This is a genomic window from Acidovorax sp. LjRoot66, from assembly GCF_964253305.1.
Taxonomy (GTDB): domain Bacteria; phylum Pseudomonadota; class Gammaproteobacteria; order Burkholderiales; family Burkholderiaceae_C; genus Acidovorax.
This window is the reverse complement of the sequence record NZ_CAXUQU020000001.1, coordinates 3,110,699-3,218,088: the sequence shown is the minus strand read 5'-3', so window position 1 is coordinate 3,218,088 and position 107,390 is coordinate 3,110,699. Positions and strand designations below refer to the sequence as shown.

Annotated in this window: 117 protein-coding genes and 2 pseudogenes (2 of these 119 running past the window's edge); 61 read left to right on the top strand and 58 right to left on the bottom strand. The window is 64.8% G+C overall.

The annotated features are described in order from the left end of the window. A protein-coding gene (locus ACSQ3Y_RS15185) for a saccharopine dehydrogenase C-terminal domain-containing protein (protein ID WP_436180122.1) crosses the window boundary here: on the bottom strand, positions 1–211 show its beginning. 884 nt of this gene lie to the left of the window's left edge; only the first 211 of its 1,095 coding nucleotides appear in the window; it begins with the start codon at positions 209–211; the stop codon falls past the left edge of the window. Between the two features lie 169 nt (positions 212–380). Between ACSQ3Y_RS15185 and ACSQ3Y_RS15180 the strand changes: the two genes are divergently transcribed. Both ACSQ3Y_RS15180 and ACSQ3Y_RS15175 read left to right on the top strand, forming a co-directional pair. Then, entirely contained in the window at positions 381–848 is a 468-nt protein-coding gene (locus tag ACSQ3Y_RS15180; RefSeq protein WP_436177899.1) for an Lrp/AsnC family transcriptional regulator, read from the top strand. 119 nt (positions 849–967) lie between these two features. Continuing rightward, on the top strand, positions 968–1,306 hold the full coding sequence (locus tag ACSQ3Y_RS15175) for a hypothetical protein (RefSeq protein ID WP_436177898.1): 339 nt from the start codon (positions 968–970) through the stop codon (positions 1,304–1,306). A gap of 376 nt (positions 1,307–1,682) precedes the next feature. Here ACSQ3Y_RS15175 and ACSQ3Y_RS15170 read toward each other — a convergent pair whose 3' ends face one another. After that, positions 1,683–2,483, bottom strand: a complete 801-nt coding sequence (locus ACSQ3Y_RS15170; protein ID WP_436177897.1) for a helix-turn-helix domain-containing protein — start codon at positions 2,481–2,483, stop codon at positions 1,683–1,685. A 74-nt stretch (positions 2,484–2,557) separates the two neighbouring features. On the opposite strand from ACSQ3Y_RS15170, the gene ACSQ3Y_RS15165 reads away from it, so the two are divergent. From ACSQ3Y_RS15165 to ACSQ3Y_RS15130, 8 genes are all read left to right on the top strand, one after another. After that, positions 2,558–3,025: a DUF3703 domain-containing protein gene (locus ACSQ3Y_RS15165; protein ID WP_436177896.1), complete on the top strand. Its 468-nt coding sequence runs from the start codon at positions 2,558–2,560 to the stop codon at positions 3,023–3,025. Positions 3,026–3,072: 47 nt separating this feature from the next. Then, complete coding sequence (locus ACSQ3Y_RS15160; protein ID WP_436177895.1) at positions 3,073–3,861, top strand: DUF1266 domain-containing protein; 789 nt, start codon at positions 3,073–3,075, stop codon at positions 3,859–3,861. 57 nt (positions 3,862–3,918) lie between these two features. After that, positions 3,919–4,719 carry a formylglycine-generating enzyme family protein gene (locus ACSQ3Y_RS15155; protein WP_436177894.1) on the top strand — a complete coding sequence of 267 codons (801 nt, stop codon included), beginning with the start codon at positions 3,919–3,921 and terminating at the stop codon, positions 4,717–4,719. Between the two features lie 189 nt (positions 4,720–4,908). Further along, positions 4,909–5,643, top strand: coding sequence for a formylglycine-generating enzyme family protein (locus ACSQ3Y_RS15150; protein ID WP_436177893.1), 735 nt, complete (start codon positions 4,909–4,911; stop codon positions 5,641–5,643). 301 nt (positions 5,644–5,944) lie between these two features. Then, positions 5,945–6,553: a hypothetical protein gene (locus tag ACSQ3Y_RS15145; protein ID WP_436177892.1), complete on the top strand. Its 609-nt coding sequence runs from the start codon at positions 5,945–5,947 to the stop codon at positions 6,551–6,553. 48 nt (positions 6,554–6,601) lie between these two features. Next, positions 6,602–7,942 carry a hypothetical protein gene (locus tag ACSQ3Y_RS15140; protein ID WP_436177891.1) on the top strand — a complete coding sequence of 447 codons (1,341 nt, stop codon included), beginning with the start codon at positions 6,602–6,604 and terminating at the stop codon, positions 7,940–7,942. A gap of 601 nt (positions 7,943–8,543) precedes the next feature. Continuing rightward, positions 8,544–9,152 (top strand): hypothetical protein, encoded by a 609-nt coding sequence (locus tag ACSQ3Y_RS15135; RefSeq protein ID WP_436177890.1) that lies wholly within the window; start codon positions 8,544–8,546, stop codon positions 9,150–9,152. Next, positions 9,118–9,708, top strand: a complete 591-nt coding sequence (locus ACSQ3Y_RS15130; protein WP_436177889.1) for a hypothetical protein — start codon at positions 9,118–9,120, stop codon at positions 9,706–9,708. The genes ACSQ3Y_RS15135 and ACSQ3Y_RS15130 overlap by 35 nt, the downstream gene beginning before the upstream one ends. A gap of 92 nt (positions 9,709–9,800) precedes the next feature. Here the strand turns inward: ACSQ3Y_RS15130 and ACSQ3Y_RS15125 are convergent, their stop codons facing one another. From ACSQ3Y_RS15125 to ACSQ3Y_RS15110, 4 genes are all read right to left on the bottom strand, one after another. Beyond that, a complete protein-coding gene (locus tag ACSQ3Y_RS15125; RefSeq protein WP_436177888.1) occupies positions 9,801–10,667 on the bottom strand; it encodes an MBL fold metallo-hydrolase in 867 nt (288 codons plus the stop codon). 76 nt (positions 10,668–10,743) lie between these two features. Then, positions 10,744–11,388 carry an intradiol ring-cleavage dioxygenase gene (locus tag ACSQ3Y_RS15120; protein ID WP_436177887.1) on the bottom strand — a complete coding sequence of 215 codons (645 nt, stop codon included), beginning with the start codon at positions 11,386–11,388 and terminating at the stop codon, positions 10,744–10,746. Next, positions 11,385–12,404 carry a zinc-binding alcohol dehydrogenase family protein gene (locus tag ACSQ3Y_RS15115; RefSeq protein ID WP_436177886.1) on the bottom strand — a complete coding sequence of 340 codons (1,020 nt, stop codon included), beginning with the start codon at positions 12,402–12,404 and terminating at the stop codon, positions 11,385–11,387. The genes ACSQ3Y_RS15120 and ACSQ3Y_RS15115 overlap by 4 nt, the downstream gene beginning before the upstream one ends. Positions 12,405–12,567: 163 nt before the next feature. Continuing rightward, on the bottom strand, positions 12,568–13,632 hold the full coding sequence (locus ACSQ3Y_RS15110; RefSeq protein ID WP_436177885.1) for an MBL fold metallo-hydrolase: 1,065 nt from the start codon (positions 13,630–13,632) through the stop codon (positions 12,568–12,570). 112 nt (positions 13,633–13,744) lie between these two features. Between ACSQ3Y_RS15110 and ACSQ3Y_RS15105 the strand changes: the two genes are divergently transcribed. Continuing rightward, complete coding sequence (locus ACSQ3Y_RS15105) at positions 13,745–14,656, top strand: LysR family transcriptional regulator (protein WP_436177884.1); 912 nt, start codon at positions 13,745–13,747, stop codon at positions 14,654–14,656. Between the two features lie 107 nt (positions 14,657–14,763). On the opposite strand, the gene ACSQ3Y_RS15100 is transcribed toward ACSQ3Y_RS15105, so the two are convergent. From ACSQ3Y_RS15100 to ACSQ3Y_RS15085, 4 genes are read right to left on the bottom strand one after another with little or no spacing between them, the layout of a single operon-like run. Next, positions 14,764–15,354 carry a ferric reductase-like transmembrane domain-containing protein gene (locus ACSQ3Y_RS15100; protein ID WP_436177883.1) on the bottom strand — a complete coding sequence of 197 codons (591 nt, stop codon included), beginning with the start codon at positions 15,352–15,354 and terminating at the stop codon, positions 14,764–14,766. 19 nt (positions 15,355–15,373) lie between these two features. Continuing rightward, complete coding sequence (locus ACSQ3Y_RS15095; protein ID WP_436177882.1) at positions 15,374–15,862, bottom strand: Twin-arginine translocation pathway signal; 489 nt, start codon at positions 15,860–15,862, stop codon at positions 15,374–15,376. Between the two features lie 41 nt (positions 15,863–15,903). Next, the gene (locus tag ACSQ3Y_RS15090; RefSeq protein ID WP_436177881.1) at positions 15,904–16,638 is read right to left on the bottom strand and encodes an SDR family oxidoreductase; all 735 of its coding nucleotides are present in this window, start codon (positions 16,636–16,638) and stop codon (positions 15,904–15,906) included. A 43-nt stretch (positions 16,639–16,681) separates the two neighbouring features. Beyond that, entirely contained in the window at positions 16,682–17,305 is a 624-nt protein-coding gene (locus ACSQ3Y_RS15085) for a hypothetical protein (protein WP_436177880.1), read from the bottom strand. Between the two features lie 112 nt (positions 17,306–17,417). Between ACSQ3Y_RS15085 and ACSQ3Y_RS15080 the strand changes: the two genes are divergently transcribed. Next, entirely contained in the window at positions 17,418–18,326 is a 909-nt protein-coding gene (locus ACSQ3Y_RS15080) for a LysR family transcriptional regulator (RefSeq protein WP_436177879.1), read from the top strand. Between the two features lie 29 nt (positions 18,327–18,355). On the opposite strand, the gene ACSQ3Y_RS15075 is transcribed toward ACSQ3Y_RS15080, so the two are convergent. Next, positions 18,356–18,997, bottom strand: a complete 642-nt coding sequence (locus ACSQ3Y_RS15075) for an FMN-dependent NADH-azoreductase (protein ID WP_436177878.1) — start codon at positions 18,995–18,997, stop codon at positions 18,356–18,358. Between the two features lie 167 nt (positions 18,998–19,164). On the opposite strand from ACSQ3Y_RS15075, the gene ACSQ3Y_RS15070 reads away from it, so the two are divergent. Next, positions 19,165–20,061 (top strand): LysR family transcriptional regulator, encoded by an 897-nt coding sequence (locus ACSQ3Y_RS15070; protein ID WP_436177877.1) that lies wholly within the window; start codon positions 19,165–19,167, stop codon positions 20,059–20,061. 107 nt (positions 20,062–20,168) lie between these two features. Here the strand turns inward: ACSQ3Y_RS15070 and ACSQ3Y_RS15065 are convergent, their stop codons facing one another. Further along, complete coding sequence (locus ACSQ3Y_RS15065; RefSeq protein WP_428001328.1) at positions 20,169–21,065, bottom strand: LysR family transcriptional regulator; 897 nt, start codon at positions 21,063–21,065, stop codon at positions 20,169–20,171. A gap of 91 nt (positions 21,066–21,156) precedes the next feature. On the opposite strand from ACSQ3Y_RS15065, the gene ACSQ3Y_RS15060 reads away from it, so the two are divergent. From ACSQ3Y_RS15060 to ACSQ3Y_RS15050, 3 genes are all read left to right on the top strand, one after another. Beyond that, positions 21,157–22,284 (top strand): NADH:flavin oxidoreductase/NADH oxidase, encoded by a 1,128-nt coding sequence (locus ACSQ3Y_RS15060; protein ID WP_436177876.1) that lies wholly within the window; start codon positions 21,157–21,159, stop codon positions 22,282–22,284. Positions 22,285–22,439: 155 nt separating this feature from the next. Beyond that, positions 22,440–23,423: an aldo/keto reductase gene (locus tag ACSQ3Y_RS15055; RefSeq protein ID WP_428003861.1), complete on the top strand. Its 984-nt coding sequence runs from the start codon at positions 22,440–22,442 to the stop codon at positions 23,421–23,423. After that, the gene (locus ACSQ3Y_RS15050) at positions 23,416–24,285 is read left to right on the top strand and encodes an SDR family oxidoreductase (RefSeq protein WP_436177875.1); all 870 of its coding nucleotides are present in this window, start codon (positions 23,416–23,418) and stop codon (positions 24,283–24,285) included. The genes ACSQ3Y_RS15055 and ACSQ3Y_RS15050 overlap by 8 nt, the downstream gene beginning before the upstream one ends. Before the next feature lie 327 nt (positions 24,286–24,612). Here the strand turns inward: ACSQ3Y_RS15050 and ACSQ3Y_RS15045 are convergent, their stop codons facing one another. Continuing rightward, on the bottom strand, positions 24,613–24,801 hold the full coding sequence (locus ACSQ3Y_RS15045; RefSeq protein WP_436177874.1) for a hypothetical protein: 189 nt from the start codon (positions 24,799–24,801) through the stop codon (positions 24,613–24,615). A 107-nt stretch (positions 24,802–24,908) separates the two neighbouring features. On the opposite strand from ACSQ3Y_RS15045, the gene ACSQ3Y_RS15040 reads away from it, so the two are divergent. Then, positions 24,909–25,697 carry a class I SAM-dependent methyltransferase gene (locus tag ACSQ3Y_RS15040; protein ID WP_436177873.1) on the top strand — a complete coding sequence of 263 codons (789 nt, stop codon included), beginning with the start codon at positions 24,909–24,911 and terminating at the stop codon, positions 25,695–25,697. A gap of 471 nt (positions 25,698–26,168) precedes the next feature. Continuing rightward, positions 26,169–27,593, top strand: coding sequence for an RCC1 domain-containing protein (locus ACSQ3Y_RS15035; protein ID WP_436177872.1), 1,425 nt, complete (start codon positions 26,169–26,171; stop codon positions 27,591–27,593). 110 nt (positions 27,594–27,703) lie between these two features. On the opposite strand, the gene ACSQ3Y_RS15030 is transcribed toward ACSQ3Y_RS15035, so the two are convergent. From ACSQ3Y_RS15030 to ACSQ3Y_RS15020, 3 genes are all read right to left on the bottom strand, one after another. Further along, on the bottom strand, positions 27,704–27,895 hold the full coding sequence (locus ACSQ3Y_RS15030; protein ID WP_436177871.1) for a hypothetical protein: 192 nt from the start codon (positions 27,893–27,895) through the stop codon (positions 27,704–27,706). 135 nt (positions 27,896–28,030) lie between these two features. Further along, positions 28,031–28,651 carry a hypothetical protein gene (locus ACSQ3Y_RS15025; protein ID WP_436177870.1) on the bottom strand — a complete coding sequence of 207 codons (621 nt, stop codon included), beginning with the start codon at positions 28,649–28,651 and terminating at the stop codon, positions 28,031–28,033. Positions 28,652–28,687: 36 nt separating this feature from the next. Then, a complete protein-coding gene (locus ACSQ3Y_RS15020) occupies positions 28,688–29,116 on the bottom strand; it encodes a DUF1810 domain-containing protein (RefSeq protein ID WP_436177869.1) in 429 nt (142 codons plus the stop codon). Positions 29,117–29,269: 153 nt separating this feature from the next. On the opposite strand from ACSQ3Y_RS15020, the gene ACSQ3Y_RS15015 reads away from it, so the two are divergent. From ACSQ3Y_RS15015 to ACSQ3Y_RS15005, 3 genes are all read left to right on the top strand, one after another. Next, a complete protein-coding gene (locus tag ACSQ3Y_RS15015) occupies positions 29,270–29,407 on the top strand; it encodes a hypothetical protein (RefSeq protein WP_428001335.1) in 138 nt (45 codons plus the stop codon). 278 nt (positions 29,408–29,685) lie between these two features. Continuing rightward, positions 29,686–30,531 (top strand): hypothetical protein, encoded by an 846-nt coding sequence (locus ACSQ3Y_RS15010; RefSeq protein WP_436177868.1) that lies wholly within the window; start codon positions 29,686–29,688, stop codon positions 30,529–30,531. Positions 30,532–30,556: 25 nt separating this feature from the next. Continuing rightward, complete coding sequence (locus ACSQ3Y_RS15005; protein ID WP_436177867.1) at positions 30,557–30,829, top strand: DUF3253 domain-containing protein; 273 nt, start codon at positions 30,557–30,559, stop codon at positions 30,827–30,829. Positions 30,830–30,863: 34 nt separating this feature from the next. Here ACSQ3Y_RS15005 and ACSQ3Y_RS15000 read toward each other — a convergent pair whose 3' ends face one another. Beyond that, on the bottom strand, positions 30,864–31,124 hold the full coding sequence (locus tag ACSQ3Y_RS15000) for a hypothetical protein (protein WP_057269322.1): 261 nt from the start codon (positions 31,122–31,124) through the stop codon (positions 30,864–30,866). Between the two features lie 425 nt (positions 31,125–31,549). Between ACSQ3Y_RS15000 and ACSQ3Y_RS14995 the strand changes: the two are divergent. The 11 genes and pseudogenes from ACSQ3Y_RS14995 to ACSQ3Y_RS14945 form a co-directional block, all read left to right on the top strand. Then, positions 31,550–31,720, top strand: a pseudogene (locus ACSQ3Y_RS14995) (IS30 family transposase); the annotation flags it as partial. 11 nt (positions 31,721–31,731) lie between these two features. Further along, the gene (locus ACSQ3Y_RS14990; RefSeq protein WP_436177866.1) at positions 31,732–33,780 is read left to right on the top strand and encodes a type IV pili methyl-accepting chemotaxis transducer N-terminal domain-containing protein; all 2,049 of its coding nucleotides are present in this window, start codon (positions 31,732–31,734) and stop codon (positions 33,778–33,780) included. Continuing rightward, positions 33,777–34,469 carry a response regulator gene (locus ACSQ3Y_RS14985; RefSeq protein ID WP_305746708.1) on the top strand — a complete coding sequence of 231 codons (693 nt, stop codon included), beginning with the start codon at positions 33,777–33,779 and terminating at the stop codon, positions 34,467–34,469. The genes ACSQ3Y_RS14990 and ACSQ3Y_RS14985 overlap by 4 nt, the downstream gene beginning before the upstream one ends. A 239-nt stretch (positions 34,470–34,708) precedes the next feature. After that, a pseudogene (locus ACSQ3Y_RS14980) lies at positions 34,709–37,654 on the top strand (nitrate/nitrite transporter). 44 nt (positions 37,655–37,698) lie between these two features. Then, the gene (locus tag ACSQ3Y_RS14975) at positions 37,699–41,517 is read left to right on the top strand and encodes a nitrate reductase subunit alpha (RefSeq protein WP_436177865.1); all 3,819 of its coding nucleotides are present in this window, start codon (positions 37,699–37,701) and stop codon (positions 41,515–41,517) included. Between the two features lie 76 nt (positions 41,518–41,593). Then, on the top strand, positions 41,594–43,126 hold the full coding sequence (gene narH / locus ACSQ3Y_RS14970; RefSeq protein WP_057202789.1) for a nitrate reductase subunit beta: 1,533 nt from the start codon (positions 41,594–41,596) through the stop codon (positions 43,124–43,126). A gap of 1 nt (position 43,127) precedes the next feature. Continuing rightward, entirely contained in the window at positions 43,128–43,841 is a 714-nt protein-coding gene (gene narJ, locus ACSQ3Y_RS14965) for a nitrate reductase molybdenum cofactor assembly chaperone (RefSeq protein WP_436177864.1), read from the top strand. Continuing rightward, the gene (narI, locus tag ACSQ3Y_RS14960) at positions 43,838–44,569 is read left to right on the top strand and encodes a respiratory nitrate reductase subunit gamma (protein WP_057202788.1); all 732 of its coding nucleotides are present in this window, start codon (positions 43,838–43,840) and stop codon (positions 44,567–44,569) included. Before narJ ends, narI begins: the two co-directional genes overlap by 4 nt. A gap of 24 nt (positions 44,570–44,593) precedes the next feature. After that, a complete protein-coding gene (locus ACSQ3Y_RS14955; protein WP_057202787.1) occupies positions 44,594–45,445 on the top strand; it encodes a peptidylprolyl isomerase in 852 nt (283 codons plus the stop codon). Continuing rightward, positions 45,442–46,140: a carbonic anhydrase gene (locus ACSQ3Y_RS14950; RefSeq protein WP_057202786.1), complete on the top strand. Its 699-nt coding sequence runs from the start codon at positions 45,442–45,444 to the stop codon at positions 46,138–46,140. Before ACSQ3Y_RS14955 ends, ACSQ3Y_RS14950 begins: the two co-directional genes overlap by 4 nt. Positions 46,141–46,309: 169 nt before the next feature. Continuing rightward, a complete protein-coding gene (locus ACSQ3Y_RS14945) occupies positions 46,310–46,714 on the top strand; it encodes a hypothetical protein (RefSeq protein ID WP_057202785.1) in 405 nt (134 codons plus the stop codon). A gap of 300 nt (positions 46,715–47,014) precedes the next feature. Here ACSQ3Y_RS14945 and ACSQ3Y_RS14940 read toward each other — a convergent pair whose 3' ends face one another. The 3 genes from ACSQ3Y_RS14940 to ACSQ3Y_RS14930 form a co-directional block, all read right to left on the bottom strand. Further along, positions 47,015–49,003, bottom strand: coding sequence for a hypothetical protein (locus ACSQ3Y_RS14940; RefSeq protein WP_436177863.1), 1,989 nt, complete (start codon positions 49,001–49,003; stop codon positions 47,015–47,017). Positions 49,004–49,145: 142 nt separating this feature from the next. Next, on the bottom strand, positions 49,146–49,829 hold the full coding sequence (locus ACSQ3Y_RS14935) for a hypothetical protein (RefSeq protein ID WP_436177862.1): 684 nt from the start codon (positions 49,827–49,829) through the stop codon (positions 49,146–49,148). Between the two features lie 209 nt (positions 49,830–50,038). Further along, on the bottom strand, positions 50,039–51,169 hold the full coding sequence (locus ACSQ3Y_RS14930) for an alpha/beta fold hydrolase (protein WP_436180121.1): 1,131 nt from the start codon (positions 51,167–51,169) through the stop codon (positions 50,039–50,041). 303 nt (positions 51,170–51,472) lie between these two features. On the opposite strand from ACSQ3Y_RS14930, the gene ACSQ3Y_RS14925 reads away from it, so the two are divergent. Together ACSQ3Y_RS14925 and ACSQ3Y_RS14920 are read left to right on the top strand one after the other, a co-directional pair. Continuing rightward, positions 51,473–52,054, top strand: a complete 582-nt coding sequence (locus tag ACSQ3Y_RS14925) for a TetR/AcrR family transcriptional regulator (protein WP_436177861.1) — start codon at positions 51,473–51,475, stop codon at positions 52,052–52,054. 91 nt (positions 52,055–52,145) lie between these two features. Beyond that, positions 52,146–53,162: an N-acetyltransferase family protein gene (locus tag ACSQ3Y_RS14920; RefSeq protein ID WP_436177860.1), complete on the top strand. Its 1,017-nt coding sequence runs from the start codon at positions 52,146–52,148 to the stop codon at positions 53,160–53,162. A gap of 380 nt (positions 53,163–53,542) precedes the next feature. Here the strand turns inward: ACSQ3Y_RS14920 and ACSQ3Y_RS14915 are convergent, their stop codons facing one another. Then, entirely contained in the window at positions 53,543–54,568 is a 1,026-nt protein-coding gene (locus ACSQ3Y_RS14915; protein ID WP_436177859.1) for a hypothetical protein, read from the bottom strand. 148 nt (positions 54,569–54,716) lie between these two features. Continuing rightward, positions 54,717–56,852, bottom strand: coding sequence for an ATP-binding protein (locus ACSQ3Y_RS14910; protein ID WP_436177858.1), 2,136 nt, complete (start codon positions 56,850–56,852; stop codon positions 54,717–54,719). 33 nt (positions 56,853–56,885) lie between these two features. Here ACSQ3Y_RS14910 and ACSQ3Y_RS14905 point away from each other — a divergent pair, with 33 nt between their 5' ends. After that, positions 56,886–57,020 carry a hypothetical protein gene (locus ACSQ3Y_RS14905; protein WP_255361103.1) on the top strand — a complete coding sequence of 45 codons (135 nt, stop codon included), beginning with the start codon at positions 56,886–56,888 and terminating at the stop codon, positions 57,018–57,020. A gap of 45 nt (positions 57,021–57,065) precedes the next feature. Here the strand turns inward: ACSQ3Y_RS14905 and ACSQ3Y_RS14900 are convergent, their stop codons facing one another. The 5 genes from ACSQ3Y_RS14900 to ACSQ3Y_RS14880 form a co-directional block, all read right to left on the bottom strand. Then, entirely contained in the window at positions 57,066–59,705 is a 2,640-nt protein-coding gene (locus ACSQ3Y_RS14900; RefSeq protein WP_436177857.1) for a putative bifunctional diguanylate cyclase/phosphodiesterase, read from the bottom strand. Continuing rightward, positions 59,706–60,176 (bottom strand): hypothetical protein, encoded by a 471-nt coding sequence (locus ACSQ3Y_RS14895; RefSeq protein ID WP_057269310.1) that lies wholly within the window; start codon positions 60,174–60,176, stop codon positions 59,706–59,708. It lies immediately after the preceding gene. Between the two features lie 172 nt (positions 60,177–60,348). Beyond that, positions 60,349–60,738 (bottom strand): hypothetical protein, encoded by a 390-nt coding sequence (locus ACSQ3Y_RS14890; RefSeq protein WP_057202774.1) that lies wholly within the window; start codon positions 60,736–60,738, stop codon positions 60,349–60,351. Positions 60,739–60,786: 48 nt separating this feature from the next. Further along, positions 60,787–61,215, bottom strand: a complete 429-nt coding sequence (locus tag ACSQ3Y_RS14885) for a hypothetical protein (RefSeq protein WP_436177856.1) — start codon at positions 61,213–61,215, stop codon at positions 60,787–60,789. A 653-nt stretch (positions 61,216–61,868) separates the two neighbouring features. Beyond that, the gene (locus tag ACSQ3Y_RS14880) at positions 61,869–62,717 is read right to left on the bottom strand and encodes a cupin domain-containing protein (protein WP_436177855.1); all 849 of its coding nucleotides are present in this window, start codon (positions 62,715–62,717) and stop codon (positions 61,869–61,871) included. A gap of 102 nt (positions 62,718–62,819) precedes the next feature. Here ACSQ3Y_RS14880 and ACSQ3Y_RS14875 point away from each other — a divergent pair, with 102 nt between their 5' ends. The 4 genes from ACSQ3Y_RS14875 to ACSQ3Y_RS14860 are packed head-to-tail and all read left to right on the top strand — an operon-like array spanning position 62,820 to position 65,503. After that, on the top strand, positions 62,820–63,350 hold the full coding sequence (locus ACSQ3Y_RS14875) for a peroxiredoxin-like family protein (RefSeq protein ID WP_436177854.1): 531 nt from the start codon (positions 62,820–62,822) through the stop codon (positions 63,348–63,350). 38 nt (positions 63,351–63,388) lie between these two features. Continuing rightward, positions 63,389–64,090, top strand: coding sequence for an HAD-IA family hydrolase (locus ACSQ3Y_RS14870; RefSeq protein WP_436177853.1), 702 nt, complete (start codon positions 63,389–63,391; stop codon positions 64,088–64,090). Between the two features lie 11 nt (positions 64,091–64,101). After that, positions 64,102–64,800, top strand: coding sequence for a glutathione S-transferase family protein (locus ACSQ3Y_RS14865; protein WP_428001352.1), 699 nt, complete (start codon positions 64,102–64,104; stop codon positions 64,798–64,800). Between the two features lies 1 nt (position 64,801). Beyond that, positions 64,802–65,503: a glutathione binding-like protein gene (locus ACSQ3Y_RS14860; protein WP_057202769.1), complete on the top strand. Its 702-nt coding sequence runs from the start codon at positions 64,802–64,804 to the stop codon at positions 65,501–65,503. A gap of 209 nt (positions 65,504–65,712) precedes the next feature. Here ACSQ3Y_RS14860 and yjjJ read toward each other — a convergent pair whose 3' ends face one another. Beyond that, on the bottom strand, positions 65,713–67,122 hold the full coding sequence (yjjJ, locus tag ACSQ3Y_RS14855; protein ID WP_436177852.1) for a type II toxin-antitoxin system HipA family toxin YjjJ: 1,410 nt from the start codon (positions 67,120–67,122) through the stop codon (positions 65,713–65,715). Between the two features lie 285 nt (positions 67,123–67,407). On the opposite strand from yjjJ, the gene ACSQ3Y_RS14850 reads away from it, so the two are divergent. After that, on the top strand, positions 67,408–69,051 hold the full coding sequence (locus tag ACSQ3Y_RS14850; RefSeq protein ID WP_436177851.1) for a methyl-accepting chemotaxis protein: 1,644 nt from the start codon (positions 67,408–67,410) through the stop codon (positions 69,049–69,051). Between the two features lie 1,013 nt (positions 69,052–70,064). On the opposite strand, the gene ACSQ3Y_RS14845 is transcribed toward ACSQ3Y_RS14850, so the two are convergent. Then, positions 70,065–70,814, bottom strand: coding sequence for a terminase (locus ACSQ3Y_RS14845; protein WP_436177850.1), 750 nt, complete (start codon positions 70,812–70,814; stop codon positions 70,065–70,067). A gap of 134 nt (positions 70,815–70,948) precedes the next feature. Between ACSQ3Y_RS14845 and ACSQ3Y_RS14840 the strand changes: the two genes are divergently transcribed. After that, entirely contained in the window at positions 70,949–71,560 is a 612-nt protein-coding gene (locus tag ACSQ3Y_RS14840) for a helix-turn-helix transcriptional regulator (protein ID WP_436177849.1), read from the top strand. A 9-nt stretch (positions 71,561–71,569) separates the two neighbouring features. On the opposite strand, the gene ACSQ3Y_RS14835 is transcribed toward ACSQ3Y_RS14840, so the two are convergent. From ACSQ3Y_RS14835 to ACSQ3Y_RS14810, 6 genes are all read right to left on the bottom strand, one after another. Continuing rightward, complete coding sequence (locus ACSQ3Y_RS14835; protein ID WP_436177848.1) at positions 71,570–72,139, bottom strand: DUF1643 domain-containing protein; 570 nt, start codon at positions 72,137–72,139, stop codon at positions 71,570–71,572. 26 nt (positions 72,140–72,165) lie between these two features. Next, the gene (locus ACSQ3Y_RS14830) at positions 72,166–72,804 is read right to left on the bottom strand and encodes a hypothetical protein (RefSeq protein WP_436177847.1); all 639 of its coding nucleotides are present in this window, start codon (positions 72,802–72,804) and stop codon (positions 72,166–72,168) included. Positions 72,805–72,844: 40 nt separating this feature from the next. After that, positions 72,845–73,585, bottom strand: coding sequence for a terminase large subunit domain-containing protein (locus tag ACSQ3Y_RS14825; protein WP_436177846.1), 741 nt, complete (start codon positions 73,583–73,585; stop codon positions 72,845–72,847). A gap of 170 nt (positions 73,586–73,755) precedes the next feature. After that, positions 73,756–74,307, bottom strand: coding sequence for a terminase small subunit (locus ACSQ3Y_RS14820; protein WP_436177845.1), 552 nt, complete (start codon positions 74,305–74,307; stop codon positions 73,756–73,758). After that, positions 74,304–74,606: a hypothetical protein gene (locus ACSQ3Y_RS14815; RefSeq protein WP_436177844.1), complete on the bottom strand. Its 303-nt coding sequence runs from the start codon at positions 74,604–74,606 to the stop codon at positions 74,304–74,306. The genes ACSQ3Y_RS14820 and ACSQ3Y_RS14815 overlap by 4 nt, the downstream gene beginning before the upstream one ends. A gap of 16 nt (positions 74,607–74,622) precedes the next feature. Beyond that, on the bottom strand, positions 74,623–75,018 hold the full coding sequence (locus ACSQ3Y_RS14810) for a hypothetical protein (RefSeq protein WP_436177843.1): 396 nt from the start codon (positions 75,016–75,018) through the stop codon (positions 74,623–74,625). Positions 75,019–75,274: 256 nt separating this feature from the next. On the opposite strand from ACSQ3Y_RS14810, the gene ACSQ3Y_RS14805 reads away from it, so the two are divergent. Then, complete coding sequence (locus ACSQ3Y_RS14805; protein ID WP_436177842.1) at positions 75,275–76,156, top strand: hypothetical protein; 882 nt, start codon at positions 75,275–75,277, stop codon at positions 76,154–76,156. Positions 76,157–76,290: 134 nt separating this feature from the next. Here ACSQ3Y_RS14805 and ACSQ3Y_RS14800 read toward each other — a convergent pair whose 3' ends face one another. From ACSQ3Y_RS14800 to ACSQ3Y_RS14745, 12 genes are all read right to left on the bottom strand, one after another. Then, the gene (locus ACSQ3Y_RS14800) at positions 76,291–76,548 is read right to left on the bottom strand and encodes a hypothetical protein (RefSeq protein WP_436177841.1); all 258 of its coding nucleotides are present in this window, start codon (positions 76,546–76,548) and stop codon (positions 76,291–76,293) included. A 204-nt stretch (positions 76,549–76,752) separates the two neighbouring features. Beyond that, positions 76,753–77,070 carry a hypothetical protein gene (locus tag ACSQ3Y_RS14795; RefSeq protein ID WP_436177840.1) on the bottom strand — a complete coding sequence of 106 codons (318 nt, stop codon included), beginning with the start codon at positions 77,068–77,070 and terminating at the stop codon, positions 76,753–76,755. Continuing rightward, the gene (locus tag ACSQ3Y_RS14790) at positions 77,067–77,666 is read right to left on the bottom strand and encodes a lysozyme (RefSeq protein ID WP_436177839.1); all 600 of its coding nucleotides are present in this window, start codon (positions 77,664–77,666) and stop codon (positions 77,067–77,069) included. The genes ACSQ3Y_RS14795 and ACSQ3Y_RS14790 overlap by 4 nt, the downstream gene beginning before the upstream one ends. Continuing rightward, a complete protein-coding gene (locus tag ACSQ3Y_RS14785) occupies positions 77,663–77,941 on the bottom strand; it encodes a holin (protein WP_179679662.1) in 279 nt (92 codons plus the stop codon). Before ACSQ3Y_RS14785 ends, ACSQ3Y_RS14790 begins: the two co-directional genes overlap by 4 nt. 326 nt (positions 77,942–78,267) lie before the next feature. Further along, positions 78,268–78,861 carry a hypothetical protein gene (locus tag ACSQ3Y_RS14780; protein ID WP_436177838.1) on the bottom strand — a complete coding sequence of 198 codons (594 nt, stop codon included), beginning with the start codon at positions 78,859–78,861 and terminating at the stop codon, positions 78,268–78,270. After that, complete coding sequence (locus ACSQ3Y_RS14775; protein ID WP_436177837.1) at positions 78,861–79,289, bottom strand: hypothetical protein; 429 nt, start codon at positions 79,287–79,289, stop codon at positions 78,861–78,863. Before ACSQ3Y_RS14775 ends, ACSQ3Y_RS14780 begins: the two co-directional genes overlap by 1 nt. After that, positions 79,286–79,729 (bottom strand): hypothetical protein, encoded by a 444-nt coding sequence (locus ACSQ3Y_RS14770; protein WP_436177836.1) that lies wholly within the window; start codon positions 79,727–79,729, stop codon positions 79,286–79,288. Before ACSQ3Y_RS14770 ends, ACSQ3Y_RS14775 begins: the two co-directional genes overlap by 4 nt. A gap of 5 nt (positions 79,730–79,734) precedes the next feature. Next, positions 79,735–80,586 carry a DUF6475 domain-containing protein gene (locus ACSQ3Y_RS14765; RefSeq protein ID WP_436177835.1) on the bottom strand — a complete coding sequence of 284 codons (852 nt, stop codon included), beginning with the start codon at positions 80,584–80,586 and terminating at the stop codon, positions 79,735–79,737. Next, positions 80,573–81,811, bottom strand: a complete 1,239-nt coding sequence (locus ACSQ3Y_RS14760) for a DUF1376 domain-containing protein (RefSeq protein ID WP_436177834.1) — start codon at positions 81,809–81,811, stop codon at positions 80,573–80,575. The genes ACSQ3Y_RS14765 and ACSQ3Y_RS14760 overlap by 14 nt, the downstream gene beginning before the upstream one ends. Then, positions 81,808–82,254 carry a hypothetical protein gene (locus ACSQ3Y_RS14755; protein ID WP_436177833.1) on the bottom strand — a complete coding sequence of 149 codons (447 nt, stop codon included), beginning with the start codon at positions 82,252–82,254 and terminating at the stop codon, positions 81,808–81,810. The genes ACSQ3Y_RS14760 and ACSQ3Y_RS14755 overlap by 4 nt, the downstream gene beginning before the upstream one ends. Continuing rightward, on the bottom strand, positions 82,254–82,514 hold the full coding sequence (locus ACSQ3Y_RS14750) for a hypothetical protein (protein WP_436177832.1): 261 nt from the start codon (positions 82,512–82,514) through the stop codon (positions 82,254–82,256). The genes ACSQ3Y_RS14755 and ACSQ3Y_RS14750 overlap by 1 nt, the downstream gene beginning before the upstream one ends. A gap of 195 nt (positions 82,515–82,709) precedes the next feature. Further along, complete coding sequence (locus tag ACSQ3Y_RS14745) at positions 82,710–82,934, bottom strand: hypothetical protein (protein WP_057202743.1); 225 nt, start codon at positions 82,932–82,934, stop codon at positions 82,710–82,712. 89 nt (positions 82,935–83,023) lie between these two features. Between ACSQ3Y_RS14745 and ACSQ3Y_RS14740 the strand changes: the two genes are divergently transcribed. The 5 genes from ACSQ3Y_RS14740 to ACSQ3Y_RS14720 all read left to right on the top strand — a co-directional run bounded on the left by ACSQ3Y_RS14740 (position 83,024) and on the right by ACSQ3Y_RS14720 (position 87,717). Continuing rightward, positions 83,024–83,674: a S24 family peptidase gene (locus tag ACSQ3Y_RS14740; RefSeq protein ID WP_057202742.1), complete on the top strand. Its 651-nt coding sequence runs from the start codon at positions 83,024–83,026 to the stop codon at positions 83,672–83,674. A gap of 10 nt (positions 83,675–83,684) precedes the next feature. After that, a complete protein-coding gene (locus ACSQ3Y_RS14735; RefSeq protein WP_436177831.1) occupies positions 83,685–84,206 on the top strand; it encodes a hypothetical protein in 522 nt (173 codons plus the stop codon). Between the two features lie 882 nt (positions 84,207–85,088). Further along, entirely contained in the window at positions 85,089–86,174 is a 1,086-nt protein-coding gene (gene selD / locus ACSQ3Y_RS14730) for a selenide, water dikinase SelD (protein ID WP_436177830.1), read from the top strand. After that, entirely contained in the window at positions 86,171–87,250 is a 1,080-nt protein-coding gene (gene mnmH, locus ACSQ3Y_RS14725; protein WP_436177829.1) for a tRNA 2-selenouridine(34) synthase MnmH, read from the top strand. Before selD ends, mnmH begins: the two co-directional genes overlap by 4 nt. A gap of 131 nt (positions 87,251–87,381) precedes the next feature. Next, positions 87,382–87,717, top strand: a complete 336-nt coding sequence (locus ACSQ3Y_RS14720) for a helix-turn-helix domain-containing protein (protein ID WP_436177828.1) — start codon at positions 87,382–87,384, stop codon at positions 87,715–87,717. A 1,276-nt stretch (positions 87,718–88,993) separates the two neighbouring features. Here ACSQ3Y_RS14720 and ACSQ3Y_RS14715 read toward each other — a convergent pair. The 3 genes from ACSQ3Y_RS14715 to ACSQ3Y_RS14705 all read right to left on the bottom strand — a co-directional run bounded on the left by ACSQ3Y_RS14715 (position 88,994) and on the right by ACSQ3Y_RS14705 (position 91,053). Beyond that, on the bottom strand, positions 88,994–89,284 hold the full coding sequence (locus ACSQ3Y_RS14715) for a helix-turn-helix domain-containing protein (protein WP_057269274.1): 291 nt from the start codon (positions 89,282–89,284) through the stop codon (positions 88,994–88,996). Then, positions 89,277–90,617, bottom strand: coding sequence for a type II toxin-antitoxin system HipA family toxin (locus ACSQ3Y_RS14710; RefSeq protein ID WP_436177827.1), 1,341 nt, complete (start codon positions 90,615–90,617; stop codon positions 89,277–89,279). The genes ACSQ3Y_RS14715 and ACSQ3Y_RS14710 overlap by 8 nt, the downstream gene beginning before the upstream one ends. 100 nt (positions 90,618–90,717) lie before the next feature. After that, positions 90,718–91,053, bottom strand: a complete 336-nt coding sequence (locus tag ACSQ3Y_RS14705; RefSeq protein WP_436177826.1) for a DUF1330 domain-containing protein — start codon at positions 91,051–91,053, stop codon at positions 90,718–90,720. Between the two features lie 235 nt (positions 91,054–91,288). On the opposite strand from ACSQ3Y_RS14705, the gene ACSQ3Y_RS14700 reads away from it, so the two are divergent. The 7 genes from ACSQ3Y_RS14700 to ACSQ3Y_RS14670 all read left to right on the top strand — a co-directional run bounded on the left by ACSQ3Y_RS14700 (position 91,289) and on the right by ACSQ3Y_RS14670 (position 94,982). After that, on the top strand, positions 91,289–91,570 hold the full coding sequence (locus ACSQ3Y_RS14700) for a hypothetical protein (RefSeq protein WP_436177825.1): 282 nt from the start codon (positions 91,289–91,291) through the stop codon (positions 91,568–91,570). A 25-nt stretch (positions 91,571–91,595) separates the two neighbouring features. Beyond that, entirely contained in the window at positions 91,596–91,964 is a 369-nt protein-coding gene (locus ACSQ3Y_RS14695) for a hypothetical protein (protein WP_057200856.1), read from the top strand. 54 nt (positions 91,965–92,018) lie between these two features. Further along, positions 92,019–92,831, top strand: a complete 813-nt coding sequence (locus tag ACSQ3Y_RS14690; protein ID WP_436177824.1) for a helix-turn-helix domain-containing protein — start codon at positions 92,019–92,021, stop codon at positions 92,829–92,831. 119 nt (positions 92,832–92,950) lie between these two features. Beyond that, positions 92,951–93,397: a hypothetical protein gene (locus ACSQ3Y_RS14685; protein ID WP_157422148.1), complete on the top strand. Its 447-nt coding sequence runs from the start codon at positions 92,951–92,953 to the stop codon at positions 93,395–93,397. A gap of 28 nt (positions 93,398–93,425) precedes the next feature. Further along, positions 93,426–93,785: an SMI1/KNR4 family protein gene (locus tag ACSQ3Y_RS14680; protein WP_436177823.1), complete on the top strand. Its 360-nt coding sequence runs from the start codon at positions 93,426–93,428 to the stop codon at positions 93,783–93,785. Positions 93,786–93,900: 115 nt separating this feature from the next. Next, the gene (locus ACSQ3Y_RS14675) at positions 93,901–94,311 is read left to right on the top strand and encodes a hypothetical protein (RefSeq protein ID WP_436177822.1); all 411 of its coding nucleotides are present in this window, start codon (positions 93,901–93,903) and stop codon (positions 94,309–94,311) included. A 224-nt stretch (positions 94,312–94,535) separates the two neighbouring features. Then, positions 94,536–94,982, top strand: a complete 447-nt coding sequence (locus ACSQ3Y_RS14670; RefSeq protein ID WP_436177821.1) for a GNAT family N-acetyltransferase — start codon at positions 94,536–94,538, stop codon at positions 94,980–94,982. Positions 94,983–95,067: 85 nt separating this feature from the next. Here the strand turns inward: ACSQ3Y_RS14670 and ACSQ3Y_RS14665 are convergent, their stop codons facing one another. Both ACSQ3Y_RS14665 and ACSQ3Y_RS14660 read right to left on the bottom strand, forming a co-directional pair. Continuing rightward, a complete protein-coding gene (locus ACSQ3Y_RS14665; protein WP_436177820.1) occupies positions 95,068–95,274 on the bottom strand; it encodes a DUF1010 domain-containing protein in 207 nt (68 codons plus the stop codon). A 529-nt stretch (positions 95,275–95,803) separates the two neighbouring features. Further along, the gene (locus ACSQ3Y_RS14660) at positions 95,804–96,232 is read right to left on the bottom strand and encodes a hypothetical protein (RefSeq protein WP_436177819.1); all 429 of its coding nucleotides are present in this window, start codon (positions 96,230–96,232) and stop codon (positions 95,804–95,806) included. Positions 96,233–96,762: 530 nt separating this feature from the next. Here ACSQ3Y_RS14660 and ACSQ3Y_RS14655 point away from each other — a divergent pair. Beyond that, positions 96,763–97,206: a VOC family protein gene (locus tag ACSQ3Y_RS14655; RefSeq protein ID WP_436177818.1), complete on the top strand. Its 444-nt coding sequence runs from the start codon at positions 96,763–96,765 to the stop codon at positions 97,204–97,206. A 146-nt stretch (positions 97,207–97,352) separates the two neighbouring features. On the opposite strand, the gene ACSQ3Y_RS14650 is transcribed toward ACSQ3Y_RS14655, so the two are convergent. Continuing rightward, positions 97,353–97,724, bottom strand: a complete 372-nt coding sequence (locus ACSQ3Y_RS14650) for a hypothetical protein (RefSeq protein WP_436177817.1) — start codon at positions 97,722–97,724, stop codon at positions 97,353–97,355. Positions 97,725–97,895: 171 nt separating this feature from the next. Next, positions 97,896–98,234, bottom strand: a complete 339-nt coding sequence (locus tag ACSQ3Y_RS14645; RefSeq protein ID WP_436177816.1) for a hypothetical protein — start codon at positions 98,232–98,234, stop codon at positions 97,896–97,898. Positions 98,235–98,373: 139 nt separating this feature from the next. Here ACSQ3Y_RS14645 and ACSQ3Y_RS14640 point away from each other — a divergent pair, with 139 nt between their 5' ends. After that, positions 98,374–99,333: a Ku protein gene (locus ACSQ3Y_RS14640; RefSeq protein WP_436177815.1), complete on the top strand. Its 960-nt coding sequence runs from the start codon at positions 98,374–98,376 to the stop codon at positions 99,331–99,333. 54 nt (positions 99,334–99,387) lie between these two features. Beyond that, positions 99,388–100,197: an exodeoxyribonuclease III gene (locus ACSQ3Y_RS14635; RefSeq protein ID WP_436177814.1), complete on the top strand. Its 810-nt coding sequence runs from the start codon at positions 99,388–99,390 to the stop codon at positions 100,195–100,197. 9 nt (positions 100,198–100,206) lie between these two features. On the opposite strand, the gene ACSQ3Y_RS14630 is transcribed toward ACSQ3Y_RS14635, so the two are convergent. Next, positions 100,207–100,695: a tetratricopeptide repeat protein gene (locus ACSQ3Y_RS14630; RefSeq protein ID WP_436177813.1), complete on the bottom strand. Its 489-nt coding sequence runs from the start codon at positions 100,693–100,695 to the stop codon at positions 100,207–100,209. A gap of 230 nt (positions 100,696–100,925) precedes the next feature. Further along, positions 100,926–101,627, bottom strand: coding sequence for a DUF6796 family protein (locus ACSQ3Y_RS14625; protein WP_436177812.1), 702 nt, complete (start codon positions 101,625–101,627; stop codon positions 100,926–100,928). A gap of 316 nt (positions 101,628–101,943) precedes the next feature. Between ACSQ3Y_RS14625 and ACSQ3Y_RS14620 the strand changes: the two genes are divergently transcribed. Both ACSQ3Y_RS14620 and ACSQ3Y_RS14615 read left to right on the top strand, forming a co-directional pair. Continuing rightward, positions 101,944–102,393 carry a thermonuclease family protein gene (locus tag ACSQ3Y_RS14620; protein ID WP_057200933.1) on the top strand — a complete coding sequence of 150 codons (450 nt, stop codon included), beginning with the start codon at positions 101,944–101,946 and terminating at the stop codon, positions 102,391–102,393. A gap of 119 nt (positions 102,394–102,512) precedes the next feature. Then, complete coding sequence (locus ACSQ3Y_RS14615) at positions 102,513–103,688, top strand: mechanosensitive ion channel family protein (RefSeq protein ID WP_436177811.1); 1,176 nt, start codon at positions 102,513–102,515, stop codon at positions 103,686–103,688. Between the two features lie 300 nt (positions 103,689–103,988). On the opposite strand, the gene ACSQ3Y_RS14610 is transcribed toward ACSQ3Y_RS14615, so the two are convergent. After that, positions 103,989–104,618 carry a TetR/AcrR family transcriptional regulator gene (locus tag ACSQ3Y_RS14610; RefSeq protein ID WP_436177810.1) on the bottom strand — a complete coding sequence of 210 codons (630 nt, stop codon included), beginning with the start codon at positions 104,616–104,618 and terminating at the stop codon, positions 103,989–103,991. Positions 104,619–104,704: 86 nt separating this feature from the next. Between ACSQ3Y_RS14610 and ACSQ3Y_RS14605 the strand changes: the two genes are divergently transcribed. Beyond that, positions 104,705–105,922 carry an MFS transporter gene (locus tag ACSQ3Y_RS14605; protein ID WP_436177809.1) on the top strand — a complete coding sequence of 406 codons (1,218 nt, stop codon included), beginning with the start codon at positions 104,705–104,707 and terminating at the stop codon, positions 105,920–105,922. Between the two features lie 557 nt (positions 105,923–106,479). Further along, positions 106,480–106,626, top strand: a complete 147-nt coding sequence (locus ACSQ3Y_RS14600) for a hypothetical protein (RefSeq protein ID WP_200961086.1) — start codon at positions 106,480–106,482, stop codon at positions 106,624–106,626. Positions 106,627–106,830: 204 nt separating this feature from the next. Here the strand turns inward: ACSQ3Y_RS14600 and ACSQ3Y_RS14595 are convergent, their stop codons facing one another. Continuing rightward, positions 106,831–107,390: the 3' portion of an acyl-CoA dehydrogenase family protein gene (locus ACSQ3Y_RS14595; protein WP_057200868.1), read on the bottom strand. Its footprint extends 598 nt past the window's final position; only the last 560 of its 1,158 coding nucleotides appear in the window; the start codon falls outside the window, past its right edge; it ends in the stop codon at positions 106,831–106,833.

The following is a 107,390-nucleotide window of genomic DNA, read 5'->3' as shown; positions in this document are numbered from 1 at the left end:
CATTGACCACTGCGGCGTGTCCGTCCAGGGCATTCGTGAGTTCTTCGGCACTTGATGTATCGATGCACGTTGTCCGGATGCCCTTTTGGGCCAACCGATCCAGTGCTGCCTGGTCGCGGTCGAAGACCGTCAACGCAAAGTCGCCACTGGCGTGCAGCAGTTGGGCAATGGTCTGGCCGATGTGGCCTGCGCCGAGAAGAGCTACTTTCATGCGAATTTCCTTCAGAACGGGACTGGGGTATGGAGACCCACCCAGTGTTCCGAAACCCGATGACGAAAAAAAGCATGAGTTCGACGAAATGGCAAAGATTTTCGCCGCAATGGCAGACAATGCTGCCGAATCGTCACCTTGTCATTCTTATCTAGCTTCGTCCTTCACCATGAACGCGCCGACCAACCTTCCCGAAACACTGCTTCGCGACAAGTTCGATCGGGAGCTGATTGCGCTGCTGCAGGCCAACGCGCGCGAGAGCACTGCCAACCTGGCCCGCAGGCTCGGCGTGGCCAGAACAACGGTTGTGGCACGCCTTGCAAAACTCGAGGCCAACGGCCTCATCGGCGGCTACTCCGTGCGCCTTGGCGGCGAAGCCGTCGCACGGGGCGTGCAGGCATTTGTAGGGATCGTGGTGCAGCCCAAGGCCGGCAGGGAAGTCATCCGGGAGCTGACGAGGTTTCCCGAGTTGCTGCAGCTCGCGTCGGTCAGCGGCGAGTTTGACTATATGGCCACCCTTCGGGCAGACAACACGGCGCGGCTTGACGTGTTGCTGGATCAGATTGGGGAGATCGAGGGAGTCACCAGGACCAACACCTCGGTCATTCTCGCCCTTCGCATCGACAGAGGGGGCTAGGGCCATGCCTGGAGCGAGGCTCGCCGGTGGTGGAGATTGGCACGGGGCCAGCGCCCGTCGGCAGGGGAATTGAACGCGCATGCGCATGGCCCAAGCCGGGTGGCGCAGACAATCACGGCATGTCCCCTCACTTCAAAATTCTCTACCTGTTCGTCTCCCCCCACGGCTGGCTGACCGAGGTCAAACGGCTGCACCTGGCCGCCGATGCGCCGAAGGATCAGGTTTACCAGTGGGCGTGGATCAGCACGGCCCAAGTAATACCGCTGCGCTTTGTCAGCATGGCCGCTACCCAGCCCCGACAGCAGCGCGAGTTTGAAGAAGCCAGCCTGTGGTTCGACACCAGGCGGGGCGCGCTGGCCTGGCATGGCGGCGCTACGGTGGCGCTGGAAGTTCAGGCCGACAATGCATTGCCGTCGCCGCAAGAGCAGCAGCTGCAAGCGCATTTCAGCATGGCTTGACTGCCCGCGCTGGCGCTTGATACGGATTTGCATGCAATCGGATAACTAGGCGGGGGGCCGCAGACAGTGCTTCAGCACGGCAAGGCGACTCAACGACGTTATACGGTTGAAGGCAAATTCGTATGATGCGATTCGGTGATCTGGGTGCCGTTGCACGGACTCGTCATGCCCAAGGGCGACGGGCTGATCGAGAGCGCCTTGGGCAGGTTCGTGAAGATGTCGCCGCTGTTGGCGCCCCGGGCAGATGGAGCGAGGCGCCGCGCAAGGGCTGATTGCACAACACCGCTTCGCCGCCTGCGTATTCCAGGCCATCTGAACAGCAAGACCAGCGGTGATGCCCAAATGCAGCCCGCGTCGTTGGCCTGTGTGGGCCCGCCTAAGGCGTCAGGACCCCCGCCACATCGGGCCCAGCCGACCTGGACAACCGAATCCTCACACGCTGAAGGCCTCGTGGCGCGATGCCGAAGCTCGCCGCAAAGCTGCGACTCAGATGAGCGCTGTCAGAAAAACCCGACGCATATGCAGCCTCGGTCAGAGTGGCTCCCTCGGCGAGACACCGAAGGGCTTTTTGAAGCCTGAGCCATCGTACATAGGGTCGAAAAGGCAAACCATGCACCTGCGTGAACCAGTGCAGAAAGCGCCCCTCCGACAATCCAAGTACCTGCGCAGCATCGCACGCGCGCAGTGGTTGGTCCAGCTTTGCGCTGAGCCATTCGGCCAGTGCTTGTTCGCGAGTTCCTGCCAAAGGTGGATCGTTGGAATCGTCTGCTTTTGCGTGAATCCATTGCTGCAGGCAAGTTTCCAGTTGCTGCACCTGACCTAGAGCTAACTCGCAAACGTTTCCGCCTGAAATCGCACGCCAGCCACGCGCAATCGGCATCGCTGGATCGAGGAACAACAGCCGAACCGGTTCGGCGGATTGCATGCAGTGAGACGCACCGGCGTCCACCACATGGCCCATGCCTCGTACTTTGTACTCTCCAGCACTCAACTCAAAAGCAGTGGACGGTGACCAGGCGATCTGAATCAGATGATGGCTGTGCGGCCTGTTTTGCTGAACAGGCCCCAAGTAGGTACCCCACCCACGGCCGAGGCACAGCAAGGGCACGCCGGCCTGCTCTGGGACCTTGGCGTTGTCGCCAGCATCAGCGAATTCCTCTTGGGGGTGAACGGACATGCCCTGGGGATCGTGGGCGGCGGTAGCCGGTTTGTTCAAGACTTGGGCGGGTTGCACTGATCCAATCCTTCCTCATGACTGACATTCATCATGCCCCAGCAGTGCCCAGGTTCAGGTCAGCACGGCTGGCCTATCGGCATGAAATCGCGATGATGAAATCCGCATTGCTGGCCTGCGATGAAAAGGCTGCTTTGCGGCACGCGGTGCGTGCCCACATCCTGGGCCAACGTTACCTCATCCCCCATTTGACCAGCCATGCCTGGATGATGCGCATGGCATGGAAGCGGGGTGACAAGTTCGAATTATTGGGCCAACTGCGTCGGCTTCTGTTTGCCCTCCCGGCATGGCTCGTGGGCTGGGTTCCTGTCGGCAATCCTGGGCTGGCCAGCGTGAGCCCGCTTCGTCCCGTCCCCATGTCGCAAGACCTGGCGGTTTACTTTGTGAACGACAGCATCTGGCGACATGTTCTTCTAAGGCTTGGGCTGCTGGCCCTCGCCGCGCTGATGGCGTTCGCATCCACGCTTTTAAGCATCAATGCTTGAAGAAATACAGATTGATAGCTGAGGTAACCATGGATCGCAGAACCCTTATGACTACGCTGATCGCCGCAGGCGCGGCTTCTGCCGCCCCCTGGGCAAGCGCTCAGCCCAAGGACAAAGAAAATCGCCCTCGCCTGCAGCGTTTGCTGCCAGGAGCCAAGCAACGGCTGATCCGCGAAAAAGATGATCCGCCATTGCTTTGGGCTTGGAGCATGAACGCCGTGCTGAACGAAAGAAATGGCGTTAGCAACGATATTTATGCAGGCCGAGAAAAATCACCTCGACTCTATGAGGAATCTAGGGACGTGCTGCGGGAATGGTGGGGTGTCCATAACCGCGAAGACGCCCTGAAAGCCATTGATAACCTGAACAACATGAGGATGGGGCAGGCCAATTTTGAGAAAAACTGGGTTCCGCTGCTTGATAAATCCGAGGCCGAAGTGCGCAGCTTGCTGGACGATGAACTCTGGGTGTGCGGCCGCATGGTGCTGGATAACCGTGAGTTCTTGCGAGTGCATGGTGTCAAAGGCTGGGATTTGACCCGTGCCCAAGGCGTAATCTCCTTTGCCTGGTTGGCAGACTGGATCACGTTACCGGAGGCCCGCGAGCTGGCTCTCACTGCTGCCCAGCGTGCGCAGCAAGAATTCAATGGCTGGAGCAGCCTGGGCTTGAGCTACCTGCTGGGATTTGCCGCATGGAAACCAGAGGTGCAAGCCATCCGGGAACGGCAGAGCAGCGTGCAAAACCTTGTCCACAGTCCCGACAGCGTTTGGTCGCGCCGCCCATGGCGAACACCCCTGGCCGGCCTTGCCGGTCGAGCGGATTTTGAGGTTGCATGAACCGATCATTCGGCTCTGTCATCCGGACGTGGAATTTCTTGAGTTAAAGGATAACGCATGTTGCGTGTATTGGCTGGTGGGCTATTTTTGTTAATCTTGACAGTCGCTGCTGTCAAGTATTCTGATGGGGAAAAGAAGTTATTTGAACCGGCTGCAGGAACGATTTGGACAGAAGCGACGACCGGGATGCAATTTGTGTGGGTGCCAAGCGGGTGCTTCAACATGGGATCTGACAAGAGCAGGGATGATCAAAAGCCAGTTCATGAAGTTTGCTTGAAAGGCTTCTATCTCGGTAAATATGAAGTTACGCAAGCTGAGTATGAAAAGATAGTTGGCAAGAATCCATGCGCTGTGAAGTGCAATACTTATTTGGGGCCTGATCGAGCGGTAGTCAACCTTTATCGCGAAGATGCCGAACTTTTGGCTGAAAAATTTGAAGTACTCACTGCGAATCGATTCAGGCTACCGAGTGAATCTGAGTGGGAGTATGCCTGTTTGGCAGGTGGCAGGCACAAGGAGTATTGCGGCGATGGCGATTTCATGGAGTTGGCATGGATGGGGGGTTACACCTACGGTCCACAGCCTGTTGGCCGCAAAAAACCCAACGCCTGGGGACTGTTCGACATGATGGGCAATGCCAATGAGTACGTTCAGGATTGCTGGCATGGGAACTACGTCGGCGCACCCAACGATGGAAGTGCCTGGATTGACGGCGGCTACTGCCATGCCCGGATGTTCAGGGGGGGCGCAACTCGGTCGCACGATAGTACCAAGGCCACCTTTCGCATGTCCATCGAGAAGGACATGGACGCTCCCAATTTCATGGACAAAGGTGTTCGACTGGTCAAGATACCTTGAGCCAATGTCCACGCTAGTCAATTATCCATTTGCTTTTTTATGACGAACCATGCGCTCCACACGCGATCAATCCATCGGTTTTATTTGCGAGCATCGCTCATAATCCTTGTGATTGGTCTCGCAGCCTGCAAGCCAGCCAGACCAAAACAGCCGAAGCTGCCGGAAGTGACAAATAATATTGGAATTACTATGATCTCTTTGCCCAGTGGCACGTTCATGATGGGTGATAATGCGGAGTCGGCCAAGAAAACAGGACGGCCTGCAATACCGGCACATGCAGTTGATGTGCCCGCCTTTCAGATGGGAAAGACGGAAGTCACTGTCTTTCAATACAAGAAATTTCTTTCATCAATTGGACGGGAAGGCGAAAAGAAGCTAAATGACACTGGTTTTCTAAAACATAACAGTGTTAGTGATGATGCTCCGGTACGGTATATTGATGGCCAGGAGATAGACGATTTTATCGAATGGCTAAATCGTGTTGATGGGCCGGGGTATCGCTTGTCTACAGAGTCCGAGTGGGAATACGCCTGCCGAGCGGGCAATAGCACGGATATGTATTGCGGTGGAAATGATATTGATCCGATAGGCTGGCACAGGGAGAACAGCGGACAGAAGATCCACCCCGTTGCGAAGAAAAGGCCCAACGCTTTCGGGCTCTACGACATGTCAGGCAATGCAGAAGAATGGACGGCGGACTGCTGGCACCAAACGTATGAGGGTGCGCCAACTGATGGCAGCGCACGGGAGAAGGGTCCAAACGATCGAGCACAGGGGAGAGGGCTCAACAGGTGCAAATTCATCGTTGTACGCGGTGGTTCGGTCGAGCAGTGGCGTAACCGCGCAACAGCAACATACCGCGACTCAAGATTCCCTAGGGCTTGGCATCCTGAAACAGGATTTCGCCTCGCGCGAACGAACTGATCGGTTGAGCATTGGGGGCATGTACAGGGGGCGCCTGGGATCAAGACTGGCCCTTTGCGCGCCCTGGGCGAGCAAGACCCTGCCGGAAGGTGATGGCGAGGCTCTCACGTGGTCCTAGATCACTTGGCCGCGTATCACCACAGGCTACTCCAGGTACCCGTCCGCGACGCGCAGGCTGAAAAATCAGCCCATGCAAGGGAAGATCAAGGATGCTGGAGGTCGTCGCCTCGGATGGCTTGCAGTCTCCATGTCATTGTGTCAATGTCAGGGTTCGAGCGGCCATTGGAATTCTTGAAAATTTATGACTGATCCCAAAAAAATAGCCAGCCTGGAAAAAATCTATCAAGCAATGGATTCCGCTGAAATTGAACATCGGCTGGCACATGGTGAGCTGAGTCCAATAGCCCGCGAAGTTGCAAAATCGGAGTTGGAACGAAGGAGTGCTGCTTATGCCAGCGGTGTTGATTCCGAGGCGGCTAAGATTCCGAATACTTCAGACTCAGGTGTATTATTCCAACTTTCGCTTGCTGCTTTGATTATTTTTCTTGGCTATGCATTCCTGCGGATTGTAATGGGGTGGTCAAACGGCGTTTTCGTTGCTATCTTCGTTGTATTTGTTTTACCCTGTATCGCTGCAATGTTTGGAAAGTCCTTTCCGAGATTTGGTGGTTTAATCGGTGCAGCCATTATTGTTTATGGAGCATACTTCTATTTTTCCACCGAAATTAAAGGAGATCACCTAGAACGCGGGCTGACTCATGTTTTTTTGGCGGTGTACACCATGGGATACGTCATACTAGGTTCTTTTTTCTTGATGGGCGCATTTTTCAAAGGTACTGATGATGAGCTTGACGATAAATTGAATGAATACGTTGACGATATGACTGAAGCTGTTCGCAGATTGCATTAGAATTATGCAGCCCAAGAGAGTGATTTTATCAGACTAAATATTTAGCATATGGCTAGCATTAAACGATTTTTCTTTGTCGCATTCCTGATAATTGGTTTTATTGCGTTCATGCTAGCCAATTTTATTTTCATTGCCACGCCTGGAAACTTAAACGAACTCAAAGTTGTTACTGGACGTATTAAGCACGCATATTACCACCCGGGCAACCCTAGCACTGGCAATCCACTTCGTGGTGCGTACAGATCGGGCAGCCCGCCGCAAATATCTTTGACGGTTTTTGGTTCTGACATTACCTTCAAATTAGTCTATGAGCAGGACCGACTTGATAAAATAAATAACGCACCCAAGGATTCAATTGTCAAAGTGACCTATCAAGGTGCCGGCTTGCAAGGCAGTGTCTGGGGGTTAGAACTCAACGGAGTTGTAATTGAAAAACCAGAAGATCACTTGAAGCAAGACAGAAACCTTTATAAAGGACTGTATTACGTAGCAGGGTTATTTATTGCCATAGCAATCTTGCTATCAAAACTTACAAAATCACAACCACAAAATAGATCCGAGCACAATCATTCTATATCAGCTGGTGTCCACAAGAAATTGATGGTTGAAAATAATCCGCAACCGTTTAAGGGTGTATTGCACATCATAGGGCTTGTTGCTGGCGGATTGTGGGGAGCCATGTTCGTGCGCTGGTATTACCTCTATGTCGTACCAAAGACAGATTTGGGGGCTGGTGGTACGCTGTTTATGCTGATCACAATATTTCCTCTCATATTGGGTATTACGCTGGGCTACTTTTTCGTGATGGTTGGAGCCCGTCCAATTCCTTCTGTCGCACGGGTTCTGGCTGTCTTTACGCCGTTCTTAATTGCATTTTTTGGCTTTGTGCTGCCCATGCAAATCAGCTCTGCAAAATCTAAACAGTATGAAAAAAACGCCTTGGCCATCCGTTCGTCTGCTGAAAATCAGAATGCAGTTGCTGGAGGCGCACAACAATTCACGCCTAAGGAACTGGGGGAAATTTTTGCTTTGAAGATGCAAACTCCTCACGCCGCACCAGGTGTCATCCCGTCCATGCTCAGCGTGAGTCCAAGTGGTTCGGGTTTTCTCATTGGAAACCGATCAAATAAACCGATTAAGGTCCAAATCTCCCGTGTGCTGCCTGTAGCCGGTACCTGGGAGCATTGCGACATTGGATTTGAGGACACACCGGCACCCGCAATCTCATGGAGATATAGGGGAGAGATTCTACCCGGACATGGAAAAATTTATAACTTCGAGACTTGCGCAGAACGGTTTAAAAATGCAAGCATCGAATACGTTGTATTTGATAGCACGGATCAGGTTATTTTTAGATCTGAATCATCCTTTTACCGCCGATATCCATAGTTGCAAATTAAGGCTTGGCCTGACGCGCGAACCCAGTCTCAGAATCGTGCCAAGGGCAATAAAGGCTTGCTAGGCTTGATTGAAAAATACGATTGAGTTTGAGGCGGCTGCGTCAGTTGCTCCATCCGATCAAGCGCTTCGGATCACCGAAAAAGGGGGATCTATGCGGATACTTTGTTGCGGGCGTGCATGAATTCGGGGAGAGGTCTCAAACGATGCGAATTCCTCGCCGTGCGTGGTGGTCGGGTGGACTGGAGAGCGGGCTCTGCCAGCGTCCAAAGTCGCGACTTCAAAGCAGCGCAAATCAGACATGCCGAAACAGGATTTCGCCTCGCGAAGACGAACTGATTGGCCAGGCACCGGGTGCTTGGGGCAAGGGCACCCAGGTGGATCCCTGGCCTGCTCCCGGATGGTCTGCACCACCGGGCTGCGTATCGCCACAAGGTACTTCGGGTACCTGCCCTCGACGCGCAAGGAGAAAAATCACGCAGTGCAAGGGGCGATCGAGGATGCTTGGGTTCGTCGCACCAGAAGCGTTCATGATCCCTGTCGTTGTGTCCCTGTCGGGGCTTGAGCGGCCATTGAAATTCTTAAAATAATCATGACTGACCCCAAAAAAATAGCCAGCCTGCAGAAACTGTACAAGGCAATGGATTCCGCAGAGATTGAATACCGACTGGCGCATGGCGAGCTCAGCTCGATAGCCCGCGAAGTCGCAAAATCCGAATTGCTGCAGAGAAGTTCTTCAGACGCCAGAATGGTTGATGGCGACTCGGGTGAAAGTGAACGAATTCCTCTTTCGAGGGCTATTTTTCAAATGACGCTGGCCGCCATTATTCTCCTGATGATTTTTGCATTTCTTCATTATGTACTGGGTTTCTCGAAAGCATTTTTCGCCTTTATGGCAATTGTCGTTGTGATACCCTGCTGTGGAGCCATGTTTGGAAAGGCATTTCCGGTGCCCGGTGTCGTGATTGGTTCAGCCATTCTGTGTTATGCGGCATATTTCTATTTCTCCGCTCCCGACCTGAAAGGAACAAGTTTGGAGCGCGGGCTTAATCATACATTTCTAATCGCCTACACCATTGGTTTCATCATGGCAGGTTGTTCTTTTATCATGGGCGCCTTCTACAAAGGGACTGATGAAGAACTGCAGGAAAATTTGAATAAATATATTGAAGGCATTGGAAAAGCCGGAACAAAATTATGAAAATACATTTGAGCTGAAGATCGTGAAATTCGTGCAATTTAATATAATCTCAATCCTTGGCGGATTTTTCGTGGCTTTGGCCGCTTCGGCAAACACGCCTCTTCGCCTTACAGACGCAGATGTGCAGGCATGGGAGGCGAGAAAGGATGTCGCTGAATCGATTCAGTGCAACAGCCTCTTGGGGGACGCGATTTCGCTTGAACGCCGCTTTGAAGCGATGGGCATGATCAAGGTGCAGGACGGTCTATTTCTGCCAGTGGGCAACAAATACAGGCCCACTTTGTTTGGAGACTATCTGGTGGCAGCGCAAGTCGGCCGCTCAGCTGGACATCGGAATGCCACGGTGGCTACCGTCTACCTGCAGAACCAGACCGGCAAGCTTTTCGCCGAAATGCTGGAGATGTCCAAGATTGACGAGGGGGCGAAGACCAAGGAGCCCTCCTATATCAAAAGGACTGGCTTGAAAACCACCTTGCGCGTTGGCTCGCCCTCCGAGCTTTCGGTGGGGAATGCCACGCTCAAGTACCAGTCGTCCATATCATGCCAAGTGCAATAAGGGCGTGCTTGGCCGGGATTGAAAAAGACGAATGAGTTTGAGGTGGCCACGTCAGTTGCTCCATCCCATCAAGCGCTTCCGAGCCGCCCGTGCTACCAGGCCATCTCTCCCTTGGCCACCTTGGCGCCAATGTCCAGCGCGATCGGCAGGCCGGCGTCCGGGTACTGCTTCTTGAGTACCGCCGACAGTGCCTGCGAATCCTTGGCCTCAGGGATGGCCGCGATGAAGTCCTTGAGGTACCGGCGGGTGAAGTCGATGGAGCGGCCGTCCAGCGCGTCGCCCACCTTCATGTGGCCCGGCACCACCAGTGCGGGCTTGAGCGCCTGCATCTCGTCCAGCTGCGCCAGCCATGCCAGGCGCTGGGCCGGTGTCTGCGTGTTGGCGGTCCACACATGCAGGTTGGACCACAGCGCCACATTGCCGGTGATGGCCCGGGCCGAAGGAATCCAGACATAGGGGCGGTTGGCAAGCTCGCCCGTGGTGCCCCGGATTTCCACGCTGTGCCCGTCCACGCTCAGCACCGTGGTGGGCAGCACCTGCGGCACCACTGGCCGCTTGGGTGCGTTGGCGCCGAGCCGGGGGCCCCAGACTTTCATCCTCTCCTGCAGGTGCTCCCTGATTTCCTGCGCCACCGGCTGGGTGGCCACGACCTGCGCATCAGGGAAAAGCGCCTGGAGTGCTTCTGCGCCAAAGTAGTAGTCGGGGTCGGCGTCGCTGATGAGGATGGTCTTGAGCGCTTTGCCGCTGTCGAGCACGGCGGCGGCAATGCGCAGGGCATCGGCCCGCGTGAAGCCCGTGCCGATCACCATGGCCTCCGTGTCGCCGGTGACCACCGTGGCGTTGACCCCGAAGCTGGTCTCCGGCGCGGTGACCACGTTGATTTTGAGCGGCTCGGCCGCCTGCGCGAAGAAGCTGATGCTGGCCAGGGCAATGGCGCTGATGGTATTGACGTATTTCATGCAAGGTTCTCGTTCGGGGGATGGGTTGGTGGACAACCGGGGATTGGTACTGCGGCAGAAAGGTTGCTGCACCGATTCAGACTGCGACCACGATGGGAAACCGCGCCTGCAGCCCATCGGCACCGGGCGCAAACGGCACGGTGACGGCGCTGCGTTCGGCCTCTGACAGGCCGCGCCACACCGGGTCGCGCGCGTTGCCTGCGTCGCCGGCCACATACAGCTGCGTGGTCAACAGCTCGCGCTGGCCCAGCCGCACCTTGAAGTGCACGTGCGAGGTGCGACCCGCATAGGGCACGGGGCGGATGGTGCGAAAGCGGTAGCTGCCGTCCTGCGCCACGGCCACGCGGCCAAAGCCCTGGAAGGCGGCGTCCGCCCTGCCCCAGTCGCCCGGGTGGTGGTAGTGGCCATCGGCATCGCTCTGCCAGATCTCGACCTGCGCGCCGCGCACGGGCCTGCCTGCCATGTCGGTCACCGTACCGTCCAGCCAGGCCGGCTGGCCGCCGCCGTAGCTGAGCCGGCCATTGCGCAGCAGGTCGTGGTCGGCGTCGGCAGGCAGGCGCAGGGGGTAGAAGGGCCCTTCGGTTTGCGATGGCGTGGCGATGCGCGCGGCAGCGGGTTGCGCGCGGGCGCCCAGCCAGAGCGCCGGGGCGGCCACCAGGGCGGCCGTGAACGCGCGCCGATGCAGTGCGCTGGCGTTCACCTTCACGCCCCCGGCCATCATGCCCACCCCTGCAGTACCACCTTGCCGCGCGCCGTGCCCGATTCGATCAGCGCATGCGCCTTCTTCAGGTTCTCGGCGTTGATGGTGCCAAAGCGCTCGGCCAGTGTGGTGCGCACCAGGCCGGCATCGACCAGCGCGGCCACCTCGTTGAGCAGGTGGTGCTGGTGGACCATGTCGGCCGTCTGGAACATCGAACGCGTGGCCATCATCTCCCAGTGGATGGAGACGGACTTGCGCTTGAAGGGCATCACGTCGAGCGCCCTGGGGTCGTCGATCAGGCCGAACTTTCCCTGGGGCGCAATGGCTTCGACGATCTGCGGCAGGTGCGTTTCGGTCTGGTTCAGGCTGACGATGGTGTCCACCGTCGGGAAGCCGATGGCCTTGAGTTCCTGCGCCAGCGGCTGGCTGTGGTCGATGACGTGGTGGGCGCCCAGCTCCTTCACCCAGGCCTGGGTCTCGGGGCGCGATGCGGTGCCGATCACCGTGAGGCTGGTGAGCCGCACGGCCAGCTGCGCCATGATGGACCCTACCCCGCCCGATGCGCCGATGATCAAGAGCGTCTTGCCCTCGGGCTTCTTGCCCGGCACCAGTCCCAAGCGGTCAAACAGCATCTCCCACGCGGTGATGGCCGTGAGCGGCAATGCAGCGGCCTGGGCAAAGTCCAGCGTCTTGGGCGCATGGCCTACGATGCGCTCGTCCACCAGGTGCAGCTCGGCATTGGTGCCGTGCCGGGCGAAGGAGCCGGCGTACCACACGCGGTCGCCGACCTTGAACAGCGTGACCTCGGGGCCCACGGCCTTCACGATGCCGCTGGCGTCCCAGCCCAGCACCTTCCAGCGCTGGCCTTCGGCGGGGGCCGTGCTCTTGCGGATCTTGGTGTCCACAGGGTTCACGGAGATGGCTTGCACCTCCACCAGCAGGTCACGGCCAGTGGCCACAGGGTCGGGCAAGGTGATGTCGACCAGCGCATCGGCATGGGTGATGGGCTGGGGTGTCTGGTATCCGACGGCTTTCATGGGAGGGAATCTTTCAACAGGGGCTCAATGATTGAAGTGGCGCTGTCCTATGGAGCGGCTGACAAAGCTCAGCGAAGCGGTTCTGGCTAGGCGCTGAACCGCAGGCGGTACGCCAGTACGACAAGGTGCAGCAACGACGCCAGAAGAGTTTTGTCGGCCGCTCCTACTTGCGGCACAGGCGCTCGTAGTACACCTGCACCTCCATGGCAATCCAGTCCTTCAGGTCCCAGTCCGGGTGCTGCGCCACCAGGATCGGTGTGAGTTCCTTTTGAATGGTCGCCAGGTCATTGCCTGCGGCGCAGCGCCGGGCCACTTCCTCGCGGGCCACGTCCAGGTGCTGCGCTGCTTCGTTCAGGTCGGCTACCGTGCCGATGCGGCCATGCCCGGGGATCACGACCTTGGGGTTGGTGGCGGCCACCTTGCGAAAGATTTCGCGCCAGTTGAGCGGGTCGACGTCGGTGTCCGCCAGGTCCGGGAACCACGGCATGATGGGGAACGACTTGGTCTCCAGCAGGTCCCCCATGATCACCACGCCCTGCGCGGGCACCGAGATCACCTGGTCGCCCAGCGTGTGTGCCGCCTGGTAGTAGTTGAGCTTGACCACGCGCCCGCCCAGGTCGATCTCGGCCTCGGTGTCGTACACCACGTCGGGCATGGTCAGGCGCACGTCCTTCATGGCCTCGGCCACGTTGAGCTTGTCGGCAAACAGCTCCCGGAAGGCGGGCCCCTTCTTGATCAGCTCCTCACGCTGCGCGCGGTTGTAGATGATGGTGGCCTGGCCCTTGAAGGCCTGGGCGCCAAAGCCGTGTTCGGGGTGAAAATGCGTGAGCGTGAGGTACAGCTTCTTGTTGCCTGCCAGCTTGCGGGCGGTCTGCAGCACGAGCTGCGCGCTCTTGACGCTCAGGCCCGTGTCCACCACCAGCGCCGCGTCCTTGCCGACGATGATGGTCACGTTGGGCACCAGAAATATCTGCTGCCGGTCCTCGATCACATGCACCCCGGGGCTCACCTCGGTGAGGTAGGCGGGATTGATGACCTTCTCCCGTGACACATCCTTGCCCGCTGCCAATGCGGGTGCACAGCCCAGCGCCGAGGCGAGCACAAGGGCCACGCCGATGGCGACGGATCTGCGCAGGCCGGCTGGGCGCACAGCGGACACGGGGGTGGGTGCAGGGTCCGCAAAGGCAGCGTGCGGCTGGCGGGACTGGGGGATTTGCAGGGCATTCATGGTGGTTTTCGGTTCAGGGAGTGAAGGGGTGTGTCGAGAAGCGGTAGGTGAATTCTCAAGACCCGGTCACAATCTGTCCAACAGATAACCGATATAAATGATTATTTGATTTATGGATTTTCATGGCATCGACCTGAACCTGCTGGCCGCTTTCGACGCGCTGGCGAGCGAGCGCAACGTGACCCGCGCCGCCGTGCGCGTGGGGGTGAGCCAACCCGCGATGAGCGCCGCCCTGTCGCGCCTGCGCACGCTGTTCAACGACCCCCTTTTTCTGCGCAGCGCGCAGGGCCTGGTGCCCACGCCCAAGGCGCGCGAACTGGCAGGGCCGGTATCGCAGGCGCTGCAGCAGATCAAGGCCGCACTGCTGCCCAAGGAGCAGTTCGAGCCCGCCACCAGCGCCATGACCTTCACGCTGGGCCTGTCGGAATACCCGGCCTTCGTGCTGCTGCCATTGCTCTCGCGGGCGCTGGAGCAACTGGGCCCCGGGCTGTCGCTGTCGGTGCACGCCATCGGCAGCCGCGACAGCGCGGTGGACCTGCTCGATGCCGGCACCATCGACGCGGCCATCGGCGTGCCGCCCACCCAGGCCGAGAACCGCATCCTCACCCGCTCCGTCATGCGCGACGAGTTCATCACCATCGTGCGCCGCGGCCACCCGGCGGTGAAGGATGGGATGAGCATGCAGGTCTTTCTGGCGCTGCGCCATGTGCTGGTGTCGCCCGAGGGCGACCGCCACGGCCTGGTCGACCAGGCACTGGCCTACCTGGGCCAGCGCCGCACCCTGGGCCTGGCGCTGCCGCAGATGTTTGCCGCCCCCAGCATGGTGGCGCAGACCGACATGGTGGCCACGGTGATGGGCCGCGTGGCGCGCCATTCGCCGCACTGGCGCAAGCTGGCGTCGTTCACGCCACCCGTCACGCTGCCGGTGATTGGCTACGACCTCATGTGGCACCGGCGCAATGACGCGCACCCGGCGCAGCAGTGGCTCAGGGACCAGGTGGCGGCGCTGGCAGCGGGGCTGTAGCCGGGCGGTCATTGCACGGTGCCAGAGGGCGCGAGCAGCCGATTTCTAGCGGGCCAAGGGTGTTCATCACGCCTTGGTGCAGCCGGCCCCCTTCGCGCCAGCGCTCGCTATCGCCACACACGCAAGTGAAGCATCGCCTTGATGGCCGCCGCGAGCACCAGCGCACAGAGAACCGCCTTCGACGCTGACTCCATGACCCCCTCGACCAGCATGCCGTGGACCACACTGCCAGTGACGATCACCACTGCAAGGGCCACGTGGGCGATGCGCCAGGTTCGAGGTGCAAACCCCAATCGCCTGCGGAGTGTGGCCATCAGCGCGGCCGCGAAAATTGCCCACATGGCGATCACGCCCCAAAGGGAGAACGGCGTCGGCGATGCGAAAACCAGGGCGTCGATCGTGTCCGGTGGACTTGTCACCCACAGGCCCGCGACATGAACCACCAGCGAGACGAGCAAGGCGACTCCGGTCCAGAAATGCGCGCGGCGCCCGAGATAGCCCTTGAGCCCCGGCAAGAATCCGCCAACCAGCAGCGGCAGAACGAGCACGAGGCTCAGTGAAGCAATCCCGGCGAAGCAAGCCAGGATGTAGATGGGGCCACGCCATTCGAGCAGCGGGCTGGCCGCAGCAGTTGCCAAGGGCACGCAAACGGCAGCCACGAGGCCGGCCCAGATCAGGATCCCCTTTGTGAGTTTCATTTTCTTGCTATCAATCCAGTCAGGCCGGCTCAAGAACGAAATGCGCCTCCAGCGTCTTGTCCTTTGCGCTGCGCATCACCGGCCGAAGAAAGACCGTCTTGAACTCACCGCTGTCATAGGCCAGGTGCCCGTGCGCCTGGCCAAAGAGAGGAATGATTTGCGGCATCTCAAGACGGAACTTTCCGTCCTTGTCGGTGAGCGTTGCGCCATGGCTCTGCGGCTCGTGCTCCTGCCCTTCGGTCGTGTGCGCCCATATCTGAATGCGTTGCCCGGCAAGCGGCGCCCCATCGCCCGCGCGACGCACGGTGCCGCTCATCCAGAAGCCTCCCTTTCCAATCCTCTCCACAATCGGCGCACCCTTGCGGTAGTTGTTGGAGCCGCCCGACATCGAACGGGTGGGCGCGAGGCCCTGCGCGCTGACGGGCAACAGCAATGCAGAAACGCCGGTTGCCAGGACGGCCCCGCCAACGGCGATGAGTGTGCGGCGGCTGAGTGCGATGGTGCTCATAGAAACTCTTGAAGTGAATTGACGTGCCATCCAGATGCACATCACCAAGGCAGCGCCTTGCCCAGGTGCGTGAAACTTCCCGAAGGGCCAGAGTCGTCGAGCAAGGCCATTGCCACGCTGGTCTTTGCGCCGGCTTCGGCATCGATTTCACCGTTGCCACCGTTCATGTCGGTCATCACATAGCCCGGGTGCACGGCGTTCACCTTGAGCGGGGTTCCCCTCAGTTCGTGAGCCAGATGCACGGTCCATGCGTTGACAACGCTCTTGGAGGCGTTGTAGGCCGGCAGTTTGAAATCGTAGATGGGCGAAGCAGGGTCTGTGTGCAGGCCGAACGAAGCGAGCTGGCTGGAGAGATTGACGATCCGACCTGCGGCTGCGGCCTTGAGCAGCGGCAAGAAGGCCTGGGTCACCTCCACCAGGGCGAACACATTGGTGTCGAAGGTCTCGCGCCACACCTGCAGCGACTGCTCGGAAGGCTTGCGGTCCATTGCGTCGAGCAGCACGCCCGCGTTGTTCACCAGGATGTCGAGGCGGCCGTAGGTGCTTTGCACATGAGCGGCGGCAGCCGCGATGCTGGCTGGGACGGTGACATCCAGCGCCAGGGGCTCAACGCTCAGGCCTTCGGACTGAAGGGCCTGCGCAGCCTGGGCCGCAGTGGCAATGCTGCGGCCGGCAAGCAGCACATGCACACCGGCCTGGGCGAGCTGGCGGGTGGTGGCAAGTCCTATGCCGCGGGTGGCGCCCGTGACAAGGGCAATTTTGGGCTGGTTGGTCATGGTGGTTTCCGGTCAAGGTGGGAGAACAAATCGAGAGCCCGGCTCATTTGCGGCGTGTGTAGCTGTAGCTGATGCCCCGCCACTTCACCGGCGCAGATCCAGCAAGCGTGAAGTACTGGTCCTTCACTTCGTGGTCCGCATCCTGGCGTGTGATCACCTGCTCCATGCGCCAAAATTGGCCGATGGCGATGTCCCCAATGATGTTGGGCGAGGCAAAGGGCAGAAAGCTCATGAAAATGCGCTGTTCAGGATCGGGGTCGATGCTGTAGGCCACCATCATTCCGTCCGGCACGCGGCCGTCCATGGACATGTATTGCCAGCGTCCTTCCTGCTTGTTGAAGGTCAGGAAGTCGGCGCGGGTAAAGGCTGCACCGGGTGCGCCGGGCACCGTGCGCAACACCTCTTCCAGCATCGGCCCGATCATGCGGCGCTCGGCCACCAGGCCCGTCTGCACAGTGGGCGTGGCGCCCGGTTTTTCCCAATTGGTGATGGTCACGTCCCAGATTCCGGCGCGCTGCACGAGGGCCTTGGCTTCGGGGCCGAATTCGTTGAGCTTGTCCATCACGGACTGTGCATCGGCGGCGTTGGCCGGCACTGCGAAAAGGGTGGACGACAGCGCCAGCACGGCGGCGATGGCGGGGAGTACGCGGTGGGGTTTCGATGGCATCTTTGTTCCTTGGGTCGGCGTCGACGTCGACACCGATGGCACAAAGTGTATTGACCGATGGATGAATGATAATCACCAGATAGAGCATCGATCTCACAACCAGGAGTGGTGAATGGACCGCCTTGCCAGCATGGCTACCTTTGTCAAGGTCGTCGACCTGGGCTCCTTCGCAGCAGCGGCGATGGCGCTGAAAATGTCGCCGCAGATGGTCGCCAAACACGTCGCCTACCTCGAAGCGCGCCTGGCCACGCGCCTGCTCAACCGCACCACCCGGCGCCAGAGCCTGACCGAGATCGGCAAGACCTACTACGAGCGCTGCAAGGTGGTGCTGGCAGAGGTGGACTGGGCGGACGCCGCAGGCGACAACGCGACCGGCACGCCGCGCGGGCGCCTGCGTGTCAACGCCCCGCTTTCGTTCGGTACCCACACCCTGGTGCCGCTGGTCGCCCGCTACCTGCGCCAGCATCCGGAGGTCGAGATCGAATTGGTGCTCAGCGACCGCTATGTCGACCTGATCGAGGAAGGCTTCGAGGCTGTCTTTCGCATCGGCCGGCTGGCCGATTCGTCGCTGACTGCGCGTGCGCTGCGCCCCTTTCGCTCGCTGGCATGTGCATCGCCTGCGTACCTGCAACAACACGGTACCCCGCGCGACCCGGCAGACCTGCTTGCGCACGTATGCCTGGGCTATGTCGGCACGCGGCCCGGGTCGACCGACTGGCGGTTCATGCGCGACGGTCGCACCATCGACGTGCCGGTGCGCGGCCCCCTGCAGGTGAACAACGCCGCCGCCTTGCTCTCAGGTGCGCTGGAGGGTTTTGGCATCGCATTCATCGCCGAAGATCTGGCGCGGGCCTCCATTGCCACGGGCGCGCTCGTGCGCGTCTTGCCCGACTTCGAGACCCCATCGCGCCCGATGCACCTGCTGTTCCATGCCGACAGGCGGCTGACCAGCAAACTTCGCAGCTTCGTGGATGCGGTCACGCGGGAAATCGGACTCGACGATCCCCCGAATTCAAAGTGAGCGCGGTGCGGTGACCCGTCCCCGCAGCCTCATGCCCGGTGCGCGATGCCAGCGCCCGCAGCGCGCTCGATCTGCGCTTGCAGCGGGGCCAGGAAGCCATCCATGGTCTGGGCCTGCAGATCGACGGCCTTGGCACCGCCGCCGGCCACCACGGTCACGTCTTCGATGCCGATGACGCCGAGGATGAGCCGCAGATACTGCGTGGCGATGTCGCGATCGCGAATGGGCGATCCCTCGGTGTAGACGCCGCCCGAGGCCATCAGCAGGGTTGCCTTCTTGCCTTTGACCAGGCCCTGGCCGTCAAGGCCGAGCGTCGCGCCCTTGCGCACGATATGGTCCACCCAGGCCTTGAGCGACGCGGGGACGTTGTAGTTGTAGACCGGGGTCGAAATGGCGATGTGCCCGGCCGCGAGCACCTCGGCGACCATCTCGTCCGACAGCCGCAGTTCGTCCCGCATCGCCTGCGTTTGGTTCGCGGGCGGCGTGAAGTAGGCATGCAGCCAGGGCGCCGTGACGAACGGGGGCGCGCCATCGGCATCGGCCAGGTCGCGGTGCACGACATGGCCACCCGGATGGGCGGTGCGCCAGGCCGCAAGAAAGCGCTGGGTCATCTGGCGCGAGACGGATTGGGCGCCGCGCGGGCTGGTCTCTACTACGAGGAGTTGGGTCATGGAGGTTTCTTTCCTTCTTTCGGGGTGGCTGGTGGGGCCGGTGGGTGCGCCGGGCGAGGCCGCCAGTGGCGTCGTGAAGAGACTTTAGGCGCCACGTTGCTTCTGCGGAAGCGATGAAAATGTGATACTTTTCATCTGCTTTAGAGATGGATATGGGAGACAGACGGATGATTGGAAGCCTCACCCTCGACCAACTGCGCGTGCTGGTGGCCATTGCCGACACGGGCAGTTTTTCGGCCGCCGGGCGCAGGCTCAGGCGTGTGCAGTCGGCGGTGAGCCAGGCTGTGGCCAACCTCGAAGCCATGCAGGGCATCGCACTGTTCGACCGCCAGGGCCACCGGCCGCAATTGACCGAGGTGGGCCGTGTGCTGGTGGACCAGGCGCGGCTCGTGCTGGCCAGTGCCTCTCGCTTCGAGGCGGTGGCGGCCAGCACGCGGGCGGGGGTGGAGCCGCAATTGGCCATCGCCATCGACCCGCTGGTGCCCACCGCCCCGCTGATCGACAGCCTGCGTGCGCTGAGCCAGGCCTTTCCCGATCTGCCGGTGCACTTTTCGACCGAAGGGCTGGGCGGGTCGCTGCGGCGGCTGCGCAGCGACTCGGCGGCCATGGCGCTGTGCCTGCTGCTGCCGGGCGTGCCCGAGGACATTGCCGCCTACCCGTTGCTGCGCACCCCCCTGCGCGCGGTGGCCGCGCCGGGCCATCCGCTGGCCGCGATGGGCCGCCCGGCCACGCAGGGCGACCTGGCGCCGCACGTCCAATTGGTGCTGTCGGACCCGGCCGATCCGGACGGCCCCAACTACGGCGTGGCGGGCACCCGGCTGTGGCGTTTTGCCGATCTGGGCCGCCGCATGGACTTCTTGCTGGCGGGATTCGGCTGGTGCCGCATGCCCGAGCACCTGGTGGCAACGGCCATCGCGTCAGGGGCACTCATCGCCATCGAGATCCACGACGACCCCACTCCACCCGAAGGGCTGACCATCTACGCGGCCCACCGGCGTGACCGCGCGCTCGGCGTGGCAGGGCGATGGCTGCTCGACGACCTGCGTCGCAGACTGGTCCACTGAAACCAACGCCACCACCACCGCCGGCGCGCCTGGCACCGCGCAGCCTGGTTACCGGTGGACGTTGATCCCGTCTTGGCCACAAACCGGTCGTTCGCACGACAAAGCGGTCACTTCGCAGATCGCCCCACAAACTCGATCAGCGCCTTCAGCTTCGTCGGCTGGTCGTGCCGGCTTGGGTAGTACAGGTAGAAGCCGGGGAATGTCGGCGAAAACTTGGTCAGAACGCGCGTCAGGCGTTTGGCTTTGACCAGGGGTGCCGCCAACGCCTCAAAGGTGTAGACCAGACCCAAGCCTTCCATCGCGGCGTCCAGGCCAAACAGCGAGTCCGAAATGGTCAAGCTGCCTTGCACTTCGTACTCGACCGGACGGCCATCGATTTCAAACTCCCATTTGTAGATCGCTCCCGAGCCGGGGCCCCGAAAGCGCACGCAGTTGTGGCGCACCAGTTCGTTCGGATGTCGCGGGGCCGGCATGCGCTTGAAGTAATCGGGTGAACCGACCACGGCCATCGTCACCGGCCCGCCAAGAGGGACAGCCACCATGTCCTGCTGAACGCTTTCACCCAGGCGGATTCCGGCATCAAACCCGCGCTCCACGATGTCGACGAAGCCCTCGTCGTTCGTCAGTTCGATGTGCACCTGCGGATTCTCCTGAAAGAAGCCAGCCAGCCGATGCTGCAGGACCATGGCAATCGACACCCGGGCCGCGTTGAGCCGCAGCGTGCCGGCCGGCCGGCCCTGCATCACGTTCAGCTCTTCCCCCGCTTCGACGACCTGTCCCAGCGCCGGCCCCACCCGTGCGAGGTAAGCCTCGCCCGCTTCGGTGAGGCTCACGCTGCGGGTGGATCTGTTCAACAAGCGAACGCCAAGCCGCGTCTCCAGGTTCCGGATCGCCTGGCTCAACGCAGAAGGCGAAACCTCCAGCTCGGCGGCCGCCGAGCTGAAGCCCTTGTGCTCGGCCACCTTCCAGAACGCGATCAATCCATCGAGCTGTTTGAGTTTCATCTTGAAGATTATCTTAAAGCGGCATGCGGCATTAGGGTATTTTTCTTTCGGATGATGGCTTCTACAGTCGGCGCCATCACAAGGATTTCAGATGCCCGGCCTGTTCGACAAGTTCACCCTGAAGCAAATCACCCTTCGCAATCGCATCGCTGCGTCGGCGATGTGCCAGTACCAGGCCAAGGATGGCCTGATCACGGACTGGCACCTTCCTCACTACGCGGCCTTGGCGCGGGGTGGCGCCGGTCTGGTGGTGGTCGAGGCCACGGCCGTATCGCCCGAAGGCCGCATCACCCTGGGTGACCTGGGGCTCTGGAGCGACGCACACACCGAAGGCGCAGCGGCCATCGCAAGGACGATCGCCGACGCCGGCGCTGTGGCCGGCATCCAGCTAGGCCATGCGGGCCGCAAGGCCGGCTGCACACCGCCGTGGGAAGGCGGGGCGCCGCTGGCGTCCACCGACCTGCGCGCATGGCAACCCATCGCACCATCCGCAGTGCCGCTGATCGCAGAACAACCCCACGTGCCGCGAGCGATGGATCTGGAAGACATTCAGCGGGTGCAGCAGGATTTTGTGGATGCTGCACGGCGCGCCCTGGCGGCCGGCTTCCAGTGGATTGAACTGCACTTTGCGCACGGCTTTTTGGCCCAGAGCTTTCTTTCGCCGCACTCGAACCAGCGTGACGATGCCTACGGCGGGAGCCTGGAGAACCGGGCCCGCTTCCTGGTGGAAACGGTCGCAGCCGTGCGGCGCGTATGGCCCGCGCACCTGCCGCTGACCGCGCGCCTGGGCGTGCTGGAATTTGACGGCCGCGACGAGGTGAACCTCGCCGAGTCCAGCCAGGTCCTCCAGTGGCTCAAAGCCGAGGGCCTGGACCTTGTGGATGTCGGCATCGGCTTTTCGACGCTGGCGCCCGTGCCGTGGGCGCCCAACCTGCTGGTCGATACCGCTGCCAGGGTCGCGCAGGACACCGGGTTGAAGGTGACCACCAGCTGGCTCATCACCGACGCGAAAGACGCCGACCGTGCCGTGCGCGACAACAAGGTCGATTTCGTGATGGTCGCCCGGCGTCTGCTCGACAACCCGCATTGGCCCCGGCAGGCCGCGCGCGAGCTGGGTGTCATGGAACAGGTGCTGCCCACGCCTTACGCGTACTGGCTCCAGAACTGGTCGCCCCAACCCCCACCAATTTCCCCCCAAACCTTGAAGGAGCCTGCGTGAGCATCGAAATCAAACCCATTGGATCTGTCAAGCCCCTGCTGTCAGACCTGAACCGTCGCGAACTCATGGCGCGCACTGCTGCCCTCGGGGCTGCAGCCGCCGTCGGCATCACCACGACCTGGGCCGCAACACCCCAGCATGCAGGAATTCAGACCATGAAGGCACGCAAACTGGGTTCGCTCGAAGTCTCGGAGCTTGGCGCCGGCGCCATGAGCATCAGTGCCAACTACGGCCCTCCCGCGGACAAGAAGCAAGGCATCGCGGTACTGCGCGAGGCCCATGACCGCGGCGTTACCTTCTTCGACACGGCCGAGGTGTACGGCCCCTACACGAACGAAGAATTGGTTGGCGAGGCGCTAGCACCATTGCGCGCCAAGGTGGTCATCGCCACGAAATTCGGTTTCAACATCGGCGGCGAGGGCCTGAACAGCCGACCCGAGCACATCCGCAAGGTTGTTGAAGCCTCCTTGAAGCGTTTGCGAACCGATCGGATTGATCTGCTGTACCAACATCGAGTCGATCCAGCGGTGCCAATCGAAGACGTTGCCGGCGCCGTGAAGGCACTGATCGCTCAAGGCAAGGTCTTGCACTTCGGGTTGTCCGAGGCCAGCGCCAGAACCATCCGCCGCGCGCACGCCGTTCAGCCGGTGACCGCAGTGCAAACCGAGTATTCCGTCATGGAACGCGATGTGGAGCGCAACGGCGTCCTGAAAGCCTGTGAAGAACTCGGCATCGGCTTCGTTCCCTGGGGTCCGGTGGGCATGGGCTATCTCACGGGAACCATGAATGGCAGCACGAAGCTCGACCCGAAGACGGATTTTCGCTCGACATTTGAGCGTTTCAGTCCGGCGAATTTGGCTGCAAACCAGCCGATCGTGGACGTCCTGAAGAAGGTGGGCCAACGCAGGAATGCTACGCCTGCCCAGGTGTCACTCGCTTGGCTGCTCGCGCAAAAGGCGTTCATCGTGCCAATTCCCGGCACACGCAACCCGGTGCACCTACGGGAAAACCTGGCATCGATCAACCTTCGGCTGGACCCGGCAGACTTGAAAGAAATCGATACCGCTTTCGCGAGCATGAAGCTGCAAGGTGGGCGCATGAACGCCGACCAGATGCGCATCGTCGACACCGATGCCTGACGCGGATCGGCTCCTCATCTCGACCCAACCCAAGGAACACACGATATCTTCGAATGAAAAGGTCTGGTTGGTCACCGGCGCTGGCCGTGGCCTGGGAGCGGATATCGTCCGCGCGGCATTGGCTGCGGGACACCGGGTCGTCGCTACGGGCCGAGACCCAAAGAAGCTGGATGCGGCGCTCGGCGCCCACGACAAGCTCCTGACGCTGAAGCTCGACATCACCAACGCTGAAGAAGCAAAAGCTGCAAGCGCTGCAGCCGTCGCGCGCTTCGGCCGAATCGACGTCCTGGTGAACAACGCCGGCAACTTCTACGCCGGCTTCTTCGAGGAGCTGACGCCGGACCAGGTGCGCCAGCAGATCGAGACGCTGCTCTTCGGCCCCATGAACGTGACGCGGGCCGTGCTGCCGGTGATGCGAAAGCAGCGCGCCGGGCTGGTGCTGACGATCTCATCGACCGCTGGCCTTGTCGGTGGCGCCTTTTGCACCGGCTACGCGGCGGGCAAGTTCGGCATCGAAGGCTGGATGGAGTCCCTCGCCCCGGAGATCGAACCGTTCGGCATTGCGACGATGCTGGTCGAGCCCGGCTTCTTTCGCACCGAGCTGCTGTCGGCTGATTCCACGACGTTCGCGCAGCCTTCGATCGAAGACTACGCCGATCGCACGGCTGGGACGATCGCCTTTCTCTCCGGGCTCGACGGCAAGCAGCCGGGCGACCCGGTGAAGCTGGTGAGCGCACTGGTCCAGTTGGCCGCACTTGAGAAGCCGCCGCTGCGCTTCGTTGCGGGCACTGACGCGATGCAGCCCATCGAGGCCAAGGCACACTTGTGCCGGTCAATGCCGACGTGCCGGAGATCCAGGTGATCTCGGTTGGAATCCCGGACCTTCAAGCCACTGCCCTCGGGGGAAAGGGTGTCAGCGAGATCGGTGTCGTGGGGGTCGCACCGGCCATCGGCAATGCCGTGTTCCACGCCACGGGCACGCGAATTCGAAGCCTTCCCATCACGCTCGAAAAGATCAACTTGAAGCGAGCTTGAAGGGATTCGCGAGCGCGCCGCCCGTCGTTGGAGCGGTTAACCAGGAGAAGTCCGACAGGCTCCTGGCTGCGACAGAAACACGCGGGCCGCCCACATGCGGCTGGATAAGCGCCTGGATGAGCGCCTACAGCTCCATGTGTTTGGCCCATCGGCATCACGTGGTGATGGCGTCTGCCTGCTCCTTGCGCATCGCCTCGAGCTCGGTGTGCAGGTCTCCCCACGAGCCTTTGTGCCGGGAGTCGAAAATGAGCAGGCTGGCCAGGGACCAGCACAGTCCGAAGGCAACGACAAGGGCACCCCACGCCAGCAGGGCGCCCAGGGGCTTGTAGTCACCGCGCAGCATCTCCTATACTGCCGGCCGCTTGCAGGGCGGCGCCTCGCCCCGAAGCATTCCGCAACATCCCGCACCGTGCAACGCAGCCCGCACACGCTGCCCCACGCCGAATTGCCATGAACACACCCGACGCCCACTATTTTGAAATGAACCGCATCGGCTGGGACCGCCGCGCCCGCGTTCACTTCGAATCCAGGTTCTACGACGTGGAGGGCTTCATGGCGGGCGCCACCTCGCTGCGGGACATCGAGCTGGGCCAGTTGCAGGAGGTGGCTGGCAAGCGGCTGCTGCACCTGCAATGCCACTTCGGGCTGGACACCTTGTCGTGGGCCCGCAAGGGCGCCGTGTGCACCGGGGTGGACATCTCGCCGGTGGCCATCGACAAGGCCCGAGAGCTGGCAGCCCGCACCGGCCTGGGCGCTGATTTCGTGTGCTCGGACGTCTACGGCTTTGGCGCTGGCGGCGCGCAGGCGTTCGACATCGTGTTCACCTCGTACGGGGCCCTGTGCTGGCTCCCCGATCTGGCCCGCTGGGCGCAGGTGGCGGCCTCGCACCTGGCGCTGGGCGGCCTGTTCTACATGGTTGAGTTCCACCCCCTGCGCGACCTGCTGGCGGGGCAGCCGTACTTTGGCAGTGCGGCGCCAGACATCGAAGAAGAAGCCACCTACACCGACAACGGGGCCGGCGCCGTAGCCCGACTGGCCACGTGGTCGCACCCGCTTTCAAGCGTCATCAACGCCTTGGTGGGCGCGGGCATTCGGATAGAGCGCGTGGACGAGTTTGCCTACAGCCCGTACGACTGTTTTGAAGGCATGGTGGAGCGAGAGCCGGGCAGGTTCTACATGGACCACCAGGGCCATGATGTCCCCATGGTGTACAGCATCACCGGCCGCAGGCTCGCCTGATACGGCAGTGGCCGAGCCGTACCCGCAGACGTGGCGGGCAGGGCCACCGCGCGCGCCCTACCTCGGTAGGGTTACGCCAGGCGGCAGGCGCATCCCTTGTGCCGGGGACCAATGGCCCGTTCACCTTCGCCGCGCCGATTGCCAAGGCAGGGATGCGGCTGAAACAAATGGCTTCCCCTGGCTGATTTCGTAACGCTTTGTTTGGCTGACAGGGTGTGGTGATGCGAATCACCGCTTTTCGCAAGGCGCCGCAATACCATGGCACTTGAGAGGCACCCCTGCTGATCGTAAAAAAACATTCGCCAGATTTCAGGGAGGGGAGGCTGTCACCGTGGCGCGTCCATCGTTCGTTGCGCACCGACTTTCTGAAGAGGCCAATGTGGGCTTCGGCAGGTTTCACCAATACTTCCAAAGATAGGTTTTCTGATGAGTTTCTATTCGAATTTTGCGAGCCATCGCCTGCGGTCCGCCGTGTCCCGTCAGCTGGCGCCTCTGTCCTTCAAATTCTGGCTGTTGTTCGCCCTGGTGGCTGGCATGGGCAGCGTGCACGCCGCCACGGTGGTGCACATGGCCACGGGCGCTCAAAACTCTGCAGCGGTGCTCAGCGACGGATCGCTGTGGACCTGGGGCGACAACCAGAGCGGGCAGTTGGGCAATGGCTCCATGGTGAGTGCGGACAAGCCCGTGCAGATCGGCAGCGGTTTCGCCCAGGTGGCCGTGGGCGCCATTGGCAAGTACATGGTGGCCCTCAAGACCGATGGCACCTTGTGGATGTGGGGCTCGGTGCAGCTGAGAAGCCAGACCCTGAACGAAACCCGGCCAGTGCTGGTCGGCAGCGGCTTTGCGCAGTTGATGACCTCGGACACCGCCAGCAAAACAGACGGCTCCGTCTGGTACTGGGGCCATGTGAAAAGCCTCTTCAAAGCGAGTGCCGGTGGCGACATGCTGGACCGGCTGCCACCCGCCTACCTGCAGATGGTCAATAGCCGCAACCACGTGTTGTTCGTGCTGGGCGGCGGCGCCATACAGTTTGAATTTGTGCCCTTGGGAGAATGGGACTTGAACAACTGGGTCCTCTGGAAGTACGGCTACGGCAGCGCCGGCCCGGTGGACCGTGGTTTTGTGCAGGTGGCCTTGGGCAGCTACTCAGCCGCGGGCCTGAAGGATGACGGAACCCTCTGGCAATGGAGCTCTAACGATGTCCCTGTGTTGGTGGGCGGCGGCTATCGCCAAGTAGCCAAAGGCTCCTTCCACACGCTGGCGCTGAAGGCCGATGGCACGGCCTGGGCCTGGGGCACCAGCAACTACCGGGGCGAGTTGGGCAATGCCACCCTCACGGAGAGCGCAAGCCCGCAGCCCCTTGGAGGCGGGTATGCACAGGTAGCGGCATCCGCCCAGCACTCCCTGGCACTCACCACCGACGGCACGCTCCTGGCCTGGGGCAACAACAACGCAGGACAACTGGGTGTGGGGCCGGTGGGACAATCGCAACTGTCGCCGCTGCCCGTGGTGTTCGAAGGCGCGGGTGCACCGGGGCTGGGCACCATGGTGGCCACAGGGACCCTGACCCGCCTGACGATCTCCGCGCACGTACAGATAAAACCCGAGCACCTCGCCAGTGGTGCCAAGGGGCATCTCTACCTCATAGCGATCACGCCCGACGGCACCATGTACACCTACTCGGTGCCCAATTTCGACCGCCTCAATCCCGTCAACCCACTGGCCTGGGCAGACCGCCTGCAAAACACGTCCTCCGTCTTGTTCGTGAACCAGGACCTGACCCACTTGTCTGGCACCGCATTTTTCATCGGCTATGGACTGGGTGCGACCACCGCCGAGAGCCTGGGTGAAATGCTGAACAGCTATCGCTACACGCGGGTCTACGACATTCAATAGCCGGTACATTCCAACGCAACGCCCGCCCGTACAGGTGGGCGATGGATGTGATAGGGGCATTCTCGAATTGCCCCGTGCGCGATCCTCACCCGCGCGCACGGGCCTAGCGATCACACACCATCACACGCGCGTGATGGTCTGCATGTGTGCGAGCCGCTGCCGCGGCAGGCCCACAATGAGGGCATCGAACTGGGCCTGTGTGAGTGCGGTTGCTGCAGCGGCGCCCCATCGCTGGGCCAGGCAAAGCGTCGCTGGTTCAGGCGGTGCGTTGCGCACCACACGCCAAAGCCATCGTGCACCATCAGCTTCATCCGCGTGCCGCGCATTGGCAAAAAGGTAGGCGTGGTGGGCTTGCGCGGCGCCGAAGACTTGCACCACGCTGGCGATCAGGCGGTCGGCGCCAGCACGCCCAAGCTTCGTGGCACCTGCAGTGCCCATCAGCGCCGCCGGGTGATGGCCTGCGTCTGTTGGTCGCGAACTGCCTTGAGCTTGTTGTACAGGTCGCCCCACGGGCCCTTGTGCCGGGAGCCGACGATGAGCAGGCTGGCCAGGGACCAGCACAGCACGAAGGCGACGACCAGAACCCCCCACGTCAGCAGGGCGCCCAGGGGCTTGTAGTCACCGCCCCGCATCACCAGCGCGCCGGCCCTCCATGCCCACAGCGAGAGCCCCACGGGCAGTATGGCGAAAACAATGCCCATGGCCAGACCGGCCAGCGGGAAGGCCTTGCCCAGCGCAGGCACCACCCAGCACACGGCCACCAGCGTCACCAGCGAAGCCAGATGCCCGGGCAGCACCAGCCAGCTGACGCCCGCCCCCAGTACCAGCAACATCGCCGTCCCCCATACCGAACCTTGGGGAGCACCGCCTGGCAATGGACTGCCGGGCTCTGGTGGCTGGTCACCATGCTCCAGCCGGTCGTTCAGCACCTCCTGTGCAATGGCCTGTGCCGGTGCCGCCAGCTGCCCTGCGGCGATGCGCCGCTCCAGCTCTTGCATGGGCATCTGCTGGTACAGCGCAACCAGTGACAGCCGCTTCTTTTCGCTGAGGTCATTCATCATCGGGGCGGTCAAACGATAGGATGGGTGGCCTGTTCAGCCCGGGCCCAGCAGTTCAAGCGTGCGAGCATCCTTCACCCCATCGAAATACTGCTGCAGCACAGCCTGGAACACGCTGTCCGTTGCAGACACTTCGCCAAACAGCGTCATGCTGGAGCACAGCTTCAGATCGTCGGGGGTGCCCAGCACGTCGCGGGCAGATGCCGTTGGCAGCGCGAGCAGCAACTGGCAGCACTCGCGCAGACGGTTGCCCAGCACGGGGTGGTCCAGATACGCCTGGGCCTCGGCGCGCGACTGTATGGCGTAGCGCACCGCCATGTCACTGTGCCCCAGGCCCTTGAGCTGGGGAAACACGAACCACATCCAGTGCGAGCGCTTCTTGCCCGCCTTGAGTTCGGCAAGCACGCGCGCCCACACGGGCTCCTGTGCGCCCAGGAATCGGTCCAGAACGGGTGGTAAAGGCATGCCGCCATTGTATGAGCGCTATCGCGGCAAGCCCACTGCCGCCTGCGCCCTTGCACTGACCGCTTGCCGACACGCTCTTGACCCAGCCTCCTACAGAACGCAGCTGCATCGCCGCCGATGCTATGCGCACACCTACCAACCTGGAGAACACTGATGCGCAAGATGATCCTGATGGCCATTGCCGGATTCCTGTGGAAGAAATACAAGGCCCACAACGCCACCAACACGCCCAACGCAACCGGCAGGGGGCCGGCAACGGCCGCCGCCACCACGCCCTCGGCACGGCCCTGAGCACCGCGCGAAAGCAGGCCAGCCGCGCCGGCCTGCGCACCCGGCACACCATTGAGGCTGTGCTGGGTGATTGCGCGCCCGGCAAACCTACGGGGCCTGGCGACATGGCGCGGGCATTGCCGGCACCAGGCGCAGTGGCAGGCGTTGATGCCGACCACGTGCACCATTGGCAGATGGGCGTTGGGGCGCGGCGCACTGCAGGTGACGCCCGTCACGCCCTGCTGCTGTTGGGGGGTTACCTGGCGTAGTGGTGGCAACCATAATTTGCCATTTTTGCCATGACCAACTCCACACCATCAACCCCTTCGCCCGCAGCGCCAACGCGCTGCATCCCCCTCGCCTGCCTGGCCTTGGCGGCATCGCTGGCGGCCTGCGGTGGGGGTGGCGGCGATGAAGCCCCCGGCCCCTCGCCGGCAGACCGCTTCACCATCGGCGGCACGGTCAGCGGGCTGGTCGCACCCAGCGCGGGCAGCAGCACCCATGCCCCCAGGCTCGTGCTGCAGAACAACGAGGGCGACGACCTCACGGTCACAGCCAGTGGCCGCTTCGCCTTTGCCACGCCGCTCGCGGCAGGCAGCGCCTACGCGGTGCGGGTGCAGTCGCAGCCCGCCGGCCAGACCTGCAGCGTGGCCCAGGGCAGCGGTGCCGTGCCCGGCGCCGCAGTGGAGTCGGTGCAGGTGGCCTGCGCCCCCGCCGTGTGGGGCCTGCCCGAGGGCCTGTGGGTGCGCGAAGCCTGCGGCCCCACCGGCGCCACTGCCGGCCAAAGCGGGCGCAGCCTGTTTCGCCTGACGCGCCAGGACGAGACCCACGTCACCGTCACGCAGGGAACCATGGTCTACGACAACGCCCAATGCACGGGCACCGGCAAAGTGTTGACCGAAAGGGACTACGCGCGCTTCGAGGTGGACCGCAAGGAAACCCGGGGCGCGATCACGGCCTGGTGGGGCAATTGGGACTACACCGTGAGCAGCGACCGCCCCACCCGTGCCGTGTTTTCGCGCTCGGGCCCCTACATGTGCTGGGACGTGGACCATTTCTGGGCCCAGTTCCCCACAATGGACCAGGTGGAAAGCGCTGTGGCCAGCGCGATCCCGTCACGCCAGTGCTACCTGCAGGCGGAGTGACCGGACAGCTTGCAGACCTGCCCCCATGCGCGACGCAGCCATCGAACAAGCCATCCTGGCCCTGCTGGCTGAGCGCGCGCCGGGCAAGACCATCTGCCCTTCCGAAGTGGCGCGCGCACTGGCCGGGGATGCCCAAGCGCAATGGCGCCCCATGATGCCCGCCGTGCGCAACGCTGCGGACCGGCTGGCCGGCGAAGGCCGCCTGCAGGTCCTGCAGCGCGGCCAAGCGGTGGCCTCGGCGGTGCAGGCGGTGGGGCCGATCCGCCTGGCCAGGCCCGCCCCGCCCAGCACCACGTGACCCGCCAGGCTACGGCCTGAGGGCATCGCCCGGGTCAGGGCATTCGGGAGCCCGGCGGGGCTGTCAGCGCCTGGATGAACGCAGCCAGACCCATGCACTCGGGGCTGCGGCTTTCATCCCAAAGGCACTGCACTCGCACACCCGCTTGCGAGAAGTGGACGTTGAATGCGTTGCCGGTGATCTCCAGATCACCGTGGTGCCCGGCCATGACGCTGCTGGCAAAACCCAGGTACCGGTCGCGGTCGTGCGCGGTGGGCATGTCGCTGTCGATCAGGTCGTACAGCCATGAAGGCATTGGTGCGTATCTCCCATCGGTGAACAGGTCCAATGGCGCAGCGGCCCCCTCCCCCTTGATCGTAAGCGCGACCCATTGCGCACGCTACCATTACCGGCACACAACATAGGGGGGGTCAAGCACCGCCACGCTCAAGGTGCAGACCTGGGTGGGCCGCAACCACATCGTACTGGACGCCTGGGAGAACTATGTGCGTGGAGCACCCAAAGAGGTGTGCCCGGGCAAGTGACCGCCCCCGCCCGGCACCGCCCCTCGCGCGGTGAAGCCAGTCGGGACGTCGGTGCAAGCAGGTGGTTCAGCGCTTTGCCGGCGGCGGCAGATCCTTCAGCAGCCCGGCAATCAGCACATCCGCCCGGGCCTGCGCCTCGCGGTTCATCCACACCGAGAACGTCACCATGGCCGCCTTGTTGGCGGCTCTTTCTTGCCAGTACCTGCCCAAGGGGAAGGACCTGAGCATCTACAGCCAGCAGCAACTCGATGCGATAGCCGATGAGATCAACGAGCGCCCAAGAAAATGGCTGGGGGTACGATCACCCTTGGCGGTGTACCGAGAGTTGCTGATCAACAACCCGCAGCACTTCACCCTTGTTCATTGAAATCCAGGGTGTTGCGCATCGCTTTTGATCCGCATCACATGAAATGGGACTGCAAGTGCATTATTTTCTCAGCCAGGCACAACTGCCTGAGACAGCAGCCTGTCGCAAGCAGGTATTTGCAAACCTTGAAACCCGGTAACCACCACGTGATGGCCTCCACCGCATCCCTGTCAACCAAGCTGGTACGCATCGGCGCGGGGTTGCTGCTCGTCGCGCTCGCTTCCATCGGTCTCACGCTATGGGTGACCTGGCAGCTCGAAGGTGGAGCCGCAGCGGTGAACGAGGCCGGACGAATGCGCATGCAAACCTGGCGGATCACTAGCGTTGCGCAATCCGATCGTGCGCCGACCGAGGTGGCGGCGCTGGTGCAGCAGTTCGACCAGAGCTTGGAGTTGCTGCGCCGGGGCGACGCTGGCCGGCCGCTCTTCGTGCCCTGGGACGAAACGGTTGCCACCAAATTTGCCACAGTGGAGGCGCTATGGCGGAGCCAGCGCCCGCTGTGGTCACAAGGGTCGCCGCCCGATCCGACACAAGCCCTGGCCGCGGCCGACGCCTTCGTCGATGCCATCGACGCACTGGTGCTCGCCATCGAGCACCAGCTATCGGGTTTGACTGCCATCCTTAACCTGTTCCAGTTCCTCATGATGGCGCTGGCACTCCTCGGCGCGGTGGTGATGCTCTACACAGGCTACATGTACGTCATCAACCCGCTGGCCCACCTGCGCGAGAGCTTGCGCCGGCTGGAATCGGGCGACTTCAAGGCGCGCGTAGAGGTCGACACACTCGACGAGTTCGGCCAGGTGGCAGGGGGTTTCAACCGCATGGCCTCCACGCTGCAGACGATGTACGCTGGCCTAGAGAGCCAGGTAGAGGCCAAGACGCGCCACATCGAAGCGCAGCGCGCGCGGCTGGAGACGCTGTATGAGGTCAGCGCCTTCATGGCCCAGGCTGGCAGCATCGAAGAACTTTCTCGCGGCTTTTCCCAGCGCGTGCGCGCAGTGGTGAAGGCGGACGCAGTGGCGGTGCGCTGGAGCGACGAAGCCAGCCAGCGCTATCTGATGCTGGCCACCGACTGCTTTCCGCAGGACATGGTGGAAGCCGAGCGCAGTCTGCTGGCGGGGGCGTGTGCTTGCGGCAACCTGCAGCCCGATGCCCGCACCCGGGTGATCCCCATCCGCAGCCACGACGAGCTGGAGGTACGGCACTGCGTACGCGCCGGTTTCGAGACGCTGGTGAGCGTGCCGGTGCGCCTGCAGCAGCGCCTCATCGGCGAGATCAACCTGTTCTACCGGTCGCAGACCAACCTGAGCGCAGGCGAGTCCGAGCTGTTGGATGCCCTGGCAAGCCACCTTGCAAATGCGCTGGAGAGCCTGCGCGCGGCCGCGCTGGAACGCGAGGCTGCGGTGGGCGAGGAACGGGCATTGATTGCTCGCGAGCTGCATGACTCCATCGCGCAGTCGCTGGCCTTTCTCAAGATCCAGGTGCAGCTGCTGCGCACTGCGGCAACCAAAGGCCAAGACGCGCGAGTGATGAGCACGCTGGACGAACTCGACGAAGGTCTGCGTGAGAGCATCAACGACGTGCGAGAACTGCTGGTGCACTTTCGCACCCGCACCAACACCGACGACATCGAACGCGCCCTGCAGGAGACGCTGCAGAAGTTTCAGCACCAGACGGGCTTGCCAGCCAAGTTGCACGTCGAAGGCCACGGCCTTCCTCTGCCTGCCGATGTGCAGGTGCAGGTGCTGCACGTGTTGCAGGAGTCGCTCTCCAACGTGCGCAAGCACGCGGGGGCGCGCCACATTCAGCTTGATGTGATCAAGGGCGCGCGCTGGCGCTTTCGTGTGCGCGACGACGGTGCGGGATTCGACGTGCTGGACACGCCCGGTGATTCCCACGTGGGCCTGAAGATCATGCGCGAGCGCGCCGCGCTCATTGGCGCGCGGGTCGACGTAAGCTCCGAGCCCGGCAATGGCACCACCGTGACCCTGACGCTGCCACCCCACCCTGTGGCGGCCAGCCCTGTTGCAGCAATCACCACCGAACACCCCCTTCCATGAACGTCACACCCACCCACCCGATACAGTTACTCGTGGTGGACGACCACTCCCTGTTCCGTCGCGGGCTCATGGCCCTGCTTTCGCAGGACACACGCTTCGAGGTGACTTGCGAAGCGGGTGACGTGGGCGAGGCACTGCGCTGCGTTGCGCGCCAGCGACCTGACGTGATCCTGCTCGACAACCACCTCCCTGGCGTGTTGGGCGTGGACGCCATCCCCGCGCTGCGCGAGGCCGCGCCTGGCAGCCGCGTGCTCATGCTCACTGTGAGCGAAAACGAGGCCGACCTGGTGGCCGCGCTCAAAGCCGGCGCCGACGGGTATTTGCTGAAGACGGTGGAGTCGCACCACCTGTGTGAGGCCATTGTCAAGGTGATGGACGGTGAATCGGTGGTGAGCCCGGAGATGACGACCAAGCTGGTATCGGCCTTGCGCTCGCAGCCCGCCGCCGACGGTCCTGGCACTTCTATTGTGGCACCCGTGAATAATTCGGATGTCGAACTCGCGTCGCTGTCGGTGCGAGAACTCGAGATCCTGCACCTGATCGCGCGCGGCGACAGCAACAAACACATCGCCCGTCAGCTCGACATTGCCGAGACCACGGTAAAGATACACGTGCAGCACATCCTGCGAAAACTCCACCTCACCTCGCGTGTGCAGGCGGCGGTATTCGCCGCCCGACACGCTTCATAGCAGGCCCGCCAATTGCCCTTCTCGAGTGCTGGAGTGCCGCCCAGCTCGCTCGCGGTGGATGTCGGCAGCGCGTAGGGCAATAACGCTCTCGCGCATTGATCCAGGTCAACCGGCGGCCACAAACCGGTTGAGGTAGTTCTTCTGTACGCCCTGAGTCCTCCCACCATCGTTCTTCAGAGCCGCCCTGGCCACCCAGGTGACGGATAGCCACCAGCGTGCCCATCGCCGACAGTCTTGCCATGCCCCGCGTGGAGAAAGACAACATGGCCTCTGAATTGAACAACGACAAAAAAGCTTGGTCGGTGCTGATCGTCAGCACCCTGGCGTTCACCGTGTGCTTCATGGTCTGGATGATGTTCGGCGTCATAGGCATCCCGATCAAGAAGGCGCTCGACCTCAACTCCACCCAGTTCGGCCTGCTCATGGCCACACCAGTGCTCACTGGCTCGCTGGTGCGAGTGCCCCTGGGCATTTGGACCGACCGCTTTGGTGGCCGCATCGTGATGGCCCTGCTCATGGCCATCACCGTGCCGGCAATCTGGCTCATGAGCTACGCCACCGCCTACTGGCACTTCCTCACCATCGGCCTGTTCGTGGGTCTCGCGGGCGGTTCGTTCTCGGTCGGCACGCCCTATGTGGCGCGCTGGTTCCCCAAGCACCGCCAGGGCATGGCCATGGGCGTGTACGGCGCGGGCAACTCGGGCGCGGCGGTCAACAAGTTCGTGGCCCCGGTGCTGCTGGTCGCCTTCGGCTGGACCATGGTGCCGCAGGTGTACGCGGCCATCATGCTGGGCACGGTGGTGCTGTTCTGGCTGTTCACCCACAGCAACCCCGACCACCTGGTGCCAAGCAACGTGTCCTTCATGGATCAGCTCAAGGCGCTGAAAGACCCCAAGGTGCTCAAGTACTGCCAGTATTACAGCATCGTCTTCGGCGGCTACGTGGCGCTCTCGCTGTGGATGGTGCAGTACTACGTGGGCGAGTTCGGTCTGGACATCCGCGTGGCCGCGCTGCTGGCGGCCTGCTTCTCGCTGCCCGGTGGCGTGTTGCGCGCGGTGGGCGGCGTGATGTCGGACAAGTTCGGCGCGCACAAGGTCACCTGGTGGGTACTGTGGGTGAGCTGGATCTGCCTGTTTCTGCTGTCTTACCCGCAGACCGATTTCACAGTGGCAACGGTGGATGGCCCCAAGACCTTCCACATCGGCCTCAACGTGTACCTCTTTACCGCGCTGATGTTCATCCTGGGCATCGCCTGGGCCTTCGGCAAGGCCAGCGTCTTCAAGTACATCAGCGACGACTACCCGAAGAACATCGGCGCCATCAGCGGCATCGTGGGACTGGCCGGTGGCCTGGGAGGCTTCGTGCTGCCCATCCTTTTCGGCGTGTTGATGGACCTCACCGGCATCCGATCGAGCGCATTCATGTTGATGTACGGCGTAGTGTGGGTCTCGCTCATCTGGATGTACTGGACCGAGGTGCGCAAGACCGAAGTCATGGGCGCCAACGCCAAACCCTTTTCCCTTCAGAACTGACGCTCCGCGTTGCTTGCCACTCTCATGAACAACACATCCAAAGTCGAACCTGACATCGTCGATTGGCGCCCGGAAGACCAGACCTTCTGGAACGCCACCGGCAAGCGCATCGCCTACCGCAACCTCTGGATTTCCGTGCCGGCCCTGCTGTGCGGCTTCGCCGTCTGGGGCATGTGGGGAATCATCACGGTACAGATGCTCAACCTGGGCTTTCCCTTCACCCAGGCCGAGCTGTTCACGCTTACCGCCATCTCCGGCATCTCGGGCGCCACCATGCGCATCCCGGCGTCCTTCCTGGTGCGGCTGGCCGGTGGGCGCAACACCATCTTCCTCACCACGGCGATGCTGCTGGCACCGGCCATCGGCACCGGCTTTGCGCTGCAGCACCCCGAGTGGCCGCTGTGGTCGTTCCAACTGCTGGCGCTGTGGTCCGGCGTGGGTGGGGGCAACTTCGCCTCCAGCATGTCCAACATCAGCACCTTCTTTCCCAAGCGGCTGCAGGGTACGGCCCTGGGCCTGAACGCCGGCCTGGGCAACTTCGGCGTGACCACGATGCAGATCGTCATCCCGCTGGTGATGACGCTGCCCTTGCTGGGCGCCTTCGGTGGTGAGTCGATGACGCTGGTGAAGGACAGCGGCTGGATCTTCGGCAAGATCGCCGCCGGCACGCCCACCTGGATCCAGAACGCTGGCTTCGCCTGGGTGATCTCGCTCGTGCCACTGTCGATCCTGGCGTGGTTCGGCATGGACAACCTGAAGTCCGTGTCGCCCGACGCCGGTCACCCCATCGCCGCGTTCGCCAAAGTCACCTACCTCTACACCCTGGCCTTCATCCCGGCCATCTTCATGCTCTGGCTGTATCTGCCGGCCCCCACCGGGCTGGGCATCCTGAACATGTGGATCGCCATCCCGCTGGACATCATCCTCGCGCTGCTCATGATGCGCGTGGCCGCCTTCGGTGCCATGAAGGAGAACGTGGCAAAGCAGTTCGCCATCTTCCGCAACAAGCACACCTGGTCGCTCACCGCGCTCTACATCGTCACTTTCGGCTCCTTCATCGGTTTCTCGATGGTGCTGCCGTTGGCCATCACGGTGATCTTCGGCTTCCAGCACGTGGCGGACGCCGCCGGTGTGATGACTCACACGCTGAAAAATCCGAACGCACCCTCGGCCTTGACCTATGCCTGGATCGGTCCTTTCGTCGGTGCCGCGGTGCGGCCCATCGGTGGCTGGATCTCCGACAAGGTCGGCGGCTCCATCGTCACGCAGGTCATCTCGGCGGTGATGGTGCTCGCTTCCGCCGCGGTGGGCTACGTGATGATGCAGGCCTACACCTCGGCCACACCCGAGCAGTACTTCCCCGCCTTCATCGGCCTGTTCATCGTGCTGTTCTTTGCCAGCGGCATCGGCAACGGCTCGACCTTCCGCACCATCGGCGTCATTTTCGACCGCCAGCAGGCCGGCCCCGTGCTGGGCTGGACCTCGGCCGTGGCCGCCTACGGCGCCTTCATCGCCCCGGTGGTTATCGGCGCGCAGATCAAGGCCGGAACCCCGCAGTTCGCCATGTACGGCTTCGCCATTTTTTATGCCGTCTGCCTGGTCTTGAACTGGTGGTTCTACCTGCGCAAGGGCGCAGAGATCAAGAACCCCTGACCCCGCGCACCTCAGATGCCACGCCCCCATTTCCGGAGACATTCATGAGCCATTTTCTCGACCGCCTTTCCTACTTCTCGCTGCCGCGCGAAAACTTCTCGGGCAACCACGGCCATACCACCGGCGAAGACCGGACCTGGGAAGACGCCTACCGCAACCGCTGGGCGCACGACAAGATCGTGCGCAGCACCCACGGCGTGAACTGCACCGGCTCGTGCTCGTGGAAGATATACGTCAAGGGCGGCATCGTCACCTGGGAAACCCAGCAGACCGACTACCCGCGCACACGCTGGGACATGCCCAACCACGAGCCCCGCGGCTGCGCGCGCGGGGCGTCCTACAGCTGGTACCTCTACAGCGCCAACCGCGTGAAATACCCCATGGTGCGCGGGCGCCTGCTGGAGCGCTGGCGTGCCGCGCTCAGCGTTGCCAAGACCCCGGTGGACGCCTGGGCCACCATCGTCGAGAACCCCGAAGCCCGTCGCGACTACCAGCAGGTGCGTGGCATGGGCGGCTTCGTGCGCAGCACCTGGGACGAAGTCAACCAGCTGATCGCCGCAGCCAACGTCTACACCATCAAGCAGCACGGACCCGATCGCATCATTGGCTTCAGCCCCATCCCGGCCATGAGCATGGTGAGCTACGCCGCCGGTTCGCGTTACCTCTCGCTCATCGGCGGCGTGTGCATGAGCTTCTACGACTGGTACTGCGACCTGCCGCCGGCCAGCCCGCAGGTCTGGGGCGAGCAGACCGACGTGCCCGAATCGGCCGACTGGTACAACAGCTCGTTCATCATCGCCTGGGGGTCCAACGTACCGCAGACGCGCACACCCGATGCCCACTTCTTCACCGAGGTGCGCTACAAGGGCGCCAAGACGGTGGCAGTGACACCCGACTACTCCGAGGTGGCCAAGCTCTCCGACCTCTGGCTGCACCCCAAGCAGGGTACAGATGCAGCACTCGCCATGGCCATGGGCCACGTGGTGCTGAAGAACTTCTATTTTCCCGATGACGGCAAGCCACGCAGCAGCTACTTCGACGACTACGCGCGCCGCTACACCGACCTACCACTGCTCGTGATGCTCAAGGAACACGTGTTGGCAGACGGCACCAATACCCTTGTGCCCGACCGCTACCTGCGTGCCAGCGATTTCAACGGCCAGCTCGGCCAGCAGAACAACCCGGAGTGGAAAACCGTCGCCTTCGATACCGATGGCAAGGCCGTGTTGCCCAACGGCTCGATCGGTTTCCGCTGGGGCGAAGCCGGCCGCAGCGACGAGGGCAAGTGGAATCTGCAGGCCAAGGAAGCGCGCAGCGACACAGATGTGAAGCTCAAGCTCTCGGTGATCGAAGACGGCGAGCAGGGCACCCAGGTGGTGAACGTGGCCTTCCCCTACTTCGGTGGCGAGGCCTCCCCGCACTTCACCGCGAACGCGCAGAACGGCAGCATCAACCACGCACGCGTGCCGGCGGTGCGCCTGCGCCTGGGCAAGACCGGCGAAGAGCGCCACGCCATGGTGGCCACCGTGTTCGACCTGCAAGTCGCGCAGTACGGCATCGACCGTGGTCTGGGCAGTGGCGCCAAGAACTTCGATGACAACGCCGCCTACACGCCGGCCTGGCAGGAAAGCATCACCGGCGTGCCGCGCGACCAGGTGATCACCGTCGCGCAGCAATTTGCGGACAACGCCGACAAGACGCACGGCAAGTCGATGGTGATCATCGGCGCGGCCATGAACCACTGGTACCACGCCGACATGAACTACCGCGGCGTGATCAACCTGCTGATGATGTGCGGCTGCATCGGCCAAAGCGGGGGCGGCTGGGCGCACTACGTGGGCCAGGAAAAGCTGCGCCCGCAGACCGGCTGGTTGCCCTTGGCCTTTGCCACCGACTGGGCACGCCCGCCGCGCCAGATGAACAGCACCAGCTTCTTCTATGCGCACACCGACCAGTGGCGCTACGAGAAGCTTGGCATGGAGGAGATCGTGAGCCCGCTGGCCGACAAGGCCGCGTTCAGTGGCAGCATGATCGACTTCAACGTCCGCGCCGAGCGCATGGGCTGGTTGCCCAGTGCCCCTCAGCTCAAGACCAACCCGCTGCAGGTGGTGAAAGACGCCACCGCCGCCGGGCTTGATGCCAAGGACTATGTGGTGCGAGCGCTGAAAGACGGCACACTGGCCATGAGCTGCGAAGATCCGGACGCGCCGCAGAACTGGCCGCGCAACATGTTCGTGTGGCGCAGCAATCTGTTGGGCTCCAGCGGCAAGGGCCACGAGTATTTCTGCAAGCACCTGCTGGGCACCGAGAACGGTGTGCAGGGAAAAGACCTGGGCAAGGACGAAGCGAAGCCCCAAGAGGTGGTGTGGCACGAACACGCACCGAAAGGCAAGCTGGACCTGCTGGTCACGCTCGACTTCCGCATGAGCACCACCTGCATGTACTCCGACGTGGTGCTGCCCACCGCCAGCTGGTATGAGAAGAACGACCTCAACACCAGCGACATGCACCCCTTCATCCACCCGCTCTCGGCGGCGGTTGACCCGGTGTGGCAAAGCCGCAGCGACTGGGAGATCTACAAGGGCTTTGCGAAAGCCTTCAGCGAAGTCTGCGTGGGCCACCTGGGTGTGGAAAAAGAAGTGGTGCTGACACCCATCATGCACGACACCCCCGGCGAACTCGCGCAGCCGTTTGAGGTGAAGGAATGGCGCAAGGGCCACTGTGAACTCATCCCCGGCAAGACCGCGCCGCAGATCACCGTGGTCGAGCGCGACTACCCCAACACCTTCAAACGCTTCACGGCGCTGGGCCCCTTGCTCGACAAGCTGGGCAATGGCGGCAAGGGCATCGGCTGGAAAACCGGCACCGAGGTGGAACAGCTCGGCCAGCTCAACGGCACCACAATGGACGAAGGCGTGACCAAGGGCATGCCGAAGATCGTGACCGACATCGACGCCTGCGAAGTCATCCTGCAGCTTGCCCCCGAGACCAACGGCCACGTGGCGGTGAAGGCCTGGGAAGCGCTTGGCAAACAGACCGGCATCGACCACACCCACCTGGCGATCCACCGCGAGGACGAGAAGATCCGCTTTCGCGACATCCAGGCGCAGCCGCGCAAGATCATCAGCAGCCCCACCTGGAGCGGCATCGAGAGCGAGACGGTGAGCTACAACGCCGGCTACACCAATGTGCACGAACTCATTCCATGGCGCACCCTCACCGGCCGCCAGCAGTTCTACCAGGACCACCCCTGGATGATTGCCTTTGGTGAAGGCCTGGGCAGCTACCGCCCGCCGGTGGACATGAAGGCGACCTCCGGCATTCACAACATCAAGTCCAACGGCAACGCGGAGATCGTGCTGAACTTCATCACGCCGCACCAGAAGTGGGGCATCCACTCGACCTACAGCGACAACCTGATGATGCTCACCCTCAACCGGGGCGGCACCGTGGTCTGGCTCAGCGAAGACGACGCCAAGAGTGCCGGCATCGAGGACAACGACTGGGTCGAGCTGTTCAACATCAACGGCGCGGTGGCCGCGCGTGCGGTGGTGAGCCAGCGTGTGAACCCGGGCATGGTGATGATGTACCACTCGCAGGAAAAAATCATCAACACCCCGGGCTCGGAGATCACCGGCGTGCGCGGCGGCATCCACAACTCCGTCACGCGCATCGTGCTCAAGCCGACCCACATGATCGGCGGCTACGCGCAGCTCAGCTACGGCTTCAACTACTACGGAACGATCGGCACCAACCGCGACGAGTTCGTCGTGGTTCGGAAGATGGACAAGGTGGACTGGCTCGACACACCGGCCGACGACCATCTCATCCGCGCGTATCAGTCAGAAGGAGAGAATCCATGAACCCCCACGCTCACGTTCGTTCGCTGCCCCCGATGGGGACGCATGCCTGCCTTGAGGCAGCTCTGCTGGAGGCATCATGAAGATCCGCGCCCAAATCGGCATGGTGCTCAACCTGGACAAGTGCATCGGTTGCCACACCTGTTCGGTCACTTGCAAGAACGTCTGGACCAACCGCCCCGGGGTGGAATACGCCTGGTTCAACAACGTCGAGACCAAGCCCGGCATCGGCTACCCGAAAGAGTGGGAGAACCAGGAGAAGTGGCAGGGCGGCTGGACGCGCCGCGCCGACGGCTCCATCGTGCCCAAGCAGGGGGGCAAATGGCAACTGCTGATGAAGATCTTCGCCAACCCCCACATGCCGGAGATCGACGACTACTACGAACCGTTCACTTTCGACTACGACCACCTGCAGTCGGCCCCCGAGATGAAGAACACGCCGACCGCCCGCCCGCGCAGCCTTATCACGGGCAAGCGGATGGAGAAGATCGAGTGGGGCCCGAACTGGGAAGAAATCCTGGGCGGCGAGTTTGCCAAACGCAGCAAGGATGCCAATTTCAACGGCTTCGAAGCCGCGCAGAAGGCCATGGTGGGTGAGTTCGAGAACACCTTCATGATGTACCTGCCGCGCCTGTGCGAGCACTGCCTGAACCCGGCCTGCGTGGCTTCGTGCCCGTCGGGATCGATCTACAAGCGCGAGGAAGACGGCATCGTGCTGATCGACCAGGACAAGTGCCGCGGCTGGCGCATGTGCGTGAGCGGCTGCCCCTACAAGAAGATCTACTACAACTGGAAGAGCGGCAAGGCCGAGAAGTGCATCTTCTGCTACCCGCGCATCGAGGCCGGCCAGCCCACCGTGTGCAGCGAGACCTGCGTGGGCCGCATCCGCTACCTGGGCGTGCTGCTGTACGACGCGGACCGCATCCAGGAGGCGGCGAGCGTGCCCAACGAGATGGACCTCTACAAGGCGCAGATCGACCTGTTCCTGGACCCGCACGACCCGGTGGTGATTGCGCAGGCGCGCGCCGATGGCATCCCCGAGAACTGGCTGGAGGCCGCGCGCCACAGCCCGGTCTACAAGATGGCCGTGGACTGGAAGGTGGCGCTGCCACTGCACCCCGAGTACCGCACGCTTCCCATGGTCTGGTACGTACCACCACTTTCGCCCATCACCGCCGCGGCCAACGCTGGTCACCTGGGCGGTAACGGCGAGATTCCGGACGTGAGCCAACTGCGCATCCCGGTGAAGTACCTCGCCAACCTGCTGACCGCCGGTGACACCGTGCCGGTGGTGCGCGCGCTTGAACGCATGCTGGCCATGCGCAGCTACCAGCGTGCCAAACACGTGGACGGCGTCATCAACCAGGACGTGCTCGATCAGGTGCAGCTCAGCGTGCGCGAGGTCGAGGACATGTACCAGACCATGGCGATTGCCAACTACGAGGACCGCTTCGTGATTCCCACCACCCACCGCGAATACGCCGAGAACACCTTCAACATCAAGGGCGGCTGCGGCTTCACGTTTGGCAACGGCTGCTCGGAAGGGCAGACCGAAACCAGCCTGTTTGGTAGCGAGAAAAAACGAACGATTCCAATCAAGGCAGGGGTCTGACATGGGCCTGTTCTCCACCACTCCCAAGCCCGCCGTGCACACACTGCGTGTTCTCGCCCATCTGCTGCGTTACCCCACCGCGGAGCTGCGCGAGCACGCCGGTGAACTGCGCGCCGCGTTGCGCGCCGAAGCCGCTTTGCCTGCCACACGCCTGGCCGAACTGGATGCGCTGCTGGTACACCTGAGTCAGCAACCTGCGCTCGACGTCGAGGCCGCTTACGTCGAGCTTTTCGACCGCGGTCGCAGCACTGCGCTGCACCTGTTCGAACACGTGCTCGGCGATTCACGCGACAGGGGCCCGGCGATGATCGACCTGATCCAGACCTACGAGAAGGCAGGCCTCTTCTTCGGCCCAGCCGAGCTGCCCGACCACCTGAGCGTGTTGCTCGAATTCGCCTCCACCCAGCCCGCTGCGGTGGCGCGCGAGTTCCTCGGCGAAAGCGCGCACATCGTGCGCGTGATCTTCAGCGCGCTGCTCAAGCGCCAGAGCCCGTACGCCAGCGTGCTGGCCGCAGTGCTTGAGATAGCTAGCGAGAAAGCCGAGGCCGTGCCAGTTGCGGCCGACCCCGGTATTGACGAGAGCTGGGCCGAACCTGCGGTGTTCGGAGGCTGCTCCACCGAAGGTCAGGCCCGACCCGGCCAGCCGCAACCCATCCGCATCGTGAAAGCGGCCACCAGTCGTCATACCCCCCCACCACCAGGAGCACAGGCATGACCTCACTGCACCACTTCCTCTTTGGCGTCTATCCCTACATCTGCCTGGCTGTGTTCTTCATGGGCAGCCTGGCCAGGTTTGACCGCGACCAGTACACCTGGAAAAGCGATTCTTCGCAGCTGCTGCGCAAGGGCCAGCTGCGCTGGGGCAGCAACCTGTTCCACGTCGGCATCCTGTTCCTGTTCTTCGGCCACGCCGTGGGCTTGCTCACGCCGCATTTTTTCTACGAAGGCTTCATGGATGCCGCGTTCAAGCAGCGCATGGCCATCTACGCGGGCGGTACCGCCGGTGCGATCTGCTTCGTGGGCTTGTCGATGCTGCTGCACCGGCGCATCTTCGACCCGCGCATCCGCCTGACCAGCCACCGCACCGACATCGCCATTCTGGTGATTCTTTGGGTGCAACTCACGCTGGGCCTGATCACACTGCCGTACTCCTATTCGCACGCCGATGGCAGCGCCATGCTGGTGCTGGCGGAGTGGGCGCAGCGCATCGTCACCTTCCGCCCCGACGCGTCCGCGCTGGTCAACATGGACTGGCCCTACAAGGTACACCTGGTGCTGGGCATGACGATCTTCCTGCTGTTCCCGTTTTCGCGCCTGGTGCATGTGTGGAGCGGCTTCGCGAGCGTTGCCTACCTGGTGCGGCCTTACCAGGTGGTGCGCAGCCGCCGCCTGGGCGTGCCGGTCAACCCGACCAACCCGGCCCATCCTTCCAAGCCCCGCTGATCCAACCTACCCCCGGGAGCACCCATGAGCCAAGACCTTTCCACATCTTCGGGCTGCGGCAGCAGCGCCTGCGCCTGCAAAGGCCCTGAGGTCGCTGCGGCCCCGGTCGAGATCGCCAGCATCAACGGCATCCACCTGCACCACGCCGGTGAGGTGCTGGGCGAGCAGACCCTGCGCGAACGCGCCTGCACCGAGCTGCTACGCCAGCAGGCGGTTAGCGCCGGCCTGCTGCCGCGATTCACGGGTTTGAACGCGCCCGAGCCGGATGACGACATGCGCCGCGCAATCGAGGCCCTGCTCGAAGCCGAGGTGCATTCGCCCGAGCCGGGCCTTGAGGAATGCCGGCGCCACTACGAGGCTCACAAGCCGCGTTTTGTGGTGGGCCAGGCACTGCATGTGCGGCATATCCTGTTTGCGGTCACGCCGGGTGTGCCGGTGAACGCGCTGGCCCAGCGCGCCGAAGCCGCGCTGCTGGAACTATCGCGCCAGGGGGTGTCGATCAATCGTTTTGCGCAGCTTGCGACCGAGCTCTCCAACTGCCCGTCGAGCGCCCAGGGCGGCGACCTCGGCTGGATCACTCCGCAGGAATGCGCGCCTGAACTGGCCAAGGCGCTGTTCCTGCAGAACGACGCCATCCAGGCCCTGGGCCTGCACCCGCGCCTGGTGCACAGCCGCTTCGGCCTGCACATCGTCGAGGTGCTCGAACGCGAGGCGGGGCGCCTGCCCGAGTTCGCCGAGCTGCAGGCGCAAATCGGAGCGCGGCTGGCCCTTCAGTCGCAGGCCACGGCGCTGCGCCAGTATATGCAGCTGCTGGTGGGTCAAGCAGACGTTGAAGGCGTGGAATTGGAAGGGGCGGACACCCCTCTTGTTCAATGAGCGAGGCCGCCGCAAGCGCATCAGCAGACGAGCTGCTGTTGCGCCTTCGGCATTTCCGCTCCGACTATTTTCCGCGCAATCAGCAGCGCTTTCAGGACCTGGTAGCCGAAGGCCAGCACCCCAAGACGCTGTTTATCGGCTGCTCGGACTCGCGACTTGTACCCTACTTGCTCACCGGGGCTGGCCCGGGTGAACTCTTCATAGTGCGCAACGTGGGCGCGCTGGTTCCACCCCACGACCAGTCGCACGGACTCCATGGAACGATGGCCGCGATCGAGTTCGCCGTGCTCAGCCTGCACGTGGAGCGTATCGTGATCTGCGGCCACAGCCACTGTGGCGCGATCCGCACCGCCTACGAGGGAGCGCCCGACGAGGCGGTGGCCCTCACCGCGTGGCTCAAGCTGGTCGACGAGGCACTGCTGCCAGTGCAGCCGTGCGCAGAATCGATGCGCCGCACCGAGCAACGCGCGGTGGTGCTGCAGCTCGAACGCCTCATGGGCTACCCCATGGTGCGGCGCGAGGTCGAGGCCGGCCGGCTCACCCTGCACGGCTGGCACTACGTGATCGAAGACGGCGAGGTGCATGTATTTGACGCGCAGGAAGGTGATTTCGTCGCAGCCTCGGTAGCAACCAACAGCGGCACCGGGCCCTACCAACCCTATGTGGAATACGATGGACAAGTCATCAGTTTTTGAGACCGCCGAAGCTCATGGGGCGTGCGAATGAACACGGCACTGCGCATTCGACCGTCGCTTGCTGTGTTCTCGGCGGATACGACGGAGCGCGAGTGCTCACGCGCCACCGCCGACCTGATTCACGCGCGCCAGACCCTACAAACCCTCACTGTCAGAACCTGGATACACGATGACCATTCAAAATTTTGACGACCTGTTGAGCGCGGCACGCATGCAACCTCTACCGCAGCGGCTGCTGTTCGTGTTCGCAGGTGTCGAGCTGCCTGACGACGCCACGCCGGCCCAGCGGCTCGAATTCGAGCGGGGTGAAGGCGGCGCGCTGGTGCCTCAGATATGCGTGGACAAGGGGCTGGACGAGCTCCAATCTTTCGACCAACTGGTGCACGAAGCCGAGGCCTTTGGCAAACCCTGGGGCATGGTGTTCGCTGCCGCGCTTGCAGGCAAGCAGGGCCGCGAGCCTGGCAGCGCCGAGGCCGAGCAGCCGCTGCACGACATGGTGGAGGCGATCCGCCAGGGTAGGTTGGGCGCGTTCATTCCCTTTGACCCCCAAGGCCATGCCGTGGTCTTGAACTGAGATGGGCCGCTCAATGCCGTCGTCCGTTATCAGCCTGCCAGCTAACCTGCGATGGGTTCTGGCGGCCGCAGCAATATGTGCAGGTGCGCGGTTGGAACGAGGGCGTAGCCAGCGCCGTGCGTGACGTGATGCAGCCCTTCGGTCAGGGCCATGCCGCTGCACCGCGAGGACGCGAAATACCATGTATTCCTGACGTCCCCTGTCAATTTGAAACCGAATTGGTAGTCCTTCAGGGACTGAAGTTGAAGCACGCAGAGGGCTCAGCGGATCTCGCAGCACTCCGGCCTCTTTCACTGAAATCTAGTAACCCACGTCAAACTTGAGCCCGCCCTGCTTGCGCAGCCGCCGCAGCCAATAGGCGGCAGCCAGCAAAAGTGCCAACCCAATGACTACGTTGCGCTGCGTTGAACCGGGCGGACCATCGTAGCGTGCAGTAATCGTGTGTTCGCCAGCAGCCAATCGAACCTGCATTCGGCCATCCGGCAACAAATGCTCTTCGATGGTCGTTGCGGCCAACGCCAAACCATTCACATGCACTGACCAGCCTGGCAGGTAGATTTGCTGGATCACCACCACACCCGGACTTGCGCCTGCGAAGCGGTAGTTGAGCGCGTGCGGCGAATGCCCGGGCTCTGGGTGCCCCTGCCAATGCGGTGAGTCACTGGTCATCCAATTCAATGTGGACCGGTTTGAAAATAGGTCGATTCCTAAACGTTCAGTCAAGGCCGCCCGATGTCGCGCCAGTTGTGCTTCACATGGTTGACTGATAGGCGTGTATCGTGCCGTTTCGGGCGGATTTTTGGCGAATCTTGCCGGCAACCATTCCCCAACATCCAGCGTCGCCAACAACTTGTTGGGTTGGGCCAGGCCGGGATAGGTCTTGATGCAGTCGAGTTGCTCACCGGCAACGGGCTCTCCGAACCAGTGCATTGCGCGAAAGTCATGGAATTTCCATGCCGACCAGGTCAGCGCCAGCAGTGCGAGCGTCAAGCCCAGGCGCCGCAGGACCCAGTGGCGATTGCTGCCTTGCCAATAGCCAAGCGTGCAGACCACCTGTAGCGCGGGCGCAAACACCGCCAGCCGCCAGGGAAACTGCATCAATGAAAAGGGGTAAAGATGCCAGAACCAGCGGCCGGTCGGCAGCATGGCCAGAAAAAGCACCAGGTAGACCAGGCCTGCGGCGCGGATGAAAGGGTGTTCACGACCTTGCCAGGCACCCAACAATGCCAACGCCACAAAGGGGGCGGCCAGAAATGCCTGGTCGTTATTGAACAGTAGGCCAGACAGAGAGGCGACGTTGCGCCAGGGCTCAAAACCGCCGATCGCAGCGACATGGGCATTGACCAGAGGCTTGAGTTGCGCCACCGTGAGCCAATATGGCGAGGCCAGTGCCAGTGCCAGCAACAGGGCACCTGCCAGTTCAAAGACGCTGCGCACTCTGACCGCCAGCGGTGCCTGGTGCTCGGTACCGGCCAGCGTCAGCATACCCAGCAGAGCGACGACCAATGGCAAAAACAGTACTGCCATCGGGTGGCTATAAAAGCTTGCCGCAAGGACCAGTGTCAGTCCGCTCCAGCACAGCGCCCGTCCCCTCATACCGATTGTTGAGCGCGGCTCTGGCGCCAGCAGGCACCAACTCCAGTGCAGCACCCACGGCAACAGTTGAATAACCATCCATTCACTCAAATCACCGCGCTCATACAGGTTGATGTGAACATAGGGCGCCGCCTGAAACAACAACACGAGAGCCAGAGCGGAGAGGCGGTCCACAAAAGTCCGTGCAAGTCGGTATGCACCGAGCCCGCCAATGAGGCACAGCGTGCCCAGTGTCAGCAATTGACGCCATAGCAAGTCGTCAGTCAGTACGGCCAGCCAGCTGTTGAGGAAGAAATAACCGGGTTGATAAAAGACGAACTCGGGATAGCCGTATCCGGCATTGAAATCGGGTAGCCAGCGCGGATACCAAATGCCGGCGGCCATCGCCTCCTGAAAGTGGCTCGACAACACGGCGTAGCGGAAGTGCTCGGTAACGCCTGGCAGGACCGGGTTCAACAGGTTTGACCAAAGCGGCAGCAAGGACAGTGCGGGCAGTGCCGCCCAAACGCCAAGCGTCAGCCAGGTCCAACGCCTTGCAGGGGTGGCGCCAAACGCGCGGGCAACCGTTTGCTTGGCGCCCGAGCCAAGCGTGTGGAACAAGAGCATGCCTGCCATCACCCGCTGCGTTGCGTGGTGAGATTTCATCGACTCCGCCCCACGTGGGAGCCCTGCATTGCGTTCAGCTTCATTCATCGGACTTGATCAAGTGGCTGAGAATTTTAGGGCTTGGCTGCAGTCTTTTGGCTTGCGAGAGCGGCGCAGCCGCGACGCACGCCCCGCTGTGAACAGCTGCGGGATCGCGCGTGCGCTTGTTGCAGGGAGCGTGGGCGCGGGGTCAGCGGGGCATGTAGCAGGTGCCCGCGGCAATGGCCGCCGTGACGGCATGGGCCGTGCTGGCCGCATTGGGGTAGGCCGAGGGGGTGGCCGTGTCCTCCAGCAGGCACAGGTGGTTGCCCCTGCGCACCAGCACCACCGGCATGGTGGGGAAGGTCATGCCGTCGCGCACGCCCCAGTAGGCTGAAATGTCGGTGGTGAACTCTTGGCGCGACTGGGTCACCGTGAACCCGCCCACCAGCGGGCCCGTCATGGTGGTGCCCACGCCGGTGCACTGCGCATTGCAGTAGCTCACCCCGCCCGCGCCCACATTCACAAAGACGGGCCTGCTCTGCGAGATGCGCCAGCCGTTCGTCAGGCCGATGCCACCCGGCACTGCGTTGCACTGGTCCTGCTCCCAGAAGCCGGTCACGGAGCCCGCAATGGCGCAGCTCACCTGGACCGTGTCCACCGCCGCGGCAGCGACCACGCCCGTGCCATTGCGCACCACGCAGCCCGTCCCATCGGGTTTGGACTTGACCGTGACGGCATAGGCCGCGCCAGCGGCCAGCGGCGTAGCAAAGGTGAAGCCGCCGTCCGCGCTGAGGGGCAGGTCCTCGCCGCCCGTGGTCAGCACCACGGTCACCCCGGCCGGAATGCCGCCGATGGTGCCGCCCAGTGTGTTGCGGTCGCCTGGCAGCTGCACGCATCCACCAGTACCCCGCGCTCTGGCAGGCCGACCTGGACCGCTACCTGGCGCAGGTGCTGCCGCCCGCGACACCCGTGCCCTTCACGCCCCGCTCGCAATGAGTCCATGCCACCCAAACTGCCAGTTGAGCCATCTGAGCCAGATAGGCCATATGGGCCATCACCGGGGTCCGGCAGCCTGGTCGTGGACGCAGCCCCTGCCCCGCCTCAAGCTCCAGTGCGTTGAGCCCCTCCCGTCTCCTTGCTGAAGGCAAGCAGGAGCGCGGCCAGGCGCGCCGGCTGCTCCTGCTGGATCCAGTGACCGGCTGCGTCGATCAGTTCGATGCCGCTCATCCTGGTCGTCGCCTTGGCTTTCATCACGTCAAGGGCGCCCGGCGAAACGTAGTTCGCCCAATCGTTTTTTCCGCCGATGAAGAGCGAAGGGACATCGATGGTCCGGCCCGAGAAGAGGCGCAGTTCGGCATTCAAGGCTGGGTCGGTGAAGACGCGATAGAGCTGAAGTGCGCCTTGAAAGCCCGTGCGTGCGTACTCGGCGGTGTACACGGCCAATTCGGGCTCGGTGAGCCATTGGCAGGCCGCAACCTCGGCAGCCGTTGGGTGGAATGGCGCCACGGTCTGGGACATGGACTTGTCCAAGTCCATCACGTAATAGGTCGGCAATTGCGCCAGTTCTGCGGGCGTTGGCGCCTTCAGGGGATGTGGCTTGTTGCCCGGCCAGTCGCCGCTCTTGAGGTAGAAAAATGCCCGCAAGAAGGCGTGCAATCCCTGAGGCGGGTGCCACAGGTCGGCGTTGGCCTCCCGCCCGCTCAGGTACTGCTGATAGTGCTTGCGCGGCGGGTTCAGCGCCGCCAGTGCGGCTGCCAGCCTTTGGGGGGCCAGGTTCGGTGGGGCCGGCGCTGCCTCGCTGTCTGCCGTGTTGAACGGGAATGCTGGCGTACCGGGGAAGGGTGCGCTCATCAGCACCACCGACGGGAAAACATCGGGGCGGGCCAAGGCGCAATAGGCGGCCACGGGCGAGCCGAAGTCGTGCCCGACGAGCATGGCCGTGCGCCGGTACCCCAAGGCCGAGACCAGCGCGAGTGCGTCGCGCGTCAGGTTCAGGAAGCCGAAGGGCTCCAGCGGGCTGTCATACGCAGCAAGCCACCCGGTGGTGCGGCCAAAACCCCGCTGGTCGGGTGCCACGACGTGGTAGCCCGCATCGGCCAGCAGCGGCATCAGGTGCCGCCAGCCGTAGGCCAGGTCCGGGAACCCGTGCAAGAGCAGCGCCAGCGGGCGCCCGGGGCTCTCGTGGCCGGCCTCCAGCACATGGACATCGAGGCCGTTGACCCCCTGGATCATGCGTGAGCGCACCCCTTGCGGGAGCGGTCCCTGGAACGTTGTGGATGCAGTCATGGCGGTTGCTCCTGAAGGGCTTGCGTGGGCAAAACGGAATGAAGACGCGGCCAGGCCGGCGGCGCCGATCGCCAGGACGGCGCGGCGCGATACCGAGGGTAACGAGGGCCTGGACTCAGATGGGTAGCTCATGGGGGACCTCTTCGCCACGGTGCCGGGACAGGGATGTCACCGAAATCGAACTATGGCGATCACCATACTATGGCAATCGCCATAGACACGTCAAGCCGATGCTGGTAACTTATCGCCATGCCCCGCAAGACCGACGCCCGCCCCCTCGCCATTGCCACGGCCGCGCGCCTGTTCCGCATTCAGGGCTACACCGCGACCGGGCTGAGCCAGATCCTCCAAGAAAGCGGTGCCCCCAAAGGATCGTTCTACTTTCACTTCCCACGCGGCAAGGCGCAGTTGGCGGAAGAAGCCATCGACCAATACGTCACAGCGCGCATGGCCGTGTTGCAGGGCATCTCGGCAAACACAGCGGGCGATGCCGAGCGTTTCGTGCGGCAGGTGCTCGGCGCGTTCGCGGCTGAAATGGTGGCATCCGATTTCCAGTACGGATGCCTGATGCAGAACCTGGCGAACGAATTGCCCGCGCTCGATGCCGACCTGACCCAACGCGTGGCGCGCGGGTTCCAGGATTCGACGGAACTGGTTGCGGCTCACTTCAGGGGCTGCGGCTACAGCCCCGCGCGCGCGACCTCTGCCGCAGCGGCGCTGGTGGCCGCCGTCGAAGGCGCGCGCACTGTCGCGCGCCTGGAACGTTCGCCGGCTGTTTTTGAGGCGCTGGCGGATGTCAGTCTCCGAGGGTGGGCCGCCCCAGAGGGGTGATGCGGGTCCAGTGGTGCCGATCGGGCATCGAACGCCAAAATGCGCAGCCGCCGGAGCCCCAGCACAACGACAAGAAAAGGACAGGACCCCGATGCCCACCAACCCGCCCGCGCACGTGACCTTCCGGCCCTTTGCGGGCCCTGCCGACTACGCGGCCATGGTCGCGTGCGCCAACGCGAGTTTCGCGGCCGACGAAACCGGCTTCTTTCGCACGGAGCACGAGGTGGCGCGCGACTACGCCGCCTTCACCAGCTGCGTGCCCGAGCGCGATGTGTGGATCGCCCAGGCCGGCAGCGAGATCGCGGGGTACGTGCGCTCATGGCCGTGGGCGCAGGCCGACGGACTGCAGCTGTACTCGCAGTTCGCCGTGGTGGCGCCCCAGTGGCGCCGGCAGGGCATTGGCACGGCACTGCACGCCTGGCTGGAGCAACGCCAGCGCACCCAGGCTGCCACCAAACACCCCGGTGCACCGCGCGACGCCCACCACGCCTACATCACCCACGGCGAGACCGCGCGTGCGGCCCTGCTCGAAAAAGCCGGCTACACGCCCGAGCGCTATTTCTTCGCCATGGTGCGCCCCACGCTCGACGACGTGGCGGTCTTCCCCCTGCCCCAGGGACTGGAGCTGCGGTCCGTGCAACCCGAGCACTACCGCGCCATCTGGGACGCGCATGGGCGGGCCTTCCGAAGCCATTGGGGCTATTGCCCGCCCGATGAGGCGGACTACCTGCGGTGGCTGACGAGCCCGGTCTTCCAGCCCCATTTGTGGCAAGTGGCGTGGGACGTGCAGACCCACCAAGTCGCCGGGCAGGTGCGCAGCTACATCGATGCCACATGGAACCGCAACAACGGCCGCCAGCGCGGCTGGACCGAGTTCATCAGCGTGGGCGAGCCCTGGCGCCGCCGTGGCCTGGCGCGTGCCCTCATCGCCCACAGCCTGCGCGCCCAGGCCGCCGCCGGCATGGCCGAATCGGGCCTGGCCGTGGACAGCCAGAACCAGAGCGGCGCCAACCGCGTGTACGCAGACTGCGGCTTTGTGGTGGATCGGCGCAACTGCGTGTACCGCAAGCCGCTGGTGCTGGGAGCAGACCGAGGCGCAGGGGGCTGACCCTGGAGCAACAGCTACGATGGCAGCCATCGACAACACAATTCGGGGGGGCTGGCTTGGAAATAGTGTTCGAGTTGCTGGTCATAATGACCGGGCGCTTCGTCATTTGCATTGCGACCCTTGGCTGCTGCAAATGCGAGTCCCCTTTCAGCGTCGACCACCGCACCCGCAGCGCAGCCGGCTCCCTGTGGTATAGCAATGCAGGCCGCTGCGTCATCACACAGACAGGCCAGTCGCTGGCCGGGGTTTTGTTCTACGTTGGGCTCGTGCTCGCGCTGGTGTTGGTGGCGCAGTCCGTGGGGTGAGGTACCGCACGGAGCTGCCCCTCTGCGGCACAGCCGTCCTGGCCAACAGCCCCGCGCGCCCATCCACCCCGCTGACTACTTCTGCGGTATCGCAATCGGCCCGCCACCGCCGGGCTTCTTGCCGCCGCCCACGGGGCTTTCGCCAAACGCCACCTTTTCGCTGCTCGATGAGTTCATCACGGCGATGGTGAAGGGCTTGAGCGGCATGAAGTCGAAATCCTTCTCCATCACCAGGTAGCGCGGGATGTTCTGGCCGCCCAGCAGGCCGCTGCTGCCCATCTGCACCTGGCGAAAGCGCCGGCTGGCCGGGTTGGCGGCCTGCAGGCGCCTGAGCTCGCGCGCGGGCAGACCCGTGCGCGGCTGCACGAAATCGCGCTTGGCCGTGAAGCGCACCCAGACGGAGCCGCCGGTGGGGATGGCGGTGGAGTTGGCGCTGACCGACTCCAGCACGCTGCCCAGCGGGCTGCGGGGCGTGGGCGGGCCGATGATGTTCAGCCGCAGCTCCAGCTGGAACGAGGTCTCGCTGCCCTGGTTCTTCACCAGCACCTCGATATCGCGTTTGGAGCCCGCAACCCCCCGGAAATCCATGAACTTCAGGTTTGAGAAGGGGCTGGCGTCGCCCTCCTGCCACTGTGGCGCCATGGTGGGTGCCTGGGCACTATCCCAGACGAAGCTGTTGTCGTCTTCGTTGGACTCGGGCACGGCGAAGTACGGATCGGCCTTGAACCGAAAGCCCCGCTTCACCCCGAAATCCGCCTGGCTGATGTCCTTGGGCAGCTGCATCGAGAAGCCCTTGGCGCAAGCAACCAGGCCCGGATAGGCGCCCAGGCCATCGACCTCATAGGCGGTGAACGGCGTCGAACCCGATGCCGATGCTGCCGTGGGCCCCGGAAACACCTGGAACGACACCTTGAACGGCCCCGCCGCTGCCGTCGGGTTTTGCGGATCGAAGGCGCGCAGCGCGGGGTCATGCTTGGTGTCGACGTTGGCATTCACCACCGTGACATGGGCAAACCAGGGCTGCTCGGGGTCGTAGCACGGCATGCCGGGCGTGGCCTCTTCCAGGCCATCAAAAAAGATCCGCAGGTTGGATAGCGCCATGGAGCTCCCTCGTCATCGGTGGTGGTTGGAGGGACGCATGTTTGCACACGCAGCCGCGTGCGGCAAGCCCGGCGCGGCGCGTGTCGGGGCCCCACGCGCGTGGCGCCAAGAGCGGCCAACAAAACTCAACAACGCCAAAAGAGTTTTGTCAGCCCCCCGCCTTGCCGATGGCGGCATGCAGCATCTGCGGCGTGCAGGGCTTGGGCAGCACATCAAAGCCCAGTTGCGAGATGCGGGCCAGTTGCTCGGCATAGCCGGTCATCAGCAGCACCCGCTGCGCAGGCCACTTCTCGCGGATGTGCCTGGCCAGGCCCTCGCCGTTGAGTTCGCCGGGCATCATCACATCGGTCAGCACCAGGTCGGGCCGCTGGCCTTCATCGAGCAGGTAGATGGCCTTGTCGGCGCGGTCCACCCGGGTGACGGTGCAGCCCAGCGACTGCAGCAGGGGCACCAGCGACTCGGCCACCTCGTCGTTGTCTTCCACCACCAGCAGGCGCATGCCCAGGGGCTGGAACGAGGTGGTGTCTGCGGCGGGCTCGTCCCCAGGCGCTCTGGGGGCCGTGCTGGGCAGGTACAGGCTGACGCGCGTGCCCTTGCCCAGCTCGCTGGCGATTTGCGCGTAGCCGCCTACTCCCTGGCAAAAGCCATACACCTGGCTCAGGCCCAGGCCCGTGCCCTCGCCCACGGGCTTGGTGGTGAAGAAGGGTTCAAACACCTTGTCCAGATCGTCCTGCGCGATGCCGCTGCCCGTGTCGGACACTTCGATGACGACCATTTCGGTTTCTTTGTCGTCCGCCCCGACCCGCTGGCGCCCGGCATTGCGCACGTGGATGGACAGGGCCCCGCCCGTGGGCATCGCGTCGCGCGCATTGATGCCCAGGTTGAGCAGCGCCAGCTCCAGCTCGCTCATGTCCAGAAACACAGGTGCGGTCGAGGGGTCCACCTGTACATCCAGCTGCACGCGGCTGCCCATGACCGGGACCAGCAGATCCTGGATGGCCGGGAGCTTGTGCTGCAGCTGCACGTACTCGGCCACCAGGGGCTGGCGCCGTGAGAAGGCCAGCAACTGGCGGGTGAGGTTGGTGGCCGACTTCACGGCCCGGGCAATGGATTCGATCTGCCGCAGGCCCGACTGCGGCGCCGTGCGCTTGAGCAGGTGCAGGTTGTTGCTGATCACCATCAGCGCGTTGTTGAAGTCGTGCGCCACGCCACCGGTCAGCCGGCCCAGCGCCTCGAGCTTTTGCGCCTGGCGCAGCGCCTCTTCGGCACGCTGGCGGCTTTCGGTTTCGCGCTCCAGGTCCTGCAGTGTGTTGTGCGCAGCAAGGGCGCTTTGCAGCGCCGTCCTCGCCGTGATGACCAGCGCGGCCACCGGCAGCGCCCCCATGGCGAACAGCAGCGCAAGCTGTTGGAACAGCTCGCGCAGCGGCACATTCAGGCGCATCGCCGTGGCCACGTACAAGGGGTATGCGCCCACCTTGCGAAAGGCAATGACCCGCTCCTTGCGATCGACTGTCGAGATGCCTTGCAAGCGCCCCACCTCATCGCCGGCAGTCAGCCGCTGCATCACCGGCGAATCGGGCTGCAGCGTGACGGGCGTTGCGGCGCTGTGGGGCCAGCGCGTATAGACGGCGCCGTCGTCGCGGAAAAGGGTGACCGCCAGGTTGGGCTCGTCCGCCACCAGGTCGCCATAGAAATCGTAGAAGTAGGACGTGAGCAGCGCCACGTTGATGACCCCGCCAAACTTGCCCGCGTCGTCCTCGAAGGGGACACTGACATTCAGCACCCGCTCGTTGGACGTGCGGGTCACGATGGGCCTGGACAGATGGGGCCCCGTGCGGCCCTGCAGGTGGTGCTGAAAATACTCGCCGTCGGACAGATCGACCCGAGGGAACGGAAACAGCCGGCTGCTGGCGATGGCCCGGCCTTTCGCATCCAGGATGAGGATGGACTGGATCTGGGGCTGGTCCACGCTGCGCTTGCGCAGCTCTTCATGCAGGAAGGCCTCGATGCTGTGCAAATCCTGCGGGTTCTTGCCGTTGACCAGGGAGAAGGCCTTTTCAGCGACCGCCTCGGACGTGGCCATGACCTTGGAGGCATGCTCGTGCGCAACCCGAAGCGACCGGGACACCCGGGCGTCGGTTTCGTCCGTGGCCCGCAGAAACCCGACGACCCCGAAGATGGCATAGATCACCAGGGGCACCGCCACGCTCAGCACCGCCATCCGGCGAAGCCAGCGCACCGATTCAGCTGCCTCTTTCGAGCCCTTGTCGCTGGCTCTTCTCATTGTCCACATAGGTTGTTCCTGGGGATCGGGTCCATGAAATTCACCACCGGTGGATGCGCCCGGCGCCAACGCAACCCGCAATGGGCCGCAGCAAAAGAAGCATTGGTCGAGCAGATCCCTGTTGCTTGGTGCCCTTGTTCTGCGCCGATCTGCGACCAATCGGTATGAATAATAACTTCAAGGTCACAATACCGCTGCCCGCATGGCGCAAGGCTATGGGCCGCCAGAAGGTCTTTCTGTGCCCTCAACGCTGCGCCACAGCCTGGCGAGTTCTGCAGCCGTCTGCGGCTTACCGTACAGGTAGCCCTGCAGCTCGTTCACGCCCAGGCCCTGCAGCAGGTCGGCCTGCATGGGCGTCTCGACCCCCTCGGCCACCACGCGCTTGTCCAGCGCCTTGGCCAGGGCCACGATGGCGGTGGCAATGGCCAGTGCGGGGCGCTCGACGCCAAAGGCAAACACAAAGCTCTTGTCGATCTTGAGCGTATCGAACGGCAGGCGGTTGAGGTAGCGCATGGCCGAGTAGCCCACCCCGAAGTCGTCCAGCGCAATCGCCACGCCGTGGGCGCGCAGCGCCGCCAGGCGCGTGACGGCGGCATCCACGTCCTGGATCAGCGCGCCTTCGGTGATCTCCAGCTCCAGCTCGCCGGGGCGGATGCCGAACTCCTGCAGCAGCGCGTGCAGCGCTGCGGGAAACGCCGGGTCGGCCAGTTGCACGGGCGAGAGGTTGACCGACAGATGCCGCACGGGCACCAGCGGGTCGGCACGCCACAGCGCAAACTGCTGTAGCGCCTGGCGCAGCACCCACAGGCCCAGCTCGATGATGAAGCCGGACTCTTCGGCCAGCGCAATGAAGGTGTCGGGCGAGACCAGCCCCTTGTCGGGGTGGCGCCAGCGCAGCAGTGCCTCGACCGAGGCGACCTGGCGGCCCTGTGCGCGCACGCGCGGCTGGAACACCACGAACATCTGCTGCCCGGCCAGCGCGTGGCGCAGGTCGTGGCGCAGCGCCAGCCGCCCGGCCTGCTCTGCGGCCAGCGCGGGCTCGAACTCCACCAGCACATTGCGGCCCGCGCCCTTGGCGGTGTACATGGCCAGGTCGGCGTGCTTGAGCAGTTCGTCCTGCGAGGCGCCATGCGCGGGGTAGTGCGCCATGCCCAGGCTGGCCGCCAGGGGCAGCAGGCGCGGGGGCACGCTGTACGGCACGCGCACGGCCTGCATGACCGATTCGATGTCGGCGCGCAACGCCGCCTGTGCGTCTGCGGGCAGCACGAAGACGAACTCGTCGCCCCCCGGGCGGGCCATGGCCAGTGCGCGAGGGCCTATGCAGTTGCGCAGGCGGGCCGCCACCTCGCGCAGCACGCAGTCCCCCACGTCGTGCCCATAGGCATCGTTGATTTCCTTGAAGCCGTCGAGGTCCATGTACACCACAGCAAAGGGCGTTGCGGCTTGCGCCTGCACCAGTTGGTCAACGGCCTCGACCAGCCCGAAGCGGTTGAGCAGGCCCGTCAGGCTGTCGCGCGTGGCGCGTTCACGCAGTTGCTGCTCGTGCTGCTCGGCGTGCAGGGCCACGGCCAGCCGCTGGCCCAGTGCGGCCAGCTCGCGCCCGGCGCGCCCCTCGGGTGCCGGCAGGCGCTCCAGGCGCAGCCACACCCGCTGGGTGCCGGTGTGCGCAACGGGCAGGTCGTGCCAGGGCCCTTCGCCCCCCGCAGGGTCGGCCCCCTCCCCTGCCTGCGGCAGGCCCGCGTCGCGCGGCGCACCTGTCTCGCGCTGCGCCAGCGTTCCATCGGCCGCCAGGGACAGCACCAGCGGCCGGGGCGCACCGGCTGGCCACTGCACCACGCCCACCGGCGCGCCACCCGCCTGGGCGTTCAGGTGCGCGAGCATCAGGCGCACCACCTCGGCAAACGGGCGCTGCCCGATGATGGCCTGGTCCATCTGCGCGAGTACGCGCACCAGCGCAAGGTCGCGCCCCACCTCTTCGGTCATGGCGTTGAAGGAGTCGGCCAGGTCGGTGAATTCGTTGCGTCTGCCGGCGATCTGCACCCTGCGCGTGAAATCGCCCTCCAGCACGGCGCGCGTGCCCGAGGTGAGCGCATCCAGCGGGCGGGTCAGCCTGCGCAGCACCACCGAGCTGCTCACCAGCGCAAGCAGAAATGCGATGGCGGCCACGTTGCCCACCAAGGCCGCCACGCCAATGGGCAGGTAGCGCCGCACGTCCGGCTGCAGGGTGGTGGTGATGGTCCAGGCCGGCGCATCGAAATAGGGCGTGAAGAAGATCTCGCGCTGCGTGCGCACCTCGTTGGCGGCCTGCCCCTCTACCCCCTGGCAGAAGGGTGCAGACAACTGCGGGCCCGAAAAGCAGATGCGATGCGTGCCCGACTGCGCGTTCTCCCACAGGTAGTCTGCAGTGAACCGGCCGCGCACCACGGCGCCTGCAAAGGGCACGATCAATTCCACGGTGGGCGCCACCCCGGGCTGTGGGGCGCCCACCACGCGCAAGGTGCTGCGGCCCTGCGGCATCGGTGCAAGCTCCGAAGGGAAAAGCCGGTCCACACTGGCAAAGACGCTCTCGAGCCGCTGGTCCAGCGGCACGGGCCCGGGGCCCTGGCCGGAGGGCAGCCCGTGCACATGCAGCAGGCTTTCTGCGGCGCGCAGCCGGTCGATGAGGTTGATGCCCACGGCCTTGGCCAGCTCGCCACTGAGCTGCGCTGCAGACTGCTGCACGACGTACTCCGTGAGCTGGTAGGCCAGCAGCGACAGGGCCCCCACCGGCACCGCCACCAGCACGAAGAACGTGGCCAGCAGCTGGCGCCCGACACGGCTGTGCAGGATGGCATGGGCCGGACTCAGGCGCATTCAATAATCCTCGGCGACGCCGATGAAGCTCCCGTTGTTGGCGCGGATGATGTCATCGCGGCTGGCCTTGGCGGTCAACGGCGTCTGGCTCGCGCCATCAGGCCCCATGCTGTACAGGTCATAGTCGCTGTTGAGCGGGTGCAGCGACTTGTCCTTGCGCTTTTGGCCGACAGTGGCGCCGTCCATCGACAGGTAGCGATAGGGGTTGCCCCAGGGGTCCAGCCGGGTAAAGGGCAGATCGGCCAGGCTTGCCGGGAACACGTGCTTGAAGTTGACGTACCGGTCCAGCATGGCGCTGATTTCCAGAATGTCTTTTTTGGCAGCGGCGACCTTGGCGCGTTCGATGTACGCCTTGTAGCTGGGCATGGCCACTGCCGAAAGCAGCCCGATCAGCGTGACCGTGATCAGCAGCTCCAGCAGCGTCACCCCCAGCGCATGCAGGGCCCTTCGATGGGTGCTGACCAGCCTCATGACCCGGCACCTGCGCAAAATGCCGTGCCCGGCACGGGAAACAGGGCCGCAACGCAGCCAGTGCGCGGCACGCCCGGGCGCGCCAGGACGCAAGCTTCGCTAACATTTTGTTTCATGGCGCATGATATTCCACACCATGTTATCGACTACGTAGGACGTATTCGACGAACGCCTACCCAGGCACGAACAGCAGTTGCCCACCCTGTGCCGGTCGGTAGGCAAACCGCCCCGTCTGCACCACCTTGCCGCCCACCCGGGCGGCCCAGGTGTAGTCACCTACACGCGTGCCGGCATTGCCGAAGTCGCTGGGGTAGTGCACGGTGCCGGCCCTCTCGCCGCCGCCCTGGGGCTGGGCCGTGGCGGTGGTCGTCTTGCCATCGGGCATGGTCACGGTGAACTCCACCGGCGCCTGCCGGGCCGCCATCTTGTCGCTCACGCTCAGCCCGACGGCGGGGCGCGCGCTGTACAGCACGCTCGTCTGGGCCAGGGCCGGGGTGCCGGCGGCGAGCAGCAGCGCCGCAGTGAGCACGCCAGCGCGAAGGTGGGGGTGAATGTTCGCCATGGAATGCTCCTTTTTTGAGGGTTGCGTGCGGGCCGGGAGGCTGCGCGATCAATCGCCACACGCCACCGTGCGCAGATGGGGCACGGTGGCTGGCTCCCACGGGGCGCGGCCTATCACCGTGCCACCACCCCAGCCGTACTCGAAGCGCTCGCCACCGGCCACCGTGCCAAAGGCGCTGATGCGCCCCTTGCCCACGTCGAAGCCCCAGGCCTGCTGCAGGCGGTCAATGCCCAGCCGCGTGCCCGGCGCCAGTGTGCGCACCAGCCGTGTGCCGTGAAAATCGTCGTTGGCGGCATTGCGCGGATGCGGCGACAGCACCAGCGTCTTGCCCTTGGCATCGCCGCCCACCGCATACAGCCCGGCCTCCTGCACCAGCACCACCTGCGCCGGCACGCGCAGCGGCAGGCAGCCGCTGGCGGCCAGGTCCGTCTGGCCCTGGCAGGCGGTCAGCAGCGCCAGGCATGGCAGCACCGCCATGAGTTGGGCAACCGCCCGCCTTGCGGGCACCACAGGGGCTAGGAGCGTGCGCGGCAGAAGGCATCGAAGCGAAACGCTCGAAAACCGAGGATCGCTGGGTAGTACCGACAAGCCCAGGGTGGCCCCCTGGGCGCCGGAGGTGATACCCGGCGAGACCGGTTTGTCGGGCGTTGCAGCCGATGCTCCTTCTGCCGCGCACGTTCCTAGAGCGGCTGCGGGGTCAACAGCGCCATCTTGGTCGTGGTGGTCTTTCGCCATCAGCGCAATATGCCGCAGCCCAAGCCGGCTCCGGGTAGGACAAGGGCGCCTCGGGGCGGCGCCGGCCTGTCAAGAGCGCAGACCCATACCCAGGTGCTGCCGACCCCCTGGCTGCCGTGAAGGACGTCTACGCGCTGGCCAGCCACCTGCAGCGGTGCCCGATGGTCCAGCGATGGGGTGGGCAGGCGCTATGCGGGTTCGTTCCAATGCATGGGCAGACCCCGGCCGCGCGTGGCAGTCTGGGTGCCTGGGCATGTTCACCATCCCGGTCAGGGCGCGCCAAAACGCCTTGAATCCAGGCGCAAAGCACAGCCATGGCTGGGCCATGGCAAGCACGCATTTGCACCGACGGGCCGGGGTGTTTTGGCGTGCAAGGCGGGCATGGCGAAAGATTCTCAGCCCGCCCCCCGTGATTCCTGCGCCAGCCATGCCGTAGGGGATTGGCCCAGGCGTTGCGTGAAGGCGCGCGCGAGCGCGCTGGCATTGGCATAGCCGACCTCGGGCGCGACCTGCTTGACCGACATGCCCTGGCGCAGCAACGAGCGCGCCAGCCCGATACGCCAGGTACCCAGGTATTCAGCGGGCGGCGTGCCCAGCGCGGCGCCGAACCGGGCCGCAAAACGCGCGCGCGACATGCCGGCCAGCAGCGCCATCGTGTCCAGCGTCCAGGGGCGTTCAGGTTCGGCGTGCAAGGCATTGAGCACGCGCGCCAATCGCACATCGGCCAGCCCGGCGAGCACGCCGACGTCGACCAGGCGCTGCGCCATCGCATGCCGCAGCAGTTGGATCACCAGCACCTCGACCAGCCGGTCCACCACCGCCAGGTGTCCGCAGCGCTGCGCCTGCGCCTCGACGACCAGCGACTGCTGCACCAGCACCAGCGCTGCCCCGCCCGCCTGCAGCTGCGCCAGCGGCACGTGCAGCACATCCGGCAGGCCGCGCAGCAGCGGGTTTTCATCGCTCGGACCGAAATCGATGGCCGCGCTGACGAGTTCAGGCACAGCACCCCGCGCCGGCACCAGTTGGTGCCCCAGCGGGCGCGGCAGCAGCAGCACGCTGGGCTCGCTCACCACCAGGCGCGCGCCTGCGGCCGTTGCCATCTCCATCTGGCCCTCGCATAGCAGGTGCAGATGGCTGCCATGCTGGCTTGCGCTCAGGTCCAGCACGCCCGGCAATGCCCCACGGTGCAACACGCGCGCGTGCAGCTGAAAACGGGCCAGCAGGGTCGAGAGGCGATCAGACATGAGACGAATGGTATCTTATCGGAGACGTATTGATTCCATACGTCTCACTTTGGCTGCTACAGTGACCCTGTGATTTGAAATGCCAAGGACCTCACTGTGCTGATGCCACGCCAACTCGTACCCGCCCTGTCCGTGCCCACGCTGGCCCACGGCGACTTCACACTCGCAGCAGACGCACCACAGAACTTCACCCTGGTCGTCTTCTACCGGGGTCTGCACTGCCCGATATGCCTGCGCTACCTGCTGGAGCTGAGCCGTCTGCTGCCAGAGTTTGAACAGCGCGGGGTGAAGGTGGTGGCGGTGTCCAGCGACACCGCCGAGCGCGCACAGGCCATGGCGGACAAGCTGCGCGCGCCCGGCCTGCGCGTAGGCCACAGCCTGCCGCTGGCGGTGGCCCGTGCCTGGGGGCTGTACATCAGCGCCTCGCGCGGCATGACGTCCATTGGCTTGCAGGAGCCGGCGCTGTTCTCCGAACCCGGCGTGTTCCTGGTGCGCCCGGACGGCACGCTGTACTACGGTGCCGTGCAGACCATGCCGTTTGCGCGGCCACACTTTGATGAGCTGCGCGATGCGCTGGACTTCGCGCTGGCGAAAAACTACCCGGCTCGGGGCGAGTACACCGCAGCCTCCTGACGCCCACCAACAAACAAGCAAACAAGCAAGGCCCTCCCATGCAATACGACGCAGTAGCCTTCGACACGGGCGGCACGGTGCTGGACTGGCACGGATCGCTGGTCGATGAACTGGCCCGGGTGCCTGCCTGGCAGGGGCTGGCCTTTGACCGCCACGCATTCGCCAATGCATGGCGGCGCAGCACCATGCAGGGCATTGTCGGCCAGGTGCAGCCGGCGTTCAACATGGACGACGTGCACCTGCGTGCACTGGACGAGGCCGTGCTGGCCTTCGGGCTCCCGGCACTGGATGCGCCAGGCCGCACGCACCTGTGGCGCGCCTGGCACCGCCTGCGCGCCTGGCCCGACTTTGCGCCGGCGCTGGCGTCGCTGCGTGCGCGCGTGCCGGTGGTCTCGTTCACGATGCTGCCGACGGCCCTGGTCATCGACGTGTCGCGTCGCAACGGCTTCACCTGGGACGCCATCGTCTCGTGCGAGATGATCGGCGTCTACAAGCCGCACCGCGAAGCCTACGCCACGGCAGCGCGCTGGCTGAACCTGGCCCCCGAGCGCATCCTGATGGTGGCCTGCCACAACTTCGACCTCAACGCGGCGCATGCGGCAGGCCTGCGCACTGCCTTCGTCGCCCGCCCCGACGAGTGGGGGCCGGCGGGCCCGCCCGACCCCCACCCCAACATGGCCTACGACCACATCGTCGATGGCTTCGCTGCCCTGTGCGAGCAGGTTCTTTCCACCCCCTGAGACACATCCCCATGATCAAGCTTTACTACCACCCATCACCGAACCCCGCCAAGGTCGCCCTGTTCCTGGAGGAGGCCGCCCTGCCCTACGAGATGGTGCCGGTGGACACCCGCCGTGGCGAGCAGCACACGCCGGCGTTTCTTGCCATCAATCCCAATGGCAAGACACCCGCACTGGTCGATGGCGACGCGGTCGTCTTCGACAGCAACGCCATTTTGCTGTACCTGGCGGAGAAGACCGGCCTCTTCCTGCCCGAGAACACGCCAGCGGCGCGCGCTGCGATGCACTCGTGGCTGATGTTCGTGGCCACCGGCATCGGGCCCTATTCGGGGCAGTCGGTGCACTTCAGGCACGTGGCACCCGAGCCCAAGACCTATGCGCTCAACCGCTACGACTTCGAGGCATGGCGGCACTGGACGCTCATCAACGAGCGCCTGGCCACCCGCACCTGGATGCTGGGCGAGGAGTACACGCTGGTCGACATGGCCGTCTGGGGCTGGGCCCGCGCCGTGCCCTATGTGCTGGGCACCGACCCGTGGGACAAGCTGCCCCATGTCAAGCGCCTGCTCGACACCGTGAACGCCCGGCCCGCTGCCCAGCGCGCCGAAGCGCTGAAGACCCGGCACGCCTTCAAGACCGAGGTCGACGATGAAACGCGGCGCGCCATGTTTCCGCAGAACGCCCGCCTGTCCGCAGCACCGGGTGCCTGACATGCTGGACCTGCACTACTGGACGACGCCTAACGGCCACAAGGTCACGATGTTTCTGGAGGAGGCCGCACTGCCCTACCGCATCGTGCCGGTCCACATCGGCCGCGGCGAGCAGTTCGCGCCCGAGTTCCTGCGCATCGCACCGAACAACCGCATCCCGGCCATCGTCGACCATGCACCGGCCGACGGCGGGGCACCACTGTCGCTGTTCGAATCGGGCGCCATCCTGCAGTACCTGGCAGACAAGACGCAACGCTTCATCCCGCAGGACCTGCGCGGGCGCAACCTGGTGCTGCAATGGCTGTATTGGCAGATGGGGGGCCTGGGGCCCATGGCCGGGCAGAACCACCATTTCGTGCAATATGCGCCCGAGCCGTTGCCCTATGCCATCGAGCGCTACGTGAAGGAGACCTCGCGCCTGTACGGCGTGCTGAACAAGCACCTGGGTGACGGGCGCACCTTCATCGCAGGCGACGGTTATTCCATTGCCGACATGGCGTGCTACCCGTGGATCGTGCCCCACGAACGCCAGCGCCAGGTGCTGTCGGATTTTCCGCACCTGCAAACATGGTTCGAGCGCGTACGCGAGCGGCCGGCCACAGTGCGCGCCTACCAGAAGGCCAACGAGGTCAACACGGCCCCGGTGGTCGACGCGGCATCGCGCGGCCTGCTGTTCGGACAGGACGCGGGCGTGGTGCGATAGACCAACGCAAAGCCCATTCAACGCTCGCGGCGGACGGCAACAACGCCCGGCATGCCATCGGCGGCATCACACCCTGCCGACCGATGCAGCCCGGGTAGTACAACAGCGCCTCGGTGGGAGCGGCAGCAAGGCGCACGCTTGCTATCGAGCAGGACACGGGCCGCAATGAGCGGGTTCTTCCGCGCCACCCGAGATACACCCACACCCACCTATGCGCCCAGCCGGCCGATCCGCTCCCCGGCCTGCGCCACATGCGCCGACAGCGCATCAATGCATGCAGCAAAGCCCTCGCTGAAACCGCCCTTTGCGCCGCCCTTGCGACCCAGGCCCGCGAGTCGGCCCACGAAATCCTGCGCCAGCGCCAGGGCCTGCCGCCAGGTGTGCGGCGCCACCTGCGGGCCGATGACCAGCGCCAGCGGGCGCACCGGCACCTCGCCCGCCGCCGTGGGCGCAAAGGCCATGGGCGTCATGTCATAGGCCGGCGCCAGTTGGTACGGCCGGCCCTGTTCGGCCATGAACGACAAATTGCCGCTGTGCATGTCGGTGTTGCCGATCAGGGTGCCAAAGGCCCACAGCAGGCCGGCGGCGTCCACCGCCTCGGGCTGCACCACCCCCTCGCGCGCCAGGGCCGCCACCATCTCGGGCCAGCGCCCGCTGTGGCCCACGAACTCCAAGTCCAAAGCGGTGAGGGAGTGCAGCGCGCGCCGTCCCAGCGCGCCCACCCGGTCAAAACGCTCCACCTCCAGAAACCGCTGCCCGCCATGGTCGATGACCTGCGTGCGCGCCGCTGCGATGCCATGGTCCCGCAGCACCTGCAGCGCCACATGCTCCGCCAGCAAGAGGTCGCGCCAGCGCTCGCTCACCGGGCTTTGCACCGCAGCGCTGAACTTGACGATCACGTGGGCAGGCTCAGCCATCGCCGCAGCGCTCCCCCGGCCGCTGCCCCCGCACTGTGCGTAGGCCGTGAACTTGGGCTGCTCGCCCCCCGCCGACGATCCCGCCTGTTCACCGCGCGCTGCGGCCAGCGCCAGCGCCGCATAGGCCCGCGCCTTGCCGGCCAGCGCAATCGGCACCGGCACGCCCGCGTTCACGAACGCCTGCTGCGCCGCATCGCCCACCAGCAGGTTGCCGGGCAGATCCCCCCCCTCACGCAGCAGCGCGCGCATCACGTGCGAGTCGTTCCAGTCGGCCAACCGCTCTGGCAGCCCCAGCGCGGGCCCATGCCACTGGTTGTAGGCCCGCCCCAGGTACCCCTGCGGCCGCATGTCGAAAAGCCACCACGGCAGGCCATCCGTGTGCCCTTGCACGGCACCATCGGCCTGCGCCATCACGAAGCCTTCGGGATACACCGGCACCAGGGTGCCCAGCCCCTGCAACCGGCCTTCGGCAGTCACCCCGTAGATCGGCGCCACCAGGTCCGCCCGCGAGGCATCGCGCAGCGCATACTGAATAGATCGTGAAGCCCCCAGACGCAGCACATCCGGCCCCAGCGCCTGCAGCGCCCGGGACACTGTGGGTTGGCTTGTTCCCAGGTTATCCGCCAATTCCCGCGCGGTTTTCAGCCCGCTGCGCAGCAGGTCACGAATCTGGTCGGCGTGGCGGCGGGTGGAGGTCGGCATGCAGGTATCTTAGTCCGGGTGAATAGATTTATGAATAGATAAATGAATAGAAACCGAGAGATTTCCAGGGCAAGAGGGTTGCCCCCTTGGCGGCATGGCGCCATGCCTGCGCACGCATTGCACAATGTGCCCCTGCCCCGCCCTGGCAAGGGCGAACTCCACAGAACGAACGCCAAGGTCAAACCCACCAGATTGAGCCCCGTCAAGCAAACGTTGACCTTCATCAAGGCGCACTTGCGGTGGCATCCGGACAATCGTCTGCATTGTCCAGCGGAGCCCAACACCATGCGCCTGAACCTGCCAACCACCGGACAGGAATATGCTGTCCCCAAGGGCCAGACCCTTGTCTCCACCACCGACACGCAGGGGCGCATCACGCATTGCAACGCGGCCTTCGTGGCCGTGAGCGGGTACACGCGCGATGAGCTCGTGGGCCAGCCGCACAACATGATCCGCCACCCCGACATGCCCGAGGAGGCGTTTCGCGACATGTGGGCCACCATCGCCTCGGGCCGGCCCTGGTCGGCCCCGGTGAAGAACCGGCGCAAGGACGGCGACCACTACTGGGTGATGGCCAACGCCACGCCGCTGCTGCAGGACGGCCGACCCGTGGGCTACATGTCGGTGCGCACCGAGGCCACGCGCGCGCAGATCGCTGCGGCCGAGCAGCTGTACGCCACCATGCGCGCAGAAAAGCAGGCCGGGCGGCGCGTGCACGGGCTGCGCTCGGGCCGCGTGGTGCGGCACACGCTGGTGGGGCGCGTGGCGCACGGGCTGGCAACGCTGGGCCTCGCGGCCCGGCTGGGGCTGGTGCTGCTGGCGCTGCTGGCGGCCTCGCTGGCCACCGGCATGCTGCTGCCCGGTGCCGCCGGCTGGGCGCTGCAGCTGGCGCTGTTCGGGGCGGCCTGGTGGTACCTGGCGCGGCTGCTGGTGGGGCCCATCGCGGCTCTGACCCTGGCGGCCAACCGGGTCGCGGCCGGCGACCTGACGGCCACCGTGCGCAGGGGCCGCAACGATGAACTGGGTGATCTGGAGCAGGCGCTGGGCCAGCTGTCGTTCAACCTGTGCGCCATCGTGCGCGATGCCCGCGATGAAAGCGAATCCATGCGCCTGGGCGCGCAGGAGATCGCACAGGGCAACCTGGACCTGTCGGCGCGCACCGAGTCGCAGGCCGCCAGCCTGGAGCAGACGGCGGCGTCCATGGAGCAGATCACCGGCACCGTGCGCCAAAGCGCCGACGCCGCCCGCCAGGCCACGGCCCTGGCAGGCCAGGCCAACGCGGCCGCCACGCGCAGCCGCGAGGCGGTGGACAGTGTGGGCCAGACCATGCGCGACATCCAGGGCGACTCCGACCGCATTGGCGAGATCACGCAGGTGATCAACGCCATCGCCTTCCAGACCAACATATTGGCGCTCAATGCCGCCGTGGAGGCCGCCCGCGCCGGCGAGCAGGGCCGGGGCTTCGCAGTGGTGGCCAGCGAGGTACGCAGCCTGGCCGGCCGCAGCGCCGAGGCCGCCCGGGAGATCAAGCAGTTGATCGACCAGTCGGCCCACCGCGTGGAGCAAGGCCAACAGCGCACCCAGGCGGCCCAGGCCACCATGGTCGAGGTGGTCGAAGGCGTGCAGCGCGTGAGCGCTGTGGTCGGCGAGATCAGCCACGCCAGCCAGGAGCAACTGGCCGGCATCTCCGAGGTCAACACCGCCGTGGGTCAGCTCGACACCATCACCCAGGAAAACGCGGCGCTGGTGGAGCAGGTGGCGGCTGCGGCGCAGGGGTTGACGCGCACTGCGGGTGCGGTGGCGGATTCGGTGCAGGTGTTTCGGCTGGAGGCGAGGGTGGTGCCGTCGGCAACGCGGGCTGCGGTGCCGGGTCAGCGCAGCGCCAGACCGGTGGTGCAGCCGCGTGGCAGGGCATTGCGGGCGGCGTGATGTCGCTCGGCAGTGGCACAGGGGGTGATGTTCATTTTTTCGTGATGTTCATGTGGCGTGAACAGTGATGCGCGGCGAACAGGCGGCAACCCGGGGATCGCGCCAACCTGTCTGGTTGCTCGCTGCAGTGTGCGTGTGGTTGCTGCGTGCTTTTGCTGAGGGCGGAGGCCGGGGTGTGCGCCCGGCGGCGCAGTAACTTTCTCTTGGCCGCCAAGAGAAAGTCACCAAAGAGAAGGCGGCCCCCAGTCTGCGTCCCCCGTACGCCCTGTCGGGCGAACGGGGGCAGCCTGCGATGCTCGGGCCTGGGGTGGTGCCGATGAACTCGCTGCGTTCTTCGAACTCCGCTCAGACAGCATCGGCAAGCTAGAGCACGAAGTGCGTGTGTCCTTCGGCACACGCACCCACCCCAGCCCCTGCGCTTCTCGGCGCAGCCAGCAGGGGTGGGGAGCGGGTACCGCACGGCTGCTGCTTCGCAGCTGCGCCGGGTGTCGGTTACGCGCTGCGCGCTGCCGACGTGTTCGGTGAGCGCTCTGGCGAGCCGAGCGCAGCGAAGGACCACAGGCCGAGCGAAGCAATGGCCCGAGTGGAGCCCGCTCCCACCCCCTTCTGACCGTGCCGAGAAGCGCAGGGCCTGGGGTGAGCGCGTGCCGAAGGACACGCGCATCGTCATCTGGCTCGCCGAAGCTGTTTGACCGGAGCTGCCTCGCAGAGGCAGCGCAGGGAGTTCTTCGGCGTCACCCCAGGACCGAGCATCGCAGGTTGCCCCACTCGCCCAACGGGCGAGTGGGGACACGGGCAGCGGGGTCGCCTTTTCTTGGCCTACCTTCTTTTGGCGAGGCAAAAGAAGGTAGGTGCGCCGCCGGGCGCACATCCCGGCCTCCGCCCTTGAAACAGACACGCCATCGCCAGAGCATCAGTCCGCTGAAATTCCATCAGCTGCAGCCTGCGCAAAAGACCCCCCACCCACCACAGCAGCACGGGCCCAGTCCGAGCAGGCGGCGTACGCTCAACCATCAATACCCCCCTCTCCTCCCCCCATACCCACCGGCACTCCCGGCCAACGTCGAACCCCGTGGCTCCACCACCGCAAACCGCAGCATCATCACCCCATACCTGGTCGCGCTCTGCAGATCATCACGCAGCTTCACCACCAGCCCATCCTTGCGGTGGTACAGCCGCCACTCCTCCAGCCAATCCCCGCAGGTGCTGAACACCTTGAATCGCCCCGTCTGCATGCGCGTGAGCAGGTCGCTGATGCCCGCCTCCAGCCCGTTGCTGCCGTCTTCGAACGTGGCGCGCTCGGGCAGCAGGTTCACGCCCAGGGTGCGGTACTGGCCGGCCAGTTGTTCGCCGCTGCCCTTGTCGTGCTGCAGGCCATCGTGCGGCCAGGCCACGGGCATCCAGCGGCCGCGCGCGGCGATCAGCGGGGCCTGCATGGCCACGCTGGTCTCGCGCACGCGAAAGGTGTCATACACGTAGACCGTATCGGTGTCGCGGTCCCACGCCAGCCAGGCGGCTGCGGCCGGGTGGTCCCAGCCGAAATCCAGGCCCACGATGCGCGGCCAGTGCGCGGGCAGCGCGAACGGCGGCACGACGATGGACTCCTCGGCCACCGGGAACACCTTGCCGCTGCCCAGCACGGGCACGCCGTTCATGCGCGCCTCGCGCTCGTGCAGGGGGAAGCTCTCGGCCAGCTCCTGCTTGGTCTTCTCGTCAAGGTGGGGCACGTCGTTCCAGCCGGCCTGGATGATGGCTTTGCTCATAGGGTGCTTCCAAAAAATGCGAAGTAGGTAGACACACGGTAGGTAGCCTTGGGTTCGCCACGCCTGTCGCGCTCCCCTGCGAACAGACTTATTCATAGATTTGCACAAAACTGCAATTTCATTAATATCTATGAATGCCGCGACAAAACGCACCTCACTCGGAGCACCCGTCAGCAGTGCTGCGCGAGATCGAGCGGCTTGGCCTGAACATCGCCATCGCGCGCAAGCGCCGGGGCGAAACGCAGGGCCAGTGGGCCAGCAAGCTGGGCGTGTCGCAGCCCACCATGGCCCGCATCGAGCGGGGCGACCCGTCCGTGGCCATGGCCTCGTATGTGATGTGCATGTGGCTCATCAACCAGGCACATGGACTGGCCGACTTGGTGGCCCCGCTGCAAGACCATGCGGCGCTCGAGCGCGAGGTGCGCAGGTTGCGCCAAAAGAGCAAGCCGCCATCGGTACCGAAGCACACACCCGTTGAGTCAACCGCACCAAGACCAGTTGCTGGTAGCCAGAGAGGTAATACCCCTGCCAAGCCTGCGGCTAGGCGCAATCAGAAAAGCCCGCCTGCGCCAGCCGAACAATCCACAGGAGGCAAAGTGGGAGCCAAGAAGGCACGATCCATTGCCGCCACGGAATCGACCGAGGCCATCCACAAACACATCCGCGCTTCTGCCGCCAAGGGCAACGCTACGGCCCAGGGCCTGGCAGCCCTGCTGCTGGGCAAGCGACCTAGCGCAAGGCGTTAGCGCCTCGCGCTACCAAGCGACGCTGTAGTTTTGAGGAAGCAGGCCCCTGGGCAGGTAGAGCGGGTGGGCCGGCGTGCCATCCTGGGTCAATCGAAGGAACTGGAGGGAAGCCATTTCGCCGAGCATCCGGATCACCGCTTGGGCTCTTGGACGCAACGGCTTTGGCGGCAAACCATAAGCAAGCACAACCATCCGGGCCTCGCCCGCCATCTCCAGCAGTGCCGCGTCATTTCCGGGGCCTACCGGGTCGTCAACGCCAGCCAGCAGCTTGCTGTCGGTAACGCGGTAGGCGTGCATGTTTCCCACCAATTGCCCGCCGTAGCCCCAGGCCCTTGCGAGCCTGCCCGTCTTGATCAGCGTCGGATCGGCATGCTCCACGCCCGCCACAGAGGGATTCATCAAGAGGAACATGACGGTGGGACGTTTTTCGTCCCAGACTTCCGTCAGCGCATAGCGGTACCGTCCGCAGTCCGAAAATTGCGCGCAAACCCGCGAATCTACGGGCCAAGCGGGCTTCCTCCGGCCACCGGGATCATGGGCGCTTGCGCCAGGTGGGTTGGGCTGGTCGGGCATGAACATGCAATCGAGCGCTGTGGCTCTGCGCTTCAGGCGCCCGCCCTGTACCCATCCCTGAGCCACCCCTCGAAAATATCCGATAGCTTGGGCACCGCTTCCTCCTTGGCCTTGCCCCGGCTGATGAAGAGCGCCAGCTCCTTGCGCCCCTGCTCTTCGCGCCCCGCGAAGGCATGGCACATGGCCGCGGCCATGTGCAGTGGCAGCTGCATATGGCGCTGCTTCGACCCTTCGGCCATCTCGATCACCTGCGCAAAGACGTGGGCAGGTGTGGGGGCCGCCTGCCAGAACGCCTGTGCCTGGGCGATTGCCGCGTGCACCTTCTCGGGCATGCCCGTCAGCAGCCCATCCACGCCCCAGATACAGGACAGGTTGTGCGCCGCACCCTGGCCATCCACAAAGGCATCGAGCAAGGCCGATTTTTCCGTGCGGTGCCATTTGGGCTTGCCACCCGCCAAGTGGGGCACGGCGTCGAAAGAATAGCCCCACCGCGGCGACAAACCGCTGCCCAGCTGCCAATACTCAAAGATGCGCCGAATGGGCGCGGCACTGCTGTTCACCCACAGCATCGGACGCACATTGACAAAGCCTTGTGGCCCCAACGCCGCGTCCACCACTGGCGCAATGTGGGCATGGCATTCGGCGATGGTGAGCAATTGAAATTCACGCATGGGCGTGATCGTACTATTTCAGCAAACCCCAGAGCAGCCGTCACGCCACACCTGCTGCGCCGCCCACTTCCCCCACCACCACCCCCTTCGTCAAAAAATCCAGCACCACCTCCGTCGCCCCCTCCAGCGGCGTGAAGGTGATCGCAATCAAGCCCTGCGTGGTCGCAGTCCGCGTCAAACACTCGTTGTACACCGCCACCGGTGGCTCCTCGTCCAGCCATACCCAGTGCCGGGCCGTGCCCTCGAAGGCCTTGCGGCCCTGGTCGTAGGACTTGAAGCCGATGACCGATTCGCCGCCGCTCTGGTGGCGCACGCACAGGTAGTCGAGTGCGCCGTTGGCGCCGGCGCGGGGGCGGGCCTTGGCGATGTCGTCGGCGGGGACCATGCCGGTGCCGGGCTGGCCCGGCGGGCCGTAGAGTTCGAGCTGCACGATGTCGCGCGTGGTCTCCAGCGACTTGCCAGCGGCCCAGGCCTGGATGGGGCCATCGAAGCGCCGGCCCTCCCACCAGGCGGGGTAGCGGCCGGTGAGATGCAGGGCGGTTTCGTAAGCACCGCCGATGGTCTTGCCCACGCGGTTGCCGGCCATGAAGCAGCGCTCGCGGTGCGTGGCGCCGGCCTTGAAGAAGGCCAGGTGCCGCGCATACAGCGCGCGGCGCAGGGGGCCCTCGTCCTGAAAGAAGCGGCGCATGCGCCAGCCGGCGAGCTTGTCGCGCAGCAGGGCTTCGAGGGCCTCGATCTCTTCGATGGAGGCGTGGGCCAGCACATCGGGCAGGCCTGTCATGTCAGTTATCCATGGCGCTGCGTGCCACCCGCATCGCATGCAACTGGCGCGACCAAGGCCAGTGCCCCCGTGCAAGGGCCGTCCCGCCGCACTGGGGGCGTCCCCCTCCCGACTCGCGCAGCGAGGAGAGAGAGGGGGAAGGCGCGAAGCGACTCAGGGGGTGTTTCATTTCATGCACCACCGTGCGACTTCCCCTTGATCGACTTCACCAGCTCCAGCGCCGCAAGCATGCCCTCGGCCCGGTCGGCGGGCATCTGGGCCAGGGCCTTGCGCAAGGGGTCGGGCGCGTCGTCGGCCTTCTTGGCGAACATGCCCAGGTGCGTTCCCAGCAGGTCCAGGGCCTTGAGCTTTTCGGGCGACTTGAACTTCTTGCCCAGCTCCAGCTGGCCGCCAGGGCCGATCTCCACCACCTCGATGGAGGCGATGGCCGCAGCGGTGGCGCCGTCGAGGTCCTGCACGCGCTTCAAGCTGCCATCGCCTTTGAAGAGCTTGCGGATGTCGAAGAAGGCGATGCCCGCGAGTTCGCGCACCACCATCTCCTGGGTGACGCTGTCATGCTGCGCGCTGTGCTGCGGCCCGCCCTCCCCTTCATCCTGCAGGCCCGGGGGCCGCAGCGCAGACCGCCTGGCCGCTGGCAGGGGCATGGCGAGCACGCGCGGCGCCGGGGCTGCGGCCTTGCCGGCACACGCGGGGTCGGTTGGCGCACGGGTATCGCCGCTCATGCAGCCGCCCCGCGCACCACGCGCTCCATCGCGGCAATCACGCGCAGGCGGTCTGCGTCGTGCAGGCATTCGCCGCGCAGCCAGTCGGCCGGGAAGAGCACGTTCACCGCGCCCAGCGCGGCATAGGGCACGTGCTCGCGCGCGGCCTTGATGAGGGCCGTGGCGCTGCCCAGTGGGTGCAAATCGCCACGCAGGTAGACCAGGCCCGATGCGGACACACCGGCGTGCAGGGGCGCGCTGCCCGGGGCCTGCAGCTCGATGAGGTGCAGGTCTTCTTCGCTGTGCTCACTGTCGTCCATGGGGTCTCCTTGCAATTCATCCGCCGGTCATGGCCAGTGCTCGGCGCGCATCCATCTCCGACACGCGCACATCGCCCCCCACGCGCCGCAGCAGGATGCTGTAGCGCTGCACCTGGCGCCGCCCGCGCGCGCTCGATGCGGGGCCGGGGGCGGACTGCACGGCGCCGGCCTCGCGCAGCTTGGCCAGGCAGCTGCTGATCTCGGGGTGGGAGGTCTTGGGCAGGTCCAGCGCGGCGCCGATCTCGCCCAGCGTGAGCGGCTGGCCGGCCTGGCTGTGCAGTAGCTTTTCCACGCGCGACTTGAGGCCGCCGGCACGGATGCTGGTGATGGTGCGCGTGGGCATGGTCAGGGCCATGGCACCTGCGGCGCTGTGCAGGTGGGTACAAAGGTGTAACTGCGTGTGTGCTTGCATGGGCAGAACTCAAGGGTTGAAGGGGCTTGCCGCGCTTGCCACGGTGGCGGCACGGCAACTTGGCTGTGGCCCCGCAGGCCGCGCCGGTACTGGGTTGTGGAGTGATGGCATGCCACGGCGCAGGCAGAAGAAAGCGCCCCGCAGCCGGGGCCCCATCAGGGCTTTGCCTGCTTGGCGCAAATACGACAGCGCAGCGGCGCGCAGGGCTTCGCCCGTTACGATCAGCCGCCAAAAATCACATAACAAGGGATCGTTCATGAAGGCACCAACCCAGCTCAAAGCCATCTGCGCCGCCATCGCGGCCGCCACCCTGTCGATGTCCGCCTCGGCGGCGATCGACATCGACCTCACCCAGTCCGGCTACCAGACCGATGCGGTCGACACGTTCACCGTCAAGCGCCTGAAGGTGCCCGGCGCGGGCGAGTGGGATGTCACCTTCAAGTGGGACCCGCAGTCCCTGCACTTCGTACCCCAGGCCGTGGCCGCCAGCACCGCAGCCCAGTTGCAGATCTCGGGCCCGACCACGGTGAACGAGGCCGGCACCATCACTCTGTCTGCCGCCGTGCGCAATGCCGATGGCAGCACCACCCCCACCGTGGCCGTGTGGAGCGTGGTGCCCGCCTCGGCAGGCACCATCACGCCGCAGGGCGTGTTCCTGGCCGCCAGCCAGACCGCCGATGTGAACGCCGTGTTCACCGCCAGCGTGCTGCTGCAGGGCAAGACCATCACCAGCACCTACACGGTGAAGGTGACCAACGTATCGGCCGCATCGCGCACCTGCGCCGGCGCGCTGTCGAACAACGCCAACGGCATGCTGCTGGCCGACTTCGGCGTGAACCCCGAGACGCAGAAGGTCACCATGCTGCTCACAGCCGCATCGGGCAACCCGGGCTTTCTGAGCGGCAGCTTCTTCTTCGTGCAGGGCGCCACCTCGGTGGCCGTGTCGCAGTACACCTACGACGCTGGCACCGCCCTCTTCATGCCCCAGGGCGGCTGGTCCGGCGTCGGCACCATCGCCTCGCCCACGCAGAAGCAGGCCGTGTTCTCGGCCTTCCCGTCCAGCATCAACCTGGCGCAGCCGTTCCAGATCCGGTATGCCGCGATCGCAGGAGCACCAGGCACCATCGCCTGCAACTGAGTCGAGAACGGCGCATTGCGCAGCGGCATCTGAAACCGGCGCGGCCAGGCCAGGGCCGCCGTGCAAGGGCCGCCCCGCCGCACTGGCGGCGTCCCCCTTTCACGGGGAAGGCGCGAAGCGACTCAGGGGGATCGTCATTCCTGGCCAGGCGTCGCGGAGGGCTCTTGCATCAGCGGCATGGCCATCAGCCTGTCGCGCCAGCTCTTGATGCGCTCGGCTGCAGTCAGCGAATAGCTCACCGATTGCAGTGGCGTACTCAGCGACGGCGGCGGGGGCAGCGCCATGGGCAATGCGGCGGGCGGCGTCGGCGGCTTGCTCGCGCAGGCCGTCAGACAGAGCGCGAGCGCGGGCAGCATCGCGCTGCAAAGCGGCTTCACGGGTGCGTGCAACATTGAGGGCTCCTTGGTACTTGATGGCGGTAGCGCGCTCTGCCGCCCATGCGGCTTGGCTGGCGCGTGCACGCTCGGTGGCATGGGCGGCCTGCAGGCTGGTGATCTGGCCACCCAGGCGCCAGTCCTGCACCTGCCAGGCGGCGGTGGCGGCCAAGGCCGCGCCGAGCACGGCCGCAGCGGTGTGGGTGATGAGCAGCGGCGCCACTACCGCCCCCCTTCCACATAGGCCACAGGCACATTGCCGAAGAAGCGCCAGAACGACAGCACGGGCACGCCGTCGCGGCGAATCACGATGCCCAGGTCGGCCATGTCCGCCAGCGACAACTCGCCGCGCAGCAGCGGCACAGGCGCGTTCGCAATGGTCTGGCAGCGGTTGAAGCACTGCTGCGCAGGCACCCAGCCGGCCACGCTGCTGTAGCCCAGCACGGTGGCGCCCGAGGTCGCGGTGTAGGTCACCGGCTGCGGCGTGGCCGGCATGGTGACCAGCACCATGCCGAGAACAATGTCCACTGCCGCCGTCATGGCCTGTGCCCCTGCAGCAGACCTTGCAGGCAGGCCGTCGTCTCCGCCGCACGCCGGTTGGCCAGGCCCTGCACAAAGCGCATCTCGGGCCTGCCGTCGGCCAGCATGCGGCCGGTGCGCACATAGCTCCACACCGGCTTGCCGCCGTCCGACACACCCAGCCGCCAGCAGCCCAGCGCCCAGTCGCCCGCATTCCACGCCACCATGGCCTGGCTTGCGCAGGTGTTCCCCACGCCGTTGTTCCAGGCATGGCTGGTGGCCATGTCGAACACGCTTTGCGGAGGCAGCCGCGTGAAGCACTGGGCCAGGCGCAGCTGCAGCACCTCGATGGCGGCGCCCTCTTCCTGCGCGCAGCGCGCCGGCGTCCAGCGCTGGCCCACGACCACCGGCGTGCGGGTCACATGCCGCGTGATGCCCTTGCACACCGTCGGCAGGCCGCCCGCGAGCGCATCGGCATACACCAGCCCGGGGTCGCGCTGATCGGGCTCCCATTGGCCGAGAAAGGTGAGTACGCCGGCACTGGCCAGGGCGAGGGAGCCGACCAGGTGGGGGAAATAGCGCAGGCGGTCGACACCGGCAGATGTGCTGCTGCTCATTCTTCGGCCCCTTGCTCGCCCAGGTCGCTCTCTTCGCCCAGCCCCTGGCGCAGGCGCGCCATGCGCAGCGCATGCTCGCGTGCCTGGCGGCGGTTGGCCTCGCGCTTGTAGTACCAGGTGACGGCCAGGCCCGCGATGGCCACGGCGGCGCCGACCAGGCCTAGGAATTCGTTGGAGGTGAGCCAGCCAAAGCTGGTGAGCCCGGCGCCGGTGGCAATGGCTTTGCTGCCGGTGGCGCCCAGGGCCTCGATGGTGTCGTTGGGGGTGGTGTGCATGGCGGGGTGCTCCTTGCGGGTGCAGGCGCTCGGACAGCGCAGGCGGGCGCAAAAAAAGCCGCTGCTGCGGCTGGGGCTGGGACTGTGGGGGGCGGTGCGGTGGGCCAGGCGACGAAATCGCCCATAAAAAAATCCCGCAGGGCACACCATGCGGGACTGGCTGGTGCGGATTTTCAATCCGCACGAAATCTCTGGACGAGCGTTGCCCCTTACTGTCTACCGCAGTCGCTACAGGCGAGGGCCAGGCTGTGGCTGCGGGCAATCAACGAAGGGACGGTGCGCGAGAAATTCGCCATTTCTCTTTTTTGCAATCGTCGGCTGCAATTCTAAACCCGGTCGGTGCTGGCATGCAAGCGTTTTTTCATCGACTGGTTTCTGCGGCTCACACAATCGTCCAGCATGTTGAGCATGCGGCGGCCGTCCTGGCCCATGGGCTCGCGTGCCTTGCGGCTGCCGCCGCAGGCCTTGCACACACGGCCCAGCATGGGCGTGCCAGGCACCAGCGCGTTGCCGCGGCCCATGCAGGTGCGGCAGGTCGGGTCGAGCCAATAGCACACGCTGGTGCGCGCCAGCGTGCGTGCATCGGCCAGGCCCTTGGCAGCGGCCCAGCGCTCCACGGCCTCGAGCACCTGCGCCAGCGAACGCAGGCGCGAGAGCAGTTGCACGGCATCGGCTTCGGGGTGGCTGCGGCGCTGGTGCGCGCTGCTGTCCTGCGTGAAGCGTGGCGCTGCCACGCTGTCCCACTCGCCGCGCAGGCGCATCAGCGCGCCGCCCAGCATGCCGGGCGACCAGCCGGCGGCAATCAGCACGTCGGCATCGCCACGGCGATCCGGGTCCACCTTGAGGTTGGAGGACGAGGCGCCCGCACGGGTGTAGGCCTCTTCCACAGTGCGGTGGTGGTTGTTGGTGGGGTCGGTCATCAGCATGCTCGTCCTGGATGGTTGTCGGTGTCGGTATCGATGTCGCGGCCCATGGCAGCAACGCTGCGCGGCTCGCGTGGCAACACCCCGCAGCGCGCGGCGTTGTCCTGCAGGGCCCCGAGGCGCCGGTACTCCGCCAGCACCACGGCATGGCCTGCGGCGGCGCCGGCCGCGCCGAACACGGCGGCCAGCTCGCCCTGGTAGGCATCGGTGTGGGCGCCCTCCTTCACCGAGCGCCAGAACTGTGGGCCCTGCGCCAGCGCCCGCACCTTGCAACCGTGGCAGTGGGCGCGGAACAGGGGGCTGTGCGCGCGGGTCTGCGCGGCCTGGCATGCGGGGCATGGCTGCCCTGCCCCATCGCTTTGCAGCAGCGCGCAGACCGCAGCGCGCGTGCCCAGGCGCGTGGCAGCCAACGGCGCGGCGCTCATGCCCAGCCCTCCTCGACCATGGCGATCAGCCGATGCAGGGTGGCGCGGTCCATGGCCGGCAGGATGAGCTGCAGGACCGCATCGAAGGCCGCCGCGTAGAAGCGCTCGAAGGTCTGCTGGTCCATGGCCTCGTAGCGGATCGACTGGACGATGGGCACCGCCTTGCCGGTGCGCGGGTCGATGGCATCGTCGCAGTAGCCAGCCGCCAGTTTGACGGCCACCAGCGCCTTCTCGCGCGTGTCGTAGATCTCGCTGTTCTCAGCCACCACCTGCAGCAGCGCGAACAGGCGCCGGTGCTGCGGGCCGTTGCGTGGGCGGCTCCATTCCATGCGCAAACAGGTGCCGGGTTTCATGACTTCGATCTTGCGCGTGAAACGGGCCCAGGCGTCCTGGTCGTCCGGCGTGGTGCCGCGCAGGCCTTCGGCGGATTTGATGAGCATGGCTTTCATGGGTGGTACGTCCTTTCTGCGGTGGTGTTCAGGGGTTGGTTGGCGGCGCCCTGGTGGTAGGCGGGCCTGCGCACCACGGGCGCGGCACGCAATGCGCCGGGCCGTGGTTGCGCCGGGGCTCTGCCGGTAGGTGCTGCTGCGCGCTGCATGGGCTGCGGCGCTGCCGAAGTCATGTGCGTTGCGGCACGCGGCGCTGCCGAAGTCATGCGCGTTGCAGCACGCGGCGCTGCCGCAAGGGCCTGCAGCGTGTGAAAGCGCACCGCCGTCTTGCCCACCGCGCTGCCGCCTTCATAGACCAGGCGCGCGCGCTCCGCATTGCCAATGAATGCGATGCGCGGCGGGGGCAGGCCGACCTTGGCGTACTCGCTGTCGGGGCTGCGGTCGCCGCCCAGGCAGCGCGGGTAGTCGAAGCTGCCGCGCCCGGTGTAGGCGCGGTGGCTTTCGCAAAAGCGGTGCTGCAGGTAGCTCAGCTCCTTGAGGTCGGTGCGGCACACCTTGGGCCAGCCGCCCAGGTCCAGCACGGTGGCGTGGATGGCAGGGTCGTCGAACACCACGTCGGTATAGGCGCCCACGCTGCCCATGGCCTCCAGCGTCTTGCCCCAGGCCAGCGCGGCGCGGTCGGCCGCCGTGCCGGCAAGGATGCGTACCACATCGGCCACGCGCGGCGCAAAACGGCCGTGCTCGGCATCCGTCGCGTGGCGCTGCATGGCCTGGCGGATCTGCGACAGCTCGAACGACTGGCACGCGCCCCACCACAGGTCCAGCACAAAGCGGCTGGCGTCCTGCCGGTAGTAGGCGAGCACGTCGGTGACCAGTTGCGCAAACGGGGCGCGTTCAGAGGGCTGCATGGGCTTGCTCCTTTCTATCGGTGGGTGGGTGCTGGGGTGTTGACGGGTGATCGGCGAACGCCTCGGGCACCTCGGCCGCCCAGGCATCGGCCACGCTGCGGTTGCGCTGCTCCAGCGCCTCCTGCCGGTTGGCCGGCGCAACCAGGCCCGGCGTGTGGATGCCTGCGGTGGGGCCACCGCCGCGCTGCCCTGCGGCACGCATGCAGATGGCCTTGAGGTACTGGGCCGGGTCGGCCGGGCGGGCCACGCAGGTGGCGCGCACTGCGTCGACCACGATGTCGTTGCCATAGTCCTTGCACAGTCGGCCCACAAAGCTGCCGCACTGCGCCTTGGGCATGCCGGCCTGCTGCAGCAGCGACTTGCCCACGGACCACAGCTCGTCGCGCGTCATCTCGGCCGGCGTTGTGCCCCGCCCCTGTGCAGGCGCACTGGCAGGCACATCGGCAGGCACATCGGCGAGCAGGCTGGCGGGCTCCAGCACGGCGGCGCAGCCCGTTACGCCAGTAACGGTGTCTTGAGAAGGTTCTGTTCTCTCTCCATCTCCATCTCCATCTCGTTCTCGGCTCCGTTCCGTTCTGTTCCCTTTAAGGCCGGTTTCCGGCGGAACACCGGCGGACGGGTGGCCACTTTCCGCCGGAAAATCCCCGCCCGGTGCCGGAAAGCCATCACTCTGCGGCAGGCATTCCCCGCCCCCAGGCGCCATGCCATTCGGGCGGGCGCCGGATTTCCACTGCGCCTGCGTGGGCACGTGAAGCGGCGGCTTGCCCTCCTTGGCGCGCTTGGCGTTCTCCTTGCGCACGCGGTCGCAGAATTTTTCGTAGGCGTACTTCTCCTTGGCGGCAAAGGCCGCAATGGCCTTCTCTGCCACCACCGGGTGGTACAGGCGCCCATCGGCGCACTTCACAAAGCCGTGCAGCGCGGCGGCGCGCACCTTCTTCCATTCCTTGAGCACGCGGCCATAGCCGGCCAGGTTGGCCAGCTCCACATCGTCGTCGGGCAGCGAAGCCGCCGGCACCTGGTGCCAGGCCGCGCACCACAGCAAAATGCCCGCGCGAAACGCCTCGCCCTCGGCAGCGGCCGCGAACTTCGAGTCGCGCAAACGCCGCACATCGAGCTCCATGTACTGGAAATCGCTCAGGTCGCAGGCGGGCAAGGTCAGCGGTGCAGGCAGGCCTGTGCTGCCCTGGGCATTGCTGCTGCCATTGCTACTGCTTCTGTTGCTCACGCGCCCTCCTGCCCCGGGCCCGCGGCATAGGCCTCGTTGAACTGCGCCCACAACGCGGTGCCCGGCTCGTGGTGGTTGGCTTCGGCCAGAGGAATGTGCTGCGCGGCCGCCGATTGCGCGGCTGCACGCAGTACGTCGGAAGTCAGGCGCTGAAAGAACCTGTTCAAGATCTTTTTGAAGCCGCGCAAGTCCCTTTTCGGGATGGGATGCAAGGCGCGGGGTGCAGCCAATAGCCTGGCTATTGGCAAGCGCCGCAACGCCGCAGACCGCCCGAAAAGGCACTTGCCCTTCGGGTTGGAGTGAAATCGGGCGATTGCACGCCCCGGCTGCTTGCATGGGCATGAGCCCATGCGGCGCACCCGAAGCATCCACTCATCCCGATTGCACTCCAACGCGGCTGCAAAAAGATCTTGAACAGGTTCTAAGGTGTTGCCCAGCACCATCACTGCCTCCAGTCGCGCGCAATGCGGCGGCTCTGGTCCAGGCTGGCCTGGGACTGGGCCCGGCTTTCGATGCAGATGGAGCCCTGCACCCGCGGGGCCAGGCCCACGGTGCGCAAGCCTCGGCGGTTGAACAGCAGCACCGAGCCAGCAGGCACCTCGGGCCGGCGTGCAAAGGCGTTGCGCGCAGCATCGGTACCCCGTGGGCGTACCGACTCGAAGGCATTGGAGCCCGCGTGGATGGGGGATGGTGGTGATCGCATGGCTCGTCAAACTCCTCACAAGGCGTGCGGGCGCCCACGCTCCCGAGGGAGCGCACTGGCCCATTGAAGAAAAGCGCCCGGCGCCAAAAGCAGCGCCGGGCAAAGTCCATGGCGCCTGCTGCGTCAGCGCCATGGAAGGAGAAATCAAGGGATCGAAATGGCGCTGGCCATCCGCCCCGTCAATCAATCCATCAATCAATCCACCCCTGGATCGGGGTCCGCCGGGGCTGCGGGGCCCCGGGATCGCGGCAACATGCCCGCAAAGTCCACCGCCCCTTGCGTCAGCGCATGCAACTCGTGCATGCGGCTTCGGGGCACCGCCCGGCGCCAATGCGTGATGGCGCTCGGCGTCAAGCCAAAGTGCTCTGCCACCGCCTTGTTGCGGCCAGGTTCGGCATCCAGCCAGTCCGTGAATCTCATGGCCTGCAGTTTAGTTTTAACTAAACAAATAGTCAAGTACAAGCTAAAACAACTTGCCAAAAATTTAGCTACAGCTAAACTGCGCAACCATGAGCAACGACAGCACCCGCCGCGCGGAATTCACCGCCTACTTCGAGAAGCACTTCGGCACCGACCGCCAGCGCTTCATGGACCAGTTCGGCGTGAGCAAGGGGCGCATGACGCAGTACCTGGACGAGGAAGAGGCCTTCGGCGAGCGCGCCGCCCTCAACCTCGAAAAGCGCGCCCACCTGCCCATGGGCACCATGTTCCCCTCGCTGCTGCGCACCGGCAGCGAGGCCGCGCGCATCCTCGCCCCCGAGGGCGTGCCCGTGGTGGGCACCGCGCAGCTGGGCGACGACGGCTACTTCTGCGAGCTGCAGTACCCCGTGGGCCACGGCGACGGCCGCATCAACTGGCCCACGCGCGACCCCAATGCGTATGCCCTGCGCTGCAAGGGCGAGAGCATGAAGCCGCGCATCCGCCACGGCGAGTTCGTCGTCATCGAGCCCAACCACGGCTTCAATCCCGGCGACGAAGTCCTCGTGCGCGAGCGCAGCGGCAAGGTCATGGTCAAGCAGCTGGCCTATGTGCGCGATGGGATGGTGCACCTCGATTCGGTGAACGAGGCGCATCCGCGGATCAGCATTCCGGAGGATGAGGTGGAGGTGATTCAGTATGTGGCGGGGATAGCGAAGTCGGCGTTGTGGAGCAATGACTGAGCGCCCATTGATGACCTCCACATACACCTGCATTGGCTTCGACATCCGTGTCTGGCCCTGCGACGGCATCCCCAGCGTGGGTCTGTCGGGCTGGAGCCAGCACGATGCCATGCATGCAACCATCACCAGGGAGTTTGGGCTGCAGGAGAACCTGTACCAGCTCCTGGACATCAAGGATCAAGAAACGCTGGACGCGGTCACCCAGGCCATCCGGCTCAACGGCGCGTGCAACCTGATCGCCCTACAGATCCCGGAACCCGTGGCGACGTGGCAGAGCGAGCGCTTCGGACACCCGCTGGGCAATCCCGCGCTGTCGCTCGAGGAATTTCAAAGCATGGGCATCGACGTAGCGGACATCAATGGTTTCTTCTCCATACTGTCCTTCGACCCCATCTCGAAGTTTAGGAAATCGACCGACCTGATCGATGAACGCAATCTCGATGAAGTCCTTCACGTCGTCCAACTGGCTGGGTTTGTCGACCGAGGCCATGCGCCTTACTGTGCGGTGAAAATTTCTGCGTTGAAGGTCTGACCACGACAACGTCTCGGTCTCGATGGTTGATGCTTGCTTTTGCCGAGGGCGGAGGCCGGGGTGTGCGCCCGGCGGCGCACCTACCTTCTTTTGCGTCGCCAAAAGAAGGTAGGCCAAGAAAAGGCGACCCCGCTGCCCGTGTCCCCACTCGCCCGTTGGGCGAGTGGGGCAGCCTGCGATGCTCGGTCCTGGGGTGACGCCGAAGAACTCCCTGCGCTGCCTCTGCGAGGCAGCTCCGGTCAAACAGCTTCGGCGAGCCAGATGACGATGCGCGTGTCCTTCGGCACGCGCTCACCCCAGGCCCTGCGCTTCTCGGCACGGTCAGAAGGGGGTGGGAGCGGGCTCCACTCGGGCCATCGCCTCGCTCGGCCTGTGGTCCTTCGCTGCGCTCGGCTCGCCAGGGCGACTGCGTCCAGGACGTCGGCAGCGCGCAGCGCGTACCCGACCCCAGGCGCAGCTGCTAAAGCAGCAGCCGTGTGGTAACCGCTCCCCACCCCTGCTGGCTGCGCCGAGAAGCGCAGGGCCTGGGGTGGGTGCGTGTGCCGAAGGACACACGCACTTCGTGATCTGGCTTGCCGCAGCTGTTTGAGCGGAGTTCGAAGAACGCAGCGAGTTCTGCGGCACCACCCCAGGACCGAGCATCGCAGGTTGCCCCCGTTCGCCCGACAGGGCGAATGGGGGACGCAGACTGGGGGTCGCCTTCTCTTTGGTGACTTTCTCTTGGCGACGCAAGAGAAAGTTACTGCGCCGCCGGGCGCACACCCCGGCCTCCGCCTTTAAAACAGGCATGCTGCAACCATGGACAACAAGTCGATGCCGCAGCCACCAACACAGCACAATGGTGACCCGAGCAGCACCAGCCGCCAAACGCATTTCTTCTCCATGACCACGCCAAGCCCCACCCCCATCCGCCTCACCCAGTTCTCCCACGGCGGCGGCTGCGGCTGCAAGATCGCCCCCGGCGTCCTGTCAGAAATTCTGAGAAACAGCAGCGGCGCAGGCCTCGCCGCCCTGCTCCCCAAAGAACTGCTGGTAGGCATCGAAACCGCCGACGACGCCGCCGTCTACCAGCTCAACGACGAGCAGGCCCTCATCGCCACCACCGACTTCTTCATGCCCATCGTCGACGACCCGTTCGACTTCGGGCGCATCGCGGCCACCAATGCCATCAGCGATGTGTATGCCATGGGCGGGCGCCCCATCATGGCGCTGGCCATCGTGGCCATGCCGGTCAACCAGCTGCCGGTGGAGGTCATCGGCCGCGTGCTTGCAGGCGGCCAGGCCGTGTGCCGCGCGGCGGGCATACCTATTGCCGGCGGGCACACCATCGACTCGGTCGAGCCCATCTACGGCCTGGTCGTGATGGGCCTGGTGCACCCCTCGCGCGTGCGCCGCAACCGCGATGCGCGCGCTGGCGACGTGCTGGTGCTGGGCAAGCCGCTGGGCGTGGGCGTGCTCTCCGCCGCGCTGAAGAAAGGCCTGCTCGACGACACCGGCTACGCCCGCCTGGTGGAGACCACCACGCGCCTGAACACCCCCGGCATCGCGCTGGCCGAGCTTGACGGCGTGCACGCCCTCACCGACGTCACCGGCTTCGGCATCGCCGGCCACACGCTGGAGATGGCGCGCGGCGCCGGCCTGCGCGCCGTGATCGACTGGCACCGCCTGCCGCTGCTCGATGGCGTGGCCGCCTGGGCTGCGCAGGGCATCGTCACCGGCGCATCGCGCCGCAACTGGGAGGGCTATGGCGCCGAGGTCACGCTGGCCGACGGCCTGCCTGCCACCGCCCAGGCGTTGCTCACCGACCCGCAGACCAGCGGCGGCCTGCTGGTCAGCTGCGCGCCGCAGGCGGTCGATGCCGTGCTGCGCACCTTCCGCGATCAGGGCTTTGCCGATGCCGCCGTGGTGGGGCGCATGCAGGAGGGCGACGCAACAGGCAGCCCCGCCGGCCTCACAGTGGCGCCATGAAAGAGCCCACGCGCGTGCACGACCGGCACGCCTTCGACACCCTGATCGACGCGCGCAGCCCGGCCGAATACGCCATCGACCACATCCCCGGCGCCATCAACCTGCCCGTGCTCGACAACGAAGAGCGGCGCATCGTCGGCACCCTGTACAAGCAGGTCGGCGCCTTCGAGGCGCGGCGCGTGGGCGGCGCCATGGTGGCCGCCAACCTGGCGCGCCACCTGCAGGGCCCCCTGGCCGACCGCCCCCCGGGCTGGAAGCCCCTGGTCTACTGCTGGCGCGGCGGGCTGCGCAGCGGCTCCATGACCACCTGGCTGCGCATGGTGGGCTGGGACGCCCAGCAACTGGCCGGCGGCTACAAGGCCTGGCGCCGCCACGTCATCGACACCATCGAGCAGCGCGCCCCCGCCCTGCCCCTGGTGGTGCTGTGCGGCGCCACCGGCACCGCCAAGACCCGGCTGCTGCACGCCCTGGCCGCCCAGGGCCAGCAGGTGCTGGACCTGGAGGCCCTGGCCCGGCACAAGGGCTCGCTGCTCGGCGCCCTGCCCGACGTGGCCCAGCCCTCGCAAACCGCCTTCGAGACCGCCATCGCCAGCGTGCTGGAACGCGTGGACACCACACGCCCCCTGTACATCGAAGGCGAAGGCCGCCGCATCGGCCGCCTCACGCTGCCCACGCCGCTGGCCGAGCGCATGCGCGCCAGCCCCTGCATCGAGCTGCGCGCCAGCACCGCCGCGCGCGTGGAATACCTGCTGCGCGACTACGCCTACCTGGGCGACCGCCCCCAGTGGCTGGCCGACCAACTGGCCCCGTTGAAACCCCTGCACGGCAACGAGACCATCGCCGCCTGGCAGGCCATGGCCCTCGCGCGCCAGCTGCCCCAGCTGTTCGAGGCCCTGGCCACCCGGCACTACGACCCCTCGTACGCGCGCTCGCACCGCTCGTACTTCCGTGCGTGGGAGCAGCGGCAGGTGGTGGATGCGGCGGATCTGTCGCCGCCCGGTATCGAGGCGCTGGCGCACACAGTGGTTGCGGGATGGGGGAGCAGTGCCCATGGGCAAGCGGCCGTATCGCCTTGAGCCCTCTTCCGGCCTGCGCCAGGAAGAGGAAATAGCCCGCGTGGATTGAATATACCTTTTCAGGTATGAATCACCATGGGCATGGTCCGTACCCGGCCAAGACCGCCCAAGCGTATGACAGAGTTGCGCAAATGAAAACCAGGCTTGTGGATGGCGTCGAAGTGCATCGAGGTTCCGGCAACGTGTTTGCCGACCTTGGCTTGGCAGATGCCGAAAAACTCAGAATCAAAACCGGCCTGGTCATCGAAATCAGAAAGGCCATGCGCAGCCAGGGCCTGACGCAGCAAGAAGCGGCAAAGCGAATGCGCATCACGCAGCCCAAGGTCTCCGACATGGTGCGCGGTGAGTTCTCCAACCTGTCGGAGCGCAAGCTGATGGGCTGCCTCACCCGCCTGGGCTACGACATTGAAATCAAGGTGCGGCCGGCCAAGGCGGAGATCGGGCGCCTGGTGCTCGCTCCGGCTTGATTTCACCTTTCGTTTCGGGGTCCAGGCTGCAGCCTATGTCCCTGCGAGGCCCCCCCGCATTGACACATGCGTCGCAGTTCGTCCCTGATCGCATGCGGCACTACTGGCACTCGCGGCAGCGCCGGTGAACCGGCCGATCACGCAGGCGCTGGTGGTGCGGCAACAGCCGGCTGCGGCGTGAGCGAAAGGGGCACAGATGGGCGCCCAGCTTCTCGCGGTGTGCCTTGGTTGCGGGCGGAGGCCGGGATGTGCGCCCGGCAGCGCACCTACCTTCTTTTGCGTCGCCAAAAGAAGGTAGGCCAAGAAAAGGCGACCCCGCTGCCCGTGTCCCCACTCGCCTGGCGGCGAGTGGGGCAGCCTGCGATGCTCGGGCCTGGGGTGACGCCGAAGAACTCCCTGCGCTGCCTCTGCGAGGCAGCTCCGGTCAAACAGCTTCGGCGAGCCAGATGACGAGGCGCGTGTCCTTCGGCACGCGCTCACCCCAGGCCCTGCGCTTCTCGGCACGGTCAGAAGGGGGTGGGAACGGGCTCCCTTCGGGCCATTGCTTCGCTCGGCCCGGTGCGCCGTCGCTGCGCTTGGCCTGGGCAGAGAGATCGCGCCCAGGCCGTCGGCAGCGCGCAGCGCGCGCGTCCCCGACTCCAGGCGCAGCTGCGAAGCAGCAGCCGTGTGGACCCCGCTCCCCACCCCTGCTGGCTGCGCCGAGAAGCGCAGGGCCTGGGGTGGGTGCGTGTGCCGCAGGACACACGCACTTCGTGATCTGGCTTGCCGCAGCTGTTTGAACGGAGTTTGGCCAACGGCCAAACGCAGTGAGTTCTGCGGCACCACCCCAGGCCCGAGCATCGCAGGTTGCCCCCATCGCCCACCGGGCGATGGGGGACGCAGACTGGGGGTCGTCTTCTCTTTGGTGACTTTCTCTTGACGACGCAAGAGAAAGTTACTGCGCCGCCGGGCGCACATCCCGGCCTCCGCCCTCAAACACAGGCACGCAGCAACCACGGAAGCCAATCTCAACAACCAGGTCGCCGCGGCTTTGCAGCAGTCTTGGACTTGTATACCGAAGAAGGGCGTGCAAGCAAAAGAACGTTGGCATATCTCACCGCACGCCACACCGCCCTCAACCCCGCCGACCACGCCCGCTCCGCCTTCGCCGTACACGCCAACCACTCCTTCAACGCCCCCGCCGCTGGCCGCAACTCCACACCCCGCCGGTGCACCAGGTAGTACCCCTTGGCAATCGGCAGCCGCAGTGTCGGATGCGTCGGCGGACTGCACCCGCCTACCGCCTGCGCAGCGGCACAAACCCCACCTGCAGGCTGAACACCGCAGCCACCTTGTTCAGGGTCTCCACCGTCGGGTTGCCCTGGTCCCGTTCGATCTGGCGCAGTGCCTGCACGCTGATGCCGCGGTGGGCGGCAAATTCCTCCTGCGTGAGCCGGCTGATCTTGCGCATCCGGGCGACGGCATCGCCCAGGCTGATCTCGCCGCTGGCCACCATGCGGTACAGTTCCTCGCGCCGCGCCGCAGCTGTCTCGGGGTCGACAGGTCGTTTCAGGCGCGCATCAGCCATGGCGGTGTGCCTCTCCCCGGCTCGCCAGTGCCCACAGCTGCTGCGCCTGCCGGTCGATGCTTTTGCGGCACTGCGCGATGACCTCGCCATCCACCCCCGCATCCATCGCCAGTTGCGGCAACCTCTCCACCACAGGTGCAAACGCCACCAGCGCTGCGGCAATGCGCTCTCGCTCCGCATCGTCCACAGGCAGATCATCGACCACCGCCTGCCAATCGGGCAGGCGCTGGCCGGCAGCAGATTGCCAGTGGCAGCTTCGCGCCACCAGCTCCGGGTCCAGGAACATGGGCGAAAAATCGAACACCGGTGTCAACTGCACCAGCCCGTCGGCCGTGCGCTGCACCGCCGTGTTGCGCGCATGGTTGTCGGTGTTGCGCATGGCCAGGTTGAGCACGTCACGTCGCAAAAACTCCAGCGTTTCGCGCTCAGGGTCGTCCACCACGCTGCGGATGGCCACCACAAGATCCTGCTGGCGCACCGGCAGCCCAAAACCGCGCAGGCCGCACAGGCTGGCCGCGCTCTCCTGGTGAAGGCGGTGCAGCAGCCCGTGCCGCACCACGCGGTCGAACCGGCGCACCAGCAGCATGTGGCCGACCATCTGCGGCGGCTCGTTCGTGCGTATCCCGCAGGCATGCGCCAGGCGCAGGTACGCCGCTTCGTTGCGGTGTACCGCCAGGTCATCCAGCGTGCGCCCGCGCGGCAGCTTGGCAAGCCAATGCTCACGGGCCTGCAAATCGGGCAAGGCCATGTCCGCAAACCAACGCCCCTGCGCATCCGTGGCCAGCAAAAACTTGGGTGCCACGCCCTGCACGCCCGTGGTGCCAGATGCCAGCATGGAGTGCAGTGCCAGATGCTCCACAAACGCCTCGCTCCGGGCAGACATGTCGGCCAGCTCGAAGCCCTGCGCCATGGACGCCTGCGCCGGGCCGGCCTTGCGCGCCTCCTCCTCGTAAAACGTGACCGCCGAGGCAATGCGCAATGCCCCGATGGGGCTGAACGCGCCCCGCAGCAGCAGCGCTGCCTCCAGCCCATCCGCATCGGCCAGGCCGAGCGTGTCCAGCAAAAATCGCCGGCCCCGGCCCTGAGGGACCATGTCGTAGAGGAACGCAGGCAGCCTCAGGTCACGCCGCGGCCCCAGCGGTCCCTCCACCAGCGGCGCAGGCGCAATGCCGACCGGCAACTTCAGTGACACCGGCAACTGCATTGGGCCGAACACATAGTCATCACGGTAGGTGAAGTCACCATGCCCATGGTCCACCACCCGCAGGTCGCCAGCGGCATGCCATTGGCCGGCATGGTGGATTTCGACGGTGGTGAATTGGGGATAGGCCATATGGCCCATCATGATAGGCAAATTGCTCGGCCAATGGCTTGATTATGGCTATTGGAATAGCCATAAATTGAAATTTTTTGGCACCGGACCCTGAACAGCCCTACACCCCCAACTTCTGGAGCAACCCCACCGCCCGGTACGGCACCTCCTTCACCCCCTCCAGCAAGAACACCGTGGAGCGTGAATGCTGCGTGCGCAGCGGGATCAGCGGCGCATAGGCGTCCGAGTCATACCAAGCACGCGCCTGCTCCATCGAGGGGAAGCGGATCACCACGCAGTCGCCGCCGAAGGTGCCTTCGCGCAGCTCCGGGCGAGTGCCATGCACCAGGAACTCGCCGCCATAGGGCGCCAGCGTGGCGTCGATGCGCTGCAGGTAGGTAACGATGTCGGGGCCGAACTGCAGGTCTTCGAGCAGGCCGATGGCGTAGGCGGACATGGTGGATCTCCATCAAGGGGTGGGGTGGATGAACCGTGCGCCGCGGGCACCATGCCCCGGCAGTCAGGTGCCACTGTAGAAAAGGCCGTGTTGCGTGTCGATTACGTCCGAGGTCATGTTTTGCACGACAGCGCATCTGCGCCCCCGGCTTTTGCACCATCCCGCGTTACAGTCAAGTGGTAGAGGGGACACCCCCTGCCCCGCCGCCCCACAAGACCATCCAGGAGCCATGACGATGACTGCCGCCCAGCCAGAGCCAACAGCACAGACCACCCCCACCACCCACCACCAGGCCGCCAGCGCCTGCCTGAGCGCCTGGCTCGCAGCCCTGGCGGCGGACATCCAGCACGAGAGCAACCGCCCCAACCCCGACACCGCCAAGATGGAGCGCCTGGTCGCCGACCGCAGCAAGCTGTTCCAGGAGCGCACTGCGCTGGAGGCCAACGAAAAAGGCGCCATTGCCCGCATCGTCGCGGACTACGCTGCCGCGCTGCAGTCCCGCAAGCTGAAGGTCTGACCGAGGCGCCGAGACCGCCCCGGCCATGAAAGCATCCCGCACCCTTGCACGGCTCCCGGGAACCGAGCCCGCCATCGCCGCGCTGGAAGATGCCGCAGTCTCGGTGGCGGTGCCCACGCACAACGCCCAGGCCATCGCCATGCTGCGCGCCATGCCCGACGGATTGCGCACCTGCCTGCTCGCCGAGTTGCGCCGAGGCAACCGGCTGGTGGCGGTGGACCAGCCCGACTGGCCGCAGCCAGGCAGCATCTTCGTGTCGCTGGCAGACGTGTTCCACCCCAGTACACGCAGCCTTTCACCCGATGTTCACTGGCGCGACGTCAACGATCCGCGCTGGTGGCGGGAAGAACTGACCCAGGTGGACGCGGGCGTGGAGCACATGGTGGTGTGTTGAGCGCAGGCCCGCACCAACCAACGCAGCCCCTGCTCCCCTGCGGCGATGAGCATGATGATCACAAGACCCCCCATTGCGCCGCTGCGCCCCTTCGTGCGCCTGCTGTGGGCCGGCTTCACACCGGCGCCGCCATCGGTCTGCCCCGTGCGCGAACACGTACTGCCCACGGGCCACATGCACCTGGCGCTGCGCTGGGGCGGGCCGCCGCTGCACCTGTTCCGTGACCCCCAGGACACTGCGGGCTACTTTCCCGGCGATGCCGTGGTCGGCGGCGCCAGGTTCGGCCACTACGCCAAGGAGGCCGGCGCGCCTGGCTGGTCGGTGGGCGTGCAACTTGCGCCCGGCGCAGCGGGCGCGCTGCTGGGCACCAGCGCGCAGGACCTGGCCGAGCGCCACACGCCACTGGCCGACGTGTGCGGCGCCAGCGCCACCGACTTGCAGCACAGGCTGCAGGAGCAGCACGGGCCAGAGGCCTGCCTGCGCGTGCTGGAGTGCTGGCTGCTCGCGCGCCTCAGCAACAGCGTGCGCGGTCTGCACCCGGCCGTGGCGGCCGCGCTGGCCAGTCTGCACGGCGGCGCACAGGTGCAGCAGGCCGTGCGCGCCAGCGGGCTCAGCCACCGCCACCTGATTGCCCACTTCCGCGAAGCCACCGGCTTGGCACCCAAGCAGCATGCGCGCGTGCTGCGGCTGCAGGCGGCGCTGGCCGGGCTCGATACCCCGGGCCTGCAGCCCGCCGGCATCGCGGCCGACGCCGGCTTTGCCGACCAGGCGCATTTCACCCGCGAGTTCCGCGACCTCACCGGCGTCACGCCCACAGACTGGCTGCGCGCCGCACCGGCACAGCGCAACCATGTGCGCGTAGGCTGATGCGTATTTCGGTCGCTGCTAGACAGTGGGGGCGAGCTGACTTGGACAGCGGGAACGGCGGGAATGGCGGGAATTGGACGAAGAGATCGGCGCTCGTGTGCATTCCCAGGTCGCTGACCATGAGCATCTGTTCGGCTCGTCCAGGAGCCTGTCGGACTTGGAGCGTCGAAAGCGAAAATCGGCCACAGCGAGGACAGTTTTTGCCGGATTTGCAGCCCCATAGCCAGGCTATGGGGCAAAAAGGCGGTGAAAAATGGACCGCTGCGGTCGACTTGCAGCCGGCGATTTCCAAATCCGACAGGCTCCCAATCGCCTTCTTGGGCGATACGGGGCACTGGCGCAACCAGCTAGACTTCCGCTATCGGCCCGAGCGGACACTCGTCACCTCACCCCAGCAATTAATTTTTTGCATCACCATGAAAACACCAAATCAAGATAAGGATCGCCTCTGGCAGGGGTTTCAGGAGAAATCTGGATTGGCGACGCCAAGCCGTAGTTTTGTGGCAGTCATAGTGGTGATTGCCGCCATTCTTATCGCCCCGGTTGTAGCGGCTATCTTTCAGTAGTCCGGCTCCTATCGGCCAAAAGCGGACTATGCAAATCGCCTTCTCATCCTACGATCCTGATATGTTGCCCGGAGAGTTCAGGTATCCGGCCGCATACGTCAAACTGAGCAGGTCGGGCGGCCAATTGTTCTTGGGGCCTTGGTGGTTTATTGACGCGAACAGCAAGGCAGGAGCGCTTGCTTGGTCAGTGCGGAACCACGATGGCAGAAACCTTATCCCGTTCGCAAAAGTGGATGATGGTCGTGGCGATGTCGCTTGCTTTGATGGCAACGATTCAAGCGGCAACCCGGCGGTGTTGATTCTTGTGTTGGATGAGTCCGGGAGAAGTTACTCGTACTCAGATTTCTCAGCATGGTTGGCCGCAGCGAGCGCTGAAGTGCTGCGGTAATTGGATGTTCGCTTCGGGCCCGTGGCAACTGCTGAATGGCTGCCATCGGCAAAGAGCCGACATCCAACTCTGTGCGACTTCGTTGGCAACGCAATATTGATTTTGTTGAGTACCCATGAAAAACTTTTTCGTTGCCATCTTTGCACTCTGTGCTCCCGTTCTTGGGTCAGCGGCTGAACTCACGATCTCGTGTATCGGTCTGGAGTCGGATGCTTGCCCAGTGAAAGTAGAGGCTAAATTGTCAAGCGAGCGACTGCTTGCATACCTTCAGTTTCCAAAACCGGGGGGTGCGAATGAAGGGGTACTTTTTGGTTGGTGCGGGCCACAGACCTCCGGGGGATTTTCTACACCTGGTGGCTGGTCTCGCGACTCCACTGGCTGCAACGGCACCGGTACCTTTCAGGTCATCAACGGGGAGTTCACCAAGCGGCAGCTGGCAGATAGCTATATCGTCTTTGAGTCAAGGAAGACTGAAGGCTTCTGTGGTGGCGACAAGGCACCTCTCTGCCAAATTTATCCGAAGTAGTCTGTCACTCTGGCCTCTGGACAAGTTTGCAGGCGGGTAGACGTTGGCAAAATCAGCTGGCCGGAGCGGTCCCATTGCGTGATGCTTGACCACCGCTTCGGGCCTGCGGCTGCCGCTGATACGATGGCTGCCATCGGCCACAACCAGCCGTTGCAGACGGTTGATCCAACCCCTCAGAAGCGGACGTTCGTCGCAGAATCTCAGGTACTACTTGGAGTCAAGGAATGCAAATTCGTCGAGCGCGTGAATCGGACCAAGAAGCGGTGCTCAGCCTGTACCGTGAGCTACGACCAAACGATCTAGCGCTTCCCTCGGACAAGGCGTCTGAACTCTGGTCGAAGGTGAATGAGGCTCCCAGATCGCAGATTATTGTGGCTGAGTATGAAGGACGCATAGGCGCGACCTGCATGTTGGCACTCATTTCCAACATCGCTAGCGAAGGACGGTCAATCGGTTTCATCGAACATGTGGTAACCGCCCGCTCGCTTCGCCGCAAAGGATTAGGCGAAGCGTGTTTACGCTACGCGGTTGAAGCAGCTTGGGAACTGGACTGCTGCAAGGTGGTGTTGCTCTCCGGTGTACAAAGACCAGAAGCCCACGGGGTATACGAAAAAGTCGGTTTCAGTGGTGATGTGGAAAGAGGATTCGTCATCAAAAGGTCGCGAGCATGAACAGTTTCAAGCTGCTGCTTGGAAACACGGCGTACTTCCGCTTTGGGCCCATAGCCGCCGGACGCTGGTACCGGGAAGCGGTCACTCACCGTGCGCGAATTGAACGACTGGTTCTGGGATGAGGCGAGAGTCGGCAATGCGCCCTGCGCAGTCCCTCAGCAACAGGAGAAGTCGACAGTTGTCCAAGCCGCCGAACGGGCATGTTTTGAAGACGTGCGCCATCCACGAAAAAAGCACTGCGCCACCGAAGCGACGCAACGCTGCAAAAACCATAGCAGCTGGCGCCTGCCACATGGACGCCAAAGGCCCGAATGGGGAATTGCCAAAAAGGTGTGCAGTGATTGATTCGATTTTGCCTCAAAGCAACTCCCAGCTTTGCGAAACCCTCTGACAGTCTTGCGCTACAAGCCTATCGGGAACCCTTCAAACGTGCGCACCACTACCCATTTCGCATTCCCGGATTTCTAAGAGCCTGTTCAACGTCTTTTTGAAGCCGCGCAAGTCCCCTTTCGGGATGGGATGCTAGGCGCGGTGTGCAGTTGATAGCCCAGCTATCAACAAGCGCCGCAACGCCGCAGACCGCCCGGCAAGGCACTTGCCCGAAGGGTTGGGGCGAAATCGGGCGATTGGACGCCCCGGCTGCTTGCATGGGCATGAGCCCATGCTGCGCATCCGAAGCATCCACTCATCCCGATTGCGCCCCAACGCGGCTGCAAAAAGACTTTGAACAGGCTCTTATGGCCAGCGATATGCAGCTAGCGCTGTGCTTTGCATCGTCGGACAAAAAATTGAAATTGAACAGCGCAAAGCACCGTGGGCGACTACCGAAGAATGGACTCGGCCACCAATTTGGCGAGGTTGTCAATCAAAACCAAATGATTTCCCAGGTTGGATTTTTCCAAGACTATTGGGCTATTCAAAACCCACGTTTCCTTGCCATCGCTCACGCGCAAGAGTGAACCATTTTGGAGTGTCACGAAGTCAGATCGAAAAGTCATTGGCGCAGCGTTTCTGAATTCACCGAGGTCCAGGATGAGCACGTAATCGGCCGCAGCGCTCTTGCCCGCCTCCAGGGCGTCTGATTTAACGATGCTCGCAGAGTGATTGAGTTTTGAATTCGCTTCGAAGGGTGTCGCCTTGAATGTAGACAGGGTACTGAGTTCGCGGTGCACTGCCACTTGAAGATTTTTACCACTTCCTGCTCCTTGCGCATGGGCTTTCCCCCCTTGTACAACGTCGCGTGAAGGCATGATCAAGATTTTGGATCCGTTTGCGATGGGCTCAGACTTGGTAGTCGACATCGATGCACAACCAGAGAGTACGACCAAGCATCCAATAACTGCTAGTGCGCGGCCGAGAAAGGAAGTATTTTTTTTCATGAGTATTGAAGTTTGTGCTGTTAGTTATGACTTGGGTTTTGTAGCGAAGAATGAATACGCATCGTCGATGCCAACCTCCACCTCTTGCGGCAGAGTTCATCAATGTACGTGATTTGGCTTGGTCCATTGGGGCAGATCAGTGTCTGCTCCTGACGAGATTCCTTCTAACGTCTGAACGGCTGCTCCTGGCCGATACCCAAAGTCTAGCCCACGCCCGCAACTGTTCTTCAGCAAGGTTCGGCCGGCCATTTGCGCCTCTGCTCACGGTGCCGGCTTCTTTCTGTGTCCACGGTGCCGAAGTACGCAGCCAAGAACCCGGTCCAGGGTCAATTTCCTTCAAGACATCCCTGCCCGCCTTGCCTACAGTGGTGCTGAACTTGCAACCAAAGGAGATGCACGACATGGTCCACGAACTCTTTCCCTACCTGCACGTCGCCGACGGCGCAGCGGCGATCCGCTTCTACGAAGAAGCCTTCGGCGCGCGCGAGCTGTTCCGCCTGACCGAGCCCCCCACCGGCCGGCTGGGCCATGCCGAGCTCGACTTCGGCGGCTGCACGCTGATGGTCAGCGACGAATACCCCGAGTTCGGCATCCACGGCCCGCAGCCCGGCACCCCCACCAGCGTGTCGCTGCACATCCACGTGGACGATGCGGACGCGGTGATCGCCCGAGCCCTTGCCCTCGGCGCCACGCTGGAGCGGCCAGCGCAGGACGCGTTCTACGGCGAGCGCTCGGGCGTGGTGCGCGACCCCTTCGGCCACCGCTGGAACATCGGCCATTTGATCGAAAAGCTTACGCCCGAAGAGATGCAGCGCCGCTACAACGCGCTGATGAACGGCGGCTGATGCCCCACGGACATGCCGGGTGCGGCGCAGGCATGCGGCGGGGATGGGCGCAGGTACGGGTCTCGAGAGGGCATGAAAAAGCCCCAGGTGGCAATAGCCTCCTGGGGCTCTGGCGGGGCGCCCATGTCACGGCGTCAAAAAAACCATCAACGCGAGCCGCCACTGCCGCCAGGGGCGCCCGCAGCGCCAGGGCCGGCGCCACCGGTGCCACCCGAGCTGCCAGTGCCGCCGGCGGTGCCGGTGCCCGAGTTGCCGGTGCCGCTACCGCTCGAAGAGGGCGCCGTGCCGCTCATCCCGGTCGAGCTGCCGGGGCTGCTGGAATTGGTGGTCGAGCCACCCATGGCGCCGGAATTGGTGCCACTGGCCTGCGGGCTGCTCATCTGCGATGACGAAGACTTGGAGCCGCTGGATTTCATGGTGTCGCAGGCGGTGAGCCCCAGCGCGGCCACTGCGATCAAGGGCACGGCCACCAGGTGGCGCAGGGACGGGAGGGTGCGTGGTGTGGATGGGTTCGACATGGAATTGTCTCCGGTGAATAACGGTCAAATTGCCGTCACTCATACTACGTAGTCACAAAAATACCCAGCAGTAGGACTGCGTGCCGTTGGCGCGTCCCATTTGCGCCGCACCAGGTTTTTTCTCACCGGATGTTGGCCTGCGCCAAGCGGCCTACAAAGAGCCACCGCATGTCACCTCGCGGGGCCGAATCCGAACAGCGAGCGCTTGGCGGGCAGGGGTGCGGGGGCGGCATCCGATGAAGCCTGGCGAGCATGCCGCCTGGGCAGCCCATGCGGGCCAGGGGCTTGCATGGCGGCGCTGCGCGGGCCGATGTCCAGGTCGTCGATCAATGCCTGCAGTGCCAGCAGCCCGTCGGCCATGGCCTGCCGGTAAGTGGCGGCGGGCGCGGGCGCGCGCTGGATCTCTGCCCAGCCGTTGCCGCTGCCGCGCTCGGTCAGAACCCAATGAAACCGGCTTGGCACAGCCTCTTGCACGTGCACTGCGATGGGGCGAAGCGTGGTGGCGGGCATAGGGCTCCAGCATAGGTGAATGCGGCACACGCGGCAGTTGCCCGAATGCCTACCCACTGCGTGAGCGCCCGCCTACAGCTCGCACCAGCGCAGCGCGCCAGACTTCTGCCACCCGGGGTTCCCGTGGGGAGTAGCCATCATGGCCAAAGCAGCAGCATCAAAGGCAGCCGCCGCAACAGCACCCGCGTCTTCAGGCGGCAGCCGTACCCTGTGGAAGGGCGCCATCACTTTCGGCCTGGTGCACATCCCCGTGGGCCTGCACACGGCAGCCACCGCTGAGGGCGTTGATTTCGACTGGCTGGACAAGCGCACCATGGACCCCGTGGGCTACAAGCGCGTGAACAAGCGCACGGGCAAGGAGATCGACCGCGACCACATCGTTAAGGGCGTGGCGTATGGCGAAGGCAAGTACGTGGTCATCAGCCCCGAGGAGATCGAGGCAGTCTTCCCCAAAACCACGCAGACCATCGCCATCGAGCGCTTCATCGATGCCGCCGAGATGCCCTTCATCTTCCTGGAGCGGCCCTACTTCGTCGCCCCGACAGACAAGAGCGACAAGGTCTACGCGCTGCTGCGCGAAACCCTCATCGCCACCGGCAAGATCGGGCTGGCGCGCGTAGTCATCGCCACCAAGCAGCACCTGGCGGCGCTGGTGCCCTCGGGCCCGGCCCTGGTGCTCAACCTGCTGCGCTGGGGCGACGAGGTCAAGACGCTCGACTCGCTCAAGCTGCCGCCTGCTGGCAAGAAGAGCGTGAGCGCGGCCGAGCTCAAGATGGCCACGCAGCTGGTCCAGGAAATGTCGGGCCCCTGGAACCCCGGCGACTTCAAGGACGAGTTTCGCCGCCAGGTGATGAAGCTGGTGGAGAAAAAAGCCAAGGCAGGCAAGGCCCAGACCGTTCTGGAGCCCGAAGAGGAAGCACCGCAGGCCAGCGGCGATGTGATCGACCTGACCGCCCTGCTCAAGCGCAGCCTGGGCCACAAGGGCCGCGCAGATGCGAAGTCGGCACCCAAGACCAAGGCCCCCGCCAAAAAGACCACCGCCAAAGCCGCGCCAGCCAGGAAGACCGGCACGACCACTCCACACCGCAAGGCCGCGTGAAAAGAAGAGGCCCTGTGACCACGGCAACCTGTGCCATGCCAGCACCGTGATGCCATGCGGGTCGCCACCTGGAACGTCAACAACATCCACAAGCGGCTGCCCCAGCTGGTGGACTGGCTGCAACGCACCCAGCCCGACGTGGTGGCCCTGCAGGAGCTCAAGTGCACCACGGCCCAGTTCCCTGCCGATGCGCTGCAGGCCGCAGGCTACGGCGCGGTAGCAGTGGGCCAGCGCACCTGGAACGGCGTGGCCCTGCTGGCACGCAGCGCCGCGCCCTTGCCGGTGGCCACCACGCTGCCTGGCGACCCGGCGGACGAGGAGGCCCGCTACGTCGAGGCCGCCATCGGCGGCGTGCTGTTCGCCTGCCTGTACCTGCCCAACGGCAACCCCAGGCCCGGCCCCAAGTTTGAGTACAAAATGCGCTGGTTCTCGCGCCTGCAGCAGCGGGCTGCAGAACTCTGGGCCACGGGCCACCCGGTGGTGCTGCTGGGCGACTGGAACGTGGTGCCCACCGACGCCGATATATACAAGCCCGACACCTGGCGCGACAACGCCCTGCTGCAACCCGAGCCCCGGCAAGCCTTTGCACAGCTGCTGGCCCAGGGCTGGACCGACGCCCTGGCCCAGGCGCACCCCAAGGGGCCTGCGTTGTTTACGTTCTGGGACTACCGGCGCCGGCGCTGGGAGCGCGATGCAGGGCTGCGCATCGACCACATCCTGGTCGGCCAGCAACTGAAGGTGGTGGGCGCCGGTGTGGACCGCCAGGAGCGGGCCCACCAAAGCCCCAGCGACCATGCGCCGGTGTGGGCCGAACTGGCGCAGGCCCGCAAGCGGGCGAGCACAAAGAGGAAAACCGGCGGCTGAACCAGACCGTCAGTCGCGCTGCACGCCCCGCGCCAGCAGGTCCCGGGCTTCCTGCCTGGTGTCGTCGAAGGCGTTCGTGCTGTCGATGGCGATGTGCAGGTACTTGCGCACCGTCTCGCTTTCCTTGTCGCTGACCATGTAGAGCTTGGCCAGCTGCAGCGCGGCCTCTCCGTCCCCGGACTCCAGAGCGCGTTCGAAGAAGTGCCTGGCATTCACCAAGTCGCCCACGCAGCGGTAGGTGATGGCAATGTTCAAAAACGCCAGCTCACTGCCCGCCGCAATGGCCTTCTGGTCCCATTCGATGGACTGGTGCAGGTCAATCCGCACGCCTTCGCCCGCGCCATACATCACCGCGACCATGGCCATCGAATCCACGTCGCCCGATTCCGCCCCCGCCAGGAACAGCTTGAAAGCCTTGTTCAGATGCCCCCGGTCGTAGGCAGCCATGGCATCTTCATAGGGGTTGTGGTCGTCGTTGTCGTTCACGGGGTCAGACATGTGCGTTACCTTCCAGGTCAGAGGTGAATGGCGTCGTTCTGGCACGAGCACTGCCGCCACGGCAATGCTTGCGATGGGTCGCCTGGCCGAGCCGACCCAGGGAATGCCCATCTTGCCCGGAACGGCAATCCATCGTGCCTGACTCCCATGACACCCCCAGCCAGGGAGGGGCACCGGCTACGGCCCGCGCGCTGAAGAAAACGCTCAAAGTGAGGTCTGCGCGTGCTGGTTCACTGCACGCGGCCCCAGGTGCTGCCCTGGGCCACCGCAAAGAACAACAGCAGAAGAATGCTCGCCGACCCGCCCAGCAGCACCGCCCCGATGGGTGCGGGCGCGGCGGCAAATGCGGGCAACAGCACCGCCACCAGCAGCAGCGGGTTGGCCACCACCGTCCAGCGCGGCAGGTGCGTGCGCCTGCGCAGCACCAGCACTGCCAGGATCACCGAGGCGATGGCGCCCGGCACGGCCAGGGCCAGCAGCGACACCCGCATGTAGGCCTGCACGGCGTCGGCCTGCGCCTGGCATGCCGCGGGAGCCCCACCGGCCGCGCCATCCACGCACGAACGGATAAGCAGCTCGAACACCGCCCACACGGAATGGATGGCCGCCAGTCCCACCGCAAACAGCAGGAACAGGCCGAACATGGCGCGCGCCGCCCACCCTGCCGGCACCTTCACCCCCTGGCAGACCTGCCAGAAGCCCGCCACCAGCAAGGCCCCCGCCACGGGCCCGAGCAGGCCGCCGGCCCAGATGCGTTCCACCGGCGCCGAGCGGATCAGCTCCAGCATCCCGGCGCGGAAATCAGCGGCAGCCCCCCAATGGCCCAGTAGCAGCATGTCGCCGGCAAACAGCAGCAAGGCCCCCAGAATGCCCATGCCGGCAGCCGGCCGGGTGCGTGGTGGTGTCGTGTCGCCCGGGTGTCCGTTCGCCATGCAGTGCCCGCCTTGCTGAGGTGATTGAGGTGCGCATCATGCCGGCGACGCGGTGAAAAGTCGCCTGGCATTTGGGTGAACTTCCCCAAAACCGCGCGCCAAGCTGCTGCAGGCCGGCCCAGCCATAGCAAAATAGCGCCACAAAAATTCCACCAACACACAATCGGGGTGAGAGGGATGGCAGAACGCATCGACAAGCACCGCCCGCATGCCGCGGCGCGAGAGGCCGGTTGCACGCGCGGGCATGCGCCTGCACACGCGCCCGCCGGCACTGCTGCCGCCCCCACCTAGTCACCCCGCACCGCCCGGCCACACCATGCCCTTGACCACCGCCACCCTGCTTTGCCTGGTCGTTGCCATCCACGATGGCGACTCTTTCCGCGCCCGCTGCGCCGATGTGACCCGCAATGAAGAGACCTTTGTCGCCGTGCGCGCCATCGATGCGCCCGAGATGCGCCAGCCCTTTGGCGAGCTGTCGCACAAGAGCCTGGTCAACCTGTGCCTGATACCGCAGAAAGTCAAGCTCAGCAACATCACCGTCGACGTTTTTGGCCGCACCGTGGCCGACGTGGAATGCCAGGGCAAGGACGCCGCCACCGAGCAGCTGCGCGCCGGCATGGCCTGGTACGACCCCAAGGTGGGCCTGGGCTATGAGGCGCTGGCCGATGTGCAGCTGCGCGCCCAGGCGGCCGGGCGCGGCCTGTGGGCGCAGACCAGCCCGCTGCCGCCGTGGGACTGGCGCGCAACGCGCAAGAAAAGGCCCTGACCCCCTGCTGCGCAGCAGCCGGACTGCGCAGCACCCTGCAGCGGCCTCGGCACGAAAAGCCCCACCCGCAGGGTGCGGCATCTGGCGGCCAGGAATGCTTAGCTGTTACGGTTTGGGGAATGAACAGTGATTTCTCCCTCCTCCCCTGGCTCCAGCACACCACCATCGCAGGCCTGTCCGTCAGCAGCATCGCCATCGCTTGCCTGGTTGCAATGCTGGTCTATCTGGCGATGGCCACCACGGTACGCATCGCCCTCAAGAGGCTTGCCAAGATCGCAGGCCGCACGACCAACCGCGCTGACGACTTTTTCATCGAAGTGCTCAGCGGCACCAGCCAGTGGCTGATGGCCCTGGCCGCGCTGCTGATCGGCGTGGGCATGCTCGACCTGCCGGACCGCTGGGCTTCGCGCGTGGGCCAGCTGTGGTTCGTGGCGCTGGCCCTGCAGCTGGCGCTGTGGGCCAACCGTGCGGTGACCATCGGCCTGCGCCGCTATGCCGAGCGCCATGCCACCACTGGCCAGGGGCCGCAGAGCGCGGCCACCACGCTGGTCTCATGGGGCCTGCGCACGCTGTTGTGGGCCGTGGCGCTGCTGGCAATGCTGTCGAACGTAGGGGTCAACATCACGGCCTTCGTCGCCAGCCTGGGCGTGGGCGGCATTGCGATTGCGCTGGCGGCACAGAACATTCTGGGCGACCTGTTCGCGTCCATCGCCATCGCCACCGACAAGCCCTTCGAGGTAGGCGATTTCATCTCCCTGGGCGGCGTCTCGGGCACGGTGGAGATGGTGGGCGTCAAAACCACGCGCATCCGCAGCCTGAGTGGCGAGCAGGTCGTGATGTCCAACACCGAGATGCTCAAGCAGACCGTCAGCAACTTCAAGCGGCTGCGGGAGCGGCGCATCGTGTTCGGCTTCGGCGTGACCTACGACACCACGGCCGGGCAGGCCGAGGCCATTCCCGCACTGGTCAAGGGCATCATCGAGGCCAGCGACAAGCTGCGCTTCGACCGCGCGCATTTCAAGAAATTCGGCGACAGCTCGCTGGACTACGAGGTGGTCTACATCGTGCTCGACCCGGCCTACGGCATCTACATGGATGAGCAGCAGCGCATCAATCTGGCGCTCATGCGCGAGCTGGCGGCGCAGGGCATCGATTTCGCTTTTCCCACGCGCACCGTGCACGTGGTGGCCCCAGCGGCCGGCAACGGGCCCCAGCCGCCCCGGGAACAGCGAGCCGCGCAGGCGGACATGCCCGTCCAGGCACAGGAGCGGGTCGGATTTGGAGCGTCGCAGTGAGAATCGACCTCAGCGGAAACAGTTTTTTCCGGATAGGCAGCCCCATAGTCAGGCTGCAGGGAAAAAAGGCGGTGAAAAATGGACCGCTGCAGCCGATTTGCAGCCGACGATTTCCAGATCCGGCAAGCTGCTGGTCCACTGAAACCGAGAACTCGGCCGTGCCCCGGTGTTGCAGCGGGCTGCCACCAACGCTGGCCGCCTTGCCAAAGGCCGCAACGCTGCGATGCAGCCTGCTGCCATCGCAGCCCGAAGGGTGAGGGCCAAGCAGGGCCACACTCGCCGTTGCCTTGCCTGCCGCCTTCAGTCCATGAAAGAGGCCGGCCCTGCGGCACCCGCGAGTGCCAGGGCCGCACCATTCGACCGGCTTGCCCCTTGCATGCATCCGTCCACCAGCCCGCGCACCAGCGCATGGCTGGCCCGGGTGGGCCCGAACAGGGTGCGGTAGATGATGGGCGCGACCACGCCGTCCATGATGGCGTCCACTGCCGGCACGGCCTCGCCGCGCGCGGTGCCGCGCGCCAGCACGATCTCGATCTGGCTGGCGGTGTAGGCCGCGCATTGGCAGGGCACGGGCATCTCGCCCTGGCTGCGCCCGGCCAGCACATCGCGCAGCATGGCCTGCCCCACCTCGGAGCCCATTTCTTCAAAGAACTGCTCGGCCCAGGCCTGCAGGTCACCCTCCACGCTGCCGGTGTCCGCAGGCTCGGTGTCGGCGCGAAACCGGTCCAGCGCCACGTCGGCCAGCAGCTCGGCCAGGTCGCCCCAGCGGCGGTAGATGGTGGACGGCGTGACGCCCGCATGCGCGGCAATCAGCGGCACGGTGAGCTGCGCGCGGCCGATCTGCTCGGTGAGCTCGTGGGTGGCGCGGTGCACGGCGGCCTGCACGCGGGCGCTGCGTCCCCCGGGGCGGGGGGCTGGTCTGAGGTTCATGGCCACCATGCTAAAGCAAAAACATTGCTTTAGTGGTTTAATACGCAAAAGCAAATTCTTTGCTTTTGCCTCGTACTGGAGTTTCCATGGCCACGAACCTCGGCGCTGCTGCTGCCATCGCCCCGCCCTCCGCGCCCACACGGCGGCTCAGCCATGCCATGGCCCTGTGGCTGCTGGCCTCCATCCTGGTGGGGTTCCTGGCAGCGTCGAGCGCACCGTCGCCGCTGTATGCGCTGTACCGCGACAGCTGGGGCTTCTCGGCGCTGACGCTGACGCTGGTCTTTGCCAGCTATGCGTTTGCGCTGCTGGGCGCAGCGCTGGTGTTCGGCACCTTCTCGGACCACCGGGGCCGGCGCGAGGTGGTGCTGCTGGCGCTGGTATTGGAGATCGTCTCCACCGTGCTCTTCTGGCAGGCCGACTCGGTGGCCTGGCTGTTTGCCGCGCGCATCATGCAGGGCCTGGCCACGGGCATCGCCACCAGCGTGCTCAGCGCAGCGCTGATCGACCTGCACACCGAGCGCGGCGCCTTGGTCAACAGCGTGGCGCCCATGCTGGGCATGGCCGTCGGGGCGCTGGGCACCAGTGCGCTGGTGCAGTTTGCACCCACGCACACGGCGCTGGTGTTCGAGTTGCTGCTCGCGCTGTTCGTGCTGCAGACGCTGGCCGCCGTTTTTTTGCCAGAAACGGTGGTGCGCCGCCCAGGCGCCTGGCGCTCGCTGCGTCCGCGCATCGCCATACCGGCCAGTTCGCGCAGCACGCTGGTGCGCATTCTGCCGCTGAACACGGCGCTGTGGGCACTGGGCGGTTTCTACCTCTCGCTCGGGCCCACGCTGGCGCGGGTGATCACGGGCAGCCACGCACCGGTGGTGGGCGGCGCCCTCATCTGCGCGCTGGTGCTGACCAGTGCCGTGGCCATTGCTTTCGTGCGCACCCGGGCGCCGCGCCAGGTGCTGCTGCTGGGCACCGGTGCGCTGGTGCTGGGCCTGGTGATCACGCTGGCGGGCGTGGCAATGCATTCGACCGTGGCCTTCTTCGCGGGCACGGTGGTGGCGGGCGTGGGTTTTGGCTCGGGCTTCAACGGCTCGCTGCGCAGCCTGGTGGGCACCGCCACGCCGGCAGAGCGCGGGGGGCTGATGTCGGGCTTTTTCGTGCTCAGCTACCTGGCGTTCAGCGTGCCGGCCATCGTGGCCGGGCTGGCTGCGGGCACCTTCGGGCTGCATGCCACCGCCCTGGGTTTTGGGCTGGCGGTGCTGGCACTGGGCCTGGTGGCGCTGGGGCTGATGCTGCGGCGGGCGGCGCCCTGAGCGGGGCCCGTCGCCCATCGCCTATCGCCCAACCCCAAAGCAGATCAGGAGTAGATGGCCAGGCTCAGCGACAGCGCTGCGACGATGGCAATGGCCTGGATTCCAAAGACGATTCCCAAGATAGGCATGTGGTCCTCCGTGAAGAAGGCATCAGCTTAGAACGCACTGCAACAGTTGCATGCAGTCTTTTGCAAAATGGGCGGGTCGGACAATTCCTACAGGCAGCACCCGGCCTGCACAGGGAGCAACCCCCTCGTGGTTGAAATGCCCTTCTCTTTTGCAAACGCTTCAACGGGGCGCCGTCCTACAAAAATCGCGAGTCGGGATCTTTAGTATTGCTCCTGTCGATACCGCATCGACACCCACCCCTCCCTTGCTGAACAGCAAGTTACAGCCCGCCCACCGCGGGCTGTTTTTTTTGGGGGGGCGCGTCGGGAGGGCCTTGCACGCGCCCTCGGCGGCGGCCGATGCCCTGCATCGAATCCGTCCGACAGCCACGGGGTGCAGTCAGCGCGCCAATGGAGCTACCCCACACCCGCCAAGAGGAGGTAACCACCATGTCCCGCACCCACCGAACCCAGCCCGAAAAAATCCGTCCCCGCGACATCAAGCGCCGCCGCCAGTGGGAGGCCATGCAGCGGCCGGCGCGCGAGGCGCTGCTGTACCCGGAGCCGGAAGCGCCGCATTGGAAGCCAATGGGGTGAATGTGTGGGCTGGGTTTTTGGCCCGGCCAAAAGGTCTATCAGGTCAAACAATAGACAGCGGTGGTGAGCAAAAAGCACTTCAAGCAGCCGTCCTTGCCCTGCTTTGGCCTGATGCCCACCTGGTGGCGATGCAGGGCATTGCTCAGCGTGTAACGCTTGCCTCTGGCCCTCAAGATCCCATTCCCTTCGCCAGCGACTTGGCAACTACAAAGTCCGTGCAATGAGCCCCAGCTGAATCTCCGCCGCACCACCAAAGATGGTGAAGGCCCGGCTGTTGCAGTACTCGGGCACCAGCGTGCTGCATTGGGGGCTTGTAGCACCGGCCAGCACAGACTCGCTGTGCCAGCGCAGGCCGCTGCGCCCCAGAGCCTGGGCGCCCAGGGCACCGATGGCCTGCTTGAGGCGGCTGGCGCGCAATTTCAGGATGGACGCCACTGGCCCGGGGCTGGCCCCCGGCGCCAGCGACGCCATGCTGCGCACCTCCAGCCACTCGAAGGCATCGAGGTCGGCATTGAGTTCGCCGAAGGCCTGGCACAGCGGGCCCTCTTCTGGTGCCGCCGGCAGCACGCTGGCCACGCGCTTGAGCTGAGCGCGCAGCCGGGGGCTGAAGATGCCCGCCCCACGTTCGAATTCGAGCAGGTACTTGGCGCATTCCCAGCCCGCGTTTTCCTCGCCCACGCGCTGGGCCACGGGCACGCGGACGCTGTCGAAGTGCACCTCGTTCACATCGTGGTCGCCGCCGATGGTGGCAATGGGCCGCACGC

What these genes read in the sequence shown, in the direction of transcription:
- ACSQ3Y_RS14870 (WP_436177853.1), top strand. Translation starts at nt 63,389, where the DNA reads ATGCAATACGACGCAGTAGCCTTCGACACGGGCGGCACGGTGCTGGAC.
- ACSQ3Y_RS14740 (WP_057202742.1), top strand. Translation starts at nt 83,024, where the DNA reads ATGAGCAACGACAGCACCCGCCGCGCGGAATTCACCGCCTACTTCGAG.
- ACSQ3Y_RS14880 (WP_436177855.1), bottom strand. Translation starts at nt 62,717, where the DNA reads ATGTCTGATCGCCTCTCGACCCTGCTGGCCCGTTTTCAGCTGCACGCG.
- ACSQ3Y_RS15100 (WP_436177883.1), bottom strand. Translation starts at nt 15,354, where the DNA reads ATGAAACTCACAAAGGGGATCCTGATCTGGGCCGGCCTCGTGGCTGCC.
- ACSQ3Y_RS14900 (WP_436177857.1), bottom strand. Translation starts at nt 59,705, where the DNA reads ATGCGCCTGAGTCCGGCCCATGCCATCCTGCACAGCCGTGTCGGGCGC.
- ACSQ3Y_RS14910 (WP_436177858.1), bottom strand. Translation starts at nt 56,852, where the DNA reads ATGAGAAGAGCCAGCGACAAGGGCTCGAAAGAGGCAGCTGAATCGGTG.
- ACSQ3Y_RS14695 (WP_057200856.1), top strand. Translation starts at nt 91,596, where the DNA reads ATGAAAGCATCCCGCACCCTTGCACGGCTCCCGGGAACCGAGCCCGCC.
- ACSQ3Y_RS15105 (WP_436177884.1), top strand. Translation starts at nt 13,745, where the DNA reads ATGGATTTTCATGGCATCGACCTGAACCTGCTGGCCGCTTTCGACGCG.
- ACSQ3Y_RS14640 (WP_436177815.1), top strand. Translation starts at nt 98,374, where the DNA reads ATGGCCAAAGCAGCAGCATCAAAGGCAGCCGCCGCAACAGCACCCGCG.
- ACSQ3Y_RS15055 (WP_428003861.1), top strand. Translation starts at nt 22,440, where the DNA reads ATGAAGGCACGCAAACTGGGTTCGCTCGAAGTCTCGGAGCTTGGCGCC.
- ACSQ3Y_RS15120 (WP_436177887.1), bottom strand. Translation starts at nt 11,388, where the DNA reads ATGATGGCCGGGGGCGTGAAGGTGAACGCCAGCGCACTGCATCGGCGC.
- ACSQ3Y_RS14925 (WP_436177861.1), top strand. Translation starts at nt 51,473, where the DNA reads ATGCCCCGCAAGACCGACGCCCGCCCCCTCGCCATTGCCACGGCCGCG.
- ACSQ3Y_RS14815 (WP_436177844.1), bottom strand. Translation starts at nt 74,606, where the DNA reads ATGGACGACAGTGAGCACAGCGAAGAAGACCTGCACCTCATCGAGCTG.
- ACSQ3Y_RS15060 (WP_436177876.1), top strand. Translation starts at nt 21,157, where the DNA reads ATGCCCGGCCTGTTCGACAAGTTCACCCTGAAGCAAATCACCCTTCGC.
- ACSQ3Y_RS14845 (WP_436177850.1), bottom strand. Translation starts at nt 70,814, where the DNA reads ATGAGCAAAGCCATCATCCAGGCCGGCTGGAACGACGTGCCCCACCTT.
- ACSQ3Y_RS15080 (WP_436177879.1), top strand. Translation starts at nt 17,418, where the DNA reads ATGGACCGCCTTGCCAGCATGGCTACCTTTGTCAAGGTCGTCGACCTG.
- ACSQ3Y_RS15150 (WP_436177893.1), top strand. Translation starts at nt 4,909, where the DNA reads ATGATCTCTTTGCCCAGTGGCACGTTCATGATGGGTGATAATGCGGAG.
- ACSQ3Y_RS14905 (WP_255361103.1), top strand. Translation starts at nt 56,886, where the DNA reads ATGAAATTCACCACCGGTGGATGCGCCCGGCGCCAACGCAACCCGCAA.
- ACSQ3Y_RS15045 (WP_436177874.1), bottom strand. Translation starts at nt 24,801, where the DNA reads ATGCTGCGCGGTGACTACAAGCCCCTGGGCGCCCTGCTGGCGTGGGGT.
- ACSQ3Y_RS14860 (WP_057202769.1), top strand. Translation starts at nt 64,802, where the DNA reads ATGCTGGACCTGCACTACTGGACGACGCCTAACGGCCACAAGGTCACG.
- ACSQ3Y_RS15160 (WP_436177895.1), top strand. Translation starts at nt 3,073, where the DNA reads ATGACTACGCTGATCGCCGCAGGCGCGGCTTCTGCCGCCCCCTGGGCA.
- ACSQ3Y_RS15090 (WP_436177881.1), bottom strand. Translation starts at nt 16,638, where the DNA reads ATGACCAACCAGCCCAAAATTGCCCTTGTCACGGGCGCCACCCGCGGC.
- ACSQ3Y_RS15030 (WP_436177871.1), bottom strand. Translation starts at nt 27,895, where the DNA reads ATGGTGCACGATGGCTTTGGCGTGTGGTGCGCAACGCACCGCCTGAAC.
- ACSQ3Y_RS14600 (WP_200961086.1), top strand. Translation starts at nt 106,480, where the DNA reads ATGTCCCGCACCCACCGAACCCAGCCCGAAAAAATCCGTCCCCGCGAC.
- ACSQ3Y_RS14770 (WP_436177836.1), bottom strand. Translation starts at nt 79,729, where the DNA reads ATGCTCATCAAATCCGCCGAAGGCCTGCGCGGCACCACGCCGGACGAC.
- narJ (WP_436177864.1), top strand. Translation starts at nt 43,128, where the DNA reads ATGGGCCTGTTCTCCACCACTCCCAAGCCCGCCGTGCACACACTGCGT.
- ACSQ3Y_RS14705 (WP_436177826.1), bottom strand. Translation starts at nt 91,053, where the DNA reads ATGTCCGCCTACGCCATCGGCCTGCTCGAAGACCTGCAGTTCGGCCCC.
- ACSQ3Y_RS15135 (WP_436177890.1), top strand. Translation starts at nt 8,544, where the DNA reads ATGACTGACCCCAAAAAAATAGCCAGCCTGCAGAAACTGTACAAGGCA.
- ACSQ3Y_RS14915 (WP_436177859.1), bottom strand. Translation starts at nt 54,568, where the DNA reads ATGGCGCTATCCAACCTGCGGATCTTTTTTGATGGCCTGGAAGAGGCC.
- ACSQ3Y_RS14810 (WP_436177843.1), bottom strand. Translation starts at nt 75,018, where the DNA reads ATGCAAGCACACACGCAGTTACACCTTTGTACCCACCTGCACAGCGCC.
- ACSQ3Y_RS14895 (WP_057269310.1), bottom strand. Translation starts at nt 60,176, where the DNA reads ATGAGGCTGGTCAGCACCCATCGAAGGGCCCTGCATGCGCTGGGGGTG.
- ACSQ3Y_RS14715 (WP_057269274.1), bottom strand. Translation starts at nt 89,284, where the DNA reads ATGGCTGATGCGCGCCTGAAACGACCTGTCGACCCCGAGACAGCTGCG.
- ACSQ3Y_RS14635 (WP_436177814.1), top strand. Translation starts at nt 99,388, where the DNA reads ATGCGGGTCGCCACCTGGAACGTCAACAACATCCACAAGCGGCTGCCC.
- ACSQ3Y_RS14945 (WP_057202785.1), top strand. Translation starts at nt 46,310, where the DNA reads ATGACCATTCAAAATTTTGACGACCTGTTGAGCGCGGCACGCATGCAA.
- ACSQ3Y_RS14890 (WP_057202774.1), bottom strand. Translation starts at nt 60,738, where the DNA reads ATGGCGAACATTCACCCCCACCTTCGCGCTGGCGTGCTCACTGCGGCG.
- ACSQ3Y_RS14610 (WP_436177810.1), bottom strand. Translation starts at nt 104,618, where the DNA reads ATGAACCTCAGACCAGCCCCCCGCCCCGGGGGACGCAGCGCCCGCGTG.
- ACSQ3Y_RS14825 (WP_436177846.1), bottom strand. Translation starts at nt 73,585, where the DNA reads ATGACAGGCCTGCCCGATGTGCTGGCCCACGCCTCCATCGAAGAGATC.
- ACSQ3Y_RS15145 (WP_436177892.1), top strand. Translation starts at nt 5,945, where the DNA reads ATGACTGATCCCAAAAAAATAGCCAGCCTGGAAAAAATCTATCAAGCA.
- ACSQ3Y_RS14875 (WP_436177854.1), top strand. Translation starts at nt 62,820, where the DNA reads ATGCCACGCCAACTCGTACCCGCCCTGTCCGTGCCCACGCTGGCCCAC.
- ACSQ3Y_RS14750 (WP_436177832.1), bottom strand. Translation starts at nt 82,514, where the DNA reads ATGCGATCACCACCATCCCCCATCCACGCGGGCTCCAATGCCTTCGAG.
- yjjJ (WP_436177852.1), bottom strand. Translation starts at nt 67,122, where the DNA reads ATGCCGACCTCCACCCGCCGCCACGCCGACCAGATTCGTGACCTGCTG.
- ACSQ3Y_RS14850 (WP_436177851.1), top strand. Translation starts at nt 67,408, where the DNA reads ATGCGCCTGAACCTGCCAACCACCGGACAGGAATATGCTGTCCCCAAG.
- ACSQ3Y_RS14680 (WP_436177823.1), top strand. Translation starts at nt 93,426, where the DNA reads ATGCAAATCGCCTTCTCATCCTACGATCCTGATATGTTGCCCGGAGAG.
- ACSQ3Y_RS14605 (WP_436177809.1), top strand. Translation starts at nt 104,705, where the DNA reads ATGGCCACGAACCTCGGCGCTGCTGCTGCCATCGCCCCGCCCTCCGCG.
- ACSQ3Y_RS15140 (WP_436177891.1), top strand. Translation starts at nt 6,602, where the DNA reads ATGGCTAGCATTAAACGATTTTTCTTTGTCGCATTCCTGATAATTGGT.
- ACSQ3Y_RS15115 (WP_436177886.1), bottom strand. Translation starts at nt 12,404, where the DNA reads ATGAAAGCCGTCGGATACCAGACACCCCAGCCCATCACCCATGCCGAT.
- ACSQ3Y_RS14835 (WP_436177848.1), bottom strand. Translation starts at nt 72,139, where the DNA reads ATGTTCATGCCCGACCAGCCCAACCCACCTGGCGCAAGCGCCCATGAT.
- ACSQ3Y_RS15050 (WP_436177875.1), top strand. Translation starts at nt 23,416, where the DNA reads ATGCCTGACGCGGATCGGCTCCTCATCTCGACCCAACCCAAGGAACAC.
- ACSQ3Y_RS15110 (WP_436177885.1), bottom strand. Translation starts at nt 13,632, where the DNA reads ATGAATGCCCTGCAAATCCCCCAGTCCCGCCAGCCGCACGCTGCCTTT.
- ACSQ3Y_RS15085 (WP_436177880.1), bottom strand. Translation starts at nt 17,305, where the DNA reads ATGCCATCGAAACCCCACCGCGTACTCCCCGCCATCGCCGCCGTGCTG.
- ACSQ3Y_RS14920 (WP_436177860.1), top strand. Translation starts at nt 52,146, where the DNA reads ATGCCCACCAACCCGCCCGCGCACGTGACCTTCCGGCCCTTTGCGGGC.
- ACSQ3Y_RS14790 (WP_436177839.1), bottom strand. Translation starts at nt 77,666, where the DNA reads ATGAGCAGCAGCACATCTGCCGGTGTCGACCGCCTGCGCTATTTCCCC.
- ACSQ3Y_RS14650 (WP_436177817.1), bottom strand. Translation starts at nt 97,724, where the DNA reads ATGTCGAACCCATCCACACCACGCACCCTCCCGTCCCTGCGCCACCTG.
- ACSQ3Y_RS14675 (WP_436177822.1), top strand. Translation starts at nt 93,901, where the DNA reads ATGAAAAACTTTTTCGTTGCCATCTTTGCACTCTGTGCTCCCGTTCTT.
- ACSQ3Y_RS14620 (WP_057200933.1), top strand. Translation starts at nt 101,944, where the DNA reads ATGCCCTTGACCACCGCCACCCTGCTTTGCCTGGTCGTTGCCATCCAC.
- ACSQ3Y_RS14985 (WP_305746708.1), top strand. Translation starts at nt 33,777, where the DNA reads ATGAACGTCACACCCACCCACCCGATACAGTTACTCGTGGTGGACGAC.
- ACSQ3Y_RS14975 (WP_436177865.1), top strand. Translation starts at nt 37,699, where the DNA reads ATGAGCCATTTTCTCGACCGCCTTTCCTACTTCTCGCTGCCGCGCGAA.
- ACSQ3Y_RS15180 (WP_436177899.1), top strand. Translation starts at nt 381, where the DNA reads ATGAACGCGCCGACCAACCTTCCCGAAACACTGCTTCGCGACAAGTTC.
- ACSQ3Y_RS15125 (WP_436177888.1), bottom strand. Translation starts at nt 10,667, where the DNA reads ATGAAATACGTCAATACCATCAGCGCCATTGCCCTGGCCAGCATCAGC.
- ACSQ3Y_RS15005 (WP_436177867.1), top strand. Translation starts at nt 30,557, where the DNA reads ATGCGCGACGCAGCCATCGAACAAGCCATCCTGGCCCTGCTGGCTGAG.
- ACSQ3Y_RS15095 (WP_436177882.1), bottom strand. Translation starts at nt 15,862, where the DNA reads ATGAGCACCATCGCACTCAGCCGCCGCACACTCATCGCCGTTGGCGGG.
- ACSQ3Y_RS14930 (WP_436180121.1), bottom strand. Translation starts at nt 51,169, where the DNA reads ATGATCCAGGGGGTCAACGGCCTCGATGTCCATGTGCTGGAGGCCGGC.
- ACSQ3Y_RS14955 (WP_057202787.1), top strand. Translation starts at nt 44,594, where the DNA reads ATGAGCCAAGACCTTTCCACATCTTCGGGCTGCGGCAGCAGCGCCTGC.
- ACSQ3Y_RS14700 (WP_436177825.1), top strand. Translation starts at nt 91,289, where the DNA reads ATGACTGCCGCCCAGCCAGAGCCAACAGCACAGACCACCCCCACCACC.
- narH (WP_057202789.1), top strand. Translation starts at nt 41,594, where the DNA reads ATGAAGATCCGCGCCCAAATCGGCATGGTGCTCAACCTGGACAAGTGC.
- ACSQ3Y_RS15015 (WP_428001335.1), top strand. Translation starts at nt 29,270, where the DNA reads ATGCGCAAGATGATCCTGATGGCCATTGCCGGATTCCTGTGGAAGAAA.
- ACSQ3Y_RS15000 (WP_057269322.1), bottom strand. Translation starts at nt 31,124, where the DNA reads ATGCCTTCATGGCTGTACGACCTGATCGACAGCGACATGCCCACCGCG.
- ACSQ3Y_RS14735 (WP_436177831.1), top strand. Translation starts at nt 83,685, where the DNA reads ATGACCTCCACATACACCTGCATTGGCTTCGACATCCGTGTCTGGCCC.
- ACSQ3Y_RS15175 (WP_436177898.1), top strand. Translation starts at nt 968, where the DNA reads ATGTCCCCTCACTTCAAAATTCTCTACCTGTTCGTCTCCCCCCACGGC.
- ACSQ3Y_RS14670 (WP_436177821.1), top strand. Translation starts at nt 94,536, where the DNA reads ATGCAAATTCGTCGAGCGCGTGAATCGGACCAAGAAGCGGTGCTCAGC.
- ACSQ3Y_RS14615 (WP_436177811.1), top strand. Translation starts at nt 102,513, where the DNA reads ATGAACAGTGATTTCTCCCTCCTCCCCTGGCTCCAGCACACCACCATC.
- ACSQ3Y_RS14755 (WP_436177833.1), bottom strand. Translation starts at nt 82,254, where the DNA reads ATGGTGCTGGGCAACACCTTAGAACCTGTTCAAGATCTTTTTGCAGCC.
- ACSQ3Y_RS14625 (WP_436177812.1), bottom strand. Translation starts at nt 101,627, where the DNA reads ATGGCGAACGGACACCCGGGCGACACGACACCACCACGCACCCGGCCG.
- ACSQ3Y_RS14775 (WP_436177837.1), bottom strand. Translation starts at nt 79,289, where the DNA reads ATGAGCGCCGCGCCGTTGGCTGCCACGCGCCTGGGCACGCGCGCTGCG.
- ACSQ3Y_RS15020 (WP_436177869.1), bottom strand. Translation starts at nt 29,116, where the DNA reads ATGCCTTTACCACCCGTTCTGGACCGATTCCTGGGCGCACAGGAGCCC.
- ACSQ3Y_RS14885 (WP_436177856.1), bottom strand. Translation starts at nt 61,215, where the DNA reads ATGGCGGTGCTGCCATGCCTGGCGCTGCTGACCGCCTGCCAGGGCCAG.
- ACSQ3Y_RS14865 (WP_428001352.1), top strand. Translation starts at nt 64,102, where the DNA reads ATGATCAAGCTTTACTACCACCCATCACCGAACCCCGCCAAGGTCGCC.
- ACSQ3Y_RS14720 (WP_436177828.1), top strand. Translation starts at nt 87,382, where the DNA reads ATGAAAACCAGGCTTGTGGATGGCGTCGAAGTGCATCGAGGTTCCGGC.
- ACSQ3Y_RS14690 (WP_436177824.1), top strand. Translation starts at nt 92,019, where the DNA reads ATGATCACAAGACCCCCCATTGCGCCGCTGCGCCCCTTCGTGCGCCTG.
- ACSQ3Y_RS14795 (WP_436177840.1), bottom strand. Translation starts at nt 77,070, where the DNA reads ATGACGGCGGCAGTGGACATTGTTCTCGGCATGGTGCTGGTCACCATG.
- ACSQ3Y_RS14645 (WP_436177816.1), bottom strand. Translation starts at nt 98,234, where the DNA reads ATGCCCGCCACCACGCTTCGCCCCATCGCAGTGCACGTGCAAGAGGCT.
- ACSQ3Y_RS14840 (WP_436177849.1), top strand. Translation starts at nt 70,949, where the DNA reads ATGCCGCGACAAAACGCACCTCACTCGGAGCACCCGTCAGCAGTGCTG.
- ACSQ3Y_RS14830 (WP_436177847.1), bottom strand. Translation starts at nt 72,804, where the DNA reads ATGCGTGAATTTCAATTGCTCACCATCGCCGAATGCCATGCCCACATT.
- ACSQ3Y_RS14745 (WP_057202743.1), bottom strand. Translation starts at nt 82,934, where the DNA reads ATGAGATTCACGGACTGGCTGGATGCCGAACCTGGCCGCAACAAGGCG.
- ACSQ3Y_RS15155 (WP_436177894.1), top strand. Translation starts at nt 3,919, where the DNA reads ATGTTGCGTGTATTGGCTGGTGGGCTATTTTTGTTAATCTTGACAGTC.
- ACSQ3Y_RS14800 (WP_436177841.1), bottom strand. Translation starts at nt 76,548, where the DNA reads ATGTTGCACGCACCCGTGAAGCCGCTTTGCAGCGCGATGCTGCCCGCG.
- ACSQ3Y_RS14805 (WP_436177842.1), top strand. Translation starts at nt 75,275, where the DNA reads ATGAAGGCACCAACCCAGCTCAAAGCCATCTGCGCCGCCATCGCGGCC.
- ACSQ3Y_RS14950 (WP_057202786.1), top strand. Translation starts at nt 45,442, where the DNA reads ATGAGCGAGGCCGCCGCAAGCGCATCAGCAGACGAGCTGCTGTTGCGC.
- mnmH (WP_436177829.1), top strand. Translation starts at nt 86,171, where the DNA reads ATGAAAGAGCCCACGCGCGTGCACGACCGGCACGCCTTCGACACCCTG.
- ACSQ3Y_RS14765 (WP_436177835.1), bottom strand. Translation starts at nt 80,586, where the DNA reads ATGCAGCCCTCTGAACGCGCCCCGTTTGCGCAACTGGTCACCGACGTG.
- ACSQ3Y_RS14685 (WP_157422148.1), top strand. Translation starts at nt 92,951, where the DNA reads ATGAGCATCTGTTCGGCTCGTCCAGGAGCCTGTCGGACTTGGAGCGTC.
- narI (WP_057202788.1), top strand. Translation starts at nt 43,838, where the DNA reads ATGACCTCACTGCACCACTTCCTCTTTGGCGTCTATCCCTACATCTGC.
- ACSQ3Y_RS15075 (WP_436177878.1), bottom strand. Translation starts at nt 18,997, where the DNA reads ATGACCCAACTCCTCGTAGTAGAGACCAGCCCGCGCGGCGCCCAATCC.
- ACSQ3Y_RS14780 (WP_436177838.1), bottom strand. Translation starts at nt 78,861, where the DNA reads ATGACCGACCCCACCAACAACCACCACCGCACTGTGGAAGAGGCCTAC.
- ACSQ3Y_RS14820 (WP_436177845.1), bottom strand. Translation starts at nt 74,307, where the DNA reads ATGAGCGGCGATACCCGTGCGCCAACCGACCCCGCGTGTGCCGGCAAG.
- ACSQ3Y_RS15070 (WP_436177877.1), top strand. Translation starts at nt 19,165, where the DNA reads ATGATTGGAAGCCTCACCCTCGACCAACTGCGCGTGCTGGTGGCCATT.
- ACSQ3Y_RS14660 (WP_436177819.1), bottom strand. Translation starts at nt 96,232, where the DNA reads ATGCCTTCACGCGACGTTGTACAAGGGGGGAAAGCCCATGCGCAAGGA.
- ACSQ3Y_RS14940 (WP_436177863.1), bottom strand. Translation starts at nt 49,003, where the DNA reads ATGAATGAAGCTGAACGCAATGCAGGGCTCCCACGTGGGGCGGAGTCG.
- ACSQ3Y_RS14655 (WP_436177818.1), top strand. Translation starts at nt 96,763, where the DNA reads ATGGTCCACGAACTCTTTCCCTACCTGCACGTCGCCGACGGCGCAGCG.
- ACSQ3Y_RS15065 (WP_428001328.1), bottom strand. Translation starts at nt 21,065, where the DNA reads ATGAAACTCAAACAGCTCGATGGATTGATCGCGTTCTGGAAGGTGGCC.
- ACSQ3Y_RS15040 (WP_436177873.1), top strand. Translation starts at nt 24,909, where the DNA reads ATGAACACACCCGACGCCCACTATTTTGAAATGAACCGCATCGGCTGG.
- ACSQ3Y_RS15025 (WP_436177870.1), bottom strand. Translation starts at nt 28,651, where the DNA reads ATGAATGACCTCAGCGAAAAGAAGCGGCTGTCACTGGTTGCGCTGTAC.
- ACSQ3Y_RS15170 (WP_436177897.1), bottom strand. Translation starts at nt 2,483, where the DNA reads ATGTCCGTTCACCCCCAAGAGGAATTCGCTGATGCTGGCGACAACGCC.
- selD (WP_436177830.1), top strand. Translation starts at nt 85,089, where the DNA reads ATGACCACGCCAAGCCCCACCCCCATCCGCCTCACCCAGTTCTCCCAC.
- ACSQ3Y_RS14630 (WP_436177813.1), bottom strand. Translation starts at nt 100,695, where the DNA reads ATGTCTGACCCCGTGAACGACAACGACGACCACAACCCCTATGAAGAT.
- ACSQ3Y_RS15165 (WP_436177896.1), top strand. Translation starts at nt 2,558, where the DNA reads ATGACTGACATTCATCATGCCCCAGCAGTGCCCAGGTTCAGGTCAGCA.
- ACSQ3Y_RS14785 (WP_179679662.1), bottom strand. Translation starts at nt 77,941, where the DNA reads ATGCACACCACCCCCAACGACACCATCGAGGCCCTGGGCGCCACCGGC.
- ACSQ3Y_RS14710 (WP_436177827.1), bottom strand. Translation starts at nt 90,617, where the DNA reads ATGGCCTATCCCCAATTCACCACCGTCGAAATCCACCATGCCGGCCAA.
- ACSQ3Y_RS15010 (WP_436177868.1), top strand. Translation starts at nt 29,686, where the DNA reads ATGACCAACTCCACACCATCAACCCCTTCGCCCGCAGCGCCAACGCGC.